Source organism: Streptomyces litchfieldiae, from assembly GCF_031845365.1.
Lineage (GTDB): Bacteria > Actinomycetota > Actinomycetes > Streptomycetales > Streptomycetaceae > Streptomyces > Streptomyces litchfieldiae.
Genome location: NZ_JAVREL010000014.1, coordinates 53,988 through 164,244 on the forward strand (window position 1 = coordinate 53,988; position 110,257 = coordinate 164,244).

111 protein-coding genes and 3 pseudogenes (2 of these 114 only partly in view) are annotated in these 110,257 nt (G+C 72.6%); 55 read left to right on the top strand and 59 right to left on the bottom strand.

The window, feature by feature from the left end; all coding sequences use genetic code 11:
- Window positions 1–948, top strand: the 3' portion of a protein-coding gene (locus RM590_RS22695) for an MDR family MFS transporter (protein ID WP_311706685.1). The gene continues 570 nt to the left of window position 1, outside the view; 948 of the gene's 1,518 nt are visible here — the last part of the coding sequence; its start codon lies off the left edge, out of view; the stop codon is at window positions 946–948.
- A 9-nt stretch (window positions 949–957) separates the two neighbouring features.
- Here the strand turns inward: RM590_RS22695 and RM590_RS22700 are convergent.
- The 5 genes and pseudogenes from RM590_RS22700 to RM590_RS22720 all read right to left on the bottom strand — a co-directional run.
- A pseudogene (locus RM590_RS22700) lies at window positions 958–1,523 on the bottom strand (MFS transporter); the annotation flags it as partial.
- 263 nt (window positions 1,524–1,786) lie between these two features.
- A complete protein-coding gene (locus RM590_RS22705) occupies window positions 1,787–2,365 on the bottom strand; it encodes a TetR/AcrR family transcriptional regulator (RefSeq protein ID WP_311706522.1) in 579 nt (192 codons plus the stop codon).
- An 88-nt stretch (window positions 2,366–2,453) separates the two neighbouring features.
- Entirely contained in the window at window positions 2,454–3,068 is a 615-nt protein-coding gene (gene wrbA, locus RM590_RS22710; protein WP_311706523.1) for an NAD(P)H:quinone oxidoreductase, read from the bottom strand.
- A gap of 189 nt (window positions 3,069–3,257) precedes the next feature.
- On the bottom strand, window positions 3,258–3,527 hold the full coding sequence (locus RM590_RS22715; protein WP_311706524.1) for a DUF397 domain-containing protein: 270 nt from the start codon (window positions 3,525–3,527) through the stop codon (window positions 3,258–3,260).
- Between the two features lie 4 nt (window positions 3,528–3,531).
- Window positions 3,532–4,389: a helix-turn-helix domain-containing protein gene (locus RM590_RS22720; protein ID WP_311706525.1), complete on the bottom strand. Its 858-nt coding sequence runs from the start codon at window positions 4,387–4,389 to the stop codon at window positions 3,532–3,534.
- A gap of 285 nt (window positions 4,390–4,674) precedes the next feature.
- Here RM590_RS22720 and RM590_RS22725 point away from each other — a divergent pair, with 285 nt between their 5' ends.
- The 3 genes from RM590_RS22725 (at window position 4,675) to RM590_RS22735 (ending at window position 8,619) form a co-directional block, all read left to right on the top strand.
- Window positions 4,675–5,046, top strand: a complete 372-nt coding sequence (locus tag RM590_RS22725) for an ATP-binding protein (RefSeq protein ID WP_311706526.1) — start codon at window positions 4,675–4,677, stop codon at window positions 5,044–5,046.
- Between the two features lie 146 nt (window positions 5,047–5,192).
- Window positions 5,193–6,986 (top strand): VanW family protein, encoded by a 1,794-nt coding sequence (locus RM590_RS22730; protein WP_311706527.1) that lies wholly within the window; start codon window positions 5,193–5,195, stop codon window positions 6,984–6,986.
- Between the two features lie 472 nt (window positions 6,987–7,458).
- Complete coding sequence (locus RM590_RS22735; protein ID WP_311706528.1) at window positions 7,459–8,619, top strand: MFS transporter; 1,161 nt, start codon at window positions 7,459–7,461, stop codon at window positions 8,617–8,619.
- Here the strand turns inward: RM590_RS22735 and RM590_RS22740 are convergent.
- A complete protein-coding gene (locus RM590_RS22740) occupies window positions 8,582–9,340 on the bottom strand; it encodes a class I SAM-dependent DNA methyltransferase (RefSeq protein ID WP_311706529.1) in 759 nt (252 codons plus the stop codon). The two genes, RM590_RS22735 and RM590_RS22740, sit on opposite strands and share 38 nt — an antisense overlap.
- A gap of 295 nt (window positions 9,341–9,635) precedes the next feature.
- Here RM590_RS22740 and RM590_RS22745 point away from each other — a divergent pair, with 295 nt between their 5' ends.
- The 3 genes from RM590_RS22745 to RM590_RS22755 all read left to right on the top strand — a co-directional run bounded on the left by RM590_RS22745 (window position 9,636) and on the right by RM590_RS22755 (window position 12,578).
- Window positions 9,636–10,838, top strand: coding sequence for a cytochrome P450 (locus RM590_RS22745; protein ID WP_311706530.1), 1,203 nt, complete (start codon window positions 9,636–9,638; stop codon window positions 10,836–10,838).
- Between the two features lie 375 nt (window positions 10,839–11,213).
- On the top strand, window positions 11,214–11,894 hold the full coding sequence (locus RM590_RS22750; protein WP_311706531.1) for a hypothetical protein: 681 nt from the start codon (window positions 11,214–11,216) through the stop codon (window positions 11,892–11,894).
- A 144-nt stretch (window positions 11,895–12,038) separates the two neighbouring features.
- A complete protein-coding gene (locus RM590_RS22755; RefSeq protein ID WP_311706532.1) occupies window positions 12,039–12,578 on the top strand; it encodes a sigma-70 family RNA polymerase sigma factor in 540 nt (179 codons plus the stop codon).
- A gap of 119 nt (window positions 12,579–12,697) precedes the next feature.
- Here the strand turns inward: RM590_RS22755 and RM590_RS22760 are convergent, their stop codons facing one another.
- Window positions 12,698–13,813: a ferric reductase-like transmembrane domain-containing protein gene (locus RM590_RS22760; protein ID WP_394813939.1), complete on the bottom strand. Its 1,116-nt coding sequence runs from the start codon at window positions 13,811–13,813 to the stop codon at window positions 12,698–12,700.
- 493 nt (window positions 13,814–14,306) lie between these two features.
- On the opposite strand from RM590_RS22760, the gene RM590_RS22765 reads away from it, so the two are divergent.
- A complete protein-coding gene (locus RM590_RS22765) occupies window positions 14,307–15,080 on the top strand; it encodes an SAM-dependent methyltransferase (protein WP_311706534.1) in 774 nt (257 codons plus the stop codon).
- A gap of 44 nt (window positions 15,081–15,124) precedes the next feature.
- Here RM590_RS22765 and urtE read toward each other — a convergent pair whose 3' ends face one another.
- From urtE to RM590_RS22795, 6 genes are all read right to left on the bottom strand, one after another.
- Complete coding sequence (gene urtE, locus RM590_RS22770) at window positions 15,125–15,817, bottom strand: urea ABC transporter ATP-binding subunit UrtE (protein ID WP_311706535.1); 693 nt, start codon at window positions 15,815–15,817, stop codon at window positions 15,125–15,127.
- Entirely contained in the window at window positions 15,817–16,581 is a 765-nt protein-coding gene (urtD, locus tag RM590_RS22775) for an urea ABC transporter ATP-binding protein UrtD (protein ID WP_311706536.1), read from the bottom strand. The genes urtE and urtD overlap by 1 nt, the downstream gene beginning before the upstream one ends.
- Window positions 16,578–17,639: an urea ABC transporter permease subunit UrtC gene (gene urtC / locus RM590_RS22780; RefSeq protein WP_311706537.1), complete on the bottom strand. Its 1,062-nt coding sequence runs from the start codon at window positions 17,637–17,639 to the stop codon at window positions 16,578–16,580. The genes urtD and urtC overlap by 4 nt, the downstream gene beginning before the upstream one ends.
- The gene (gene urtB, locus RM590_RS22785) at window positions 17,636–18,532 is read right to left on the bottom strand and encodes an urea ABC transporter permease subunit UrtB (protein ID WP_311706538.1); all 897 of its coding nucleotides are present in this window, start codon (window positions 18,530–18,532) and stop codon (window positions 17,636–17,638) included. The genes urtC and urtB overlap by 4 nt, the downstream gene beginning before the upstream one ends.
- Window positions 18,529–19,785, bottom strand: a complete 1,257-nt coding sequence (gene urtA / locus RM590_RS22790; protein ID WP_311706539.1) for an urea ABC transporter substrate-binding protein — start codon at window positions 19,783–19,785, stop codon at window positions 18,529–18,531. The genes urtB and urtA overlap by 4 nt, the downstream gene beginning before the upstream one ends.
- Window positions 19,786–19,961: 176 nt before the next feature.
- Window positions 19,962–21,068 carry a substrate-binding domain-containing protein gene (locus RM590_RS22795; protein ID WP_311706540.1) on the bottom strand — a complete coding sequence of 369 codons (1,107 nt, stop codon included), beginning with the start codon at window positions 21,066–21,068 and terminating at the stop codon, window positions 19,962–19,964.
- 134 nt (window positions 21,069–21,202) lie between these two features.
- On the opposite strand from RM590_RS22795, the gene RM590_RS22800 reads away from it, so the two are divergent.
- Together RM590_RS22800 and RM590_RS22805 are read left to right on the top strand one after the other, a co-directional pair.
- Complete coding sequence (locus RM590_RS22800) at window positions 21,203–21,643, top strand: MarR family winged helix-turn-helix transcriptional regulator (RefSeq protein ID WP_311706541.1); 441 nt, start codon at window positions 21,203–21,205, stop codon at window positions 21,641–21,643.
- Window positions 21,644–22,205: 562 nt separating this feature from the next.
- Window positions 22,206–23,900, top strand: a complete 1,695-nt coding sequence (locus tag RM590_RS22805; protein WP_311706686.1) for a BCCT family transporter — start codon at window positions 22,206–22,208, stop codon at window positions 23,898–23,900.
- Between the two features lie 43 nt (window positions 23,901–23,943).
- Here the strand turns inward: RM590_RS22805 and RM590_RS22810 are convergent, their stop codons facing one another.
- Window positions 23,944–24,750, bottom strand: coding sequence for a class I SAM-dependent methyltransferase (locus RM590_RS22810; RefSeq protein WP_311706542.1), 807 nt, complete (start codon window positions 24,748–24,750; stop codon window positions 23,944–23,946).
- Window positions 24,751–24,809: 59 nt separating this feature from the next.
- Window positions 24,810–25,946: a DUF2330 domain-containing protein gene (locus RM590_RS22815; protein ID WP_311706543.1), complete on the bottom strand. Its 1,137-nt coding sequence runs from the start codon at window positions 25,944–25,946 to the stop codon at window positions 24,810–24,812.
- 198 nt (window positions 25,947–26,144) lie between these two features.
- On the opposite strand from RM590_RS22815, the gene RM590_RS22820 reads away from it, so the two are divergent.
- Window positions 26,145–26,387, top strand: coding sequence for a gas vesicle protein GvpG (locus RM590_RS22820; RefSeq protein ID WP_311706544.1), 243 nt, complete (start codon window positions 26,145–26,147; stop codon window positions 26,385–26,387).
- Window positions 26,388–26,426: 39 nt separating this feature from the next.
- Here RM590_RS22820 and RM590_RS22825 read toward each other — a convergent pair whose 3' ends face one another.
- Genes RM590_RS22825 through RM590_RS22850 form a run of 6 tightly spaced genes read right to left on the bottom strand, consistent with a single transcriptional unit; the run spans window position 26,427 to window position 32,544 of the window.
- On the bottom strand, window positions 26,427–28,079 hold the full coding sequence (locus RM590_RS22825) for an FAD-binding dehydrogenase (protein WP_311706545.1): 1,653 nt from the start codon (window positions 28,077–28,079) through the stop codon (window positions 26,427–26,429).
- A gap of 57 nt (window positions 28,080–28,136) precedes the next feature.
- Entirely contained in the window at window positions 28,137–29,009 is an 873-nt protein-coding gene (locus tag RM590_RS22830) for a 5-oxoprolinase subunit C family protein (protein WP_311706687.1), read from the bottom strand.
- Window positions 29,006–29,626 (bottom strand): 5-oxoprolinase subunit PxpB, encoded by a 621-nt coding sequence (gene pxpB, locus RM590_RS22835; RefSeq protein ID WP_311706688.1) that lies wholly within the window; start codon window positions 29,624–29,626, stop codon window positions 29,006–29,008. The genes RM590_RS22830 and pxpB overlap by 4 nt, the downstream gene beginning before the upstream one ends.
- A 20-nt stretch (window positions 29,627–29,646) precedes the next feature.
- The gene (locus RM590_RS22840; protein ID WP_311706546.1) at window positions 29,647–30,423 is read right to left on the bottom strand and encodes a LamB/YcsF family protein; all 777 of its coding nucleotides are present in this window, start codon (window positions 30,421–30,423) and stop codon (window positions 29,647–29,649) included.
- On the bottom strand, window positions 30,420–31,211 hold the full coding sequence (locus tag RM590_RS22845; protein ID WP_311706547.1) for a putative hydro-lyase: 792 nt from the start codon (window positions 31,209–31,211) through the stop codon (window positions 30,420–30,422). The genes RM590_RS22840 and RM590_RS22845 overlap by 4 nt, the downstream gene beginning before the upstream one ends.
- Window positions 31,212–31,257: 46 nt before the next feature.
- Window positions 31,258–32,544, bottom strand: a complete 1,287-nt coding sequence (locus RM590_RS22850; RefSeq protein WP_311706548.1) for an MFS transporter — start codon at window positions 32,542–32,544, stop codon at window positions 31,258–31,260.
- A gap of 180 nt (window positions 32,545–32,724) precedes the next feature.
- On the opposite strand from RM590_RS22850, the gene RM590_RS22855 reads away from it, so the two are divergent.
- From RM590_RS22855 to RM590_RS22870, 4 genes are all read left to right on the top strand, one after another.
- Window positions 32,725–33,420 carry a GntR family transcriptional regulator gene (locus RM590_RS22855; RefSeq protein ID WP_311706549.1) on the top strand — a complete coding sequence of 232 codons (696 nt, stop codon included), beginning with the start codon at window positions 32,725–32,727 and terminating at the stop codon, window positions 33,418–33,420.
- 39 nt (window positions 33,421–33,459) lie between these two features.
- Window positions 33,460–33,855 carry a YidH family protein gene (locus RM590_RS22860; protein WP_394813952.1) on the top strand — a complete coding sequence of 132 codons (396 nt, stop codon included), beginning with the start codon at window positions 33,460–33,462 and terminating at the stop codon, window positions 33,853–33,855.
- Window positions 33,852–34,199, top strand: a complete 348-nt coding sequence (locus tag RM590_RS22865) for a DUF202 domain-containing protein (RefSeq protein WP_311706551.1) — start codon at window positions 33,852–33,854, stop codon at window positions 34,197–34,199. The genes RM590_RS22860 and RM590_RS22865 overlap by 4 nt, the downstream gene beginning before the upstream one ends.
- 73 nt (window positions 34,200–34,272) lie before the next feature.
- Window positions 34,273–34,734 carry a MaoC family dehydratase gene (locus RM590_RS22870; protein ID WP_311706552.1) on the top strand — a complete coding sequence of 154 codons (462 nt, stop codon included), beginning with the start codon at window positions 34,273–34,275 and terminating at the stop codon, window positions 34,732–34,734.
- A 4-nt stretch (window positions 34,735–34,738) separates the two neighbouring features.
- Here the strand turns inward: RM590_RS22870 and RM590_RS22875 are convergent, their stop codons facing one another.
- Window positions 34,739–35,851, bottom strand: a complete 1,113-nt coding sequence (locus RM590_RS22875) for a zinc-binding dehydrogenase (protein ID WP_311706553.1) — start codon at window positions 35,849–35,851, stop codon at window positions 34,739–34,741.
- A gap of 272 nt (window positions 35,852–36,123) precedes the next feature.
- Between RM590_RS22875 and RM590_RS22880 the strand changes: the two genes are divergently transcribed.
- The 3 genes from RM590_RS22880 to RM590_RS22890 all read left to right on the top strand — a co-directional run bounded on the left by RM590_RS22880 (window position 36,124) and on the right by RM590_RS22890 (window position 39,552).
- Complete coding sequence (locus tag RM590_RS22880; protein WP_311706554.1) at window positions 36,124–37,431, top strand: hypothetical protein; 1,308 nt, start codon at window positions 36,124–36,126, stop codon at window positions 37,429–37,431.
- Window positions 37,432–37,494: 63 nt separating this feature from the next.
- Window positions 37,495–38,772 (top strand): homogentisate 1,2-dioxygenase, encoded by a 1,278-nt coding sequence (hmgA, locus tag RM590_RS22885; RefSeq protein WP_311706555.1) that lies wholly within the window; start codon window positions 37,495–37,497, stop codon window positions 38,770–38,772.
- A gap of 24 nt (window positions 38,773–38,796) precedes the next feature.
- Window positions 38,797–39,552: a GntR family transcriptional regulator gene (locus RM590_RS22890; protein WP_311706556.1), complete on the top strand. Its 756-nt coding sequence runs from the start codon at window positions 38,797–38,799 to the stop codon at window positions 39,550–39,552.
- Between the two features lie 61 nt (window positions 39,553–39,613).
- Here RM590_RS22890 and RM590_RS22895 read toward each other — a convergent pair whose 3' ends face one another.
- Window positions 39,614–39,883 carry a hypothetical protein gene (locus RM590_RS22895; RefSeq protein ID WP_311706557.1) on the bottom strand — a complete coding sequence of 90 codons (270 nt, stop codon included), beginning with the start codon at window positions 39,881–39,883 and terminating at the stop codon, window positions 39,614–39,616.
- Between the two features lie 186 nt (window positions 39,884–40,069).
- On the opposite strand from RM590_RS22895, the gene RM590_RS22900 reads away from it, so the two are divergent.
- Window positions 40,070–41,167, top strand: coding sequence for a DUF5925 domain-containing protein (locus RM590_RS22900; protein WP_394813940.1), 1,098 nt, complete (start codon window positions 40,070–40,072; stop codon window positions 41,165–41,167).
- A gap of 40 nt (window positions 41,168–41,207) precedes the next feature.
- On the opposite strand, the gene RM590_RS22905 is transcribed toward RM590_RS22900, so the two are convergent.
- On the bottom strand, window positions 41,208–42,161 hold the full coding sequence (locus tag RM590_RS22905) for a GlxA family transcriptional regulator (RefSeq protein WP_311706559.1): 954 nt from the start codon (window positions 42,159–42,161) through the stop codon (window positions 41,208–41,210).
- 70 nt (window positions 42,162–42,231) lie between these two features.
- On the opposite strand from RM590_RS22905, the gene RM590_RS22910 reads away from it, so the two are divergent.
- The 4 genes from RM590_RS22910 (at window position 42,232) to RM590_RS22925 (ending at window position 47,060) form a co-directional block, all read left to right on the top strand.
- Window positions 42,232–43,428 (top strand): YbfB/YjiJ family MFS transporter, encoded by a 1,197-nt coding sequence (locus RM590_RS22910; RefSeq protein ID WP_311706560.1) that lies wholly within the window; start codon window positions 42,232–42,234, stop codon window positions 43,426–43,428.
- 84 nt (window positions 43,429–43,512) lie between these two features.
- The gene (locus RM590_RS22915; protein ID WP_311706561.1) at window positions 43,513–43,776 is read left to right on the top strand and encodes a heavy-metal-associated domain-containing protein; all 264 of its coding nucleotides are present in this window, start codon (window positions 43,513–43,515) and stop codon (window positions 43,774–43,776) included.
- 41 nt (window positions 43,777–43,817) lie between these two features.
- Window positions 43,818–44,741: a hypothetical protein gene (locus tag RM590_RS22920; protein ID WP_311706562.1), complete on the top strand. Its 924-nt coding sequence runs from the start codon at window positions 43,818–43,820 to the stop codon at window positions 44,739–44,741.
- Window positions 44,742–44,771: 30 nt separating this feature from the next.
- Window positions 44,772–47,060, top strand: a complete 2,289-nt coding sequence (locus RM590_RS22925) for a heavy metal translocating P-type ATPase (RefSeq protein ID WP_311706563.1) — start codon at window positions 44,772–44,774, stop codon at window positions 47,058–47,060.
- A 259-nt stretch (window positions 47,061–47,319) separates the two neighbouring features.
- Here the strand turns inward: RM590_RS22925 and RM590_RS22930 are convergent, their stop codons facing one another.
- From RM590_RS22930 to RM590_RS22945, 4 genes are read right to left on the bottom strand one after another with little or no spacing between them, the layout of a single operon-like run.
- Window positions 47,320–48,891, bottom strand: a complete 1,572-nt coding sequence (locus RM590_RS22930; protein ID WP_311706564.1) for an amino acid adenylation domain-containing protein — start codon at window positions 48,889–48,891, stop codon at window positions 47,320–47,322.
- A 5-nt stretch (window positions 48,892–48,896) separates the two neighbouring features.
- A complete protein-coding gene (locus RM590_RS22935; protein ID WP_394813941.1) occupies window positions 48,897–49,169 on the bottom strand; it encodes a response regulator transcription factor in 273 nt (90 codons plus the stop codon).
- A 39-nt stretch (window positions 49,170–49,208) separates the two neighbouring features.
- Window positions 49,209–50,570, bottom strand: a complete 1,362-nt coding sequence (locus tag RM590_RS22940; RefSeq protein WP_311706565.1) for a condensation domain-containing protein — start codon at window positions 50,568–50,570, stop codon at window positions 49,209–49,211.
- Window positions 50,571–50,580: 10 nt separating this feature from the next.
- Window positions 50,581–50,835 (bottom strand): phosphopantetheine-binding protein, encoded by a 255-nt coding sequence (locus RM590_RS22945; protein WP_311706566.1) that lies wholly within the window; start codon window positions 50,833–50,835, stop codon window positions 50,581–50,583.
- Between the two features lie 242 nt (window positions 50,836–51,077).
- Between RM590_RS22945 and RM590_RS22950 the strand changes: the two genes are divergently transcribed.
- From RM590_RS22950 to RM590_RS22995, 10 genes are all read left to right on the top strand, one after another.
- Window positions 51,078–52,778: an ABC transporter ATP-binding protein gene (locus RM590_RS22950; protein WP_311706567.1), complete on the top strand. Its 1,701-nt coding sequence runs from the start codon at window positions 51,078–51,080 to the stop codon at window positions 52,776–52,778.
- The gene (locus tag RM590_RS22955) at window positions 52,775–54,514 is read left to right on the top strand and encodes an ABC transporter ATP-binding protein (RefSeq protein WP_311706568.1); all 1,740 of its coding nucleotides are present in this window, start codon (window positions 52,775–52,777) and stop codon (window positions 54,512–54,514) included. The genes RM590_RS22950 and RM590_RS22955 overlap by 4 nt, the downstream gene beginning before the upstream one ends.
- Window positions 54,515–54,644: 130 nt before the next feature.
- Window positions 54,645–55,787 carry a glycine amidinotransferase gene (locus tag RM590_RS22960; protein WP_311706569.1) on the top strand — a complete coding sequence of 381 codons (1,143 nt, stop codon included), beginning with the start codon at window positions 54,645–54,647 and terminating at the stop codon, window positions 55,785–55,787.
- 9 nt (window positions 55,788–55,796) lie between these two features.
- A complete protein-coding gene (gene dpgA, locus RM590_RS22965) occupies window positions 55,797–56,846 on the top strand; it encodes a 3,5-dihydroxyphenylacetyl-CoA synthase DpgA (protein WP_311706570.1) in 1,050 nt (349 codons plus the stop codon).
- 69 nt (window positions 56,847–56,915) lie between these two features.
- A complete protein-coding gene (gene dpgB / locus RM590_RS22970; RefSeq protein WP_311706571.1) occupies window positions 56,916–57,635 on the top strand; it encodes an enoyl-CoA-hydratase DpgB in 720 nt (239 codons plus the stop codon).
- Window positions 57,632–58,978 carry a (3,5-dihydroxyphenyl)acetyl-CoA 1,2-dioxygenase DpgC gene (dpgC, locus tag RM590_RS22975; RefSeq protein WP_311706572.1) on the top strand — a complete coding sequence of 449 codons (1,347 nt, stop codon included), beginning with the start codon at window positions 57,632–57,634 and terminating at the stop codon, window positions 58,976–58,978. The genes dpgB and dpgC overlap by 4 nt, the downstream gene beginning before the upstream one ends.
- The gene (locus RM590_RS22980; RefSeq protein WP_311706573.1) at window positions 58,975–60,297 is read left to right on the top strand and encodes an aminotransferase-like domain-containing protein; all 1,323 of its coding nucleotides are present in this window, start codon (window positions 58,975–58,977) and stop codon (window positions 60,295–60,297) included. Before dpgC ends, RM590_RS22980 begins: the two co-directional genes overlap by 4 nt.
- Window positions 60,294–61,340 carry a methyltransferase gene (locus tag RM590_RS22985; RefSeq protein WP_311706574.1) on the top strand — a complete coding sequence of 349 codons (1,047 nt, stop codon included), beginning with the start codon at window positions 60,294–60,296 and terminating at the stop codon, window positions 61,338–61,340. Before RM590_RS22980 ends, RM590_RS22985 begins: the two co-directional genes overlap by 4 nt.
- The gene (locus tag RM590_RS22990) at window positions 61,337–62,584 is read left to right on the top strand and encodes a cytochrome P450 (RefSeq protein ID WP_311706575.1); all 1,248 of its coding nucleotides are present in this window, start codon (window positions 61,337–61,339) and stop codon (window positions 62,582–62,584) included. Before RM590_RS22985 ends, RM590_RS22990 begins: the two co-directional genes overlap by 4 nt.
- On the top strand, window positions 62,581–63,966 hold the full coding sequence (locus tag RM590_RS22995; protein ID WP_311706576.1) for a preATP grasp domain-containing protein: 1,386 nt from the start codon (window positions 62,581–62,583) through the stop codon (window positions 63,964–63,966). The genes RM590_RS22990 and RM590_RS22995 overlap by 4 nt, the downstream gene beginning before the upstream one ends.
- On the opposite strand, the gene RM590_RS23000 is transcribed toward RM590_RS22995, so the two are convergent.
- On the bottom strand, window positions 63,887–64,573 hold the full coding sequence (locus RM590_RS23000) for a response regulator transcription factor (RefSeq protein ID WP_311706577.1): 687 nt from the start codon (window positions 64,571–64,573) through the stop codon (window positions 63,887–63,889). The two genes, RM590_RS22995 and RM590_RS23000, sit on opposite strands and share 80 nt — an antisense overlap.
- A 466-nt stretch (window positions 64,574–65,039) precedes the next feature.
- Here RM590_RS23000 and dpgD point away from each other — a divergent pair, with 466 nt between their 5' ends.
- From dpgD to RM590_RS23015, 3 genes are all read left to right on the top strand, one after another.
- Entirely contained in the window at window positions 65,040–65,834 is a 795-nt protein-coding gene (gene dpgD / locus RM590_RS23005) for an enoyl-CoA-hydratase DpgD (protein WP_311706578.1), read from the top strand.
- A 97-nt stretch (window positions 65,835–65,931) separates the two neighbouring features.
- Window positions 65,932–66,867: an alpha/beta fold hydrolase gene (locus RM590_RS23010; RefSeq protein WP_311706579.1), complete on the top strand. Its 936-nt coding sequence runs from the start codon at window positions 65,932–65,934 to the stop codon at window positions 66,865–66,867.
- Window positions 66,868–66,885: 18 nt separating this feature from the next.
- Entirely contained in the window at window positions 66,886–67,407 is a 522-nt protein-coding gene (locus RM590_RS23015) for a pyridoxamine 5'-phosphate oxidase family protein (RefSeq protein WP_311706580.1), read from the top strand.
- Here RM590_RS23015 and RM590_RS23020 read toward each other — a convergent pair.
- The 4 genes from RM590_RS23020 to RM590_RS23035 all read right to left on the bottom strand — a co-directional run bounded on the left by RM590_RS23020 (window position 67,404) and on the right by RM590_RS23035 (window position 69,317).
- A complete protein-coding gene (locus RM590_RS23020; protein WP_311706581.1) occupies window positions 67,404–67,898 on the bottom strand; it encodes a GNAT family N-acetyltransferase in 495 nt (164 codons plus the stop codon). The genes RM590_RS23015 and RM590_RS23020 overlap by 4 nt on opposite strands.
- Window positions 67,899–67,930: 32 nt before the next feature.
- Window positions 67,931–68,575, bottom strand: a complete 645-nt coding sequence (locus RM590_RS23025) for a formylglycine-generating enzyme family protein (protein ID WP_394813953.1) — start codon at window positions 68,573–68,575, stop codon at window positions 67,931–67,933.
- 68 nt (window positions 68,576–68,643) lie between these two features.
- Window positions 68,644–69,057: a DNA-binding protein gene (locus RM590_RS23030; protein WP_311706583.1), complete on the bottom strand. Its 414-nt coding sequence runs from the start codon at window positions 69,055–69,057 to the stop codon at window positions 68,644–68,646.
- Complete coding sequence (locus RM590_RS23035; RefSeq protein ID WP_311706584.1) at window positions 69,054–69,317, bottom strand: CopG family transcriptional regulator; 264 nt, start codon at window positions 69,315–69,317, stop codon at window positions 69,054–69,056. Before RM590_RS23035 ends, RM590_RS23030 begins: the two co-directional genes overlap by 4 nt.
- Before the next feature lie 81 nt (window positions 69,318–69,398).
- Between RM590_RS23035 and RM590_RS23040 the strand changes: the two genes are divergently transcribed.
- A complete protein-coding gene (locus tag RM590_RS23040) occupies window positions 69,399–70,235 on the top strand; it encodes a helix-turn-helix transcriptional regulator (RefSeq protein WP_311706585.1) in 837 nt (278 codons plus the stop codon).
- A 78-nt stretch (window positions 70,236–70,313) separates the two neighbouring features.
- A complete protein-coding gene (locus RM590_RS23045; protein ID WP_311706586.1) occupies window positions 70,314–71,081 on the top strand; it encodes a glucose 1-dehydrogenase in 768 nt (255 codons plus the stop codon).
- Between the two features lie 51 nt (window positions 71,082–71,132).
- On the opposite strand, the gene RM590_RS23050 is transcribed toward RM590_RS23045, so the two are convergent.
- Together RM590_RS23050 and RM590_RS23055 are read right to left on the bottom strand one after the other, a co-directional pair.
- Entirely contained in the window at window positions 71,133–71,804 is a 672-nt protein-coding gene (locus RM590_RS23050; protein ID WP_311706587.1) for a hypothetical protein, read from the bottom strand.
- A 154-nt stretch (window positions 71,805–71,958) separates the two neighbouring features.
- A complete protein-coding gene (locus RM590_RS23055; RefSeq protein WP_311706588.1) occupies window positions 71,959–72,561 on the bottom strand; it encodes a CGNR zinc finger domain-containing protein in 603 nt (200 codons plus the stop codon).
- 84 nt (window positions 72,562–72,645) lie between these two features.
- On the opposite strand from RM590_RS23055, the gene RM590_RS23060 reads away from it, so the two are divergent.
- Window positions 72,646–73,446, top strand: a complete 801-nt coding sequence (locus RM590_RS23060) for an MBL fold metallo-hydrolase (protein WP_311706589.1) — start codon at window positions 72,646–72,648, stop codon at window positions 73,444–73,446.
- Between the two features lie 13 nt (window positions 73,447–73,459).
- Window positions 73,460–74,698: an MFS transporter gene (locus tag RM590_RS23065; RefSeq protein WP_394813942.1), complete on the top strand. Its 1,239-nt coding sequence runs from the start codon at window positions 73,460–73,462 to the stop codon at window positions 74,696–74,698.
- 87 nt (window positions 74,699–74,785) lie between these two features.
- Here RM590_RS23065 and RM590_RS23070 read toward each other — a convergent pair whose 3' ends face one another.
- From RM590_RS23070 to RM590_RS36050, 3 genes and pseudogenes are all read right to left on the bottom strand, one after another.
- Window positions 74,786–75,127: a YciI family protein gene (locus RM590_RS23070; protein WP_311706591.1), complete on the bottom strand. Its 342-nt coding sequence runs from the start codon at window positions 75,125–75,127 to the stop codon at window positions 74,786–74,788.
- 75 nt (window positions 75,128–75,202) lie between these two features.
- The gene (locus RM590_RS23075; protein ID WP_311706592.1) at window positions 75,203–75,376 is read right to left on the bottom strand and encodes a hypothetical protein; all 174 of its coding nucleotides are present in this window, start codon (window positions 75,374–75,376) and stop codon (window positions 75,203–75,205) included.
- Window positions 75,377–75,845: 469 nt separating this feature from the next.
- Window positions 75,846–76,658, bottom strand: a pseudogene (locus tag RM590_RS36050) (phospholipase D-like domain-containing protein); the annotation flags it as partial.
- Here RM590_RS36050 and RM590_RS23085 point away from each other — a divergent pair.
- A complete protein-coding gene (locus RM590_RS23085; protein WP_311706594.1) occupies window positions 76,657–77,439 on the top strand; it encodes a DUF899 domain-containing protein in 783 nt (260 codons plus the stop codon). The pseudogene RM590_RS36050 and the gene RM590_RS23085 sit on opposite strands and share 2 nt — an antisense overlap.
- A gap of 63 nt (window positions 77,440–77,502) precedes the next feature.
- Here the strand turns inward: RM590_RS23085 and RM590_RS23090 are convergent, their stop codons facing one another.
- The 3 genes from RM590_RS23090 to RM590_RS23100 form a co-directional block, all read right to left on the bottom strand.
- Entirely contained in the window at window positions 77,503–78,189 is a 687-nt protein-coding gene (locus RM590_RS23090; RefSeq protein ID WP_311706595.1) for a GNAT family N-acetyltransferase, read from the bottom strand.
- A 330-nt stretch (window positions 78,190–78,519) separates the two neighbouring features.
- On the bottom strand, window positions 78,520–79,077 hold the full coding sequence (locus tag RM590_RS23095; RefSeq protein WP_311706596.1) for a histidine phosphatase family protein: 558 nt from the start codon (window positions 79,075–79,077) through the stop codon (window positions 78,520–78,522).
- Between the two features lie 236 nt (window positions 79,078–79,313).
- Window positions 79,314–79,805: a GNAT family N-acetyltransferase gene (locus tag RM590_RS23100; RefSeq protein WP_311706597.1), complete on the bottom strand. Its 492-nt coding sequence runs from the start codon at window positions 79,803–79,805 to the stop codon at window positions 79,314–79,316.
- 135 nt (window positions 79,806–79,940) lie between these two features.
- Here RM590_RS23100 and RM590_RS23105 point away from each other — a divergent pair, with 135 nt between their 5' ends.
- Together RM590_RS23105 and RM590_RS23110 are read left to right on the top strand one after the other, a co-directional pair.
- Window positions 79,941–80,438: a hypothetical protein gene (locus RM590_RS23105; protein WP_311706598.1), complete on the top strand. Its 498-nt coding sequence runs from the start codon at window positions 79,941–79,943 to the stop codon at window positions 80,436–80,438.
- Entirely contained in the window at window positions 80,435–80,740 is a 306-nt protein-coding gene (locus RM590_RS23110; RefSeq protein ID WP_394813943.1) for a transcriptional regulator, read from the top strand. The genes RM590_RS23105 and RM590_RS23110 overlap by 4 nt, the downstream gene beginning before the upstream one ends.
- A gap of 179 nt (window positions 80,741–80,919) precedes the next feature.
- On the opposite strand, the gene RM590_RS23115 is transcribed toward RM590_RS23110, so the two are convergent.
- On the bottom strand, window positions 80,920–82,596 hold the full coding sequence (locus RM590_RS23115) for an outer membrane protein assembly factor BamB family protein (protein WP_311706599.1): 1,677 nt from the start codon (window positions 82,594–82,596) through the stop codon (window positions 80,920–80,922).
- Window positions 82,597–82,838: 242 nt separating this feature from the next.
- On the opposite strand from RM590_RS23115, the gene RM590_RS23120 reads away from it, so the two are divergent.
- Complete coding sequence (locus RM590_RS23120; protein WP_311706690.1) at window positions 82,839–85,904, top strand: AfsR/SARP family transcriptional regulator; 3,066 nt, start codon at window positions 82,839–82,841, stop codon at window positions 85,902–85,904.
- Here RM590_RS23120 and RM590_RS23125 read toward each other — a convergent pair.
- Both RM590_RS23125 and RM590_RS23130 read right to left on the bottom strand, forming a co-directional pair.
- Entirely contained in the window at window positions 85,871–86,539 is a 669-nt protein-coding gene (locus RM590_RS23125) for a hypothetical protein (protein WP_311706600.1), read from the bottom strand. The two genes, RM590_RS23120 and RM590_RS23125, sit on opposite strands and share 34 nt — an antisense overlap.
- A 183-nt stretch (window positions 86,540–86,722) precedes the next feature.
- Window positions 86,723–88,537 (bottom strand): glycoside hydrolase family 15 protein, encoded by a 1,815-nt coding sequence (locus tag RM590_RS23130; protein WP_311706601.1) that lies wholly within the window; start codon window positions 88,535–88,537, stop codon window positions 86,723–86,725.
- 313 nt (window positions 88,538–88,850) lie between these two features.
- Between RM590_RS23130 and thrS the strand changes: the two are divergent.
- Window positions 88,851–90,083: pseudogene (gene thrS, locus RM590_RS23135) on the top strand (threonine--tRNA ligase); the annotation flags it as partial.
- 18 nt (window positions 90,084–90,101) lie between these two features.
- On the opposite strand, the gene RM590_RS23140 reads toward thrS, so the two are convergent.
- Window positions 90,102–90,311 (bottom strand): hypothetical protein, encoded by a 210-nt coding sequence (locus RM590_RS23140; RefSeq protein WP_311706602.1) that lies wholly within the window; start codon window positions 90,309–90,311, stop codon window positions 90,102–90,104.
- A 159-nt stretch (window positions 90,312–90,470) separates the two neighbouring features.
- On the opposite strand from RM590_RS23140, the gene RM590_RS23145 reads away from it, so the two are divergent.
- Complete coding sequence (locus tag RM590_RS23145; RefSeq protein WP_311706603.1) at window positions 90,471–91,133, top strand: lytic polysaccharide monooxygenase auxiliary activity family 9 protein; 663 nt, start codon at window positions 90,471–90,473, stop codon at window positions 91,131–91,133.
- Between the two features lie 46 nt (window positions 91,134–91,179).
- Here the strand turns inward: RM590_RS23145 and RM590_RS23150 are convergent, their stop codons facing one another.
- Window positions 91,180–91,851, bottom strand: a complete 672-nt coding sequence (locus tag RM590_RS23150; protein ID WP_311706604.1) for a phosphotransferase family protein — start codon at window positions 91,849–91,851, stop codon at window positions 91,180–91,182.
- Window positions 91,852–91,883: 32 nt separating this feature from the next.
- Entirely contained in the window at window positions 91,884–92,798 is a 915-nt protein-coding gene (locus RM590_RS23155) for a LysR family transcriptional regulator (protein ID WP_311706605.1), read from the bottom strand.
- Between the two features lie 92 nt (window positions 92,799–92,890).
- Here RM590_RS23155 and RM590_RS23160 point away from each other — a divergent pair, with 92 nt between their 5' ends.
- The 3 genes from RM590_RS23160 to RM590_RS23170 all read left to right on the top strand — a co-directional run bounded on the left by RM590_RS23160 (window position 92,891) and on the right by RM590_RS23170 (window position 94,866).
- Window positions 92,891–93,670, top strand: a complete 780-nt coding sequence (locus RM590_RS23160; protein WP_394813954.1) for a sulfite exporter TauE/SafE family protein — start codon at window positions 92,891–92,893, stop codon at window positions 93,668–93,670.
- Window positions 93,671–93,688: 18 nt separating this feature from the next.
- Window positions 93,689–94,156 carry a MarR family winged helix-turn-helix transcriptional regulator gene (locus tag RM590_RS23165; protein WP_311706607.1) on the top strand — a complete coding sequence of 156 codons (468 nt, stop codon included), beginning with the start codon at window positions 93,689–93,691 and terminating at the stop codon, window positions 94,154–94,156.
- Window positions 94,157–94,224: 68 nt separating this feature from the next.
- Entirely contained in the window at window positions 94,225–94,866 is a 642-nt protein-coding gene (locus tag RM590_RS23170; RefSeq protein WP_311706608.1) for a histidine phosphatase family protein, read from the top strand.
- A 29-nt stretch (window positions 94,867–94,895) separates the two neighbouring features.
- Here the strand turns inward: RM590_RS23170 and RM590_RS23175 are convergent, their stop codons facing one another.
- From RM590_RS23175 to RM590_RS23210, 8 genes are all read right to left on the bottom strand, one after another.
- A complete protein-coding gene (locus RM590_RS23175; protein ID WP_311706609.1) occupies window positions 94,896–95,402 on the bottom strand; it encodes a DinB family protein in 507 nt (168 codons plus the stop codon).
- A gap of 41 nt (window positions 95,403–95,443) precedes the next feature.
- Complete coding sequence (locus RM590_RS23180; RefSeq protein ID WP_394813944.1) at window positions 95,444–97,195, bottom strand: cholesterol oxidase substrate-binding domain-containing protein; 1,752 nt, start codon at window positions 97,193–97,195, stop codon at window positions 95,444–95,446.
- Window positions 97,192–97,506, bottom strand: coding sequence for a hypothetical protein (locus RM590_RS23185; RefSeq protein ID WP_311706611.1), 315 nt, complete (start codon window positions 97,504–97,506; stop codon window positions 97,192–97,194). Before RM590_RS23185 ends, RM590_RS23180 begins: the two co-directional genes overlap by 4 nt.
- Before the next feature lie 13 nt (window positions 97,507–97,519).
- A complete protein-coding gene (locus RM590_RS23190; RefSeq protein WP_394813945.1) occupies window positions 97,520–98,329 on the bottom strand; it encodes a DUF3152 domain-containing protein in 810 nt (269 codons plus the stop codon).
- A gap of 126 nt (window positions 98,330–98,455) precedes the next feature.
- A complete protein-coding gene (locus RM590_RS23195) occupies window positions 98,456–99,241 on the bottom strand; it encodes a hypothetical protein (protein WP_311706612.1) in 786 nt (261 codons plus the stop codon).
- Window positions 99,238–99,786, bottom strand: coding sequence for an RNA polymerase sigma factor (locus RM590_RS23200; RefSeq protein WP_311706613.1), 549 nt, complete (start codon window positions 99,784–99,786; stop codon window positions 99,238–99,240). The genes RM590_RS23195 and RM590_RS23200 overlap by 4 nt, the downstream gene beginning before the upstream one ends.
- 105 nt (window positions 99,787–99,891) lie before the next feature.
- Complete coding sequence (locus tag RM590_RS23205; RefSeq protein WP_311706614.1) at window positions 99,892–100,023, bottom strand: alpha/beta fold hydrolase; 132 nt, start codon at window positions 100,021–100,023, stop codon at window positions 99,892–99,894.
- A 126-nt stretch (window positions 100,024–100,149) separates the two neighbouring features.
- Entirely contained in the window at window positions 100,150–100,365 is a 216-nt protein-coding gene (locus RM590_RS23210; RefSeq protein ID WP_311706615.1) for an alpha/beta fold hydrolase, read from the bottom strand.
- A 93-nt stretch (window positions 100,366–100,458) separates the two neighbouring features.
- Between RM590_RS23210 and RM590_RS23215 the strand changes: the two genes are divergently transcribed.
- Window positions 100,459–101,271 carry an SAM-dependent methyltransferase gene (locus RM590_RS23215; RefSeq protein WP_311706691.1) on the top strand — a complete coding sequence of 271 codons (813 nt, stop codon included), beginning with the start codon at window positions 100,459–100,461 and terminating at the stop codon, window positions 101,269–101,271.
- 197 nt (window positions 101,272–101,468) lie between these two features.
- Here RM590_RS23215 and RM590_RS36055 read toward each other — a convergent pair whose 3' ends face one another.
- Window positions 101,469–102,989, bottom strand: a complete 1,521-nt coding sequence (locus RM590_RS36055) for a non-reducing end alpha-L-arabinofuranosidase family hydrolase (protein ID WP_394813946.1) — start codon at window positions 102,987–102,989, stop codon at window positions 101,469–101,471.
- Between the two features lie 236 nt (window positions 102,990–103,225).
- Window positions 103,226–103,975, bottom strand: coding sequence for a nucleotidyltransferase domain-containing protein (locus tag RM590_RS23230; protein ID WP_311706616.1), 750 nt, complete (start codon window positions 103,973–103,975; stop codon window positions 103,226–103,228).
- 262 nt (window positions 103,976–104,237) lie between these two features.
- On the opposite strand from RM590_RS23230, the gene RM590_RS23235 reads away from it, so the two are divergent.
- Window positions 104,238–104,813 (top strand): mycothiol transferase, encoded by a 576-nt coding sequence (locus RM590_RS23235; RefSeq protein ID WP_311706617.1) that lies wholly within the window; start codon window positions 104,238–104,240, stop codon window positions 104,811–104,813.
- 25 nt (window positions 104,814–104,838) lie between these two features.
- Here the strand turns inward: RM590_RS23235 and RM590_RS23240 are convergent, their stop codons facing one another.
- Window positions 104,839–105,456 (bottom strand): hypothetical protein, encoded by a 618-nt coding sequence (locus RM590_RS23240; RefSeq protein ID WP_311706618.1) that lies wholly within the window; start codon window positions 105,454–105,456, stop codon window positions 104,839–104,841.
- A 300-nt stretch (window positions 105,457–105,756) separates the two neighbouring features.
- Here RM590_RS23240 and RM590_RS23245 point away from each other — a divergent pair, with 300 nt between their 5' ends.
- Window positions 105,757–106,284, top strand: a complete 528-nt coding sequence (locus RM590_RS23245) for an RICIN domain-containing protein (protein WP_311706619.1) — start codon at window positions 105,757–105,759, stop codon at window positions 106,282–106,284.
- 175 nt (window positions 106,285–106,459) lie between these two features.
- On the opposite strand, the gene RM590_RS23250 is transcribed toward RM590_RS23245, so the two are convergent.
- Window positions 106,460–107,560 carry a helix-turn-helix domain-containing protein gene (locus tag RM590_RS23250; protein ID WP_311706620.1) on the bottom strand — a complete coding sequence of 367 codons (1,101 nt, stop codon included), beginning with the start codon at window positions 107,558–107,560 and terminating at the stop codon, window positions 106,460–106,462.
- Window positions 107,561–107,733: 173 nt separating this feature from the next.
- Between RM590_RS23250 and RM590_RS23255 the strand changes: the two genes are divergently transcribed.
- The 3 genes from RM590_RS23255 to RM590_RS23265 form a co-directional block, all read left to right on the top strand.
- Window positions 107,734–108,360: a hypothetical protein gene (locus RM590_RS23255; protein ID WP_311706621.1), complete on the top strand. Its 627-nt coding sequence runs from the start codon at window positions 107,734–107,736 to the stop codon at window positions 108,358–108,360.
- Between the two features lie 232 nt (window positions 108,361–108,592).
- Window positions 108,593–109,675: a LacI family DNA-binding transcriptional regulator gene (locus RM590_RS23260; RefSeq protein ID WP_311706622.1), complete on the top strand. Its 1,083-nt coding sequence runs from the start codon at window positions 108,593–108,595 to the stop codon at window positions 109,673–109,675.
- A 54-nt stretch (window positions 109,676–109,729) separates the two neighbouring features.
- Window positions 109,730–110,257, top strand: the 5' portion of a protein-coding gene (locus RM590_RS23265; RefSeq protein ID WP_311706623.1) for a glycoside hydrolase family 13 protein. Its footprint extends 1,149 nt past the window's final position; 528 of the gene's 1,677 nt are visible here — the first part of the coding sequence; its start codon is at window positions 109,730–109,732; its stop codon lies beyond the right edge, outside the window.

Here is a 110,257-nt window from a genome sequence, read left to right on the forward strand (position 1 = left end):
CGGCGCGAGGTGCGGATCGACTGGGCCGGGGCGTTCCTGATCAGCGTCGCCGTCTCGCTGCTGCTGATATGGGTGACGCTGGCGGGCGACCAGTACGACTGGCTGTCCTGGCAGACCTTCGCGATGGTCGGCGGCGGCCTGCTGCTCGGCGCGCTCTTCCTGCTGGTGGAGAGCCGGGCCGGCGACCCGATCATCCCGCTGCGGCTCTTCCGCGAGCGGACCATCGCGCTGTCGTGCGTCGCCTCGCTGCTGGTCGGCGTCGCCATGCTGTGCGGCACCGTCTTCTTCAGCCAGTACTTCCAGTTGGCGCGCGGCCAGAGCGCGACGATGTCGGGCGTCATGACCATTCCGCTCATCGGCGGGCTGTCCCTGTCCTCGACCGTCTCCGGTCAGCTCATCACCCGCACCGGCCGCTGGAAGCACTGGCTGGTCATCGGCGGCGTGCTGGTCACCGCGGGCATGGGCCTGCTGGGCACGATCCGGTACGACACCCCCTACTGGCAGGTCGCCGCGTTCATGGCGCTGATGGGCCTGGGCATCGGCATGCTGACGCAGAACCTCGTGCTGGCCACGCAGAACCAGGTGGGCCCGCGCGACCTGGGCGCGGCCAGCTCGATGGTGGCGTTCTTCCGCTCCTTCGGCGGCGCCATCGGCGTCTCGGTGCTCGGGGCCCTGCTGGCCGCCCGGGTCGGCGACTACACCCGGGACGGGCTGGCCCGCCTCGGCACCCCGGCCGACGGCTCCGCCGGGACCGCGGGCAGCGGCGCCATCCCCGACCTGGAGACGCTTCCCGCGCCGCTGCGCACGGTCCTGGAGAACGCCTACGGCCACGGCATCGCGGACGTCTTCTTCTTCGCCGCGCCCTGCGCGCTGCTGGCCCTGCTGCTCACCATCTTCATCAAGGAGACGGTGCTCAAGTCCTCGGCTAGCGGCGGCAGTTCGGCCTGACAACGAGTTTCAGGCCGCGGCGCCGCACGGCTCCCGCTCGGCCGGGGCCGGGTCCGCGGCCCCGGCGTGGTCCGGCGCCGGGACGGCGGCCGGCGAGCGGCGGCGCAGATCGGGCACGAGCGTCAGCAGGCCCAGCACGGCCAGCGCCGCGCCCAGCCACAGCGGGGCGCGCAGCCCGAAGCCGCCGATCACCAGCCCGCCGACCGAGGACCCGATCACGACGCCGAGCGTGATGAACGAGCCGTGCACCGTGTTGACCAGCGGCAGGGCGTTGCCGACGCGCTGGACGCGGGTGACCATGGCCGGGTTCATCGTGACGCCCACCAGGCCGACGCCCAGCATGCAGACCACCGCCGGCACGCTGAGGTGAGCCAGCAGCGCGAAGCCGGTGAGGAAGCGGCGTTGAGCGCGAGGCCGCACGGCAGCACGGGCAGGGCGTACCGGTCGGCGAGGCGGCCGACGACCGTGTTGCCGACGACGGTCGCGGCCCCGTAGGCGACGAGCAGCAGCGGCACGGTGCCGGTGGCGAAACCGGTGGCCTCCGCCAGGATTGGGTTCACGTAGCTTGACGAGGAATTGACTCAGCTTGAAGCGTTGCGTGATGAGGCAGTGGCTTGGCAAGCGGAGACTCAGGCATCTGAGATTCTGGCAAGGGACCTACAGGCGCTTGCTCAAATGGCGAGTGATCAACTGTCCGATCCTGCACCCCGGGGCACGGGCGCGAAGACGCCCAGGGCCAGCACATACACGGCACGTGGCACGACAGCTCTCCTTTCCTAACCGATCATTCAAGAAAGAGGCCAAAAAAATCCCCGGCCGAGGCCGGGGACAACCGGGGTCAGCGCAGCAGACGGAGGGCCTGGTCGGCCGCGTCCTGAAGCCGCCGCGCGTCCTCGGTCTTGCCGACGACGCGCACCCCCTGGACGAACGTGACCAGGAAACGGGCCAGCGCGCGCGGATCGGCGTCCGCCGCCAGCTCGCCCTGACTCCTGGCCCGCAGCAGCGCGCCGGTGAGCGCGGCCTCCAGCTCACCGAACGCGCTCTCCACGCGCCGGCCCGCCTGGGCGTCTCCGGGCAGCCGCTCCGTTGCGGTGTTCGTCACGAGACAACCCTTGCGGTCGGGGTCCGTGCACGCCTCGGTGACATACGCGAGCACGAACTCGCGCACGGCGGGCAGCGCGGGGCCGGACCGGCCGAGCAGGTCCAGCGCCTCGTCGCCCCGGTCCTGGCGGTACCGGTCGAGTGCCCGCAGGTACAGCTCGTGCTTGCTGCCCCAGGTCGCGTAGATACTCCCCCGGTTGATGCCGAGGTGGTCGACCAGGTCCTGCATCGAGGTGGCCTCGTACCCCTGGCGCCAGAACAGCTCCAGGGCGGACCGCAGGGTCGCGTCCGGGTCGAACTCCTTGCTCCTGCCCATGGCCGGGACTCTACGCCATTCGAACCGATCGTTCAAAAAAGAGCGGCGAGACCGGGCCCGACGGCACCGCCGCCGGGCCCGGAGGGCGTCAGGCCGCGGTGCTCTTGAGGGCGGTGGCGAACCGGATGACGCGCTCGGCCTGCACGCGGGCGGCGGCCAGGGCCTGCTCGCCGACCGGGATGGCGCCCTGGGCGTCCACGTGCGAGGTGCCGTACGGGTTGCCGTCCACGAACTTGGCGGGGTCGGTGTAGCCGGGGGCCACCAGCACGCCGCCGAAGTGGTGCACGGAGTTGTACAGCGCCAGCAGCGTGGATTCCTGCCCGCCGTGCAGGGTCGCGGTGGTGACGAAGCCGCTGTAGACCTTGTCCGCGAGCTTGCCCTGCGCCCACAGCCCGCCGAGCTGGTCCAGGAACTGCTTGAGCTGCGAGGAGACGTTGCCGAACCGGGTCGGCGTGCCGAAGATCACGGCGTCCGCCCACTCGACGTCGGCCGGGGTGGCCACCGGGATGTCCGCGCTCGCGGCGGCGTGCGCGGCCCACGCCTCGTTGCTCGCGATGGCCTCGGCCGGGGCCAACTCGGCGACCCTCAGCAGCCGCACCTCGGCGCCGGCCTTCTCGGCGACCTCGCCTATCTCCTTGGCGATGACGGCGCTGGAGCCGGTCGCGGAGTAGTAGATGACGGCGAGCTTGACGGGAGTGCTCATGGTGACCTTTCCTCGGTCCGCACGGGTGAAGTTGAAGTGTAAACTACACCGTCGGGGAGCGCCGCGTACAGCGACCCCGCCCGGGCCGGCGCCCCCGCCCGGACACACAAAGGGCCGCCGGCGCGCTGCTCGCGCGAACCGGCGGCCTAAATGGGGGAGTTGAGCCGGAGCCAAGGAAAATCGGTGAAATCACGCGAAGAGGAAGTCCGCCTCGCCGCGCTTCGCGCCCCGGATGAACGTCTCGATCTCGTGCACGGTGTAGATCAGCGCCGGTCCGTCGGGGTCGGTGGACTGCCGCAGCGCCACCCGGCCGTCGGCCAGCTTCAGCGCCTCCACACAATTGCCGCCGTTGGTACCGCTCCACGGCTTGCGCCAGCCCTCGCTGCCCAGGTCCCGGGCGGGCATGCCGTTGTATATATGTCCCGTCGTGCGGGTCGGTTGACGCGTGTGGTCACTCATGCGGTCAGAGCTCCTTGCGAATCGCACCGAGGATCGCCTCGGTGTCGTGAACCGGTGCGGCCTGCGCACCCATGCGGTCCAGCACCTCCAGATAGGCCACGGTGTCGGGCCGTTCGTCGAGGTAGACCGCGCCGGTCAGGCTCTCGGCGTAGATGATGTCGGGCAGCTCCGGTATCTCGAACCGGAAGAGCTGGAACGGCCCGAACATGCCGGGATGCGGACCGGCACTGAACGGCATGATCTGCAGCGTGACGTTGGGCAACGCCGTCGCCTCCACCAGCCGGTCGATCTGCCCGCGCATGACGGAGGGCTCTCCGACACGGCGGCGCAGCACCTGCTCCTCGACCACCGCCCACAACAGCGGGGCGCGGGGCCGGGAGAGCAATTCCTGTCGCTCCATGCGCAGGGCGACCCGGCGTTCGATCTCCTTCTGAGAGGCGTTCGGAAAGCCGGTCCTGAGCAGGACGCGCGCGTAGTCCTCGGTCTGCAACAGGCCCGGGACACAGTGCGGTTCGTACGCGCGGATGAGGCTGGCCTCGCCCTCCAGGCTCACATAGAGGCTGAACCAGTCGGGCAGCACATCGCGGAAACGGTGCCACCAGCCCGGCCGGTTGGCCTCCTCCACCAACCGGAGAAACGATTCGGCTTCCGGCTGCGGAACTCCGTACCGCTCCAACAGGGCCTTCACGTAGAGGGGCTTGAGACCGACCTCCGCCTTCTCCATGCGGCGCACGGTGGTCGTGTTGACGCTGAGTGCCTGAGCCGCGTCGGTGAACGAACAACCCGCCCGCTCGCGCAGATCCCTCAGGCGCAACCCGAGGACGATCTGTCCGACGGTCGGGCCCGACCGCGCCTCTGCCACGTCGCCTCCTCAACCGCCGACCTCACGTTACTCGTTGCGCCAGGAAGAAGTTTGCCACACCGGGTAGTGGCATCGACAGAGATCGCTTCGCTTTCTGCAAATCGCAGAACTCCGCTTGCGCAATGCCCGTACGGCTGCGCATAGTTAACATGCGACCCCGGCTCACGATGGCAACGGCTACGACGGAAGGCGACCAGGACCGTGTCCCCACTTCACGGCACGACGCCCCTCTCAGTCCCCGTCCAGTTCGGCCCGCACACCAACCGGCGAGGTGAGAGGTTCGAGTTGCCCGCGCTCGCCACCTCGGTCTCCGCCGCCCGGAGCCGCGTCGGCCGCCGTGTCGGCCACTGGGGTTGGCCGGACGCGGTGTGTGACACGGCGCAGTTGATCGTTTCCGAGCTGTTCACCAATGCCATCGTGCACACGGACAGTGACACGGTGATCTGTCGTATCGAGTCGACCGGGCGGGCGCTGCGCATCGAGGTCGCCGACGAGGGCCCGGGCCTGGCCCGCCGGGTGCCGCGCGCGGCGGACGGTGACGCCGAGGCGGAGGGCGGCCGGGGCCTGATGCTGCTGGACGCGCTGGCCGCCCGGTGGGGCGTTCTCGTCTCCGAGCGGCCCGCCGGCTGCACCGTGTGGGCGGAGATACGGCCCTGACGCCGGGCCGCTGAGCCCCGGGCGCCGACTTCCCCGGCCGCTTGAGTATGCGCTCGCCGACAATCCGGCTATTTGGGCGCCCTTCGGACCTTGCTAGGCTTCCTGGCGTCCCGCCGCCGCCTCGCGCGCCGCCCCGAGGGAGTTCCGTGGCCGTCATACCACCGCCACCGGCCGAGCCACCCCGCATACCCGGCCCCCACCGCGCCCCCGGCGTGTCCCCGTTTTCCCGCCTGTCCCGCGTTCCGCTGCCCGCGCTGGTGGGCGGCGGTCTGGCGGTCGGCGCGGGCGGGCTGTTCCTCGTCGGGTCGCTGCTGGTCGGCGGCGAGATAGCGCCGGGCACCAGCGTCCACGGCGTGGACATCGGCGGCCTGTCCCCGGCCGCCGCCCGCGAGCTGCTGGGCGACGAGCTGGCCGGGGTGCAGGCCGAGCCGATGGAGGTGCTGATCGGCGAGGAGAGCGAGGAGGTTCACGAGCTGGACCCCGCCGCCGCCGGGCTCACCGTCGACATCGCGGCCACCGTGGACCGGGCGGAGCGCCCCGGGCTCCTCGGCCGCCTCTTCGGCGGCGACGGCGGAGAGCTGGAGCCGGTGGTGCGGCAGGACGAGGAGGCGGGCCGCGCGGAGCTGTCGGAGCTGGCCGAGGCGTCGGACACGACCGTCCGGGAGGGCGCCGTGGCGTTCGAGGACGGCGCCGTGGCCGTCACCGAGCCGCGGCCGGGCACCGAGCTGGACGTGGCGGCCTCGCTCGGCCTGCTGCGCGACGGCTTTTTGGCCCGGGTCGCGGACGGCGACGGGGCCGGGCCGGTGCGGCTGCCCGTGCACCATGCGCAGCCGCGCACGGACGCGGCGGAGGTGGACCGGGTGGTGCGGGAGTTCGCCGAGCCGGCCATGTCGGGGCCCGTCGTGCTCACCGCGGGCGACGCGCGGATCGTCGTGCCGCCCGAGGTGCTCGGCGACCATCTGCGGCTGGACGCCGACGACGAGGGGCGGCTGGAGCCGGCGCTGGACGGCGCGGGCCTGGCCGACGACGAACGGCTGGCCGGGCCGATCGAGGACGCGGCCGTGGAGCCCACCGACGCCACGCTGCGGCTCGCGGGCGGCGAGGTGGTCGCGTCCGGCGGCGCACCGGGCAGCCGGGTCGATCGCGACGCCATCGGCGAAACGGTGTGGCCGCTGCTGACGGAACGAGGCGAGGCGGCGCGCACCGCGCCGGTGGCGACCGAGCCGGTCGAGGCGGAGCTGACCGCAGACAACTACCGGGACCTGGGCATCGTCGAGCAGATGTCGACATTCACCGTGAACTTCGACCCGGCGCCGTACCGGACGACGAACATCGGCCGGGCCGCCGAGTTGATCAACGGCTCGCTGGTGCCGGCCGGCGAGGAGTGGAGCTTCAACGACACGGTGGGCGAACGCACCGAGGAGAACGGCTTCGTCGAGGGCATCATCATCCTCGACGACCAGTACCAGCAGGCGCAGGGCGGCGGGGTCTCGGCGGTGGCCACGACGATGTTCAACGCGGCGTTCTTCGCCGGGGTGGATCCGGTGGAGTACGGCGCGCACTCGTTCTACATCGAGCGCTACCCCGCGGGGCGCGAGGCGACGGTGGCCTGGGGCAGCCTGGACCTGCGCTTCCTCAACGACTCGGGCAACGCGCTGTATGTGCTGGCCGACGCGACGGACACCTCCGTCACGGTCACCTTCCTCGGCACCAAGCGCTACGACGAGGTCCGCGCGGAGGCCGGCCCCCGGGAGAACGTCCAGGAGCCCGGCCGCCGGGAGGGCGAGGGCGAGGACTGCGTGCCGCAGCCGCCGCTGGAGGGCTTCGACATCGACGTGGACCGGGTGTTCGTGGACGGCGGCCGGGAGGTCGGGCGGGAGACGTTCACGACGCACTATGTGCCGCGCGACGAGGTGGTGTGCCGGGCGGGGGAGGAGTAGGCCGTCGGCCGGCTCACCTCACTTTCGCGTTGCTGACCGGCGTGTGGGGGCCCATGTGGGGGCAACGTGAGGCTTGGTCGCGCCTCTCAGGACCGGCGCCACTCCGCTCTTCCATGCGTGCGGCCCTCTCGTTGTCCGTGTGCGGTATCCCGGCCGGTCCGGGAACTTTCCAGTCCCGGCGTACGACCAGTACTCCGTCGGGGTCCGATCGTCGCGGGACGCGAGTCGCGCGAGTCAGGGCGCCCGGACGTGCCCTCGCCTGTTACGACGGACGTACACGGAGGTTGCTCATGGGTTGGTGGGTCGGGTCCGGTCGTGCCGTCGGAGCGTTCCGAGCGCGATCCCGCCGGGTGTCGGTCCACGGTTCCGGGTCCGCCGGTTGATGGCCACGCGGACGTCGCCGGAAGATGACGCTTCCAGGCGCCGGTTCTCCGCCGCCCTGTCCCTCAGCGGTCCCCAACTCGCCCTGCTCTTGGGTGGGTTCCTTGTCAACATCGGCACCTTCGCGGTGTACCCGTATCTGGCCGTTCTGTTGCGCGAGCGGTTGGACGTCGGGATGGCGCAGGTCGGGCTCGTCCTGGGGACGGCCACGCTGGTGCAGTTCGCCAGCGCGCCGTTCACCGCGGCGTTCGCCGAGCGGGTGGGGTTGAGACGGTGCCTGTCGCTGGCCACGTGCCTGTACTTGCTCGGCGCGGTGACGTACCTGAGCGGGGCCGGTCGGCCCGTGTTGACGGTGGCCGCGCTCTTCCTGAGCTGCGGGGCGGGTGCGCTCTACTCGCCCGCGTACCGGGCGTACCTGGTGCACGGGGTGAGCACGGAGCGGCGCCCGCGCCTGGTGTCGGCGGGCAACGCCGCCGGCAATCTCGGCATCGCGCTCGGGCCGGTGGTCGGGGCGTTGTTCCTCCACGAGCCGGGCCGGTTGTTCGCCATGAACACCGTGCTGTACGCCGTGCTGGCGGTCGGCCACTTGCTCCTGCGGCCCGAGGCGCCGATCGCGGGCGGGGCCGTCGTCGAGCCGTTTCGGCGGGCGCTTCGCGGTCTGGCGGGGCTGCCGTTCGCGGTGACGGTGCTCACCCACTACCTGTACATGCAGTTCTACCAGTACCTGTCGGTCTTCGTTGAGGGGCGTCTGTCCGCGGCCTACTACGGCCTGGTCATGATGGGGTACTCGCTCGGTCTGGCGGTGGTGCAGCCGCTTGTGGCGCGCCGGGTCGGAGACGCCCGCTACCCGGTGGCGATGGCGATCGGCTTCTCCTGCATGGCCTTGGGCATGGCGGCGATCGCCACCGGCCGGCCGACCGGCGTCGCCGCCGGTGCGTTGGCGATGAGCGTCGGCAACGCGGTGCTGTTCCTGAAGAACGACCTGGAGGCGCTCTCGTTGTCGAAGCGGTCGGCCGCGGTGACGTTCGGCCAGCAGCGACTGGCGGTCGGCGTGGGTTCATTGTTCAGCGGCGTGATCGGCGGCAGCGCGTATGGGCTGTTCGAGAGCGCGGGTCTGCTGCCTGGTTTCTGGCTGGCGGTGGCCACGCAGTGTGTCCTGCTTCCGCCGCTGGTCATCGTGGTGGGGCGCCGGTCGGCGCGGCGCCCCGCGGCCGTCAGGGGGTCGGCGTGGCGGGCTTCTCGTAGACGGTGACGTAGTTGCCCTCGCCACGGAACGGCTCATGACGCCAGCCGCCCCACCGGTGGCGGCGTTCGAGCCCCGCCAGCCGGGCCATCAGGTCGAGTTCGCTGGGCCAGGCGTAGCGCATGGAGGCCGGTGCCAGCCGGATCCCGGCGTTGGTGATCAGCACATGGTGGCCGTCGAAGCGCTGCTCGACGGGGTCGTGGCGGACGGCGACGAGCCGCACGCGGTCGAGAGCCACCTGGTGGACGTCCAGACTCTGGTTCCGCTGGTAGCGCGCCACGTCCGGCGTCGGGCACTCCAGGACGAAGCGGCCGCCGGGCAGAAGGCGACGGGCGACGTTGGCGAAGCAGCGAACCTGCTCGTCCTGGGTCATCAGGAAGAAAAAGGTGGAGAACACGACGAACACCAGCGCGAACTGGTCGTCGGTGCCCGGGTCGACGTCTGCCATGTCGCCGATGGCGACCGGTATGTCCGCGCCACCGGGCTTAGCGCGCATGCGCTCCACCATCGCCTCCGAGGCGTCGATGCCCCGTAGGTCGACGCCGTGCGCGGCCAGGGGGATCGTCACCCTGCCGGTGCCCACCGCCAGTTCGAGCACGGGGCCCGCCGGTCCTTCCTCGATCAGTTCGGCCAGGCCTCGAACCGTTTCCGTGGGGTCGAGCGTGGCGTGCCACTCGTCGTACACGTCGGCGTTCAGGTCGCCGTAGGTCTCCGGTCCGTGGTTCTCCATCAGGTGTCCTTCCAGAAAATCGGTTTCCGCGGCTGGGAGGTGGTGCGGTACGGGCGAGTCGGCGGGAGTGCGAAACCGGCCGGGGCGAAATGCCGTCGGGTGGACGGCACGTAGAACTGGTCGGCCGGCGGACCGGGAAAGTTCCCCGGTCCGCCGATCCGGTTGCCGCGAATCACAGGAACTTTTCCCGCAACTTGGCCCGACTTCTCCTACGAGGTGGTTCCGCGCCGCGTGGGAACCCGTGCGCTCGCGGCGACGACCATCGTTGTAAACCGGCCTTGAGGATTGGGGACACATGACGCGACCCACACCTACGGCACGCCCCTACCCGTTCCGTGATCCGACCGGGTTGGCCCTGGAACCCGAGTACGCCCATCTCCGGGACCACGAACCGCTCAGCCGCATCTCGTTGCCGTACGGCGGCGAGGCCTGGCTGGCCGTTCGGCACGAGGACGTCCGCACCGTGCTGAGCGATCCGCGGTTCAGCCGGTCCGCGCTGCTGGACCGCGATGTGCCGCGCACCTCGCCGCGCCGCCTGAAGGACCCGACGCTCCACACCGTGGACCCACCGGAGCACAACCGGCTCCGCCGGTTGGTGTCCGCGGCCTTCAGTCCGCGCCAGATCGACCGGCTGGCCGCGCACGCGCAGCGCGTCACCGACCAGCTCCTCGACGCCGTGGCGGAGCAGGGGCCGCCGGCCGACCTTGTCGCCGGCCTCGCCGTGCCGCTGCCCATCGCCGTCATCTGCGAGATGCTCGGCGTCCCAGTGGCGGACCGGGACCGGTTCACCGGCTGGATCGACGTCGCCCTGGCCACCACCGCCTTCTCCAGCGAGGAGATCCACTCCGCGTTCACCCGGCTGAAGGACTACCTGGCCGAGCTGATCGCGGCCCGCCGTCGCGAGCCGTCCGACGACCTGCTCGGCGCGCTGGTCGAGGCCCGGGACCGGGAGGACCGTCTCAGCGAGGACGAGTTGGTTGTTCTCGGGGTGACGCTGCTCTACGCGGGCCTGGAGACGACGTCCAACCACATCGGCAACTTCGCCTACACCTTGCTCACCCACCCGGACCAACTCACCGCGCTCCGCGCCGACCCCGGGTTGGTGGACCGTGCGATCGACGAACTGCTGCGCTACACGCCCACCGTCACCTCGGCCGGCTTCACCCGGATCGCACTGGAGGACGTCGAGCTGGGCGGTGCGCTTGTCCGGGCCGGGGACGCGGTGATGGTCCAGATCGACGTCGCCAACCGCGACCAGCGAGTCTTCGACCGCCCCGACGACCTGGACATCACGCGCAGGCCCAACCCACACCTGGCGTTCGGGTTCGGCCCGCACTACTGCGTGGCGGCACAGCTGGCCAAGGCCGAGCTGCGCGTCGCCGTCGGATCGCTGTTACGCCGGTTCCCCGGCCTGCGTCTCGCGGTCTCCGACGGCGAACTGCCCTGGCGGCGTGGCCGGATGGTACGCGGCTTGGACCGGCTCCCCGTCACGTGGTGACCGGCCACGGCCAGTACCCCGTGCTCGGGTACGAGGTGGTCGACGCCATCGCCTGAGCTGACGCCCGGTGCGATCAGCGACCCGCCTTCGGTGGGTCCGTCGCCGCCCACCGCGCGGCACGGGCGGGCCGCTGATCGTGCACCTGGGCCCTGGTGCGGTGCCGCCGGAGGCGAGTCGGCCGATCCCGGGCTCGCCGACCGGTCCGGCCGCCGCGACGAGCGGCCTGCTGTGCGGCGTCATCCCAGGTGGGAGGAGATGTTCACGCTCGGCGTGGCCCCGCTCCTCCTGGGCTGGTGCCTGCCGGAGTCTCGAGCCGCCTCATCGCGGCCGCCGGCACTTCTCCCCGCGGCAGGCGAGTGGGACGATGCGGGTGTCATGAGAGCGGGTCCGATGGTGCGGGCGGCGCGGACCTCGGTGTTCGCGGCGCTGTGTGTGCTGCTCTCCGCACTGGGCCATCAGATGATGTCCGGCCACCCCGTTCCGTGGCCGACTCTTGCCGCGGGCCTCGCCGCGACGGCCGTGGGCGCGTGGGCGGTCGCACGCCGCGAGCGGGGGCCGGGAGCCGTGATCACCGGAACGCTCATCGCCCAGGGCCTGCTGCACACCGCGTTCTCCCGCACGGGTGCACACGGCCCGGCCAGCGGCGCGATGTCCGCGCGGGAGTGGGCCGTCCTGCTGCTGTGCGGGCCGCCCGACAACGGCTCGATGTCCGAGGGCGAGGCCGTCGAACTGCTGCACCACGCCGGAGTCGGACATCTCGCGGCGGCACCGTCCCACGGGGGCGAGCAGCCGGTCGGAATGATCGCGGCACACGTACTGGCGGCGGTGCTGAGCGCGCTGTGGCTGTGGGGCGGTGAACGCGCCATCTTCCGCCTGCTGCGCGCCACCACGCGGCGGCTGCTCGCCCCGATGCCGTGGCTGTTCCCGCCCGGCCCCGTCCAGGCACCGGCGGCGCGTTCCATCCGGTTCGCGGACTCCGCCCGGGTGCCACGCCTGCTGCTCCTCGTCCGGGTCGTTCCTTCGCGCGGCCCACCGGTGGTGCCGGCTGTCCGCTGACAGCACGGCACCACCCGGGACGCGGCCGGCGAGCCGCGCCGGCTCCCTTGACGCACCGGCGCGTGCTCGCCTGCCGCGGGCGCGCCGGTCCACGCGAAGGACAGGACAACCGTGGAACACACCACCAGCCATCGAGCTGCCCCCATGAGGGACGATGCCGCCGTGACCCGCTGGGCACTGGCGGCCGGCGCCGGAGACGAGAGTGCGGTCGAGCGCTTCGTCGCGGCCACCCGCCCCGACGTCCGGCGGTTCGTCATCTATCTGACCGGCGATCCGCAGGTCGCGGACGACCTCACCCAGGAGACCTTCCTCCGCGCCCTGCGTACCCTGCCCCGCTTCGCGGGCAGGTCGTCCGCCCGCACCTGGCTGTTCTCGATAGCCCGCAGAGCTGTCGTCGACCGCGTCCGGTACGACAAGGCCAGGCCCGTCCTGGTCTGCACCGAAGCCTGGCAGAACCTGGCCGAGGCGGCCCAGCCCCGGCATCTCCCCGGTGTCGACGAGGGCGTCGTCCTCGAGGACCTGGTGGCGAAGCTGTCCGCGGAGCGCCGGCAGGCGTTCCTGCTGACCCAACTCGTTGGTCTGCCCTATGCCGAGGCCGCGGCTGTCTCCGGCTGCCCGATCGGCACCGTCCGCTCCCGGGTGAACCGGGCCCGGCGCACGCTGACCGCTCAGCTGCTCACCTGACCGGGGAGCGGCGCGCTCGTGGCCGGCGCCACCGGTTCGGTGGCACCGGCCACGGGCGCGAGCGCTTTGGTCTCCGTCTCCGGTGTCATCGGCTTCGCCGGATCGCGGCGGCCACGCGGTCAGCCGGTGGGCTGGGGCTGGTCGGTGGCCAGGTCGTCGTTCTCGGGGTTCCCGCCGCGGCCGAGCGTCTGGTGCGCGGGGCGCAGGCGATGGACCACGGCCACGAGAACGAGGGTCAGCACCAGGAGCCCGGTCCAGATCACCCACTGTTCGGGCCAGGGTCCGATCGAGTGGCCGTGCCCGGATCGGCCGCCGTCGGCTCCGGAGATGATGACGGCCGCCAGGCCGACGATCGTGGCCAGGACGGCGAGCCGCCCGGCCAAGCGGGCGGTCAGCGGCAGCGGGCGCGACTCCCGGCGGGGCCCGCGCAGCCGAAGCCGCTCACGGGGGCGGGCCGGAGCCAGCAGCCGGAGCAGCAGGAGTCCGGCGAGAGGCATCTGCAGTGCCCACACCAGGGTACGGAAGGAGCCTTCGAACCAGACGTTGGTGCCGTACAACAGGGTGTGCCACACGCTGAGGACATAGACGACGATGATGAAGCGGTGCAGGGCCCGCCACATTCGGGGGCCGGTGGCCTGGCGCACGTAGAAGGCGAGACCCAGGACGATCGCCAGGTAGAAGGCGATCAGGCCCAGGAGGATCGCGATCCGGCCCGTTCCGGTGGTGTATCCGCCGGGGACGAACACCTTGACCAGGGTCTCGCGCACCAGCTCGCCCATCGGCTGGTTCTCGAAGTTCGTCTGAAGTTCGGCGGCGAAGAACGTGGCCATGTGCAGGAACATCAGCCCGATGGTCGTCAGGCTGGTGGTGCGGTGCAACTTCTCCACCCGGGCGGCCGTCAGCCAGCGCCAGGGCGGGCGAGCCCCTGACCTGAGCAGGCCGAAGAGCAGCGTGACGTAGGCCCACAGCAACGCCGACCAGCCAAAGGCCTGGCACAGCCAGTACCACCAGTACTCGGACGTGTCGTCGAAGGGGGGCATGATCTCGATGCTGGGCGAGGTGCCGTTGTCGATCCGAGTCCACAGCCACCAGAAAATGAGGCCGGTGACCACCAGCGCCAGGCTGGCGTCGGGTACCGCTGCGCGGGCGTCCGCCCCCAGGCCGTGCCAGTCGAAACGCGGCGCGCTTCTTCGCCTTTTCTTGTTTGGTGTGGATGATCCTGAGGCCATTGTCATCGGAGTTCACCATTCTCTAAGCGACTTCGCGGTGTCCCAGCCCCCGGTGACGGCCTTTCACATGTGCTTCTCCTGAGATTAGACGCGATACACGCCGATCGGAACACATCTGCGGCACAGGAAGCCTCGTGTGCCACTCATCCCCCGACAGTTTTCCGGACTTGCCGGGTGCGGCGGCAGCGACGCGAGGGGCCACGATGAACCCGAGGACGGCGGGTAGGGGAAGTCGCCCTCGGGCGGCTGCGCAGGGGATCGGCACGGTGGCTCCTGTTCTCTTCGAGTGGTGGGTGGAGGAGACGACCCACCCGGATCGGTAGTCGGTTCTGTTCGCCCGCCGGTTCCACCTCGGGCGCGCCTCGCAGGGACTTCCCGCGAGCCGCTCACGGAGGAGATCACCCGAGCGGAGGTCGGCGATGGACGCCTGGTCAGCCGCTCATAGCCCGTCGGGGGGCGGAAAACCGTTTGTGCGCGAGGGCCGGTTGGGCTTGGGTCGGTGGCCGTGACCGCACTCGACGATCTGATACGACCGGACCGCTATCCGCGGTCCTCCGGCTACGACCCCGCCTGGGTGCTCGGGCTGGACATGGGCCCGCATCCGCTGTGGCTCCTGGAGAACCTGGCCGCCGATCTGGATCTGCGTCCCGGGATGCGGGTGCTGGACCTGGGGTCCGGCAAGGGCGCCACGTCGGTGTTCCTGGCCCGGGAGTACGGCGTCGAGGTGGTCGCCGCCGACTGGTGGGTGCCCGCCGAGGAGGCGGCGGCCGTGTTCGCTGAGGCGGGCGTCGGCGACCGGGTGACGGCGGTGCGGGCGGAGGCCCACGTCCTGCCGTTCGAGGAGGAGAGCTTCGACGCGATCGTGAGCGTCGACGCGTTTGAGTACTTCGGCACGGCGGACGGGTATCTGCCGTATCTGGTCCGCTTTTTGCGCCCCGGGGGGCAGGTGGGGGTGGCCACCCCCGGGATGACCCGCGAGATCCGTGAACTCGGCGCGATCCCGCCGCACATCAAGAAGCTGGTCGGCTGGGAGGCGATCGCCTGGCACACGGCGGAGTGGTGGCGCTTCCAGTGGGAGATCACGGAGCTGGTGACGGTGACGTCGGCCCGGCTCCAGCCGGACGGCTGGCAGGACTGGCTGCTGTGGGCCCGGGCGGGGGCGGAGGCGCTGCCGCCGGAGCGGCGGGGGGAGGCGGAGCCGACGCTGGACATGCTGACGGCTGATGGCGGGGAGTACCTGTCGTTCGCGCTGATAACGGCCCGCAAGCGGTGAGTCGCCGCCCGCCCCTTTGCAAAGGGGCGGGCGGGTGGGAAAACTCAGACGCTCAGCGTCCGGCGCACCGTTCCTTCCGCCTCCTCGTCGCCCGCGCCGGAGGCCGTGACTCGGCCGGCCTCCAGGACGTAGTACTCGTCCGCCGCCCGCAGGGCGAAGCCCACGTGTTGTTCCACCAGCAGCACCGACAGCCCGCCCCGGGATGCCAGTTGGAGGATCGTGCGCTGGATCTCCGCGACCACCGAGGGCTGGATGCCCTCCGTCGGCTCGTCGAGCAGCAGCAGCCGGGGGCGGGTGATCAGCGCGCGGGCGATGGCGAGTTGCTGGCGCTGGCCGCCGGAGAGCAGGCCGGCCCGGCGGGTGGCGACCTCGCGCAGTGCGGGGAAGAGGTCCAGCGCCTCGGCGAGCGCCGCGCGGCCGGCCCGGTGGCCGTCGGCGACCAGGCGCAGGTTCTCCATGGTGGTCAACTGCGGGAAGCTCTGCTGCCCTTGCGGCACATACGCCATGCCGCGCCGCACCCGCTGGTGCGCGGGCAGCCGCGTGACGTCGCGGCCGTCGAACCGCACCGTGCCCGCCCGGGGCCGGATCAGCCCGAGCGCGGCGCGCAGCAGCGTGGACTTGCCCGCGCCGTTGTGGCCGAGGACGGTCGCTACGCCGTCCTCGGGCACGGTCAGCGACACGCCGTGCAGCACCACGCTGCGGTCGTATCCGGCGACCAGTCCGGTGATCTCCAGCATCACGCCTCCACCTCGGCTTCCGTGACCGGCTCCCCGAGGTAGACCTCCTGGACGCGCGGGTCCGCGCGTACCTCGGCGACCGTGCCCTCGCTGAGCACCCGGCCCGCGTGCAGCACGGTGACGCTGGAGGCGAAGGTCCGCATGAAGTCCATGTCGTGTTCGATGACGACGACGGTGCGGTCCTCGCCCACGCGGCGCAGCAACTGCCCGGTGGCCTCGCGTTCCTCGTGGCTCATGCCGGCCACCGGCTCATCCAGCAGGAGGAGTTGGACGTTCTGCACGAGCAGCATGCCGATCTCCAGCCACTGCTTCTGGCCGTGTGCCAGCGTGCCCGCGGGCCGCTCGCGGTGGTCGGCCAGGCCGATGGTCTCCAGGGCGCGTTCGACCTCCTCGGGGATGCCGCGGCGGCGCCGCAGCAGGGTGAGCGGGCGGCGGCCGGCGCCCACGGCGATGTCGAGGTTCTGGAGCACGGTCAGGTTCTCGAAGACGGTGGCCGTCTGGAACGTGCGGCCGATCCCGAGCCGCGCGACGCGGTGCACGGGGCGGCCGAGGAGTTCGTGGCCGCCGAACCGCACCGAGCCGGTGGCCGGGACCAGGCCGGTGACGGCGTCGACGAGGGTGGTCTTGCCCGCGCCGTTGGGCCCGATGAGGAAGCGCAGGTCGCCCGGGCCGACGCGGAGGCTGACGCCGTCGACGGCGGTGAAGCCGTCGAACGTCACCCGCACATCGGTGATTTCCAGTGCCTTCAGGGGTTCTTCGGTCATGCCGCCGTCACCACCCCGGTGCGCCGCCGGCGGGCCGCGAGGTGGGCCAGGGAGGCCAGGCCGCCGGGCAGGAAGGCGACCACGACGACGAACAGCCCGCCCTGGAAGTACGTCCAGGCGGCGGGGAATTCCTCGGAGAGGGTGGTCTGCGCCCAGGCCACCGCGACGGCGCCGAGGACGACGCCGACGACGCTGGCCCGGCCGCCGATGGCCGCGCCGATGACGAACTGGATGGACGGCACGATGCCGATCAGCGCGGGCGAGATGATGCCCACGGCCGGTACGAACAGCGCCCCGGCCACGCCCGCCATGCCGGCCGAGAGGGTGTAGGCGGCGAGCTTGACGAGCGCCGGGTCGTAGCCGAGGAAGCGGACGCGTTCCTCGGAGTCCCGGACGGCCACGAGGAGTTCGCCGTAGCGGCTGTGGAAGAGCTGCCGGGTGAGGAGCATCAGGACCAGCAGGGTGCCGGCGATGACGAAGTACACGGTGCGGCGGTTGACGGGGTCGTCCAGCGAGTAGCCGAAGAACCCCTGGAAGTCGGTCAGTCCGTTGGTGCCGCCGGTGGTGGCCTGCTGGCCGATCAGCAGGATCGCGAAGGCGGCGGCGAGGGCCTGGCTGAGGATGGCGAAGTAGGCGCCGCGCACCCGGCGGCGGAAGACGAACCACCCGATGACGGCGGCCAGCGCCATCGGCAGCAGCACGACGGCGGCCAGCGCGACGACGGGTGACCGGAACGGCTCCCACCACCACGGAAGTTGGTCGGTGGAGCCGTAGAGCATCATGAAGTCCGGCAGTTGGCCGGAGCCGGCGTCCGCGAGCTTCATGTGCATCGCCATGGCGTAGCCGCCGAGGCCGAAGAAGAGGCCCTGGCCGAGAACGAGCATGCCGCCGCGGCCCCAGGCCAGCGCGATACCGACGGCGACGATGGCGACGCACAGGTAGCGGGCGAGCTGCCCGAGGCGGAAGTCGGAGAGCAGGGCGGGCGCGAGGGCGAACAGCAGCACCGCGCCCAGGGCGTAACCGGCGGGTACCCGCCAGCGGTCGAGGAGTTGGGTCATGCCAGGCTCCGGGTGCGCAGGGTGTGGATGCCTTGGGGGCGCCATTGCAGGAAGGCGACGATCGCGACGAGCACGATGGCGCGGGCGACGCTGACGGTGGTGGAGTACTCCATCACCGCCTGGAGGACGCCGAGGGCGAACGCGGCGATGACCGCGCCGCGGAGCTGGCCGATGCCGCCGACGACCACGACCAGGAACGCGTCGATGATGATGTTGGTGCCCATGGTGGGGCCGGTGGGGCCGACCAGGGTGAGGGCGACGCCGGCCAGGCCCGCGAGGCCGGAGCCGATGAAGAACGTCAGCCGGTCCACGCGGGCGGTGGCGATCCCGGACGCCTCGGCGAGGTCGCGGTGCTGCACCACGGCCCGCACGCGGCGGCCCAGCGATGTGAGCCGCAGGGTCAGGGTGAGCGCCACGACGGCGGCCAGCGCCAGGCCGAGGATGAACAGCCGGGCGTGCGGCAGCGTCAGGTGGTCGCCGCCGAAGGTGAGGGTGAGGCGGCCGGAGAGCCAGTCGGGCGTCGGGGAGTGCACGTTGGGCGCGCCGAACAGGTCGCGGGCCAGTTGCTGGAGCATCAGCGAGACGCCCCAGGTGACCAGCAGGGTGTCCAGGGGGCGGGCGTAGAGCCGGCGGATGAGGAGCCATTCCAGCAGCGCGCCCATCGCGCCGGCCACCAGGAACGCGGTCGGCAGGGCGACCAGGAGCGCGGCCCCGGAGGAACCGACGGGTCCGTGGAGCATGTAGACGGTGTAGGCGCCGGCCATGATGAACTCGCCGTGGGCCATGTTGATCACGCCCATCTGCCCGAACGTGAGGGACAGGCCGAGGGCGATGAGCAGGAGCACGGCGCCGATGCTGATGCCGGTGAAGGACTGGCCGAGGATGACGGTCATGCGGGTGCCTCCGCGGCCAGGGCGTCGGCCCAGTCGTAGTCCCGCAGGAACGGGTCGGGTCTGATCGGCCCTTCGGAGCTCCACACCTCGGTGATGCTGCCGTCGGCGCCGATGCGGCCGATGCGGTTGGTCTTGTGGATGTGCTGGGTGTCGCCGTCCACGGTGACGGTGCCCTCGGGGGCCTCGAAGGTGATGCCGTCGGCGGCGGCGCGCACGTCCTCCACCTCGAACGAGCCGGCCCGTTCGACCATCGCGGCCCAGAGGTGGACGGAGGTGTAGGCGGCCTCCATCGGGTCGGAGGTGGGCCGGTCGGTGCCGTACCGCTCCTGGAAGGCGGTGACGAAGCGGTCGTTGGCCGCGCTCTCGGTGGTCTGGTAGTAGTTCCAGGAGGTGAGCTGGCCCGCCAGGTTCTCCGCGCCGATGCCGGCGACCTCCTCCTCGGCGATGGAGACCGACAGCACGGGCATTTCCTCCGCGGTCAGGCCGAACGCCGCGTACTCGCGGAAGAAGGACACGTTGCTGTCGCCGTTGAGGGTGTTGAACACGGCGTCGGCGTCGGCGGCCTGGACCTTGTTGGCGATCGTGGCGAACTCGGTGGAGCCCAGCGGGGCGTAGTCCTCGCCGACGATCTCGATGCCGTACTCCTCGGCGTACGCCTTGATGACCCGGTTCGCGGTGCGCGGGAAGACGTAGTCGCTGCCGACCAGGTAGAGCGAGTCGACGCCCTGCTCGCGCAGGTAGTCGAGGGCGGGCACGATCTGCTGGTTGGTGGTGGCTCCCGTGTAGAAGATGTTCGGCGACTGCTCGAGTCCCTCGTACTGCACGGGATAGAAGAGCAGCGAGCCGTTCTGCTCGAAGACCGGCAGGACGGCCTTGCGGCTGGCCGAGGTCCAGCAGCCGAAGACGGCGGCGACCTGGTCCTGCTGGATCAGCTTTCCGGCCTTCTCGGCGAACGTGGGCCAGTCGGAGGCGCCGTCCTCGCTGATCGGCTCTATTTGCCTGCCGAGCACGCCGCCGTTCGCGTTGATCTCGTCGATGGCCAGCAACAGCGCGTCGCGGACCGTGACTTCGCTGATCGCCATGGTGCCGGAGAGGGAGTTGAGCAGTCCGACCTTGATGGTGTCGCCGGAGGTGTCGATGGTGGCGACGCGGGCGGCCGTTTCCTCTCCGGTCCTGGCACCGCAGGCCGTCAGCGCGATGGCGGCCAGCGCCATCACCACCGCGGCCAGGCGGCGTCCCCGGGGTTGGGGCATGTCGGTCCTCCTTGTCCCTGGGCGGGACGGGAAAATGCGTGGGGAGCCGGGCCGCGTCGCCCAGCGTGGGCATGCCACAGCTTCAGAGGGTGCTGTTTCCCCGGGATTTCACCATCATTAATACTTCCGTTCGGAAGTATCACGGTGGCCGGCGGGCGGTGCCCGGGCCGGTCCGTTCAGCCCCGGCCGCTCCAGCCGTCCAGGTCGGCGGTCACCGCGAAGTCCAGCCCGTCGGCCTCGGCGAGGTAGATCCGCTGCCGCACGTGCCGCCCGCTCAGCCGCAGCAGCCCGCGCGCCCCTTCGTAGGCGACGTCGGCCGCCGTGCCCTCGATGGCCGGGACCCGCCAGGAACGGGCCTGGTTGATCAGCGCGGCCAGCAGCAGCACACCCTCGTAGCAGGACTCCCCCAACGCGCTGGGCGCCGGGGCGTCGGGGCCGAAGCGGGCGGCGTAACGGCCGTGGAAGTCAAGGGTGTCGGCGGTGGCGAGCGCGCCGAAAAAGCCGGCCGTCGCGCTCAGCCCCCGGGTGGCCTCGGGGCCGCTGGCCAGCAGCATGTTCTCGTCCATCAGCGTGCTCAGCCGCAGACACCGCTGGTCGAGCCCGGCGGCGGCGAACGCTCGGTTGAAGCGGACCGCGTCGCTGCCCACCAGCAGCATCAGCACGGCGTCCGCCGCGACCTGCTCGATGCGGCGCAGCGCGGCGGCGAAGTCGTCGGTGCCCAGGGGGAGATAGCTCTCGCCGCAGATCCGGCCGCCGGTCTCGCGCGCGTAGGCGTGCGCGGCCCGGGCGGTGCGGCGGGGCCAGATGTAGTCGTTGCCGACGACGTACCAGCGGCGGACGCGGCGTTCGGCCGCCAGCAGCCGCATCGCGGGGCGGAGCTGGCCGTCGGGCGTCTCGCTGGTGAGGTAGACGCCCTCGGAGTTCTCCCCGCCCTCGTAGAGCGCCGTATACACATAGGGCACGCGGTGGGCGACGCGCGGCGCGAGCGCCTGCCGCACCGAGGAGATGTGCCAGCCGGTGACGCCGTGCACGATGCCGGAGGCGACCAGCGCCTCGACCTCGGCGGCCACCTGGCGCGGCGGCGCGCCGCCGTCCACGGTCACCAGCCGCAGCTCGCGCCCGAGCACGCCGCCGGCCGCGTTCACCTCGTCCGCGGCCAGCCGCGCGCACAGCTCGCAGGCCGGCCCGAAGATCCCGGCGGGCCCCTGCCGGGGCACCACGAGCGCGACGCCGAGCGCCTCGGGGTCGGCGGTGAGCGGCCCGGCGGGGTCCTGGGGCATCATCGCGCCATGATGGCGGTTCCCGGGCCCGGCCGTGCCCCGGGCCCGCAGAACGAGACGCCGGGCCGCCGGGCGGGAACCGTACGATGGATGGGCCGCCGGACCGGCACCGTTCATTGATGGGCCCGAGGAGCGACATGACCGTAGATCTGGTGGGGTTGCTGACCCGGGCCGAGCGGCTGACCGTTCGGCGGCTGCGCGGAGTGCTGGAGGAGGCCGGCTGCTCGGTGGACGCCTGGCACGTGATGTCGCTCCTCGCCGACGGCGAGGGCCACGGCATGACGGCGATAGCCGACCATGTGCTGCTGCCGCCGCCCACGCTGACCCGGCTGATGGACCAGCTCGTCGACGACGGCGTGGTGCACCGCCGCGTGGACCCCATGGACCGGCGCCGCATCCTGGCCTATCTGACCCCGCGCGGCGTGGAGTTGTGGCGACAGTTGGATCAACGGGTCACCGCCGCCTGGGAGTCGCTGCCGGGCAGCGGCGACGACGAGCTGCTGGCCGCGCTGCTGCGCCGCCTGGCGGCCGGCCTGGCGGACACCCCGGCCAGGCCGGCGGCCAAAACGGGCCGGTGAGGCGTCGACGCGGGCTCAGGCCCTGTTCGGCCGGCCCGCGACCGATCGCCGAGGGCAGGACGGTGACCGGCCGGCGTCCCCGGGGGCCGGACCCCGCCTAGGGATAGGTGAGGCCCTGGCCCAGCAGGCCGGCGGTCAGGGCGGCGACGGGCACCGCGATCAGTAACCGTCGTCCGGGTTTGCCTCGTTTCGTCACTCGCTCGTCCTTACGGTGTGGGGGGACTGTCCGGCAGTGGTTCGGGAGCGCTCCCAGGGGCCGCACGGCCCCCCATGTAGCCAGCGTCACACCCTCCTATCAACGCGTCCGGCCACCGCTTCACGAGTTGAACAGGGCGACCGTGTACCGGGTATCGGGCATTTTGCCCGCCCGGACGATTACGGTATGGAGCACATCGCGCACTTTGCGCGATCACGCCAGCTCGACAGCCAAAAGAATTCGCATGCGTGACGAATTAACGGGTAGCCGCCCGCGCATGCGAACGCTCGCCCCGCGGGGGTTCGCACCGACAGGGTTTGAAGGGAAGGACTGAGAAGCGTGCCAGGCGACAAACAGGGCTCGATCATGACGAGCACGACGAGACGGCCGTCGTTGCTCAGACCGCGGACGGATCCGATCGTCTTCGGCGTGGCAGCCGTGCTGACGCTGGCATTCGTCATGTGGGGGGCGGTGGCCTCGGACTCGCTGGCCGATGTCTCCGGGGACATGCTCACCAGCGTCATCCACAACGCGGGCTGGGGCTTCGTGCTCGCCGCGTCCGGGTTCGTCGTCTTCGCGCTGTGGCTGGCCATCAGCCGCTACGGGCGCATCACCCTGGGCGGGGAGGGCGAGGAGCCGGAGTTCAGGACGGTGTCCTGGATCGCCATGATGTTCAGCGCCGGCATGGGCATCGGCCTGATGTTCTTCGGCGTGAACGAGCCGCTCTCCCACTTCACCACCCCGCCGCCCGGCACCACCCCAGCCGACTCCGGCGAGGCCATGTCCACGGCGATGGCCACGACGCTGTTCCACTGGACGCTGCACCCGTGGGCGATCTACGCGGTGGCCGGCCTGGCCATCGCCTACAGCACGTTCCGGCGCCGCCGCCGGCTCACCATCAGCGCGGTATTCACGCCGCTCATCGGCGAGCGGCACGCCAACGGCGCGGCCGGCCGGGTCATCGACATCCTGGCGATCATCGCCACGCTCTTCGGCTCCGCCGCCTCGCTGGGCCTGGGCGCCCTCCAGATCGGCAGCGGCATCGAGGAACTGGACTGGATGTCGGAGGTCGGCAACGGCCTGCTGGTCGTGGTCATCGGGTGCCTGACCGCGGCCTTTGTGCTGTCCGCGGTCTCGGGCATCGCCAAGGGCATCCAGTGGCTGTCGAACACCAATATGGTGCTGGCCGCGGTGCTGGCGTTCTTCCTGTTCGTCGTCGGCCCCACCGTGCTGATCCTGGACCTGCTGCCGACCTCCGTCGGCTCGTTCCTCGGGCAGCTTCCGGAGATGGCCGCCCGCACCGAGGCCAGCGGCGGCGAGGACATCGCCGGCTGGCTGTCGGGCTGGACCGTCTTCTACTGGGCCTGGTGGATCTCCTGGACGCCGTTCGTCGGCATGTTCATCGCGCGCATCAGCCGGGGCCGGACCATCCGGCAGTTCGTCGGCGGCGTCATCCTGGTGCCGAGCGCGGTCAGCCTGGTCTGGTTCAGCATCTTCGGCGGCACGGGGATGCGCCTGGAGGAGGAGGGCGCGGGCATCACTCAGGAGTCCACGCCCGAGGGACAGCTCTTCACCGTGCTCCAGGACTACCCGCTCGCGAGCATCACCACGATCATCGTGATGATCCTGGTCGGCATCTTCTTCGTCTCCGGCGCGGACGCGGCCTCCATCGTGATGGGCACACTCTCCCAGCGCGGCACGCTGGAGCCGGGCCGGGCCCTGGTCGTCTTCTGGGGCGTGCTCACGGGCGCGGTCGCCGCGATCATGCTGATCATCGGCGGCGAGGGCACCTCGGCACTGGACGGCCTCCAGAACCTGACGATCCTGGCCGCCGTGCCGTTCACCCTCGTCATGATCGGGCTGTGCGCGGCGCTGATGCGCGATCTGCGCCACGACTCCCTCATCCTGCGCGGCCAGAAGGGCGAGGAGGCCGTGGAGATGGCGGTCATCGCCGGCCACGAGAAGTACAACGGCGACTTCGAACTCCGCATCGGGCCGGGCACCGGCGAGATCGACGTCCGTCCCGCGCAGGACAGCTCCGGCCAACCCGCCGGGAAGTAGTCCCCGTCCCCTCCCCCGGGCCCCTCGGCGGGCCCGGGGCCGGTCAGGCCGTGGCCGTCGCGCGGATCGAGAACATCAGCGGAACGCGCGGCCGGCCCGCCGGATAGCGGTACTCCCGCGCGCTCACCCGCTCCAGCACGGGGAAACGCGGCCACATCGTGGTGGCGTGCTCGGCGAGCCGCTCCACGCGCAGGCCCGCCCCGGCCAGCGCGGTGACGATGTCGCCCAGCGTGTGGTGCCACTGCACCTGCTTCGTCTTCGTCAGCGCCGGGCCGCCGGTGTACGTGTAGGGGAAGTCGTAGACCTGCCCCTCCCGGTCGAAGTAGTCGCGTTCGACCGACGTCCCGTCGTCGCCGAGCAGTTCGGTGAACGGGTGGAACTCGACCAGGTACAGCACCCCGCCCGGCGCCAGCAGCGAGGCGGCCACCCGCGCCCAGCGCGGCAGGTCCGGCAGCCACACCAGGGCGCCGAGCCCGGTGTAGACGATGTCGAACCGCTCCCCGGCCAGGGCGGTCGCCGCCTCATAGACGTCGGAGACCACGAAACGCGCCCGGTCGGCGAGGCCGATGTCCGCCGCCAGCGCGCGGGCGGTCGCCACGGCCTCGGCGGAGAAGTCCAGGCCGGTCACGGCCGCGCCGCGCCGCGCCCACGAGAGGGTGTCCTGCCCCATGTGGCACTGGAGGTGCAGCAGGCTGCGCCCGGCCACCTCGCCGAGCTCCTCCGGCTCGAACGGCCGCAGATGGTCCGCGCCCGCGCGGAAGCCGGGCAGGTCGTAGAACTCACTCGCGGCGTGCACGCCGACCCGGTCGTCCCAGTTCTCCCGGTTGTGCCGGAGCCAGTCATCGGTCATGGGCGAGACCGTAGGCGGGCGCCGTCGGGCACCGCAAACCATTTCGGCCGGCGAGGGGTTCACCGCCCCGGATGGACGCCGTACAGCCGCCGGGTCCGGCGGCGGGCGGCCGAGGCGCGGGCCGCCGCCGTGCCGGAAGCGGCGATGGCCACCACGGCGGCCAGCATCGTGAGCAGCCAGGCCGGGACGCCGCCCACGGTCAGGAGTTCGTCCTCGTAGACCACCGGGATGTACTCGGTGTCCGCCGCGGCGCGTTCCAGCACGTGGTCGCCCTCGATCAGCTCCGGGCGCGGGAAGTCCTGGTCCAGGACGGTCAGGAACGTCTCCCCGGCGGCCAAGTCGCGCAGCGGGCCCTCCGGCTGGTCCTCGGTGGGCAGGGCGGCGGCGAACTGCACCTCGGGCTCGTTGCCGCCCAGGTGGGACGCCGGCTCCATGCGACCCGGGCCCAGCACATAGAGCTTCAGCGACTGCTCGGTCCGGGCGGCGCGGGAGAGCCGCATCGGGTAGATCAGCTCGTCCGAGGCGAAGGTGAGGCTGATGGGGTCCAGCGTGCCGCCGAGAACGGTCTCGGCCGGGTCGGCGCCGTCCGTCTTGGCGGGCGTCAGCCGGATGGCCACGTACTCCCAGCCGCGCTCCACATAGGGCGTCAGCTCCTGCCCCAGCCGCTCGGGCAGCGTGAAGCCGTTCTCGCCGAGCCAGTTGTCGAGGGCGTCGGGGTCGTCCGCGGCGAGGCGGGCCACGTCGAACGGGCCGAGCTGCTCCCGGCTGATGACGTCCACGCCCGACTCCCGGGTGGGCGGTGGGGCGCCCGGCAGGGCACCGTCGCCCTCGTCGTCCTCCGAGCCGAGCGGCCAGTCGCCCTCGCGGGGCCAGAAGTAGTGGCGGGTCTCGTGCCGGGGCGCGGTGACGGCGCGCAGGTCGTTGAACAGCTCCCGGTCGCCGAGCTCCACCTCGGCGCGGCTGGGCACCGGCATGATCCACGCGGCCTCGGGCGCCTCGCCGTCCACGGTGAGGCTCATCACGATCTGCTCGGTGGTGCCGTCCCAGCGCACGGCCGAGGTCTCCTGCTGGACCGTGACCGGCGTGTCCGGGTCGGTCACCATCCCGCCGCAGCCGCAGGCGTACGCGGGCCAGGCCACGGCCACCAACTGCGTGAGCAGAAGCAGGAGAACGGTCGTCAGCGCACTTCTTCGCATCCTCATCACCGTGTCGGACGGCGGGGGCGGGCACGGCGGTTCCGGGGTTTCCGGCGATCGCCGGCGGATGGACGTTTGGTGGCGGGCGGCCCAAGGAACCCGGCGGGGGCCCGGCACGGCGTGGAGGGGAAACCGAATGAGCACGTACGTCTACGGCATCGCGCGGGCCGGCGCGGCGGGCCGGGCGGCGTGATGGCGATGGGACTGCTCAGGGAGTTGTTCCTGCTGCCGCTCGCCCCGGTGCGCGGCGCGGGCTGGGTGCTGAGCCAGGTGGCCGCGGAGGCGGACCGGCGCTTCTCCGACCCGGCCGTGGTGCAGCGCGAACTGGCGCTGCTGGAAGAGGAGTTGCTGTGCGGCCTGATCGACGAGACGGAGTTCGCGCGCCGCGAGGACGAGCTGCTGGACCGTCTCGATCCCACTGACGACTGGTTGACGCGCTGACCGGCGGGAACGGGTTGGGCCCGGCGATGCCCCGCCGTCTCACAGGGCGCGGGCGGCGGCGCGGCCCGCCGTCCGGCCGGAGAACAGGCAGCCACCGAGGAACGTGCCCTCCAGCGAGCGGTAGCCGTGCATCCCGCCGCCGCCGAAGCCGGCGGCCTCGCCGGCCGCCCACAGCCCCGGCAGCGGCTGGCCGTCCTCGGCCAGGACGCGGGCCGACAGGTCGGTCTGGAGGCCACCGAGCGTCTTGCGGGTCAGGATGTGCAGCCGCACGGCGATCAGCGGCCCGGCCTTGGGGTCCAGCAGGCGGTGCGGCGGGGCGACGCGGATGAGGCGGTCGCCGAGGTAGGCGCGGGCCGCGCGGACGGCGGTCACCTGGAGGTCCTTGGTGAAGCGGTTGCCGATCTCCCGGTCGCGGGCCTCGATCTCGCGGCGCAGGGCCTGCTCGTCGATCAGCTTGTCGCCGGTGAGGGCGTTCATCCCCCGGACCAGGGCGCCGAGTTCGTGCTCGACGACGAAGTCCGGCCCGTGGTCCATGAACGCCTGGACGGGCGCGGGGGCGCCGGACCGGGCCCGGGCGAGCACGTCCCGGACGCTGCGGCCGGTGAGGTCCGGGTTCTGCTCGGAGCCGGAGAGCGCGAACTCCTTCTCGATGATCTTCCGCGTCAGCACGAACCAGGTGTGGGTGTGGCCGGTGCCCATGATGTGCTCGAGCGTGCCGAGGGTGTCGAAGCCGGGGAAGAGCGGCACCGGCAGGCGTTTCCCGGTGGCGTCCAGCCACAGCGAGGAGGGCCCGGGCAGGATGCGGATGCCGTGCCGGGACCAGACGGGGTTCCAGTTGGTGATGCCCTCGGTGTAGTGCCACATCCGGTCGCGGTTGATGAGCCGCGCGCCGGCGCGTTCGGCGATGCCCAGCAGCCGGCCGTCCACATGGGCGGGCACGCCGCTGAGCATGTGCTCGGGCGGAGTGCCCAGCCGCGCGGGCCAGTTGGCGCGCACGAGGTCGTGGTCGCCGCCGATGCCGCCGGAGGTGACGATCACGGCCTGCGCGCGCAGCTCGAACGCGCCGGCGACCTCGCGGTTGCTGGGGGTGCCGCGGCGGGCGGCGCTGGGGGCCAGCACCTCGCCGCTGACGGTGTCCAGCACGCCGCCGCTGCGGGCGAGTCCGGTGACGCGGTGCCGGAAGCGCAGGTCGACCAGGCCGCGCTCGGCGGCGGCGCGCACCCGTCGTTCGAACGGCTCGACGAGGCCCGGGCCGGTGCCCCAGGTGATGTGGAAACGGGGCACGGAGTTGCCGTGGCCGCTGGCCGCGTAGCCGCCGCGTTCGGCCCAGCCGACGACGGGGAAGAGACGGACGCCGTGGCCGCGCAGCCAGGCCCGCTTCTCCCCGGCGGCGAAGTCGACATACGCCTCGGCCCAGCGGCGCGGCCAGTGGTCCTCGGGGCGGTCGAAGCCGGCGGTGCCCAGCCAGTCCTGCCAGGCCAGCTCATGGCTGTCGCGGATGCGCAGCCGCCGCTGCTCGGGCGAGTCGACGAGGAACAGCCCGCCGAACGACCAGTGCGCCTGCCCGCCCAGGGAGGCCTCCGGCTCCTGGTCGAGGAGGATCACCTTCCGCCCGGCGTCGGCCAGTTCGGCGGTGGCGGCCAGCCCGGCGAGACCGGCCCCGATCACGATGACATCGGCGTCGTAGGCCATGATCCTCCGTCTTCCGCCCTTGGTTCCCCCGCATCCTGGGCCACGGGGCGTGCGACGTCAACGGGCGGCGCGCACGGGCACGAAACGCACCGGGGTGCCGGGGCGGGCCTGGGCCGCCGCGGCGAGGTCGGGCTCGGGGACCACGCCGATGACGGGATATCCGCCGGTGGTCGGGTGGTCGGCGAGAAAGACCAGCGGGCGCCCGTCGGGCGGCACCTGGACGGCGCCCAGCACCAGGCCCTCGCTGGGGAGTTCTCCCTGCCGGACCCGTTCCAGCGGGGGGCCCTCGGTGCGCAGGCCGATGCGGTTGCTCGCGGTCGCCACCCGGTAGGTGGCCCGGGCCAGGGTGCGCGGGGCCGTCCGGTCGAACCAGTCGTCCCGCGGCCCGAGCCGCACCCGCAGCACCAGCTCCTCCGGCGGGGCGGGCTGCGGCACGGCGTCGGCCGGGGCGGGCGGGGCGACGGGGTCGCCCAGCGGCAGGACGGCGCCGTCGGTGAGCGGCGCGGGGCCGAGGCCGGACAGCAGGTCGGTGGCGCGGCTGCCGAGCACCGGCTCGACGGCGACGCCGCCGCCGAAGGCCAGATAGCCGCGGACGCCGCGCCGCGCCGGCCCGACGTCCAGCACGGCCCCGGCGGGCACGCGCACGGCGGCGCCCCACGCGACCGGGCGGCCGTCGACGGCGACGTGGCAGGGCGCGCCGGTGACGGCGACGGTCGCGGCGCGGCGCGGCCGGACGGCGCAGCCGGTGAGCGTGGTCTCCAGGGTGGCGGCGGCGGGGTCGTTGCCGACGAGCCGGTTGGCGAGCCGGTGCGCGGGCAGGTCGAGCGCGCCGGACCGCGGCACGCCCAGGTGTGCCTGCCCGGCGCGGCCCAGATCCTGAACGGTGGTCAGCGCGCCCGCCCGGATCACGGCGAAGGCCCGGTCGGTCATGAGCCGCATTCGCGAACGAAACGGACCCGGGTGCCCGGGGTCAGCAGGGCGGCGGGTTCGCGGGCGGGGTCGAAGAGAACGGCGTCGGTGGTGCCGATGAGCTGCCAGCCGCCCGGCGAGGAGCGCGGGTAGACGCCGGTGTAGGAGCCCGCCAGCGCGACCGAGCCGGCCGGGACACTGGTGCGCGGGGTGGCGCGGCGGGGCACGGCGTACCGTTCCGGAAGCCCGGTCAGATAGCCGAAGCCGGGGGCGAACCCGCAGAAGGCGACGCGGAATTCGGTCCCGGCGTGGATGCGCCCGACCTCCTCCTCGGGCACGCCCCAGCGGGCGGCGACCTCGGCGAGGTCGGGCCCGTCGTAGCGCACCGGGATCTCGGCGGTCGCGTGCGTGTCGGGGGCGAGCGGCGGGATGTCCCAGCGGGCCAGGTCGGCGGCGAGCGGGCCCGGGGCGCCGACGCCGTCGAGCAGCACGGTGCGGGCGGCCGGCACGATGTCGGTGACCTGCGGCAGCGTGCCGGCCGCGCGGCGGCGCAGCAGCTCGGCGTGCAGGGCCAGGGCGGCGTCGCCGGTGGGGAGTTCGACGAGGAGCGCGTGCTCGCCGACGGGCAGGACGTTCATGCCGCTGTCTGTGGGTGGTGTCATCGGGCGAACGGCTCCAGCCCGATCCCGGCGGCCGCCAGCCCGGCCCGGACGTGGCGGGCCAGGTCGGTGGCGCCGGGGGTGTCGCCGTGCACGCACAGGGAGCGGGCGCGGACGGCGACCGTCGTGCCCTCGGCGGAGGTCACCCGGCCGTCGCGGGCGATGCCGACGGACCGCCGCACCACCAGCTCGGGGTCGGTGATGACGGCGCCCTCCCGGCCGCGCGGCAGCAGGGTGCCGTCCGGGGTGTAGGCGCGGTCGGCGAACGCCTCGGCCACGACGGGGAGTCCGGCCGCGCCGGCGGCCTCGTGCAACTGGGATCCGGGGAGGCCCAGCACGGGCAGCGGCATGCCGGTGAGGACGACGCCGGCCACCACGGCGCCGGCCTGCTCCGGGTCGCGCGCGGCGCGGTTGTAGAGCGCGCCGTGCGGTTTGACGTAGGACACGCGGCTGCCGGCCGCGCGGGCGAACACCTCCAGGGCGCCGATCTGGTAGGCGGTCTCGGCCGCCAGCTCGTCGGGCGGCACGTCCATCGCCCGGCGGCCGAACCCGGCCAGGTCCCGGTAGCCGACGTGGGCCCCGATGGCCACGCCGCGCTCGGCCGCCACCTCGCAGACCCGGCGCATGGTGACCGCGTCGCCGGCGTGCAGGCCGCACGCGACGTTGGCGCTGGTGACGACGGAGAGCAGTGCTTCGTCGTCGGTCAGCCGCCAGTGGCCGAATCCCTCGCCCAGATCGGCGTTGAGGTCGATCAGCGCTCTGTCGATGGTCGTCATGCCACTCGGTACTCCTTGTCCCGTGCGTCGGTGATGAACATATATCCGGGCGCGTGCGTGATGGCGAAGGGGATGCGCGCGGACATCAGTGCGGCCTGGGGAGTCACCCCGCAGGCCCAGAAGACCGGGATGTCGCCGGGCCGGAGGGCGACCGCCTCGCCGAAGTCCGGGCGCGCCAGATCGCGGATGCCCAGGCCCGCCGGGTTGCCGGTGTGCACCGGGCCGCCGTGCATGGAGGGCATCGAGGCACTGACGGTTCGCGCCCGGGTCACCAGGTGGGCCGGGATGGGCCGCATGGAGACGACGAGCGGACCGCTGAGCCGGCCACCGGGGCGGCAGGAGCGGTTGGTGCGGTACATCGGGACGTTGCGGCCCTGTTCGGTGTGGCGCAGCGGCACCCCGGCGTCGGCGAGCGCCGTCTCGAAGGTGAAGCTGCACCCGATGAGGAACGTGACCAGGTCGTCCCGCCAGTGGCCGGTCACCTCGGCCGGTTCGCCGCGGAGTTCGCCGTCCTCCCAGACGCGGTAGCGGGGCAGGTCGGTGCGCAGGTCGGCGCCGGGCGCCAGCGGGGTGCGCCAGGAGCCGGGCGCGGTGACGTCGAGCACCGGGCAGGCCTGGGGGTTGCGCCGGCAGAACTGCTCCATGTCCCCGGCCCAGTCGGCGGGGACGGCGATGAGGTTGGCCTGCATGTGGCCGGGTGCCCAGCCGGAGGTGGGTGCCACGCCGCCGGCGCGGAAGTGCGCGCGGGCCTCGCGGGGGCCGGGCGGTAGGGGTCGGACGGTCGCCATGGTCGGTGGTCCTTTCGTGAAGGGTACGGCTCGCGCGGTACGGCCGTCAGGTCAGTTCGCGGCCGCGGGTCTCGGGGAGGCCGAGCAGGGCGATCAGCGCCAGGCCGTAGCCCGCGGCGCCGAAGATCAGCGCGCCGCCGACGCCCACGCTGTCGGCCAGGAAGCCGACGGTCGCGGGGAAGAACGCGCCGATGGCCCGGCCGGTGTTGTAGGTGAAGCCCTGTCCGGTGCCGCGGATGTCGGCCGGGTACAGCTCGGCGAGGAAGGAGCCGAACGAGCTGAAGATGGCCGACATGCAGAAGCCGAGGGGGAAGCCGAGCACCATCACGAGGGTGTCGGCGCCCTCGGGGATGTTGGTGTAGGCCAGGATCGCGGCGGCGGAGAGCACGGCGAACAGCGCGATGTTGTTCTTCCGGCCGAGTCGGTCGGTGACCCAGCCGCCGGTGAGGTAGCCGGTGAACGCGCCGGTGATGAGGAACGTCAGATATCCCCCGGTGCCGACGACGGTGAGGCCGCGTTCGTCGTCCAGGTAGGTGGGCACCCAGGTGGCCAGCGTGTAGTAGCCGCCCTGGACGCCGGTGGACAGCAGCACGGCGAACAGGGTGGGCCGCCGCAGGCCGCCGGCGAAGATCGCGCCGAACCGGCCCCGGCGGGCGCTGTTCTCGCGCCGCCGCGCCGCCTCGGGGGCGTCGGTGACGTTGCGCCGGACGTAGAGGACGAGCAGGGCGGGCAGGGCGCCGGTGAAGAACATGACGCGCCAGGCGAGGTCGTCGTCGAAGAGCTGGAACACGAGGGTGTAGACGAGGACCGCCAGGCCCCAGCCGACGGCCCAGGAGCTCTGGACGAAGGCGAGCGTCCGGCCGCGGTGCCGGGCGGAGGCGTACTCGGCGACCAGGATCGCGCCGACGGCCCATTCGCCGCCGAAGCCGAGGCCCTGAAAGGCGCGGAAGACCAGGAGGAGTTCGTAGCTGGGCGCGAAGCCGCACAGCACGGTGAAGAACGCGTACGTGACGACCGTGGCCAGCAGGGCCTGCACCCGGCCGAACCGGTCGGCCAGCACGCCGGCGGCGGCGCCGCCCACGGCGGAGGACACCATCGTCACGGCGGTCAGCAGACCGGTCTGGCCGGAGTCGAGCAGGAAGTACGCCTCGATGGCGACCATGCTCAGCGGCAGGGTGAAGAAGTCGTAGGAGTCGAGTCCGTAGCCACCGAAGGCGCCGGCGAACGCGCGCCGGCCACGGGGGCCGAGGGCGCGGAACCAGGCGAAGGCGCCGGTGTCCTGGGCGGAGTCGTCGGGGCGGGCCGGGGCGACGGAAGGTGCGGGCGTGCTCATGAGTGCCTCGCAAAAAGGAGGAAACCGGTGGGAGTTGAGCCGATGTGCCCGGCAGTGCTGGCTGCCTTACCTCAGCAAGGTAGGGGATTGTTCAACGATCCGGCAATACTCATGTTGTTTCATCCTTGTTTCTGCGGTTGACTGCACCCTGTCGCGAACGGGAACGCTGGAAGGAACCCTGTGGAAAGCACCGAGGGCGCGCTGGCCGGGCTGATCGACGACCGTGCGCTGCTGGGCCGCACGAGCACCGCCGAACGAGTCGCCGACATCCTGCGCAACCGCATCGCGGAGGGGCTCTTCCCGCCGAGCACGCAGTTGTCCGAGAAGGCGATCGGCGAGGCGCTGGGGGTCTCGCGCAACACCCTGCGCGAGGCGTTCCGCCTGCTGACGCACGAACGGCTGCTCGTGCACGAGCTCAACCGCGGCGTCTTCGTGCGGGTCCTGACGGTCGAGGACCTGAACGACATCTACCGCGTGCGCCGGCTCGTGGAGTGCGCGACGCTGCGGGGCCTGGGCGAGCCGCCCCACCCGCTGGACGCCCTCCAGGCGGCGGTGGCCACCGGCGAGAAGGCCGCTCGCGACAAGCAGTGGCGGGACCTGGGCACCGCGAACATCCGTTTCCACCAGGAGCTGGTGGCGCTGGCCGGCAGCCCGCGCACGGACGAGCTGATGCGCGGCGTGCTGGCGGAGCTGCGCCTGGTCTTCCACGTGATGGAGGACCCGCGCCGCTTCCACGAGCCCTATCTGTCGCGCAACCGGCAGATCTTCGAGGCGCTGAAGTCCGGCGACGCGGCGGGCGCGGAGACGCTGCTGGCCTCCTATCTGGACGACTCCCGGCGTCAGTTGGCCGAGGCCTACGAACGCCGCCTGGGCTGACGGGCCGACCGGACCGAGGGGCCCTACGCTCGTCACATGATCCGAAAGGTCGTGGCGACGGTCCGGCTGTGGTTCTCGCCCGGGCGACTGCGAGCGGAGGGGGTCACCCCCGACTACCGCTTCTCGCTGGCGAACGAGCGCACGTTCCTGGCCTGGCTGCGCACCGCGCTGGCGCTGCTGGCCGGCGGCATCGCGGTGGACCAGTTCCTGACGGACCTGCGCTGGGCGGTGCGCACCGCGGTGGCCCTGATCCTGCTGGCGGGCGGCGCGCTGTGCGCGGTGCGGGCGGTCAACCACTGGGTCCGGTCGGAACGGGCCATGCGGCGCGGCGAGGATCTGCCGGTGAGCCGTTTCCCGGCGCTGCTGGCGGTGGGCACCGCGGTGACGGCGCTGCTGGTGATGGCGGCGGTGCTGTTCGGCTGGGCGGGCGCGTGACCGTCGGCGCGCGCGGGAACGCCGAGCCGCCCGCCCGCGACCCGGGCGCGCAGCCGGAGCGCACCCGGCTCGCGTGGCGGCGCACCACGCTGACGTTCGCACTGGTGGTGGTGCTGGCCGCGCGGGGCCTGGTGGTCGAGGGCGGGCACCGGGGGCCGGAAACGGTGGCGGTGGCGCTGGCCGCGCTGCTGTGGGTGGCGTTTCTGGCGGTGGCGCACCGGCGGCTGCGGGCGCTGACGGAGGCCCGGCCGGGCCCGCCAGAGGGCCGGACGGTGGCGGGCGCGGCCGGGATCGTCGTCGTCGCCGCGCTGGTCGCGGCGGTCGCCTTGGCCGTTCCCGGGTAACCGCCCCCCGAGCGCCATCGGATCGCGTGAACGCGCCCTGCCCCGCGAGGCTACTGGCGAGTATTCTGGCCGGATGAGTGAGCCGCGGATCTTCCCCTCCCCCGCCGGTCTGAAGGCCGCGGTGGGCGAGCAGTTGGGCGTCAGCGACTGGCTGACGGTGGACCAGAAGCGGATCGACCTCTTCGCCGAGGCGACCGGCGATCACCAGTGGATCCACACCGACCCGGAGCGGGCGGCGGCCGGGCCGTTCGGCTCGACCATCGCCCACGGCTATCTGACGCTGGCGCTGCTGCCCGTGCTGACGCCGGGTCTGCTGCGCGTCGAGGGCGTGCGCATGGCCCTCAACTACGGCGTGAACAAGGTCCGTTTCCCCGCGCCCCTGCCCGTCGGCTCCCGCGTGCGCGCCACGGGCGGCATCGCGGCGGTGACGGAGGTGCCGGACGGCGTCCAGTTGGTGATGTCGCTGGCGGTGGAGCGGGAGGGCGGCGCCAAGCCGGTCTGCGTCGCCGAGACGGTCACCCGGTTCTACGTCTGAGGCTCTACGTCCGAGGCGCGCCGTCGAAGACGACCAGCGCCCGGCCGCCCCGGCCCGGCGTGCGCATCGCCGCCACCGCCTCGGGCACGTCGTCCAGCGTGATGCGCTCGGTGACCAGCAGGGAGAGGTCGAAACGGCCCGCGCGCACCAGCCCGGCGAGGGCGGGCAGGTCGGTGGCCGGGTCGCTGTCGCCGTAGACGCAGCCGGTGAGGGTGCGGGCGGTGTAGAAGAGCTCCAGCGGTGAGAAGCTCACCCGCTCGTCCCGGCCGCCGATGCCGACCACGGTGGTCCGCCCGCCCCGGCGGGTGGCTCCCCAGGCCGCCCGGATGGACTCGGCGCGCCCGGCGCACTCGATGGCGACGTCCGCGCCCCGGCCGCCGGTCAGGGCCCGGATCTCCCTGGTGACCGAGTCGGTGGCGAGCACGAAGTCGGTGGCGCCGGCCGCGCGGGCCAGCGACTCCTTGGCGGCCACGACGTCCACGGCGATGATCCGCTCGGCGCCGGCCAGCCGGGCGGACTGGAGCGCCGACAGCCCGACGCCGCCGACGCCGAAGACCGCGACGGACTCCCCCGCTCGCACCCGCGCGCTGCGGTGCACGGCGCCGTGACCGGTGAGCACCGCGCAGCCGAGCAGGGCGGCGTCGGTGAGCGGGACGCCGTCGGGCAGCGGCAGCACGGCCCGTTCGGGCACGACGGTCTCCTCGGCGAACGCCGCCACCGTGAGCCCGGGGTACAGGTCCCGGCCCTTGTCGTCCCGCGCGTAGGGAACGGTCGTGGCGGCGTTGGCCCGTTCGCACAGCCAGGGCTCGGCCAGGGCCGCGCAGTGGTGGCACGCGCCGCAGGAGGGCGCCCAGTTGAGGACGACGCGCCGGCCGGGCGCCACACCGGTGACGCCCTCCCCCACGGCCACGACGGTGCCCGCGGCCTCGTGGCCGAGGACGGCGGGCACGGGCTGGCGCAGCACGCCGTCGGCCAGGGACAGATCCGAGCGACAGACCCCCGCCGCGGCGAGCCGCACCCGCACCTGGCCGGGCCCGGGCTCCGGCAGCTCGATGGCGGTGAGCCGCAGCGGCTCCCCGACGGCGGTCAGCACAGCGGCGCGTATGTCGTGAGCCATGCCGCCAAGCTACTGCGGCCCGGCGGCCCCGGAGTCACCGGGAGGCGCCGGGCTCGGCGCACGGGCCGGGAGGCGGGGCGGACGCACGACGGTGGAGTACAGGTCGGGGTCGTTCATGGACTTACCGTGGGCGACCGGGGATCGAGCCGCTCGCCCATGTTTACCGAACGCCGCAAAAGCGACCCGATCGTGTGATCGTGACGCAGACCGCGACGTTCCCATGCCCCCGTGCGCCCTGCCAGCACGCGCCCCGGCGTGAGAAACACAGGTCCATGACGAACCGGCGCGGCCCGAACTACGAATTGCGGGCGCTGCTCACCGAGGCCGGGTGGACCCAGGAGGCACTGGCCCGCGCGGTGAACGCCCTGGGTGCGGAGATCGGCGCCTCGCTGCGCTACGACCGCACCGCCGTCGCCCACTGGCTGTCCGGCACCCAGCCCCGGCACCCGGCGCCGCAGCTCGCCGCCGAGGCGCTGACGCGGCGGCTCGGCAGGCCGGTCACCCCGGACGCGGCCGGCTTCCCGGTGGGCTCCCCGGACGCCCCGCCGGCGGATCCGGTGGCCGCGTTCACCGCGCTGTGCCGCGCCGACGCCGACGCCTCCCGCCGAACGGCGTTGCACCAGCGCCCCTACCGGGTGGCCGACGCGGTGGTGTCCGGCCCGCCGGGGCCGCCCGGCCCGGGCCGCCCGCTGGGCCGCCGCACCGAGGCGACCTGGGCCCTGCACGACGCGGTGGCGTTCTTCGCGGGCTCGATCGACACCCATGGCGGCCGGCACGCCCGCAGCGCGCTGTGCGCGTATCTCACCGACGACGTCGTGCCGTTGCTCAGCGGCGGGCAGCCGCAGCGCACGCGCTCCGAGGTGCTGGTCCTGGCCTCCCGGCTGGCGTTCCTGCTCGCCCGGATGTACGAGGACGGGCTGCTGCACGGAGTGGCCCAGCGGTACTACACCTGCGCCCACCGGCTGGCCGGCGAGGCGGGCGACCGCACGTCGTGGAGCGTGGTGGTGCGCGCGATGAGCGCGCAGGCGCAGCGCCTGGGGCATCTGCCGTCCGCGCTCCAGCTCGCGGACGCCGCGCACCGGGGCGCGCGCTCGGCGCCGCCGGCCCAGCAGGCGTACATCCAGGCGCAGCTCGCGGTGGCCCTCGGCATGAGCGGCGACCGGCGCGGCGCGCTGGCCGCGCTGGCGCGCGCCGAGCGGGCGGCGGAGCGGGCCGGCAGCGCCGCGGCGCCGTTCGACAGCTATCCGGCGGCGGCGCTGCACTTCCAGAGCTCGATCGTCCTGGAGTCGCTGGGCGACCTCCAAGGGGCGCTGGCCGCCTTGCGCCACGCCACCGCCGAGCGCTCCCCCGCCGATGTGCGCGGGCGTGCGCTCACCCAGGCACGCTTTGGCCAACTCCTGCTGCACACCGGACACTTGGACGAGGCGTGCGCGGCATGGGAGGGCTTCCTCGCGGCCCGCGAGCGCCTGCGCTCCGGCGACGCGGAGCGCGCGCTGCGCGACATGCGCGAGGCGTTGCGGCCCTTCCGCAACCGCAAGCCGGCGGCCGAGCTGCTGAAGCGGACCGTGCAAGGTCGTTGACTTGGCCGCCCTCCATTCCTACGGTCGAGCTTAGGAATGGTGTCGGCGGCGGGAGTGCAGCGGATGAACGCGGGCGATCTGACCGATTTCTCACCCGGTTTCGGCAACCAGCACAGCAGCGAGGCGGTGCCCGGCGCGCTCCCCCTCGGACGCAACTCACCCCAGCGGGCCCCGCTCGGGCTCTACGCCGAGCAGCTCAGCGGCAGCGCGTTCACCGAGCCGCGCGCCACCAACCGCCGGTCCTGGCTCTACCGCATCCGCCCCTCGGCCGCGCACCCCCCGTACCACCGCGTGGCCAACGGCGCGCTGCGCGGCGCGCCGTTCGAGGAGACGGAGCCCGATCCCAACCGGATGCGCTGGGACCCGCTCCCCGAGCCGCCCCCCGGCACCGACTTCGTCGCCGGGCTGTGGACCCTGGGCGGCAACGGCGACGCGCGCCGCCGCACCGGTATGGCCGTCCACCTCTACCGCGCCAACTCCCCCATGACCGACCGGGTGTTCGGCGACGCCGACGGCGAGCTGCTGTTCGTTCCGGAGCGCGGGTCGGTGTCGCTGTGCACGGAGTTCGGCAGGCTGGTCGCCGCGCCCGGCGAGGTGGCGCTCATCCCGCGCGGGGTACGGTTCCGCGTCGAGCTGCCGGACGGCTCCGCGCGCGGCTACCTCTGCGAGAACTACGGCGAGCCGCTGGACCTGCCGGAGCTGGGCCCGATCGGGGCCAACGGCCTGGCCGCCGCCCGGGACTTCCTGGTGCCGGCCGCCGCCTACGAGGACGACACCGGCCCGGTGGAGGTGATCACCAAGTTCGGCGGGAACCTATGGGCGGCCACCTACGACCACTCCCCGCTGGACGTGGTCGCCTGGCACGGGAACCATGTGCCGTACCTGTACGACCTGCGCCGGTTCAACGTGCTGGGGTCCATCAGCTTCGACCACCCGGACCCGTCGATCTTCACGGTGCTGACCGCGCCCTCGGTGGACTTCGTGGTGTTCGCGCCGCGCTGGCTGGTCGGCGAGGACACCTTCCGCCCGCCGTACTTCCACCGCAACGTGATGAGCGAGTACATGGGCCTGATCGAGGGCGCCTACGACGCCAAGGCCGGGGGCTTCGTGCCCGGCGGCGGCTCGCTGCACAACATGATGTCGGCCCACGGCCCCGACCGGGAGACTTTTCTGCGGGCGAGCACGGCCGAGCTGAAGCCGCAGAAGGCCGACGAGGGACTGGCGTTCATGTTCGAGACCCGCTGGCCGGTGACGCTGACCGCGCAGGCACTGAACAGTGAGCACCGGCAGCGCGGATACGACGACGTGTGGCAGGGTCTGCAACGGAACTTCCTCGTCTGACTTCGTCGATCCGGAGCGACCGCCGTGACCGTCTTCGCCCCCGACTCGCTTGAACTGAACCGGAAGCTACCGCTGTGGTACCAGGTGTCCCAATCGCTGCGCGCCTCGATTCTCGGGCGCTCGCCCGGGGCGCCGCTGCGGCTGCCCACCGAGGAGCAGTTGGCCGGCCACTACGGGGTCAGCGTGCTGACGATGCGGCAGGCGCTCAAGGAACTGGAGACGGAGGGGCTGATCACCCGCCACCGGCGCCGGGGAACGTTCATCCGGCCAACGGCCCGGCACGGCGCGCCCGTGCGGCTGCTGGGCTCGGTGGACACCATCGTGGCGCAGCAGTCGGGCGAGACGGCGACGCTGATCGACCACGGGCCGGTGCCGGTGCCCGCCGATCTCGCCGAGCACTTCCCCGGGCTGGCCGAGGTGGTGCGCTTCCGCAGGCTGCGCCACGACCGGGTCACGGGTGAGCCCGCCAACTGCGCGGAGAATCTGGTGCGTCCGGAGATCGCCGACCGCATCGACCCGGCCGCGCTGGAGCGTTGGCCCATGACGAAGGTGCTGCGGGACGTCGCCGGGGTGACGGTGAGCCGGATAGCCAACACCGTGCAGGCGCGGCTGGCCGATCCGCCCATCGCCCAACTGCTCAGCGTGCCGTTGCTGAGCCCGATCCTGCACATCACGGGTGTCGAGTACGACGAACGCGGGCGGGCCGTTGATGTCGCGCGCATCCACTATCGCGGCGACCGCTTCTCCTTCGCCGTGACCATGGACGCCTCCCCCGAGTGACCGTCCCGCCGGACCTGCGCCGCGTGGCCGTGAAGCCGCCGGGTCCTGCCCGGCGGCTTCCTCAGCCGCGGCCGCCGAACAGCGTGCGCCGCAGTCGGCGCAGCGGCGCGACGAGCAGCACACGCGCTCCGCGCCCCGTCCGGACCGAGCTCGTCTCGTCCCGCTTGGTGAGCTCGCGCATCAGCGTGGTGGCCTCCTCGGCCTCGCGCTGCGGCACGGCGGGGCCGGAGAGCACGCTCAAGTGACGGTCGAGGCGCGCGCTGTTGGCGCTGCTCCCGCAGTTGATGGCAGGCACCTGCGGCGGCCTGCTCCGCACTGTTATCTGCTTCATGACTCTCCCACCCGTACAGCGGCACCCGGTCCGGGCAGGGTAACCCTAACGCCCCACAAGAGCGCATGGGTATCCCGGTCCCATGATTCACCTTTCCCAGCAACGGGGTTGACGAACACCACAAGACACCCGTTCACCTACGAAACCCCCGTGCGCGGGGGGCGGGGGTACCGGATCATGGACAGCATGGTGCCAGTGAACCCTTCCACTCCCAAGGAGGAATCCGCGATCCAGTTCACCGTCTCGGAGGCCGATTCCCCCGCCGACGCGATCGATATGCTCCTGCTGACCGATTTCACCTCCGGTGCGCTGCCGTTCGCCCAGGGTCAGCGGCTGGGTCAGGTGAAGGAGCATCACACGCTGCTGCCCGAGGGCGCGGACATCAGGCGCAGGCATCGCGACACCGACTCCGAGACGGTCCTCGCCTCGGGCGAGGGCTGGACACTGCGGGCCCGGCGCTGGCGGTACGGGGCACATGTGACGGTGATCGCCGAGAGCGACGCCCTGGCCGAGCGCATCCTCAAGCAGGCCGTGGACGGCGCGGAAGAGGAGCCGGAGGCCGAGCCGTCCCGGGTCACCATGGGCTTCTGGCACTTCTCGCCGGGCGGCCGGGGCCCCGTGCGCACCACCCGCAAGATCGCCGCCGACGCCTGGCCGGACGTGCGCGCCGGGTACTCGGCGGCGGCGGCCGGGGCGCTGGAGCGGCTGATGGAGCTGACGCCCGAGGACGTCTCGGGCCGGCTGCTCCTGCTGCACGGGCCGCCGGGCACCGGGAAGACGTCCGCGCTGCGCGCGCTGGCCCGCTCGTGGCGGGAGTGGTGCCAGGTGGACTGCGTGCTGGACCCCGAGCGGCTGTTCAACGACGTCGGGTACCTGATGGACGTCGCCATCGGCAAGGACGACGAACAGGAGCAGTGGCGGCTGCTGTTGCTGGAGGACTGCGACGAGCTGATCCGCGGCGGCGCGAAGAACGTGGCGGGCCAGGCCCTCTCCCGGCTGCTCAACCTCACGGACGGGCTGCTGGGGCAGGGCCGCAAGGTGCTGGTCGGCATCACCACCAACGAGGACCTGGAGCGGCTGCATCCGGCCGTGGTGCGGCCCGGGCGCTGCCTGGCGCGGATCGAGGTCGGGCCGCTGAGCCGGGCCGAGGCGAGCGCCTGGCTGGGCAGTGAGCGGGGCATCGGGCGGGACGGCGCCACGCTGGCGGAGCTGTACGCGCTGCGGCGCGGGACGGAGCCGCCGACGGTGCCGGCGCCCCGGACGGAGTCCGGCCTGTACCTGTGACGTTCCGCGCCCGCACGGGGGCCGTTTGTCCCGAACCGGTTCAGGCGGCCGCGCGGAACGCCCTGCGGTAGGCGGCGGGTGTCGTGCCCAGCGCGCGGGCGAAGTGCTGGCGGAGGCCGTCGCCGGTGCCCAGGCCGCTGCGTTCGGCGACGGCGTCGACGGGCAGGTCGGTGGTCTCCAGCAGCTCCCGGGCGCGGGACAGCCGCTGCTGGATCAGCCACTTCAGGGGCGTGGTGCCGACCTCGCGGGCGAAGTGACGGCCGAAGGTGCGTTCGCTCATGCCGGCCCGCCGGGCGAGCTCGGCGATGGCCAGGGGCTGGTCCAGTCGGGCCAGCGCCCAGTCCAGCACCGGGCCCAGGCCGGTGTCGGCGCGGGCGGGCAGGGGGCGGCGCGGCGGGACGTACTGGCGCTGGCCGCCCTCGCGGTGCGGCGCGACGACCAGGCGGCGGCCGGTCTCGGCGGCCCGGGCGGTGCCGTGGTCGCCGCGCACGATGTGCAGGCACAGGTCGATGGCGGCGGCGGTGCCCGCGCTGGTGAGGATGTCGCCGTCGTCCACGTACAGCGCCTGGTCGTTGACGGTGACCCTCGGGTGGCGGCGGCGGAGCTCGTCGGCGTACATCCAGTGCGTGGCGGCTTCGCGGCCGTCGAGCAGGCCGGCCGCGGCCAGGACGAAGGCGCCGGAGCACAGTGAGGCAATGCGGGCGCCGTTGCGGTGGGCGGTGCGCAGCGCGTCCAGGAGGTCCGCCGGGGGCTCGTAGCCGTCCATCACACAGGCCGGGACGACGACGAGGCCGGCGGCGGTGAGCGCCTCCAGCCCGTGCTCGGCGCGCAGCGTCAGCCCGCCGGGGCCGCGGTGACCGGGGTCGCCGGCCGCGGTCGCGCACAGCAGCAGCTCGTACTCGGGCTCGGTGAAGACGGCGCAGGGGACGGCGAGTTCGAACAGGGAGGTGCGGTCCAGCAGGGCCACGGCGACCCGGGTCGGCGGAACGGTCATGGCGTAAATCTAGTGCATCCTGACGTTTCCGCCAGTGGTTGGCCGTCGCCGCAGGTCACAGGGTTGAGGCATGAAACGTGAATGGCAGATCGGCATCGCGGGACTGACCGCGATCGGGGTGGGCTTCGGCTTCGCCCGCTATGGCTATGGACTCTTCCTCCCCGAGTTCCGCGCGGAGTTCGGGCTGTCGGTGACCGCGGTGGGGCTCATCGGCAGCGCCACCGCCGCCGGATATCTGGTGGCGCTGCTCTCGGCCGGGGTGCTGGTCGCCCGGCGCGGCCCGCGCCCGGTGGTGGTCGCCGGCGGCGTCGCGGCGACGGCCGGCATGGCGCTGGTGGCGGTGGCCACCGCGCCCGTGCCGCTGGCCATCGGGCTGGTGCTGGCGGGGACCAGCTCGGGCCTGGTGTGGACGCCGTTCTCGGACGTGGTGGACCGGCTGGTGCCGCGCGGGAGCCGGGAACGGGTGACGGGCGCGATCGCCAGCGGCACGGCGTTCGCGGTGGTGGTCGCGGGCCCGTTCGCGCTGCTGGCGAACGCCACCGGCTGGCGCTTCGCCTGGCTGGTGTTCGCCGCCACCGCGCTCGTCACCACCTGGTACAACGCCCGGGTGCTGCCCGGCGGCCGGGGCCCGGCGCGCGCCCGCGCGGCAGGCGGGCCGCGCTCCTTCGCCCGGGCGGCGGCGGTGCCGCTCTATCTGACGGCGCTCGTCTACGGCGTGGCCGGGGCCGTCTACTGGACCTTCGCCATGGAGGCGATCGAGGGCGGCGGGGCGGTCGAGCCGCTGTTCTGGACGCTGATGGGCGCGGCCGGCACGGCCGGGGTGCTGACCGGGCACGCCATCGTCCGGCTCGGGGTGCGCCGGGTGCAGATCGGGCTGTTCACCGGCATCGCCGCGGCGCTGGCGCTGCTGGGCGCCGCGCCGGGCGCGATGCCCGCGGTGGTGGCCTCCGCGCTGCTGTACGGGCCGTGCTTCATGGCGGGCTCGGGCGTGCTGGCCGTGTGGAGCCACCAGGTCTTTCCCGAGCGGCCCTCGGCGGGCTTCACGGCCACCGTGCTGTTCCTCGGCGTCGGCTCGGTGGCGGGCCCGGCCGCCCTGGGCGCGTTCGGCGACCGGTACGGCCTGGGCGCGGCGTTCCTGGTGACGGCGGCCCTGACCCAACTCGCCCCGCTGGCCCGGCCGACGCGGGCGGGGGCCCGGGCCCGCGGTGGCCGCATACCTCCTAGGGGTATGGTGCATGGTGCGGCCGTGACGGGCGACCTCCGCTAGACATACCCCTAGGGGGTATGTAATCTGAGGGAACACCGGGCCGGTCGATGCCGGTGTCCAGTCCTCGTGAACGGGAGCACTTCCATGAGCACCTCCGCCACCACCGCCGTCGCCACCTACACGGTCGCGGGGATGACCTGCGCCCACTGCGTCGGCTCGGTCACCGCCGAGGTCGGCAAGGTTCCCGGCGTCACGCACGTCGACGTGGATCTGGCCTCCGGCGCCGTTCGGGTGACCGGTGAGGCCCCGCTCGACGACGCGGCGGTGGCCGCCGCGGTCGAGGAAGCCGGTTACGAGGTCGTCGAGTCGCCGGGCGCAGCGAGTTGCTGCGGCGGAAGCTGCCACTGACCGGACACTCAGCCGCAGGACGCACGGAAGGACAATGAGCGATGAACACGGCCACCAGAGTCGGCGCCTTCGGGGCCGGGCTGGCCCTGGCGTTCGGCACCGCGTTCGGCGTCGGCAGCCTGGTCGGCCCCGTCGGCTCGAACCCCGAGCCCGCCGACCACGGTGAGCACTCTGCCGCCGACGCGACGCCCGCGCCGGCCCCGGACACCGGCGCGGAGACGCCGGGCGGTCTCCAGATATCCGAGCGCGGTTACACCTTGGTGCCGCCGGCGGAGCCGCTGACGGTGGGTGAGGTGGCCGACTTCCGCTTCCGGATCCTGGGGCCGGACGGCGAGCCGCTGACGGCCTACGAGGAGAGCCATGAGAAGGATCCGCACCTGATCGTGGTGCGCCGGGACCTGTCCGGCTTCCAGCACCTCCACCCGGTTCTGGGTGAGGACGGTATGTGGAGCGTTCCGCTGACCCTCTCCGAGGCGGGGGACTACCGGATGTTCGCGGACTTCGTGCCCGCCGGCGACCCCGGCGGTGGGCTGACTCTTGGCGCGGATGTCGCGGTCGCCGGGGAGTACGGCCCTGAGCCGCTGCCCGAACCGGCCCGGACGGCCACCGTGGACGGCTACACCGTCACCCTGGACGGCGACCTCACCGCGGGCGCTTCCGGCGAACTCACGCTGAACGTCAGCCGGGACGGCCGTCCGGTCACGGATCTTCAGCCCTACCTCGGCGCCTACGGCCACCTCGTCGCGCTGCGCGCCGGCGACCTCGCCTACCTCCACGTCCACCCCCGGGAGGGCGGCCCCGGCCCGGACATCGGCTTCGACACCGAGATCCCCAGCGCCGGCACCTACCGGCTCTACCTCGACTTCCAGCACGAAGGCACCGTCCACACCGCCGAGTTCACCGTCACCGTGGGCGACGACGCGCCCGCCCCGGCCGCCGAGGACTCCGGCGACCACGCGCACTGACCACCGCACCGCTAGTCAAGGAGAAGAGCGATGAGTACCGATGCCGCTGCCCCCGCCGGTACCGACCGGGTGGAGCTGTCCATCGGCGGTATGACGTGCGCGTCGTGCGCCAATCGCATCGAGCGTCGGCTGAACAAGCTGGAGGGCGTGTCGGCGACGGTCAACTACGCCACGGAGAAGGCGCGCGTCACCTACGCGCCCGGGGTGACCGTTGATGACCTCATCGGCCAGGTCGAAGCGGCCGGCTACACCGCCGAACCACCCCCGCCGCCCCCCGACCCCGACGCGGACTCCGGCCAGGACCAGGACGAGGACGGTGGCCGGCTGCGGGCGTTGCGGGAGCGGCTGGTGGTCTCCGCCGCCCTGACCGTGCCCGTCATCGCGCTGGCGATGGTCCCGGCCTGGCAGTTCGAGGGCTGGCAGTGGATCTCCCTGGCCCTGGCCTGGCCGGTCGTCGCCTGGGGCGCCTGGCCCTTCCACAAGGCGGCCTGGACCAACCTCCGCCACGGCGCGGCCACCATGGACACCCTCGTGTCGATGGGCACGCTGGCCGCGCTGGGCTGGTCCCTGTACGCCCTGATCTGGGGCACCGCCGGCACCATCGGCATGACGCACCCCTTCAGCCTCACCATCGAACGCACCGACGGCTCCGGCAACATCTACCTGGAGGCCGCCGCCGGAGTGACCACGTTCATCCTGGCCGGCCGCTACGCCGAAGCCCGCGCCAAACGCCGCTCCGGCGCCGCCCTGCGCGCCCTGATGGACCTCGGCGCCCGCGACGTCGCCGTCATCCGCGACGGCCGCGAACAACGCGTCCCCATCGGAGAGCTCGCCGTTGGTGACCGCTTCGTGGTGCGGCCCGGGGAGAAGATCGCCACCGACGGCATCATCGAAGAAGGCACCTCCGCCATCGACGCCTCCATGCTCACCGGCGAATCAGTACCCCAGGAGGTAGGTCCCGGCGACACCGTGGTGGGCGCCACCATCAACGCCGGCGGACACCTCACCGTCCGCGCCACCCGCATCGGCGCCGACACCCAACTCGCCCAGATGGCGCGCCTGGTCGAAGACGCCCAGAACGGCAAGGCCCAGGTCCAGCGACTGGCCGACCGCATCTCCGGCACCTTCGTGCCCATCGTCATCGCCCTGGCCGCCGCCACCCTCGGCTTCTGGTGGGGCACCGGCGAAGGCATCACCACCGCATTCACCGCCGCCGTCGCCGTCCTGATCATCGCCTGCCCCTGCGCCCTGGGCCTGGCCACCCCCACCGCCCTCATGGTCGGCACCGGCCGCGGCGCCCAACTCGGCATCCTCATCAAAGGCCCCGAAGTCCTCGAATCCACCCACCACATCAACACCATCGTCCTGGACAAAACCGGCACCATCACCGAGGGCCGCATGACCCTGCTGGCCGTCCACCCCGCCGCCGGAGAGGACGACGCCGAGGTGCTGCGCATCGCCGGCATCCTGGAGAACGCCTCCGAACACCCCATCGCCCGGGCGATCGCCGGGGCCGCGAAGGAGCGGGCGGGCGAGCTGCCCGCGCCCGAGGACTTCGCGAACGTCGAGGGTCTGGGCGTCCAGGGCATCATCGACGGCCACGCCGTTCTCGTCGGCCGCCCCAAGCTGCTGTCCGACTGGGCGCTGGCCCTCCCGCCCGAACTGGAGGGCGCCATCGCCGGGGCCGAGGCGGAGGGCCGCACCGCCGTCGCGGTCGCCTGGGACGGAAAAGCCCGCGGCGTCCTCGTCGTCGCCGACACGGTCAAGCCCACCTCGGCCGAGGCCATCGGCCACTTCCGTGAACTGGGCCTCACCCCCATCCTGCTCACCGGCGACAACGCCACCGCCGCGGCCTCCGTCGCCCGTCAGGTGGGCATCGACCCGGACGACGTCATCGCCGAGGTCATGCCGCAGGACAAGGCGGATGTCATCGCCCGCCTCAAGGCCGAGGGCAAGGTCGTGGCCATGGCCGGCGACGGGGTCAACGACGCCGCCGCGCTGGCCACCGCCGACCTGGGGCTCGCCATGGGCGCCGGCACCGACGCCGCCATCGAGGCCGCCGACCTCACCCTCGTCACCGGCGACCTGCGCGCCGCCGCCGACGCCATCCGTCTGGCCCGCCGCACCCTGACCACCATCAAGAGCAACCTCTTCTGGGCCTTCGCCTACAACATCGCCGCCCTCCCCCTCGCCGCCACCGGCCTCCTCAACCCCATGCTCGCCGGCGCCGCCATGGCCCTCAGCTCCGTATTCGTCGTCACCAACAGCCTCCGCCTCCGCAACTTCCACGGCCGGCCCGGCATCCCGACGGCCGTCTGAAACCGACCATGCACAGGTCCCCGCCCCGGACACATGGGGCGGGGACCGTCCCTTTCAACGGAGCGCCAGCCAGGCCCTGTCCGGCCGACCTTGCCGAGCCCGCCCCGCCGTGCACGGCACGACGCTGCTTCCCTCGATTCCTCCCCCGGACTTCGTCCCGGAGCTACCCCCGGGGGTAGCTCCGGGGGTGCCCCAGCGACCGACCGGACAGGACCCAACGATCCGGCATGGAAACCCGCCTGGCCGCGGACGCGTCAGTTCACCGCAGCGCGGCGTAGTCCGTCTTTCCGCTGCGGTTCAGGGGCAACTCGCGGTGGGCGACCCAGCGTTGGGGGATCATCGCGGCGGGCAGGGCGGCGCGCAGGTGATCGCGCAGCTCCTGCCAGCCGGTGTCCTCGTCGGCCACGAAGTGGGCGGTCAAGCAGGGGCGTTCGGGATCGCCGCCGGTGGTGACCGCACAGGAGCGGACGGCGGGGTGGCGGGCCAGTTCGGCTTCCACGGCGCCCAGTTCGATCCGGGCCCCGGCGATCTTCACCTGGCGGTCGGCGCGGCCGAGGCAGTAGGCCAGCCCGTCGGCGAACCGGGCCAGGTCGCCGGTGCGATACAGGCGCCCGCCGCGGCCGTCGGCGAAGAAGCGGGTGCCGGTCAGTTCGGGCCGGTCCAGGTACCCCAGGCCAACGGGCAGGCCGCCGACCCACAGTTCACCCACCTCGCCGGGCTCGGCCGCGCGCCAGCCCGCCGCCTCCTCGACCAGCAGGTGGAGGGTGGCGCCCGCGACGGGGCGGCCGATGGGGACGCGTTCGCCCAAGTCGCCGGCCACCACCGTGTGGTGGGTCACGTCGTCCGAACACTCCGTCGCGCCATAGGCGTTGATCAGCTCGACGCCGTCGAACGCGGCCAGCGCCCGGGCCGCAAGCGCCGGGGTCAGCACCTCGCCGGTGGAGATCAGGCGCGCCAGTCGGCCGGGGCCGCCGCCGCGCCGCGTCAGGTGGTCGGCCAGCGGCCCGATGGCGGAGGGCACCAGTTGCAGCACCGTGACCCCGCCGGTGAGCAGGACGTCGTGCAGCCGGCGCGGGAAGAGCAGGTCGGCGTCGTCGACGACCACGACCGTGCCGCCGGCCAGTGGCGCCGCCAGCATCTGCCACACGGAGATCACATAGCTCAGCGGCGCGGTGAACGCGACGCGTTCCCCCGCGGCCAGGCGCAGCGCGTCCACCATGAACCATAGGTGGTTCATCATGCCCCGGTGGCCGACCACGGCGCCCTTCGGTGCGCCGGTGCTGCCCGAGGTGTGGATGACGTAGCGCGGCTCGTCCCCGGTGACGGCCCGCGGCCGGGGGGCGGTCCCGCCGCCGGGGCCGGCCCGCAGCACGGGGACGCCGGCCCGCCCGGCCGCCGCCCCGGGGTCCTCGCCGCCGAGGTGCAGCACGGCGCGCGCCCCGCTGCCGCGCAGCACGCGCGTCAGCCGGTCACCCGGCCACCCGGCGTCCAGCGGCAGATAGACGGCCCCGGCGTTCTCCAGCGCCGCGAAGGCGGCGATGACATCGGCGCCGCGTGCCGCCGTCACCGCGACGCGGTCGCCGGGGGCGATGCCGGCCGCGCCCAGCGCGTCGGCGAAATGGCCGACGCGCGCGAGCAGTTGGCCGTAGGTGACCGTCGCCTCGCCGTGCACCACGGCCGGGCGGTCCGGGTGCGCCGCGGCGTGGGCGGTCAGCCACGCGGTGACGGTGTCGCCGGGCGCGGCCGGGCGCGGCGGCGGCCCGGTCAGGGCCCGGGCGGCCACGCGCTCGCGTTCGCCGGGCAGCAGAGGGAGTTCCCGCATGCCGGTCATGCCGGTCAGGACACCGCGGAGCGGATGAGGGAGGCGGAGACGGCCTTGTTCACCGCGTCCAGCCGGGAGGAGGCCCCGAGCTTGAGGAACGCGTTGTACAGGTGCCGTTTCACCGTGGCCTCCGAGATCACCAGGGCGCCGGCGATCTGCCGGTTGGACAGCGCCTGCGCGACCAGTTGCAGCACTTCACACTCGCGCCGCGACAGCGAGACGTTCCCCGAACCCTTGAGCCCGTCGTTGTCAAGCACAGCGTCGTTGAGCACATCGTTCTTGAGCACGTCGTCCCTCAGCTCCTCGCTACTTACAGCACCTGCTGCTCAGCACCCCGGTGATTGCGCCACGATGAGCCGCTCGGTCGCCCGCAGGACGTGCTCCGTCTCCGCCCTGGTCAGGCATCCCTCGTCGGCCGCGACGTCCACCCCGCCCAGGCCCGCGCCTCCCGAGACGCGGACGTAGAGCTTGATGTCGCTGTTGGCCGCGTGCAGCAGCTCCCACGCCAGTTCCGGCTCCTCCTCCTCCGCTTCCTCCGCCTTCCCCTCCCGCGCGGTCATCGGCCAGCCGCCCCCGCCCGGCTTGTCCGCCTCGTCCCGCAGGTCGTTGAAGAGATAGGTCAGGTCGGCGGGGGCACCGCGCTCCGCCTCGGTCTCCACGATCGTGCGTCGCAGCTCGTCGGGGTCGTAACGGGCCCGGCTGTAGGCCCGGCGCAGCCCGCGTTCCACCGTGCGCGCCAGCTCGGCGAAGCCGCCGGCCGTGTCGCGGGGCGCGGTGTCCACGGTGATCAGGGCGTGTTGGGACAGCGCGCCGACGAAGTCCAGCGCCACGGGCGTGAATCGGTTGCCCGTGGGGACGCGGAACGTGAGCCGCGACCGTCCGGTCACCTCGGCGAGGACGCAGGCCGCGGCGGTGAGATAGACGGAACCCGAGGTCAGCCCGGTCCCGGCCACCAGTGAACTCTCCGCCCGCCACAGGCGCCTGGAGGTGAGGCGGCCCAGCCACAGCGGGGCGCGGCCGCCGGGGATGTGGGCGAACGGGGCGACGGGCGCGTCCAGCAGTGTCGCGCGCCAGTGGGCCAGGGACCGTTCGGAGACGCGGGCGGCGGCCGGGCCCTGCTCCTCGGCGGCCCGGTCGGCCGGGGTGTGTGCCACGGGCGGCAGCGCGGCGTCGGGGCCGGACGCGAGCAGGGCGGCGAGCTCGTCCTCCAGGACGGCGACGCTGCCGCCGTCCAGGACCACGTGCGAGCAGGCCAGGACGAGCGAACGCACCCGCCCGCCGCGCGTGACGGCGGCGATCTTCAGCGGCGGGTCCCGGTCCACATGGGGCTCGCCCGCCAGGAACTCGGCCTTGAGCTTCTCGCAGGCGTGCACGCCCTCACCTGCGTCGGCCACGTCCTCGATGCGCACGGGCAGGCTGCCCTCGCCGCGGACGATCTGCCGCAGGCCCGCGGTCTCGTCCCGGCTGACCGTGGTGCGCAGCGCCTGGTGCCGGAGGACGAGTCGCCGCAGGCAGGCCAGCACCTCGCCGAGGTCGCGGCCGTCGGGCAGGTGCGTGTCCCACACGATCTGGTAGAAGCCGTCCGGGCGGTGTTCGCGCACCGTGGCCCAGAATTCCCGCTGACTCCACGTCGCGGGGAACTCCCCGGCGTCGCCGTCGGCGAAACGCAGTTCGGTCGTCCGCTCCATGGCCGGCGGGTCAGCTTTCCCTGACCCGGTCGATGACGCCCCAGAGCATGGCGGGCGTGGCGAAGGTCTCCGCGCCCAGGTCCGCCTCGGGGAAGGTGACGTCGAATTCGTCCTCCAGGGCGACCAGGAGGGCGATCATTCCCAGCGAATTCAGCCCCAGATCGAACAGCTTTGCCGTCGGCTCCAGTCCGGTGCCGTCGGTCAGGGCGGGAAGGTGGGCGCGGACGATTTTCTCGAATTGAGTGGACCAGGGTTTCTGCGGCATCATCCAACTTTCCAGTAGTATGACCTACTTCGACCGGTTGCGACACTTCAGGCAAGTGTCGGGCCCGGGCCGGGGAGAGGAAAGGCTCGGGTAGCCGCTCCTTTGCTATGCCCGCATGGCTATGCCCGATGCGGCGTCCCGGGGATATCGGCGGTCAATGAGCGTTCACTCCCGAGTCCGCGCAATGGGCGCCCGCGGAACTGCGTTTCCGGTGCCGCGGAAAGCGGATACGCTACCGCCCCATGCGCTCTTTTCCGGATCGCTTGCCACCGGATACCGACGTCCATAGTCCCGCACGCTATCTGCTGCGACTCGTCGCCGATCACCGCCGTTCCCTGGCGCTCGGCGTCGCCTACGGCATCGTCTGCACGCTGGCCCAGGCGCTGGTGCCGGCCGCGGTGGGCCGGGCCATCGACGACGGGCTCATCGACCGCGACCAGTCCGCCCTGGTCGCGTGGGGCGCCGTCGTGCTGAGCCTCGGCCTCGTGCAGGCGTTCTCGGGCATCCTGCGCGACCGCGCGGCCCTGACCAGCCAGCTCGGCGCCTCCTACCAGACCGTCCAGCTCGTCACCCGGCAGGCGTCCCGGCTGGGCGCGGAGCTGCCCCGTCGGGCCACGGCCGGCGAGGTGGTGAGCGTGGGCGCCGCCGACGTGGGCAGCATCGGCTCGGCCATGTTCAGCAGCGCGCGCGGCACCGGCGCCGTGGTGGCGATCGTCACCGTCGCCGTTCTCATGCTCACCGCGTCCTGGGGGATCGGGCTCGCCGTGCTCGTCGGCGTGCCGCTGATGACCTGGCTCGTCGCCCTGCTGCTCCGGCCGCTGCACCGCCGCCAGGAGGGGCTGCGCGACCAGCAGGGCCACCTCACCACCCGGGCCCTCGACATCGTCGGGGGCCTGCGGGTGCTGCGCGGCATCGGCGGCGAGGAGTTCGTCGCCGAGCGCTACCGCGCGCAGTCGCAGGAGGTGCGGCGCGCGGGCGTGCGGGTGGCGCGCGTCGAGGTGTGGCTGGACGGCTGCAAGGTGCTGCTGCCCGGGTTGCTCGTGGCGTTCGTCGTCTGGCTCAGCGCGCACGCCGTGCTGGACGACCGCATCAGCGCGGGGCAGTTGGTCGCGTTCTACGGCTACACGGTGTTCCTCAGCGGCCCGTTGCGCTGGCTGACGGACTCGGCCGACCAGTTCACCAGGGCGCATGTGGCCGCCAAGCGCGTGGTGCGGCTGCTGGCGCAGGAGTCGGGCCTGTCCGACGGGCCGCGCGCGGCCGACGCCCTCGACGGGTCGGGCGACCTGGCCGACCGGGAGTCCGGCGTGGTGATCCGCGGCGGCCTGCTGACCGGCGTGGCCTGCACCGAGCCCGCGGAGGCCGCCGTGCTGGCCGACCGGCTGGGCCGCTACGCGGAGTCGGCGGCCACCGCCGGGGGCGTGCCGCTGCGCGACGTGCCGGTGACGGCCGTGCGGGACCGGGTCCTGGTCACCGGCAACGACGACCGGTTCTTCGCGGGCCCGCTGCGCGCCGAACTCGACACCACGGGACGCGATTCCGCCGCGCTGGAGGCGGCCGTCGACACCGCGTCCGCGCGGGACATCACCGACGCCCTGCCCGAGGGCCTGGACACGGTCCTCACCCACGGCGGCCGGGAGTTCTCCGGCGGCCAGCAGCAACGGCTGCGGCTGGCCCGGGCGTTGTGCGCCGATCCACCGGCGCTGCTGCTGGTGGAGCCGACCAGCGCCGTCGACGCGCACACCGAGTCGGTGATCGCGAGCCGGCTGTCCGACGGGCGCGCCGGGCGCACCACGGCCGTGTTCACCACCAGTCCGATCGTGCTCGACCGGGCGGACCGCGTGCTGCTGGTGGACGGCCTGCGCGTGATCGCCGAAGGAACGCACAGCGAGCTGCTGGCCGAACCCCGTTACCGGGACCTGGTGTTCAGGGAGGACCCCGCATGAGCCGTCTGCCCGTCGCCTCGGCCCGGGAGGTTCGCGCGCACGCCCGGCGTCTGGCGCTGCGCTATCCGCGCCAACTCGCCCTCACCGTCTTCCTGTACGCCCTGGCCACGGTGTTCGGCCTGGCCGCGCCCTGGCTGCTGGGCCAGTTGGTGGAGGACATGCGCGACGGCACCGCGGAGGTGGACCGGACCACGCTGCTCATCGTCGCCGTGCTGGTGATCGAGGCGGTGCTGGTGCGCGGCGCGATGTACACCTCGGCGACGCTGGCCGAGAAGGTCTTGGCCGAGCTGCGCGAGGAGTTCGTCGACCGGGTGCTGGCGCTGCCGCCCGCGACGGTGGAACGGGCCGGCTCCGGCGACCTGGTGACCCGCAGCACGCGCGACGTGGACGTGCTCTCGCGCACCGTGCGGCTGGCCGTGCCGGACTCGCTGACCGCGCTGATGACGATCGCGTTCACGCTGGGCGCGCTGGTGCTGCTGGGCCCGCTGCTGGTGCTGCCCTGCCTGGTCGCGGTGCCCGTGCTGTGGGCGGCGACCCGGTGGTACCTGGCGCGGGCGCGCGAGGGGTATCTGCGGCAGAGCGCCTCCTACTCGGAGCTGACCGACGGCCTGACCGAGACGGTCGAGGGAGCCCGCACGGTCGAGGCGTTCGGCCTGGCCGGCCGCCGGGCGGCGCGGGCCGACGCGGACATCGCGCGCAGCTACGCGGCCGAGCGCTACACGCTGCGGCTGCGCACGGTGTATCTGCCGATCTCCGACACGGCCTACATGATGCCGGTGGTGGCCGCGCTGGTGTTCGGCGGCTGGTGCTACATCGAGGGCCTGGTGCCGCTGTCCGCGGCCACCGCCGCCGTGCTCTACGTGCAGCAACTCATCGAGCCGGTCGACCGGTTGCTGTACTGGATGGACGAACTCCAGGTGGGCGGCGCCTCGATGGCCCGGCTGCTGGGCGTCCGCGGCGAGCCGGCCGCCGCCGTTCCGGCGCAGGTCCGCAACGGCGGCGGCCAGGACATCGCGGTGCGCGACGTGCGGTACGCCTACCGCGCGGGCAGCGATGTGCTGCACGGCATCGACCTGGACATCAAGCGCGGCGAGCGGCTGGCGATCGTCGGCCCGTCGGGGGCGGGGAAGTCCACGCTGGGCCGCCTGCTGGCCGGCGTCCACGCCCCGCGCACGGGCGCCGTCACGGTCGGCGGCACGCCGCTGGCCGACCTGCCGCTGGAGCGGCTGCGGCGCGAGGTGGTGCTGGTCACGCAGGAGCAGCACGTCTTCTCCGGCACGCTGCGCGACAACCTGGTGATGGCCCGGCCGGACGCCGGGGACGACGAGGTGCGCCAGGCCCTGATGGCCGTCGGCGCCTGGGAGTGGGCCGGGGCGTACGGCCTGGACGCCCGGGTCGGCTCGGGCGGCACCGAGCTGTCCCCCGCGCAGGCCCAGCAACTGGCGCTGGCCCGGCTGATCCTGGTGGACCCGCACACGCTGGTGCTGGACGAGGCGACGTCGCTGATCGCCCCCCGGGTGGCCCGGCAGCTCGAACGCTCCCTGGCCGCGGTGCTGGAGGGCCGCACGGTCATCGCCATCGCCCACCGGCTGCACACGGCCCACGACGCCGACCGGGTGGCCGTGATGGTGGACGGCCGCATCACCGAGCTGGGCACGCACGACGAGCTGGTGGCCAAGGGCGGCGATTACGCGGCGCTCTGGCATTCCTGGCACGGCCGCGCGGTCGCGAATTAAGCCGTCAGTCCATCACTTTCCCCAGTGTCCATACGACTTAGGTTGTATGTACGGCCGGCTCCGGCGGAACTAGCCTTTGTTCGCGTCCGCATCCGGAGACCGGCCTGCCACTGCGAGGGAATGAGTTCCCATGCGATTGAACAGCTTTGACGAATGGTCGCCGCTCAAGGAAATCATCGTCGGTTCGGCGGAGAACTACACCTCCCATGAGAGGGAGTTGTCGTTCGATCTGTTCTTCCACGACAACATCACCCGTTCCGAGTGGTATTACCCCCGGCTCTCCGCCAAGGGGTCGGGCGATGACAGGCAGGCCGCGAAGTCCCCCATCAAGCAGCGGTACGTGGACGAGCTGAACGAGGACATCGACGGCATCGTGCGGACCCTGGAGGGGCTGGGCGTCACGGTCCACCGCCCGATGCCTCTGGCAAAGGAGACCACCGAGGTCCGCACGCTGGACTGGTCGGCCGCCGTGGTGCCGCCGCTGAACGTCAGGGACAACACCCTCATCGTCGGCGACGAGATCATCGAGACCCCGCCGATGATCCGCTCCCGCTACTTCGAGACGCAGTTCCTCACCCCGGTCTTCGCCGAGTACTTCCGGCGCGGCGCCCGGTGGACGGTGATGCCCCGGCCGGTGATGACCGACGCGTCCTTCGACCCGTCGTACGCCAGGAGCAGCACGGCCGGCGGCCCGATGGAGCCGATCGAGGACCCGCAGCCGTCGGTCTACGACACCGGGTACGAGATGATGTTCGACGGCGCGCAGTGCCTGCGCCTCGGGCGCGACCTGCTGGTCAACGTCTCCAACGCCAACCACGCGCTGGCCTGCGACTGGCTGGAGCGGCATCTGCGGGGCCGGTTCCGCATCCACCGCACGCACCGGCTGAGCGACAGCCACATCGACAGCATGGTGCTGGCGCTGCGGCCCGGCACGCTGCTGGTGCGCAGCCCGGAGGTGGCCACGTTCCTGCCGGAGCGGCTGCGCTCCTGGGACATGATCGTGCCGCCGCTGCCGACGGAGAACAACTTCCCCCGCTACGAGGACGACGACCTCGTGCTGACCAGCCCGTTCATCGACCTGAACGTGCTGTCCGTGAGCCCGGACACGGTGCTGGTCAACGAGGCGTGCCCGGAGCTGATGCGCACCCTGGAGCAGCACCGGTTCACGGTGGTGCCGGTGCGGCACCGGCACCGGCGCCTGTTCGGCGGGGGGTTCCACTGCTTCACGCTGGACACCGTCCGCGAGGGCGGCCCCGAAGACTACCTGGGCTGAGGAGGGCCGATGCCGGCGCGTCTGACCGGGGTCGGCACCGCCGTGCCGCCGCACTCCTACACACAGGCCGAGTTGCTGGACCGGTTCGCCATCGAGGACCCGCGCATCCGCTCGCTGTTCCTCAACAGCGCCATCGAGCGGCGGCACCTGCGGCTGCCCCCGCCGGACCCCTCCGGCGGCCCGGCGATCGAGAGCCAGGGCGAGCTGCTGCGCAAGCACTCCGCGGGCGGGGTGGAGGCCGGCCGGGAGGCGGTGACCGCCTGTCTGAAGGCGGCCGGTGCCGACCTGGGCGACGTGCGGTACCTGTGCTGTGTCACCTCCACCGGCTTCCTCACGCCCGGCTTCAGCGCCCTGCTCATCAAGGACCTGGGCCTGTCGCCCGGCTGCGCCCGGCTGGACGTGGTGGGCATGGGGTGCAACGCGGGCCTCAACGGCCTGACGGCGGTCGCCGGTTGGGCGGCGGCGCACCCGGGCGAGCTGGCCGTGCTGGCGTGCGTGGAGGTGTGCTCGGCGGCCTACGCCTTCGACGGGACGATGCGCACCGCCGTGGTGAACAGCCTGTTCGGCGACGGGGCCGCCGCGGTCGCGGTGGTCGCCGGGGAACAGGAGCGCCCGGCGGGCCCGGAGGTGCTGAAGTTCGCGAGCCTCATCATCCCCGAGGCCATCGGGGCGATGCGCTACGACTGGGACGACGAGCACACGCGGTTCAGCTTCTATCTGGATCCGGAGATCCCCTACGTGGTGGGCGCGCACGCCGCCCAGCAGATCGACCGGCTGCTGTCCGGCACCGGGCTGCGGCGTTCGGACATCGCGCACTGGGTGATCCACTCCGGCGGCAAGAAGGTCATCGACGCGGTCCGGGTGAACCTCGGGCTGAGCCGGCACGACGTGCGCCACACCACCGGCGTGCTGCGGGACTTCGGCAATCTGTCGAGCGGTTCCTTCCTGTTCTCCTACGAACGCCTGCTGGACGAGCTGGTGGTGACGCCGGGCGAGCACGGCGTGCTGATGACGATGGGGCCGGGTTCGACCATCGAGACGGCGCTGCTGCGCTTCTGACGGCGTGTTTCGCAAAGGCCGCGTCCTCCAAGGGACGTGGGCGCGGTTTCAGGAAGGGAGAGCCACGGTATGCAGGTGGATTCCGATGTCGGCGAGCGGGCGGGCGGGGCCGAGTTCCAGCTCGTCGTGGGACACGTCCGGACCGTCGGGGAGCTGACCGCCGAGCTGAACGCCGTATGCGACCGGGCGGAGGACCGCCGGCCGCCCGGCGTGGTGCTGATGCTGGGCGGGTCGCCGGGCGACTGGCCCTGGCCGGGCGCGGCCCGCATCCAGGAGGTGAACCGCTGGGAGCGGGCGGTGCGGCGGCTGGAGCGGCTGTCGGCGGTGATCATCGCGGTGGCGCGCGGCACCTGCGGCGGCCCGGCCCTGGATCTGCTGCTGGCCGGGGACTACCGGATCGCCGAACCGGGCCTGCGGATGCTGCTGCCGGTCAACGACGGCCACTTCTGGCCCGGCATGGGCGTGCACCGCCTCGTCAACCAGGTGGGGGTGGCCCGGGCCCGGCAACTGGTGCTGTGGGGCCACGAGTTGTCTGCGCCCCAGGCCATCGAGCTCGGTCTGGTGGACGAGGTCACCGAGCAGCTCGACGACGCGATCGGCGCCGCCGCGCTGCTGTTGGGCCGGCTGTCGGGGCCGGACCTGGCCATCCGCCGGCAACTGCTGCTGGAGGCGCCCTCGGTGGACCACGACGAGGCGCTGGGCCCCCATCTGGCCGCCTGCGACCGCGAGTTGCTTCGCCTGCGGCGCGGCCTCGAACCGGCCGCCCCGGCCGGTGAGGAGGCCCGGTGACCGCGGGCGCGCTGGGCCGCTGGCTGGCGGGCCGCCCCGAGCTGGGCGGGACGCTCGACGCGGACGCGGCGGCGCTGTCGACCCATGTCCGGGCGGGCGAGCGGCTGGTGGCCGCCCTCCCGGCCGGGCCGCGGCGCACCGCCGAGGAGGCGGCCGAGGCGGCCCGGGTGACGGAGGTCGCGCGGGAGGTGCGCCAGTGCTTCCTGCGGCTGCACGCCGACGAGGTGTACGACGCGCTGACCGAGGGCCGCATTGTGCACCACCGCCTGACCGAGCTGGCCCACGCGGCGGGCGAGCGCTTCCCGGGTCTGGTGCCGACCCGGGCGCAGCTCGACGCCGAACGCGCGCTGCCGCAGGCGCACAAGGAGGGCCGGGAGATCGACCAGGGGATCTTCTTCCGCTGGCTGCTGCGCTCCCCGCTGGCCGGCCCGCACCTGATGGACGCCATGCTGCTGCCGACCGCGCGGGCCCGTGTCCTGGCCGCCGAGTTCCGGGCAGGCGGCACCGTCGACCTGGGCTCGGTGCTGCTGGAGCGGCGCGGCGCCGCGGCGCACCTGACGATCAACAACCAGCACTGCCTGAACGCCGAGGACAACCGGCTCGTCGATGACCTGGAGACGGCCGTCGACCTGGCGCTGCTGGACGAGAAGGTACGGGTCGGCGTGGTGCGCGGCGGGGTGATGACCAAGCCGCGGTACCGGGGCCGGCGCGTGTTCAGCGCGGGCATCAACCTCAAGGACCTGCACGACGGCCGCATCTCGTACACCGGCTTCCTCCTGGGCCGCGAGCTGGGCTGCCTGAGCAAGCTGCTGCGTGGGCTGCTGGTGGACCCGGCGCCGGACGCGTTCCCCGAACGCACCGTGCAGAAGCCGTGGATCGCGGCGGTCGACTCGTTCGCCATCGGCGGCGGCATGCAACTGCTGTTCCTCTTCGACCGGGTGATCGCCGAGGAGGACGCCTACTTCAGCCTGCCGGCGGCCCAGGAGGGCATCGTGCCGGGCGCGGGGAACTTCCGGCTGGCCCGGTTCACCGGCGGCCGGCTCGCCCGGCGGATCATCCTGGGCGGGCACACGATCCGCGCACGGGACCCGGAGGCCCCGCTGGTGTGCGACGAGGTGGTGCCACACGCGGCGCTGGACGCCGCCGTGGAGCGGGCGGTGGCGGAGCTGGACAGCCCGGCGGTGGCGGCCAACCGGCGGATGCTGGCGCTGGCCGAGGAGGACACCGACCGCTTCCGCGCGTATATGGCGGAGTTCGCGCTGGTCCAGGCGCTGCGCCTGTACAGCGCCGACGTGCTGGACAAGGTGGCCCGCTCCTGGGCGACCGCGCGGGCGGCGTCGTGACCGGCCCCGGGGTCCGCCTTGCGGCGGAGGAGCTGCATCCGGCGCTGTCGGACCCGGTGCTGGACGCCATGTCGTTCCTCAACGAGATCATGGCCCGGCACCCGGACGCCGTCTCGTTCGCGCCGGGCGCCCCGCACCTGAGCCACTTCGACGACCTGGATCCCGACCGTTATGTGCGGCGGTACGTGGCGCACGTGGCCGCGCGGCGCGGGGTGAGCGAACGGCGGGCGCGGCAGGTGCTGTTCGAGTACGGGCCCAGCCGGGGCCTGATCGGCGACCTGGTGGCGCGGGCGCTGCACGCGGACTACGGGTGCGCGGTGCCGGAGCGTTCGGTGGTGATCACCGTCGGGGCGCAGGAGGCGATGTTCCTGGCGCTGCGCGTGCTCGGCCGCACCCCGGACGACGTGCTGGCCGTGGTCAACCCCAGCTATGTGGGCATCATCGGCGCGGCGCGGCTGCTCGGCATGCCCGTGGTCGCGGTGAACGACACGGACGACGGCCCGGACCTGGCCCAACTGGCGGCCGAGTGCCGCCGGTTGCGGGCCGAGGGGCGGCGGGTGCGGGCCCTGTACGTGGCGCCGGACTTCGCCAACCCGTCGGGCACGTATCTGCCCGCCGGGGCCCGGCGGCGGCTGCTGGAACTGGCGGAGCGGGAGGACTTCCTGATCCTGGAGGACACCGCCTACGGCTTCACCGGCCCGGCGGCCAGGCGGGCGCCGACGCTGAAGGCGCTGGACCCGGGGGCGCGGGTGGTGCTGCTGGGCACGTTCGCCAAGATCTGCCTGCCGGGGGCGCGCGTCGGCTTCGCCGTCGCCGACCAGCCGGTGGCCGCCGCCCGCGGCGAGCGGCTGCTCGCGGACGACCTGGCCGCGGCCAAGTCCATGGTCACGGTGAACACCTCGCCGCTCGCCCAGGCCGTCATCGGCGGGATGCTGCTGGAGCACGGCGGCTCCCTGGCCGCGCTGGGCCGAGCCCGCGCCGAGTTGTACAACGCGAACCTGGCGCACCTGCTGGACGCGCTGGAGCGGCACGCGACCGGCCCCGACCTGCACGGGCGGGTGACGTGGCACCGGCCCCGGGGCGGCTTCTTCGTCCGCATGCGGCTGCCGGTGCCGGCGGACGCCGCGCTGCTGGAGCGCTGCGCCGCGGTCCACAAGGTGCTGTGGACGCCCATGTCCCCGTTCTACCTGGACGGTTCCGGCACGCACGAGATCCGGCTCTCGTGCAGCTACCTCGACCCCGGCGAGATCGACGACGGCGTCGCCCGGCTGGCCGGCTTCCTGCGGTCCCTTCCCGACACCCGAAGGCGGAGTCCATGACCCACCCCGAAGCGACCGACCGGGTCGCGGAGCGTTTCGACCTGATCGTCAACGGCCCGGCGCTGTTCAACGCGGTGGTGGCCGGCCTGGAACTGGATGTGTTCGGCCGGCTGTCACGCCAACCCGGCGTCCCGTTCGAGGAGTTGCGCGAGCACACCGGCCTGCCCGCGCACAAGCTGCGGATCCTGCTGCACGCGCTGTGCGCCACCGAGCTGATCGAGCTGGGCACCGCCGGCTACACCAACTCCCCCACGGCCGAGCGGCTGCTGGCCACGGACGGCCCGGACAGTTGGAAGGACATCCTGCTGGGCTGGCAGAAGATCTACTACCCGGCGTTCGCGGAGATGACGGGCGCCCTGAAGAGCGGCACCAACACCGCGCTGGCCACCCACCCGGGCGACGAACCGACCCTCTACCAGCGGCTGTCGCACGATCCGGAGGCCGAGCGCGTGCTGCACCGGTCGATGGCCGCGTTCACCCTGCGGTCACTGAGCGGGCTGCTGGAGAACATCGACCTCACCGGCGTCAAGCGCCTGCTGGACGTCGGCGGCGGTGACGGGACCACGGCCGCCGCCCTCACCGACCGCTTCCCCGGCCTGGACATCACCGTCTTCGACCTGCCCAGCGTCACCGAACTCGGCCGCGACGGCGCGCCGTCGGCGGCGCCCGGCGGGCGGATCGCGTTCCACCCGGGCGACCTGTTCGGGGACGACTTCCCGGGCGACGTGGACGCGGTGCTGTTCAGCCATGTGCTGGAGGTGTTCTCCGCGGATCAGATAACGACGCTGCTGCGCAAGGCGTTCGACGCGCTGCCGCCCGGCGGGCGGGTCTTCCTGTACGGGTTCAACGCGATGGACGGCGAGCGCCGCGGGGTGTACTCCGCCCGGCTGTCGCTGTACCTGAACGTGCTGGCCACCGGCCAGGGCATGGCCTACCCCACCGGGGACTACGAGAAGTGGCTGACGGAGGCGGGCTGTTCACAGGTGGCGTCCATCACGGGCCTGCCCTACGAGCACGCCCTGATCACGGGAACAAAGCGGTGACCGGCCCACCGGTGCCGCTGCCGGTCAAGCGGGAGAACCCCTTCGACCCGCCGCGGCTGCTGGACGCGTACCGGGAAACGGAGCCGGTGCGGCGGCTGGTCTACCCCGACGGGCACGTCGGCTGGCTGGTGACGGGCTACGAGCTGGCCAAGTCGGTACTGGCCGACCGGCGGTTCAGCGCCCGCTCGGAGCTGAAGCGGGTGCCCGTGTCCCGGCCGGGCGCGGACCCGTTCATCGGCCAGCCCGCCCTGCCCGGCTGGATCGTCGACATGGACGCGCCCGAACACACCCGCGTCCGCCGCCTCGTGGCCGCGCGCTTCGGGGCGGCGCGGACGGCGGCCCTGCGGCCGAAGATCGAGGCCATCGCCGAGCGGTGCCTGGACGCGCTGGCGGACGCCGGCCCGCCCGCCGACCTCGTCACCCACTTCGCGCTGCCCGTCCCCTCGCTGGTGATCTGCGAGCTGCTGGGCGTGCCGTACGGTGACCGCGACGCGTTCCAGCACAACAGCACCGTCCTGTTCAGCCTGGAGGCCAGCGCGGCGGACGGTGAGCGCGCGATGACCGCGCTCACCGACTATCTGCTGGAGCTGATCGAGCACAAGCGGCGCCACCCGGCGGGCGATCTGCTGGGCTCCCTGGTGGCCGGCGGCGAGCTGGCCCCGGTCGAACTGGCCGGGCTGTGCGTGCTGTTGCTCACCGCTGGGCACGAGACCGTGGCCAGCATGCTGGGCCTGGGCGTCTTCGCGCTGCTGAGCCACCCCGAGCAGTGGGCGGCGCTGGTCGCCGACCCGGGCCTGGTCGAGGGCGCGGTGGAGGAGCTGCTGCGCTATCTGACGATCTTCCAGTTCGGTGTGCCGCGCACGCCGCTGACCGATGTGGAGCTGGGCGGCCACCTGCTGCGGGCCGGGGAGTCCGTGACCGTGTCGCTGCCCGCCGCCAACCGCGCGCCGGAGCGCTTCCCCTGCCCGCACGCGCTGGACGTGCGGCGCGAGCCCCGGTCCCATCTGGCGTTCGGCCACGGCATCCACAAGTGCGTGGGCCAGCATCTGGCCCGCGAGGAGCTGGCCATCGGCTACCGGGCGCTGCTGCGGCGCTTCCCCGGGCTGCGCCTGGCCGTGCCGCCCGAACGGGTGCGCATGCACGACGACATGGGCTTCTACGGAGTGCACGGGCTCCCGGTCACCTGGTCTCCCGGCCACGAGGCCGGCGCCCCCGCCCCGACCACCGGAGGGAAAGCCGCATGACCCGACTGCTCGTCGCCAACGACTTCATCGAGGACCAGGCGTTCGTCGCGGACGCCCGGCTGAAGAAGACCGGCTGGTGGGCCCAGCGCATGGTGTGGTTCGCCCGGGACGGCGACGTCCTGGTGATGACGACGCGCCCCGAGGACGCCTACCTGGACTATGTGACGTCGCTGACCGGCACCCGCCTGGCCACGCTGCGCGTGGTGGTGCCGCCGCCCGGGCGGCTGGGCAGCGGCGTGCTGACGGCGGACCGGCTGGCCGACGCCGGGTTCCGCGCCCGGCTGCGGGCGGAGCTGGACGGCCGGGCCGTGGACCAGGTGCTGTCCCTGCACCCCGATCCGGCGGTGGTGGACCTGGCGCGGTTCCTCGGCGCCGAACACGCCCTGGCCGGACACGGGTTCATCGCCCAGGGCGGCGGCTCGCTGGCCAACAGCAAGGTGGTTTTCCGGGCCATCGCCGGCGGCGTGGGCGTGCCCCTGCCGGACGGCGGGGTGTGCGGAACGCGGCCGGGGGCCGAGGAGCTGATCACCACGATGCTGGCGGACGGCCCGCTGATGCTCAAGCACGACCTGCGCTCGGGCGGGCGCGGCAACGAGGTGCTGAGCCCGGTGCCCGGCGTGGACCCGGTCGGTGCCCAGCGGACGGTGGTGCTGCCCGACCGGGCGGCGGTGCGGGAGTACCTCGCCGAGCGGTGGGACTGGCTGACCGGGCACGGGCAGGGCCGGTTCGTCGTCGAGCGCTACTTCCCGGGCAGCCAGGCGGTGTTCGCGGAGTTCTCGCTCACCGACGACGGCATCACGTTCGCCGGGCAGGGCGAGATGGTCTCCGCCCCCATGGCGAAGGCCGAGATCATCCCGGCGCCCGGCCTCAAGCCCGACACGGTCGCCGCCCTGCTGGAGGGCGGCGAGCAGCTGTGCCGGCCGCTGCACGCCATGGGGTACCGCGGGCTGCTGAGCGCGGACGCCATCGTCACGCCCGACCAGGAGCTGTACTTCACCGAGTACAACGGCCGGATCACCGGCTCCACGCACATCTACGAGATCGTCGGCCGGCACATCGTGGGCCCCGACTACGCCGAGAACCGCGTGCTGCTGGAGATCGACGGCTGGCAGGTGCCGTCGTTCCAGGAGGGCGTGGATCTGCTGCGCACGTCCGGCCTGGGCTACGACCGGACGACGCGCACCGGCGTGATGCTGGTGATGGCGTTCAACCCGTCGGTGGACAGCATCCGTTATGTGGTCGTCGCCAGGAATCTGGACTCCGCCTACGAACAGGCCCGGGAACTGGAGGCGCTGACCGGTACTAGCCCGGACTCCCCGGCACCAGACCGGACTTCATCGCCGCCACCACCGCCGCCGTCCGGTTCGGAGCGCCGAGCTTGAGCAGCACCGCCGCCACCAGCCGCTTCGCGCCGTGCGGGGAAATGCCCAGCAGCGCGGCGATCTGCTTGTTGCTGAGTCCCCGGCTCAGCAGCGTCAGCGTCTCGTGCTCCCGGGCGGTCAGCGCGACCGGCCGGGCCTCGGCCGGGTCGTACCCCACGCGCGGCGCCGTCAGTAACCGGCGGGCGAGCGCGGCCGGCATCGGGATCTCGCCGGCCGCCATGCGCTCGATCGTCTCGGCGAGGACGCGGCTGGACAGCCCGGCCAGCGAGATGAAGCCGTCAGCGGGGAGCTGCGGCAGCGGGCCGCCGACATTCTCGTCGAGCTTGTCGCCGAGGACGAGTATGCGCGGCGTGCCGCACCGGGAATTCCGCGCGTTTTCCAGAAGCGGCCACTGGTCGAATGCCACGATCAATACGTCGATTTCCCGAGAGGCGAGGATCTCGGATAGCGAGAGGGGATCGCAGGACCTGATCATCGCCGTCCGCTCCAGGCTTCGCAGCATTGTGGCCAGACCGCTGCGAATGACCTCGTTCTCGATGAGAAGCGCGATGTCGAGGCCTTTCCTTTCCTCCCCGGCAGTAGCATTGAGCACCGCGGCGCTGTCCATCGGGCGCCCCTTTCTTGGATCAATATCTCAACACAATGCGGTAGAGCGGCGAGAGATGGGATCGGCTGGTCGGGGAGGGTGCCGGCGGGGAGGGACCGGCGTGCTGGTGGGATGGCCTGCCGACCGGGAGTCGGCGGGGTGCGGCTCGGTCACGAACAACAGGTGCGGCAAGGCCGAAATCGGGCGCGGAATGACAGGGTCCGCGCGTCACCGAAAAATTTTCAGAGGCACGGTCAGACGGGCGCGGCCAGCGATCGAACGGAATGGTTGCACATGAAACGAGCACCCCTGTCTGCACAGTTGACTCGATGACGACCCACGGCGCCCGATCTTAGCACAGCCTTCCGAATGACAAAGTTACGCAGAGTCATTACCGGATGGGTCCCGGAATGCCTGTGCGGCATTACCCGTGGCGCCCCCGAAGACCGCGCCACTCGGTCGGGAAATATCCGCAGAGGGGAATGTCATGTCTCATGTCCGCTACGAGAAGGACGGCCGCATCGCCCGGGTCACCCTCGACCGTCCCGAGGTGCTCAACGCCATGGACACCCGCATGCACGAGGAACTGGCCGCGGTCTGGGCGGACTTCGAGGCCGACGACGAGGTGTGGGCGGGGGTGGTGACCGGCGCCGGGGACCGGGCGTTCTCCGTGGGGCAGGATCTCAAGGAACTGGCCGCCCGCGACCGCGCGGGCAGCGCCGGCCCGGCCACGTTCGGCAGCCGCGGCAAGCCCGGGTGGCCCCGGCTGACCGACCGGTTCGACATCAGCAAGCCGCTGGTGGCCAAGGTGCGCGGCTACGCGCTGGGCGGCGGCTTCGAACTCGCCCTGGCCTGCGACCTTGTCGTGGCCTCGGCGGACGCGGTCTTCGCCCTCCCCGAGGCCCGGTTGGGCCTGATCCCCGGCGCCGGCGGCGTGTTCCGCCTCACCCGCCAGCTCCCCTACCGCACCGCCCTGGGCTACCTGCTGACGGGCCGCCGCATGACGGCCGCCCGCGCCTTCGAACTCGGCCTGGTCAACGAGGTGGTGCCCGCCAGCGAGCTCGACGACCGCGTCGAGGGCTGGCTCGAAGACCTGCTGCGCTGCGCCCCGTTGTCCGTCCGCGCCATCAAGGAGGCCGCAGCCCTGTCGGCCACCCGCCCGCTCCCGGAGGCGTTCACCGCCCATTACCCGTGGGAGGAGCGCCGGATGCACAGCGCCGACGCGAAGGAGGGCCCGCTGGCCTTCGCCGAGAAGCGCCCCCCGCGCTGGACCGGCACCTGACCCTCACCCTCCGGCCTAATGCATTATCCGAGCTTTGATACGTTAGAAGAACGGAGGCTATAACTAACGCGACTTCTCGCCCTGGAGGCATGTGACCATGACGTCCCCCGCCGCAGCGCGCATCGCCGTGCCCGCCCGGACCGCCCACCGACGCGTCGACATCGACGGGGTGGAGGTCTTCTACCGGGAATCCCTGCCGGAGCGCGCCGACGCCCCGGTCCTGCTGCTCCTGCACGGATTCCCGTCCGCCTCGCACCAGTTCCGCCGCCTCATCGACGCGCTGGGCGCGCACTACCGGCTGATCGCCCCGGAGTACCCGGGCTTCGGTCACACGGCGGCTCCCGAGGGGTTCACGTACACCTTCGAGCGGCTGGCCGATGTCACCGAGCGCTTCGTCGAGCGCCTGGGCCTGACTCGTTTCACCATGTACGTCTTCGACTTCGGCGCCCCCGTCGGCTTCCGCCTGGCGCTGCGCCACCCCGAGTGGATCGCCGGCCTGGTCGTGCAGAACGGCAACGCCTACGCGGCGGGACTGTCGGACGCGGCCCGGGAGTTCACCGCGCTGACCCCCGACACCCCCGGCGCCGAGGAGGCCATCCTCGGCCTCCTCACCCTGGACGCCACCCGCGCCCAGTACGAGGGCGGCACGGCCGACCCGGAGCTGATCGCCCCGGAGGGCTGGCTGCTGGACCAGTACTTCCTGGACCGGCCCGGCCGCAAGCGGGCCCAGCTCGCCCTGGCCTACGACTACCGCTCCAACGTCGCCGCCTACCCGGCCTGGCAGGCGTGGCTGCGCGAGCACCGCCCGCCGACGCTGATCACCTGGGGCGTCAACGACCCCTTCTTCCCGGAGCCGGGCGCCCACGCCTACCTGCGCGACGTGCCCGGCGCCGAGCTGCACCTGTTCGACACCGGCCACTTCGCCCTGGAGGACCACCTCCCCGAAATCGCCCCGCTGGTCGCCGACTTCCTCGACCGCACCTGGGCGGAGGTACCCCCTGGGGGCCGGGGCCGGGGCCGGCTGCGAAAGTGACGCGTGGGACGATTGCCCATGCCTGTGACAAACCCGTGGCTGGCCGGTCCGGCCCCCAGGAAGCGGCTCGACCGGGAGCGTCTGGAAGAGCGGATACTCAACCTGTTGTCGTCGCAGAACATGTGCGTGATCGCGACGGCGGGCCCGGCCGGTCCCCTGGCGACGCCGGTGCGCTATTTCCCGCTCGACTTCGCCGTGATGTTCACCGCGGCCGCGAATTCGCCGAAGATGCGGAATCTCGCGGCCGATCCCCGGGTGTCCGTGGGCGTGTTCGCCCCGCTGGTCGGACAGGCCAGCAGCCGGGGCGCGCAGATCTTCGGAGAGGCGCGCGTTCTCTCCGAGGAGGACCCCGACTTCGGGCACTACTGGCCGGCCGTTCGCTGGCAGTCCGACCATGTCGAGCGTTCCCTGCCCCTCGACGAACCGCCCTCCGGACCGCTCGTCGTGATCGAGGCACAGCGCATCGTCTACACCGAACACTGGCTGCGCCGGGAGGGGTTCGCGCCGCGACAGTTCTGGACGCGGGCGGACGCGGCCTAACCGGACGGCGGGCGCAGCGCCTTCACCATCACCCGCTCCCTGGTCACGCCGTCGGGCAGCCACTCCCCCGGCTCTTCCGTGGCGACGAACCCGAGGCGCCGGTAGAGCGCGATGGCGGGGGCGTTGCCCGGGACCACGGCCAGCCTCAGCGCCGAAGCCCCGGACTCCCGGGCCCAGTTCTCCACCGCCGCGACCAGCCGCTCGCCGATCCCGCGGCCCCGCGCCCAGGGACCGACCCACACGGACCTCAGCTCGCTGACGCCGTCCTCCCCCGGCTCCCCTCTGGCCGATCCGGCGGCCCGGCCGTCCAGCAGGGCGACGACGTTGTGCGCGCCGGGCATCGTCAGCCGGGCCCGCCACTGCTCCTCGCCGCCCCGGTGCCAGTCACCGAGCCGCGCCCGGAAAGCCTCCGGCGCGTCGGCCAGCGCGGCGAGCCGGACCTCGCGCCACAGCGGCCAGTCGGCCGCCGTGACCACCCGCAGACTCACCATGCCGGAGAGTCTGCCGCAACGCCCGCCCGCCGTCACCCGGACCGCACGACGCGGAACCCCACGTCGTCGAGCCGGAACGTCGGGTGGCTTCGGCGCCGCACCGACGCCCGGCAGCTCCAGTGCTCGTCGAACCAGCCGCCGCCCCTGAGCACCCGGTAGGCGCCGTACACCTCGGCGTCGTAGACGTCCCAGCACCAGTTCCAGACGTTGCCGAGCATGTCGTACAGACCCCAGGCGTTGGGCCGCTTGCCGCCCACGTCATGAATCCGCCCGTTCGCGTTGTCGCGGTACCAGGCGATCTCGTCGAGCTCCCCGTGGCGCGGCCCGGTGGTGCCGGCGCGGCAGGCGTGCTCCCACTCGGCCTCGGTCGGCAGCCGGTAGCCGTCGGCGGCGGCGTCCCACTCGACGTGCTCGCCCTCGGCGGGGAGACGGTACGCGGGCGTGAGCCCGTCACGCACGGACCACGCGTTGCAGAACCGGACCGCGTCCCACCAGGAAACGCCCTCGACAGGCAGCCGGTCACCCCGAGAAGTGCTCGGCCGCTCACCGGTGACCCGCGCGTACCAGGACTGTGTGACCGGGAACGCCGCCATCCGGCAGGGCGCGACGTCCACCTGCCAACTCCGCTGTGTCCGCCGGTCGGACAGCGTCACCCGCCCCGGCGGGACGGCGACCATCTCGTTGTCCGCGCTCACGTCCACGGGAAAGATCATCCCACTGGCCACCCCGCCCTGGCGCGGGCCAGCTAGACCTTGACGATGGTGACGCGCTCGCCGCACAGTGCGGCAAGATCCTCCGGGTCCGAGGTGAGCACAGTGACCGGACCGGGCGCGGCGAGGGCGGTCGCGCCGAGCATCGCATCGATGGCGCACGTGTGGCCGTGCAGGCCCGCCTCGGCGAGGAGAGCGGCAGCGTGGCGGGCGACAGCCTCGGTGACCGGCTCGACGACGAGGCGGGACAGGGTCCACTCCAGAGCCGGGCGGTTGATCCGGGGGTGCACCACCTCCACCAGCGTGGCCGCCGACGTGATCACTCGCAGGTCATCGGCGTGGGCCAGGGCGAGCCATGCGGTGACCGTGCGATCGCGGAGGACGCACGTGGACAGCCCTTCGCTGTCGAGGACGAGAGTGCCGCTGGGGACGGCAGCGGAGCGGGTCACGCGGCTCCGGGCCCGCCGCTCCTCCGCTCGCGGCGGGCCTGGTGCAGCTGATCGCGCAGGGCCTGGACCTCTTCGTGGGTGATGGGCCCGTGTTCGGCCTCGGCGACGGCGACGAGTTCATTGAGGTTGTCGCGCTCAATCTGGCGGGCGACGGCGGCGGCCACGTAGGCGGACAGCCCCGCGGGGCCGCTGCGGGCTCGGGCGGCTTCGGCGATGTCGCGCGGCACGGTGATCGAGTACGTGACGGTGGGCTCACTCATGCCGTCAATCCTGCCGTTCATCTTCCCGGCCGCCCAGTTCGCCGGCCCGCCCGCCCCGTTGACCGTTGTTACCGTGTCCACATGACCAGCGACAACCGTTCCGTTCCCGGTCGCCGCGAGCAGATGCGGGACTTCCTGCGCACCCGCCGGGCGCGGCTCGCGCCCGGGGAGGTGGGGCTGCCGACGGCGGCGCGGCGCCGCACGCCGGGGTTGCGGCGGGAGGAGGTCGCGATGCTGGCCGGGGTCGGCGTGTCCTGGTACACCTGGCTCGAACAGGGCCGGGACATCAACGTCTCCGCCGACGTCCTCGACGCCATCGGCCGGGCCCTGCGGCTGGACGGGCCCGAGCGCGAGCACCTGTACCTGCTGGCCGGGCTCAACCCGCCGCCCCCAGCGGGCGCGGCCCGCGCCGGGGCCACGCCCGAGCTGCTGCGGCTGCTCGACGCCTGGGCGCCGCGCCCGGCCGTGCTGCTGGACCGGTACTGGAACTTCGCGGCGGTCAACGACGCGGCGCTGGCGGTCTTCGGCTACGACGACAGCGACCGCAACTGCCTGATCTCGTTCTTCACCAACGCCCGCTACCGGGCCATGCACACGCACTGGGCGGCGGTCGCGCCGGGCGTGGTCGCCGCGTATCGCGCCGCCGCCGCGCGGCATCCCGGTGACGCCGAGTTCGCCGGGATCGTCGAGGAACTGACCGCGCGCAGCCCGGAGTTCGGCGAGCTGTGGGCGCGCCACGACGTGGCGGCCATGACCCAGGCGGTGAAGGCGGTGCGGCACCCCGAGGTGGGTGAGCTGATCTTCGACACGACGACGCTGGCCCCGGCCGACCGGCCGGGCTATCACGTGGAGTTGCAGAATCCGCGGCCGGGCAGCGGGACCGAGTCCCGGCTCCAGCACCTGCCGGGCATCGCCTGACGCGCTCAGGGTGGTGGTGGGAGACCCAGGACAACTGGGCACTGTTCGCCCCGGTCACCGGCCCGCAGGCTGGGGCACATGAGCAACAGCACTTCCCGATTCGAGAACAAGATCGCACTCGTCACCGGCGGCGCCCGCGGCATGGGCCTGGCCGCCGCCCGCCGGCTGCTGGCCGAGGGCGCCCAGGTGATCATCACCGGCCGCGACCGGGCCCGGCTGGACGCCGCGGTCAAGGAGCTGGACGCCGGCGGCCGGGTGCGGGCGGTGCCCAGCGACGCGTCCAGCGTGGCCGACGCGGACGCCCTGGCCGCCCTGATCCGGGAGCGGTACGGGCGGCTGGACGTGGTGTTCGCCAACGCGGGCGTCGCCTCGTTCATGCCCGTCGGCGAGTTCACCGAGGCCGAGTTCGACCGCATCGTGGACATCAACCTCAAGGGCGTCTTCTTCACCGTCCAGCGAACCCTGCCCCTGCTGGCCGACGGCGCCGCCATCGTGATCAACGCGTCGTGGACGGCGCACCGCGGCCTGCCCACCGCGTCGGTGTACGCGGCGACCAAGGCGGCGGTGCACACCCTGACCCGCGCGTTCGCGGCCGACCTCGCCCCGCGGGGAATCCGGGTGAACTCCGTGAGCCCGGGCTACATCGAAACGGCGATGTACCACGACGCGATCCCCGCCGAGGCGGAGGCCGGGATCGTCGCCCAGATCGCCGGCGGCCGCCTCGGCACCGCCGAGGACGTGGCGGACGCGGTGGCGTTCCTCGCGTCGGGCGAAGCCGCCTACATCAACGGCCAGGACCTGATCATCGACGGCGGCCTGGTCGCGGCGGTCCCGGCCGAGGGCTGAGCACGGCCGCCGGCGGCCCCGTCCGGTCCGCTTCCGGGGCCCGCCGGCCCGTTACGCCGCCGTCGTCGGCGCCCGCAGATACGGGGCGAACTGCTCGGCCACCACCGACGCCACCGACGCCGCGTCCAGCGTGCCGTCGACCTCGATGACGCGGATGCCCAGGCGGCGGGCGTGCTGTGCCGCGTCCTCGGCGACCAAGCGGTCACGGGCGACGCGGTTGGCCTGGGCGCGGGCCGGGTCGCTGACGGGGACGTTCAGCACGCTCGCACGCGGGACGGTGCGGAGTTGATACTGCCGGAAGTCCTCGGTGGGCACGAGTACGACCATCCGCCGGGGCGAGTCGAGCAGCGGCGCGACCAACTCCGGCCGCAGTCCCCAGCCTTCGGCGATCGCCGGGCGGCCGGTGAACAGCGCGCGCAGGTCGTCCAGCGCCCATGCGAAGCGGACCGGGAAGCCGGCCAGCGTCTCGGCCGCCATCTCCTCCGAGGAGCGGTCCACCCAGACCTGGTCGGCGGTCGGCTCCCCCACCGGCTCGCCGCGTGTGACCCGGCGCGCGACCCGGCGGTCCTGGTGGCCACGGGAGTCGTGATAGTCGTAGTGGTACACCGTCAACCCGTACTGCTCGGCGACCAGTTCGGCCACGGTGCTCTTGCCGGCCCACTGCCCGCCGCCGATCCACAGCATGCGGCGCAGGCTGCCGTGCGGGTCCCACATCTCTGGCATGAACGTCCTCCCGCTGGAAAGTGGCGCGGGCCGCCACCGGGGAACGAGTGTCCGGGTTTCGGCGGAAAAACAACAGTCTTGTTTTCACCGGCCAGTTGACAGAGAGTGGGAGAAGAGGGCCACGCCCGCGCCAGCGCCCGGAGCCCCGGGCCCGTCAGTCCGCCCCCGGCCGGCCGCCGCGCCGCGCGTAGGCACGGGCGGCGCGGGCGCGGTCGCCGCAGCGAGTGGAGCACCAGTGGCGACGCCCGTGGCGCAGCAAGTAGCGGTTGCAGGGCGGTGAACCGCAGCCGGTGAGGCGGTCGGCGTCGGGGCCCGTGAGCAGGTCGGCCGCGTTGGCCGCGAGGGACGCGAGCGCGCGGTCGAGGATCTCGTTGGTGGGGCACGGCGCCGCACGGTAGGGGCCGTTCTTCTCGTCCCAGTACAGCAGGGCGGCCGTGGGGGCCCTGCCCAGCGCGTCGTTGATGGCGGACAGCGCCGAGGGCAGGGCGGGCAGCCCGGCGACGCGGGCGGCGAACAGCGCCCTGAGGTGCTCGCGCAGGGAACGAAGCTGCGCCGCGCACATCTCCCGCACCCCGGCGTCGGCCGGCGCGAGGCCGTGTGCGGTGAGCCAACGGTTCGCGGCCTCCGGCGTGCCGAGGAGATCGATGAAGTGCCCGCCGGGCAGCGCGATGGCGCTGTTGACGAAGTCGAGGGCGGGATACTCCGCCGCCCCCGGTGCGGGCGGTGGCACGGACTCGGCGGCCGGGGACTCGCTCATAACTCTCATGGTACGGCTTGCCTTTATCCGTGAGACGCCCCTACCATCCTCACGGATAAGACCATTTTAATCCGTGAGGACTTGATGGCTGGCACCAGCACGACCACCGAGCAGATCCCCATCCGCGTCTTCGGCGGCCCGACCGCCCTTGTCGAATACGGTGGCCTGCGCTTCCTGACCGACCCGACGTTCGACGCGCCCCGCGACTACCACGTGCCGGGCGGCCAACTGACCAAGACGGCGCCCTCCTCCGCCGCGCCGGCCGACCTGGGCCGGATAGACGTGGTCCTGCTCTCCCACGACGAACACCCCGACAACCTCGACGACTCCGGCCGGGCCCTGCTCGCCGGCGTTCCGCTGACCCTGACCACGCCCGGCGGCGGGCAGCGCCTGGGGGCCGGGGCCAAGGGGCTGGCCGACTGGGAGTCGATCGAACTGGACCGCCCCGGCGGCGGCACGGTGACGGTCACGGGCGTGCCCGCCATCCACGGGCCCGGCGCGCGCGAGGAGGTCGAGCCGGTCACCGGCCAGGTCGTCGGATTCGTGCTGACCGGGAAGGGCCTGCCCACGGTCTATGTCAGCGGCGACAACGCCTCGTTGGGCCTGGTCGAGGAGATCGCCGAACGGTTCGGGCCGGTGGACACGGCCGTCCTGTTCGCCGGTGCTCCCCGTTTCGCCGTTCTCTTCGACGGCGCGACGATCGTCCTCGACAGCGCGCAGGCCGCCGACGCCGCCCGGATCCTCGGCGCCCGCCGGGTGGTGCCCGTCCACTACGACAGTTGGGCGCACTTCACCGAGGGCCGCGACGAACTGATCGCCGCGTTCACCGAGGCCGGGCTGCTCGACCGCCTGGACCTCCGCGACCGGCCCCACATCGACGGCTGACGAGAGAACCCTTGTGACGACTACCGTGCCTGCCCAGACCGACGATCTCGCGCGGTCCCAGGCGCAGCGCCGCGTGCTGACCGTCCTGGTCGCCGCTCAGATCCTCAGCGGCGCCGGCCTGGCGGCGGGGGTGACCGTCGGTGCCCTGCTCGCGCAGGACATGCTCGGCTCCACCGGCCTCGCCGGCCTGCTCAGCGCCCTGTCCACCGCCGGTTCCGCGCTGGCGGCCATCGCGGTGGGGCGTGTCTCGCAGGCACGCGGCCGACGCCCCGGTCTGGCCGCCGGCTATCTGGCCGGTGCCATCGGCAGCGCGGGCGTGATCGCCGCCGCCGTCGCGGGCAACGCCGTGCTGCTGTTCGTCGCGATGTTCGTCTACGGCGCCGGCGCGGCCACGAACCTGCTGGCCCGCTACGCCGGCGCGGACCTGGCCGCTCCCGAGTACCGCGCCCGCGCCGTGTCCACCGTGCTGGTCGCCACCACCCTGGGCGGCGTGGCCGGCCCCAACCTCGCCGCGCCCGCCGGCGACCTCGCGCACGCCCTCGGAATCCCCCGCCTGGCCGGGCTGTTCCTCGTCTCGGGCGCCGCCTACGCGACGGCCGCCCTGGTCCTGGCCGTCTGGCTGCGTCCCGACCCGCTGCTCCTGGCGCGCGCGCTGGAAACGGAGCGTGCGGCAGGGCCGTTGGCACCGGCGGCCGGACGGCGCCGCTCCGGCGTACTGGTGGGCGCGCTGGTCATGATGCTCACGCAGTTGGTCATGGTCGCGATCATGACGATGACGCCGGTCCACATGCACGACCACGGCCACGGCGCCGCCGCCTCCGGCCTCGTCATAGCGATCCACATCGGGGCGATGTATCTGCCCGCGCCGCTGTCCGGCTGGCTCGTCGACCGCTTCGGCCGGCTCACGGTCGCCACCGCCGCCGCACTCGTCCTGCTGGCTTCCGGGATCCTCGCGGCCACCGCCCCCGGCGGCTCCACCGCCGCGTTCGCGGTGGCCCTGGCGTTGCTGGGCGTGGGCTGGAGTCTCGGCCTCGTGAGCGGCACCGCGATCATCACGGACGCCGTCCCGCCGGCCACCCGAGCCAGGACCCAGGGCGTGGTGGACGTCTCCATCGCCATCGCGGGCGCCACCGGCGGCCTGGCCTCGGGCCTGATCGTCTCGGCCGCCGGCTACCCCCTCCTCGCCGCCGGCGGGGGCATCGCGGCACTGGCCATCGTCCCCACGGTCGTCGCCGCGACGCGCAAGCGCTGAACGCCGCCCCGTGCGGGCCGGGCCGAGCCCGGCGTCGACGGCCACGGCCGCGAACGGTGCGACGGGAGCGGATCTGGCCGGGGCCCGTCAACTGGCGGGATCGTAATGGAACGCGCGGACCTCCTGCGCACATCGGCACGCGACCGCGAGCTTCGCGGCCCACTCCAGTGCCGCCTCGCGGGACGGCAGCTCCAGAACCGCGTAGCCGCCTTCGATCTGCCGCGTCTGCGGGTAGGTGCCCTCGGCCACGGTCCCATCCCCATCCACCATGACAGGCGGAACGCTTTCGTCGATGCCACCGCCGAACACCCAGACGCCGGCGTCCTTCGCCTCCTGCACCACGGCGTGCGACGCGTCCGAAACCGCCTGCATTTCCTCCTCGGGAACGACCATGGCGCCGCTCGGGAACGAGATCAGGTATTTCGTCATCGCGTCGACTCCTTCTTCGCGCTTCAGGGTGTCGCCCCCATCCTCGCCGACGCCGGCGCGCCGTCCAGTGCGGCGTCAGGCCCGGCAGGCGGCGCGCAGGTCGTAGAACCACGACAGGTAGGCGTCGTGGACCGTTCGTCCCATGACGCGCAGTTGCGAGTCGTCGGAGTTCTCCAGGTGGGTGAAATTGGCGCTGCCCGTGTAGACCCGCGGCACGATGTCGTCGTCGTAGCGGCCGTCGGTCATCATGACCTTGGCGTGGGCGGACCTGGTGTCCGGCGGCCACCTCGTGGGTGCACGGGGTGAGCTGGATCCGCTTGCCGTTGCTCGCGGTGTTGTCCAGTGTGCTCATCACGGTGGACTCGATGCCGTTGGTGGCGTAGACGACGTCGATCCAGCAGTTCTCGCCGCGCAGCCGGATCAGCTCGTCGGCGATGGCCGTGCGGGCTTGCGTGAACGAGGAGATGACCAGCCTGATGTCGGTCTGCCGGGTGACGCCTGCCTCGTCCTGGTAGGAGCACTCGATGCCGCGCAGGATGTTCACGATCGGGTCGCCGGTGCCCAGGGCGCGCGGGTAGAAGTGGGCCCGGTACGTCGAGCCGGTGGGGGTGGTCCAGAAGTAGTCGGGGGCGACGGCCCGTTCGCGGCCGGCGTTCAGGTCGGCGAAGTGCGTCCGGTAGCCGGCGTAGACGGTGGCGTCGCTGAGGGTGAAGGCGTCGTTGTAGGAGTTGAAGAGGTACCAGTCCGACAGGTTGGACGAGCTCTGGAAGACGACGTTGCGGTGGGTCGCGCCGCCGTCGAGGACCACGCGGGAGAAGAGGGCGAACTTCTCGTGCGAGTAGTTCCGCCCGATGCAGCCGCGGCCGGTTCCGCACTGGACGACCCAGGAGCCGGCGGAGTCGTCGTGCCCCAGGGCGCCGTCCAGCCGCTGGTGCACCGGGTCGTTCTTGTCCGTGCTGTCCAGGGTGATCCGCACGTCAACGCCCCGGTCGTGCGCGGCGAGCAGGCCGTCCACCACCTGCTGCGGGACGCCGCTCGCGCCGTTGACGAACTCGAACATGGCGAACTCGATCCGCTCGCCGGCCGGAGTCGCCGCGATCAGGCCGATGAGCTGGTCGAAGACCGCCCGCTGCGCCGCGGTCGGCGTGCCCGAAGCGGGCCCCGCGGCCGGGTCGTTGAAGACCGCCCCGTTCATCACCGGCTCCCCGACCGCGGCCGGCCGCGGCTCGCCGGCGGCGCCGGGTGCCAACGGCCCCAGCAGCGCGGCCAGGCAGAGGGCCACCACGCCCAACGGCGAACGTAACGAACGAACGCGCGGCGGACGCATGGGGCCTCCCGGCAGTCGGGGCAACGCGGCCGGAACGCTATAGCGGACGTCCGGCCCGGTGCAATGGGACATAAACACCCAACGCATCCGGCGGATGCGGCGGCCCCGCGGCGATGAGTTCCGGCCGGTTCCCGAGTCTGTCCCGGTGACATCGCACGACGTCTGATGACACCGACCGGCACAAGACACCACGGAGGACCCCATGACGACCACACCGGACACCCCGGCCACCGCGCCGCCCGGCCGCCCGCCCGTCGTTGACCTGGCCACCTGGCAGGCCGCCCGCGACGAGCTGCTGGTCCGCGAGAAGGCCCACACCCGCGAGGGCGACGCCCTCGCCGCGGCCCGCCGCCGGCTGCCGATGGTGGAGCTCGACGGGACGGTCGAGGTCGTCGGGCCCGACGGCCCGGTCCCGTTCCTGGATCTGTTCCAGGGCCGCGACGAGCTCGTGGTCTACAAGCACATGTGGCACGACGGCGCGCCGCACCAGGGCCAGTGCGAGGGCTGCACCACCACGGCCTGGCACCTGAAGGACGCCGTCTACCTCAACGCCCGCGGCGTCTCGTTCGCCATCCTGACCACCGGCCCCTGGGACGAGGTGGCCCCCTACGTCGAATTCATGGGCTACACCCAGCCCTGGTACTCGGTGCGCGACGTGGCCGCGCCGGTCGGCGGCGACATGGGTTACCTCACCTGCTTCCTGCGCGACGGCGACCGCGTGTTCCTCACCTACTCCACGACGGGCCGTGGCAACGAGCCGGTCAACGGGTCCCTCGCCCTGCTCGACATGACGCCCTACGGCCGCGGCGAGGCGTGGGAGGACACCCCCGAGGGCTGGCCCGAGGGGCGCGGCCCGTGCTGGTACTGGCGCTCGGACGCGGACGGGAACGCGACCTGGGGCCGGACCACCCGCCCCGTGCCGCAGTGGACCCGCCCCGGCGCGACCCCCGTGGAGACCCTCGGCCGGCGCGGCCACCACCACTGACGCGCCTTCGTCGACGGCGTCAGCACGGGCGGTCCCTTGAGTCGCGTCCGGCCTCGGCGTTCCTCAGGGGACCGCGGGAGTCGCGGCCGACCGTTCCCAGTCCCCTCGCAGCAGCACACACACCGCGTACGGCGCGTCGTCCCGCTCTCCCTCAACCCCTTCGACCAGACCACGGCTCCGGATCTCACCCACGTACCGCATGCCGATGCGCTCCATCACGGCGCGCGAGCGCACGTTGTGCCGGACCGTGCACGACACCACGGCCTGCACCCCGAGGACGTCGAACGCGAACGCCAGTGCGGCGCGGCCGAGTTCGGACGCGTAGCCGCGCCCCCAGAACGCGCCCCGCAGCGCCCAGCCGATCTCGACCCAGTTCGCGTGCGCGACGAACGGGTCGTGAACACCGTGCGCGACGCGCACCCATGGCTCCGCCGGCAGGAAGTCGTAGATCTGCCCCCAGTCGTCGTCGACCGGCGTGCGCGACAATCCGCCGCGACCGACGACCTCGCCGGTCTTCCGGTCGTAGGCGATCCACTTGTGGACGCCGTGGAGACGCCATGAGTCGCCCATGAACGTCGCCCACTGCCCCGCCTGTTCCAGGGTCGGCATCTCGCCGCCGTACCAGGGCCACACCGCGTCGTCGTGATGCACGGCCCACAGCTCGGAAGCGTTGGCGGGGCCGACCGGTTCAAGCCGCAGGCGCCTCGTGAACCGGGAGTCGTCGGCGCCGGCCAGTGACGGATCTTCCACGCGGCACAGCGTTCCACGAGGGTGACGACGCCGCATCTGAAAATCTGCGGGCATCGTCACCGCGCCACTCGACGTTCCCAGCTGAGCCCCGTGGCCGCCGCCGCCTGCCCTCGGCGGCATGAACGGCCACGAGAGCGGCGCGTACCTGGAGTGGTGGGCCAACCGCTCAACCTGCCTGGCCCGCATACTGGTCCGGATCACGACCGGCCCGGGCGGCACGGCCCGGGAGGCGGTCGCCTCCCCCGCACTGGGCGACGGCTCGGTCACCGAGGTGGCGGTGGAGAGCTCCGGAGACGTCAATCGCCTGCGCTTCGCCTCTGTTCCGCCGGGTCATGGGGTTGTGCTCGGGGCGCGGTGCAGACGGGCTCCGGTGAACCGCTCGTTCTCGAAGGTCAGCCGGACGCCGTCCAGGTGCCCGAAGGGCGTGCCCCACGACGCGAGATCCGCGTCGGGCAGGCAGGCGACCAGCGCCGGCTCGATCGAGCCGCCGTGCGACACGACGAGCGCGCCGCTGCCCTCCGGCACGGACCGCACCGCCTCGGTCCAGATCATCCGGTGCGCCGCCGCCACCGCGGCGAGTGCTCCGCCGCGTGCGATCAACTCCGCGTAGTGGACGTACGGTTGGGGCCAGGCCCACTGGTCGTGGTGGTCAACCTCGCCGGGCACGTAACCGGATGGCATGTCGAGGGCGTCATCGACGGCCCACCCCATGGCGATCGCCGTCTCGATCGCCCGGGGCGACGCGCTGGTCACCACACAGGCGAACGGGCCCGACTCGGCGCCGACGGCACGCGCGAGCGCGACACCACGCGCGGACAGATGCGAACCGCGGCCACGGGCCGCCCCCTTCTTCGTCGGCGCGTGCCGCCGTACCTCCAGCCAGCGCATCCCGCGACTCTAGGGCCTGTATCGAGTTCCCGGTCGGATCAGCCCGCGGCGTCAGACGCGGTGCCCCCCCAGGCCCTTGGGGGCCTGGGAGGTACCCCCAGCAAGGCACCGGATCGCAGCTCATACCCGGCCGTATTCGCGCGATTCGGCTGGGGGCACCTCCCAGACGGAGTCTGGGGGAGCGGCGAGGTGCCGTGACTGGCGTCGCGGGCCCGGGCGGGAACTCGATACAGGCCCTAGGGGCGGGGCAGTTCCTTCAGGTAGTACACGAGGGTCCAATGCCACTCCGTCCGGGTCTCCCGTCCGGTCTCCCGGTAGCCCAGACTCGCGTAGAAGGCCATCGCCTCCGGCTGATTCGTCGCCGTGTCCAGCCAGGCCTCCCGGAAGCCCTTGGCCCGCGCATGGGCTTCGAGAGCGCTCATCAGCGCCTGTCCGAGACCCCGCCGCCGCAGTGCCGGATGGACCCGGACGCGCAGGATCTCGATGCGGCCCGGGCGGTCGCACCGGGGGCGGAACCCGCCCATGGCTGCGACGTGCCCGTCCACCGTCGCCACCAGGAAGCACCCGCCCACCGCCTCGAAATGCCGCCAGGGATCGGCGAGATCGGCGAACGGCTCGGGTGCTTCGGACGCACCCGGCAATGGCAGGGGCACGGAGGAGTCAGCCGTCGCGCCAATGTTGGGCAGCGTGGCCATCGCCCACAGCACCGGCAGGTCTTCGCGCTCCACGGCTCTCACGGTCACCATCCCGCGAGCATGACACCCGGCCCCCGGGACGGCATCGGGATTGGCGGACGGCCCTTTGTTTCCCCAGCGGAAAGTCGCGTGTTGCCACGATGGAAACTAACGGCTAGTGTTTCCTTCATGGAAACTGACGGAGCCGCCATCCCCCCGACCCCGCAGCAGGCCCTCGCCGCGCTGGCCGACGCCGAGCGGGTCCGGGACTCGACCGCCGCCCTGTCCGCCACGCCGTGGCCGCGCTGGTTCGTCACCGCGCTCACGCTGTACATCGCCGCCATACCTCCGGTCTACGGAGGCACGTTGGCGAGTTCCCAGTGGCTGCTGCCCAACCTGGCCTGGGGCGCCGTCATGCTGGTGATGACCGTGGCCTACCTCGCGCTGTTCGGGGTCGCGGCCGCCAACTGGCGCAAGGAGACCGGCGTCGCGCTGCGCCTGGACGTGCTGCCCAAACGCGCCACCGTGCCGATGGCGATCGGGCTCCCGGCGGTGCTGCTGGGCTCGGTCCTGGTCTTCCGGGTCACCGAGCAGCCGCTGTGGCTGTTCGCCGCCTCGGCCGTCGGTGCCACGGTGTCCATCGCCTTCCACCGCGCCTTTGTCCGCCTGCACCGGAAAGCCTCGTGAGCGGCGCCGTCCCCGACCCCATGGCCGGTTTCGACACGACGATCCACGCCCCCAACCGGCTGCGGATCTGCGCCCTGCTCGACACGGCCGGCGAGGCCGAGTTCTCCGCCGTCCAACGGGAACTCGGCGTCTCTGCCTCGGTGTTGAGCAAGCACGTCACCGTGCTGATGGACGCCGACTACGTCGAGCAGCGCAAGGCCGTGCGCGACACCCGGCAACGCGTCTGGCTGCGCCTGACCCGGAGCGGACGCGAGGCGTACGCGGCACATCTGGCCGCCCTGCGCGCCATCGTCGGTCCGTAAGGGGCCGTAAGGGGCCGTAAGGGGCCGTAAGGGTCGGCGACTCACTCCCCCGGCCGCGGCCAGCAACGCCGGGAAGACGGCTACCAGTTGACGCGCGCCAGGCTGGGCACACGCGAGGCCCGGCTCCTGCTCTGGCAGGAGCCGGGCCAACAACGGCGCGAGTCGGGCCGGCGCCCCGGCTAGGGTGCCGGTTCCGTCGAGGCCGACGGGGACGTCGTGACCTCGCCGTCCGGGCCGTAGGCCGCGATGTCGTACTCCAGCGAGTAGTCCGTCGGACTGAAGAAGAGCCGCCCCTCGTTGAACGCCATGAAACTGTCAGGCGTCAGGAAGACATCGTCGACCTTGAAGAGCGGTTCGACCCGCCGGCCGTCGGTGATCCGGACGACCTGGCCCAACTCCCCGTCGAATCCCACCTGATGCACGATCGCGCCCTCCTCGTCCGCGGCCAGGACCATCTGCCGGAAGAAGTCCTCCGTCCGGTGCGACCACACGACCTCACCGGTCGTCGCGTTCATCGCCGTGACCGTGGTGCCGCCCCCGATCCCCGTTTCGGGCGAGATGTACAGCAGGTCGCCGTGGACGGCCAGGCCGCCGCAGTCGTCCACCGCGCTGTAGGGGATGCCCTCATCCCGGCACGCCTCGCCGGCGAAGAGGCCGGCGTCGGCCGCGGGGACCCCGGTGGTCTCGATGGGGACCTGGCCGGTGATCTGGCCCGCCTCGACGAACATCAGCTCGGTGACCGGGCCGAACTCCTCGGAGGTCAGCGACACCACCAGCGGCGAGGAGCTGTGGATCTTCTCCAGCCACCTGCCCTCCGGCAGGTCGAGGGTCCACATGGTGTCCCCGGTGTCCGGGTCGATCTCCTCCAGGCGGAAGATGGGATCGCCCAGCGTGCCGGCCGCGGCGTCGAGCACGATCGCGCACGTGCGCAGCCGGATCAGCGCCGCCCCGCCGGCCACCGCGTCCACGGCGCACACGTCCTCGCCGGTCACGAGTTCCGGCGCCTCCTGGCCGAACACCGTTTGTCTGGCGTCGTTGCTCAGCGCGTCGTACCCGGCCCCGGCCGACGAGATCTCCTCGCCGTCCGCGACGCGGTGCAGGTTCCAGCCGCCGAGCGTGTGGATGGCGTAGGACGATCCGGCCATCGCGATCTGGAACCCGAGGGGGTCCTCCTCGGGCTCCAGCGGCCTGCTCCAGCCCGTCTCACCGGTGGTCAGGTCGATCTGGGTGATGTTCTGACCGCAGTTGTGCTCCCCGTGGCCGACGACCAGCAGCCCCTCGGGGGTGGCGGTGGAGGGCACGCAGATGGCGTCTCCCTCCAGTTCGAGGGTCCAGACCTCGGAGCCGTCGGCCATGGCGTAGGCGGTGAGAACGGATCCGTTGGCCTTGACGATCGTGTCGTTCACCGCCCAGAAGCCCGTGGGGCGCGTCCCCTCGTCGGGCACGTCCTCGTCGACCGACCACATCCGTCCGCCGGGCGTGCTGGGATCGACCGCCGAGACCCGGCCGCCGGCGCTGTCGTCCTCGTCGGAGCCGAGCAGGAACCAGGCGCCGCCGGCCAGGGCGAGCACCAGGACGACGGCGATCACGGCGACGACCGGCGACCGGCCCCCGCGCCGGTGGCCGCCCGGCGGAGGCGGCGCGGCGCCCGGCGGTGGCCCCCCGTACACCGGTCCCGGATACGGCGCCTGGGGCGGCTGGCCGTAGGGGTGGTGCAGTGCCGGGTACGCGCCCGGCGCGGGCGCCGGCGGCTGCGGCCCGGGAACGTGCTGCGGAACGCCGCCCTGGGGCGGGAACTGCGGCGGGGGCGGCTGATGCGGCGGGTGGGGCGGTGGGAAGGGCGTGTTGCTGGACATGGCTCACTCTGTCGGTGTCAGCGATGGGATCGCCGGGTGTTCGTGCCGGGCCGGCGGCGCACCGCCGCCGGCCCGGGCATCCCCCTGTTGGCCACCGGCCGGCTCGGGAGGGGCCCCGCGGCCGGTGGCTGGCGTACCAAGAGTGGCGACCGCGCTTTCATCGCGCTTTCATACCGGGGAGACACTCACGGCGGGGGACCGGCCGAACGGTGGGCCGCGGGCCGAGAGGAACGGGGGGCGTGATGGATTTCGTGGTGCTGGGTCCGGTGGAGATCCGGCGGGACGGGGATGTCCGGGCGGTGTCAGGGCGGCTGCGGCGCACCCTGCTGGGCGTGCTGCTGGCGCGGGCCAATCAGTCCGTCCCGGTGGATGTGCTGACCGACGCGCTGTGGGGCGAGCGGGCCGATCCCCGGGCCGCGCAGCGGCTGCACCTGCATGTGCACCGGCTGCGGGGCCTGCTCGGCGAGCCGGACCGGGTGTCGTGGGGGCCCGAGGGGTACCGGTTGCGGGTGGCGCCCGGGGAGCTGGACGCGGAGCGGTTCGAGTCGCTGGCCGACGAGGCGGCGGGCATCGCCGCGCGGCATCCCCGGCGGGCGGCCGAAGTGCTGCGCGCCGCACTGGACTTGTGGCGGGGCGCCCCGTTCGCCGAGCTGGACGTGCCGCTGCTGGGCGACTGGGCGCACCAGTTGACCGAGCGTCGGCTGGCGGCGCTGGAGGCGCTGTACGAGGCCGAGTTGGCGAGCGGGCCCACCAGGGCGGTCGTCGCGGAGCTGAGCGGGCTGGTGCGGGAGCACCCGGCGCGGGAGCGGCTGCACGCACTGTTGATCACCGCGCTGTACCGGTCGCGCCGGCCCGACGAGGCGCTGGCGGCCTACCGGACGGCGCGACAGCGGATCGCCGCCGAGCTCGGCCTGGACCCAGGCCCCGAACTGCGGGAGCTGGAGCGGCGGATACGGGCCGGCGAACCGGTGGAGCCGGAACCGGACGCCGCCCGGCGCCCCGACGCGGCCGTTCCCGACCAACTGCCCGCCGACATCAGCGGCTTCGTCGGCCGGGACGCCGAACTGGCGGAGCTGGACAGTCTGTTGTCGGGCGACTCACCCGTGCCGCTGTCGGTGGTCGCGGGCACCGCGGGCGTGGGCAAGACGGCGCTGGCGGTGCGGTGGGCGCACCGGGTGCGCGACCGCTTCCCGGACGGGCAGCTCTATCTAGATCTACACGGCTACGGCCCCGACCAGCCGGTGCCGCCGGAGGAGGCGCTGGCCGGGCTCCTGCGCGCGCTGGGCCTGGAGGGCACGGCCGTGCCGCAGGATCTCGCCGAACGGGCGGCGCGGTTCCGCACCCAGCTCGACGGGCGCCGGATGCTGCTGATCCTGGACAACGCCCGCACGGTGGAACAGGTGCGTCCGCTGCTGCCCGGCACCGCCTCGTGCGTCACGCTGATCACCAGCCGGGACGCGCTGGGCGGGCTGGTCGCCCGCGAGGGCGCCTGCCGCGTCAGCCTGGACCGGCCGCCCGTCGCGGATGCCCGCCGCCTGCTGGGCGAGCTGCTCGGCGACCGGGTGGCGGCCGAGCCGGAGGCGGCGGACGCGCTGATCGAGCGGTGCGCCCGGCTGCCGCTGACGCTGCGCATCGCGGCAGAGCTGGTCAAGTCGCAGCCGGGGCGCAGCATCGCCGACCTGGCCGGTGAACTCGCCGACCGGCAGGGCGTGCTGGACGTGCTGGGCGTGGACGGTGACCCGCACCTGGCCGTGCGCACGGTCTTCTCCTGGTCCTATCAGCGGCTGGACGCGGCGGCGGCCCGGGCGTTCCGGCTCTTCGGCGTGCACCCGGGCCACGACATGGACGCGTACGCCGTCGCGGCCCTGGCCGGGAGCGGGCTGCGGGAGACGCGCCGGGGGCTGGAAGTGCTGTGGCGGGCGCATCTGGTGGACCGCACGCCGGCGGGCCGTTATCAGCCGCACGACCTGCTGCGCGCCTACGCGGCCGAGCTCGCGGCGTCCACCGACAGCGCGCGGGAGCGCGAAGCGGCGCGCGACCGGCTGTTCGACCACTACCTCGCCACCGCCTCGATCGCCATGGACCTCGTCGCGCCCTACGAGTCCGGCAGGCGGCCGAAGGTGCCCCTGCCCCGCGGCGCGACCCCGCCGCTGACGACCCATGACGAGGGCCTGCGCTGGCTCGACACCGAGCGGGACAACCTGCTGGAGGCCACCCGGCACGGCCGGCCCGAGTTCGTTCTCTGCCTGGCGGAGACGATCTGGCGCTACCTCGATGTCCGCGGGTGCCACGACCTGGAGATCACCGTGCACACCCGGGCACTGAACGTGGCCCGAAAAAACGGCGACCTGCTCGCCGAGGCCAACGCCCGCCGCCACCTGGGCACCGCCATGAGCCGCCTGCGCACCGATGACGAGGCGGCGACGGACCATCTCCGGCGGGCCCTGGCCGGCTACCGGCGGGCCGGGGAGAAGGAGTTGCAGGCCGCCACGCTGAACAACCTCGGGATCCTGTACCGGACGAAGGGGGACGCGGCGCAGGCCGTGCGCCACCTGGAGCTGGCCCTGGCCGTGTCCGGCCCGGCCACGAGCTGGCAGCTCCGGCGCGCGGCCCTGATCAACCTCGCGGGGAACCTGCGGGACCTGGAGCGGTTCGAGGAGGCCCTGGGCCATGTGCGGGAGGCCATCGACGTGTGCGGAGCCCATGACGACAAGCCGAACGAGGCCAACGCACTCGCCGTCTTCGCCGAACTGTGCATGAACATGGACATGGAACGCGACGAGGAGGCGCTCCGAGCCGCCCACCGCGGCCTGTCCCTCGCCCGCGAGACCGGCTACCGCACCATCGAGTCCGTCTGCCTGCGCCTCCTCGGCAGCCTGCACCGCAACCGCGGCGACCACGAGCAGGCGCTGGGTCACGGCGTCGAGGCGCTGGCGCTCGCCCGCGCCGTGGGCGCCGCGGACCTGCTCAGTCAGGCCCTGAACGCGCTGGCGGCCACCCACGCGGCCGTGGGCCGGCCGGCCGAGGCGCTGAGCCACTACCGGGAGGCCCTGATAACGGCCGCCGACGGCGACAACCGCAAGGAGCTGGCCGACACCCGGGCCGGCATGGCGGCGGTGCTCGCCGGTCTCGGCGAGCACGAGCAGGCCCGCGAGCACTGGGAGCAGGCGCTGCGCGACTACACCGACCTCGGCCTGCCGCGGGCGGCACGCGTGCGGGCCCGGCTGGACGCGGGACTGGACCGCCGCGCCGCGTCGCCCTCGCGAGTCAACGGTCATGCCTCGTCGGCCAGTTGCCGCAGCTCCTGATAGCCGCTCTTGTCGTGCCGGACCCGTACCAGCGCGTCGACCAGCCGCACGAACTCGCGGTCCTCGCGGACCAGCGACCGCAGGGCGGCCGTGTCCTCGCCCAGCCCGAGCCGGCTGGCGGCGTCCAGCGCCTTCTTGTCCGCGAACGGGCCCAGCTCGTCCCAGATGAGCTGGGCCTCGCGGCAGAAGGCGTCGATGACGTCACCGTTGACTCCTGCGAAGTGCCCAAGCAGGTCCCGCTCGCGCGCCGGATCGCGTCCGGCGTCCTCGCGCAGCTCGTTCAGGTCGCCGCCGTGCTCCTCCTGGAGGTGCAGCGCCGCGTCCGTCATCGCGGTGGTGATCCGTTTCCGGTCCCCCTCCGGGTACCCGGCCTCGGCGAGCGTCTGGGCGATCGGCCCGGACCCGGCGCCCAGCACCTGCCCGGCCGTCGACAGCCGCTGACCACGCAGCGCCGTGAACGTGTGCACCGCCGTGTCGGGATCCACCCGCGCGTCGGTCAGCGCCGCGAGCTGCAAGAGCTGGAACATCGAGTGCGGGGACTGTTTCAGGTGGATCTCGGCGTCCTCGGCGAAGCTGCCACGCCCATAGCGCCCGAGCAGCGCCCCGACGACCGTCTGCTTGGCCATGTCCACCATGGCTCACCCCTCTCCCTTCCCCTGCTCGGACTTTCCCTGCCCGGCCTTCTTGGCCAGCCTCCGCCGCTGCCGAGGTGACACCTCCTTGCGCCCGCTCTGCCGGAGATATGCCTCTTCGCGCCGATCGTTCCTCATGCCTCCAGCACACCACCGACCACGCGCTCGCGCGACCCGTCCGGCGGCTCACGGCCCCGGGGCGGGGCGGCCCTTCGCGGGCGAGGTGGCGATGCGGGCGCCGCTGAGGTAGCGGGCGGTGTTGACCAGCCCGACCAGGCTGAACGCCTGCGGGGTGTTGCCGAGGTGGTGCCCGGTCGCGGGGTCGTACTCCTCGCTGAGCAGGCCGACGTCGTTGCGCAGATCGAGCAGACGTTCGAACAGCTCGTGGGCCTGCTGGACGCGACCCAGGCCGAGCAGGGCGTCGGCGAGCCAGAAGCCGCTCGGCACGAAGACGCCCTCCGTGCCGGGCAGCCCGTCGACGCCGCCGTCGGCGTCCGGGCGGTAGCGCCACGGGAAGCCGCCCTCGCACAGCTCGCGCTGAACGGCCTCGACGGTGCCGATCACGCGCGGATCGTGCCACGGCAGAAAGCCGACGCGGGGCAGCAGCAGGAGCGCGGCGTCCAGCCCCCGCGAGCCGTAGAACTGGGTGAACGTGTTCCGTTCGGGGTCGTATCCCCGCTCGCAGATCTCGGCGTGGATGCGGTCGCGCAGCGCGGCCCACCGATCGGCCGGGCCCGGCAGGCCCTGCTCCCGGACGGAGTGGACGGCCCGGTCCAGGCCGGCCCAGGCCATGACCTTGGAGTGGACGAAGTGCCGCCGCGGGCCGCGCACCTCCCACAGGCCGTTGTCGGGTTTCTGCCAGTGGCCCTCCAGGTAGTCCAGCAGGGCGCGCTGGAGGTTCCACGCGGTCTCGGTCGGGGTGATGCCGATCTGCCGGGCGAGATGCAGGGAGTCCAGGACCTCGCCCCACACGTCGAGCTGGTGCTGGCCCACGGCGTCGTTGCCGACCCGGACCGGGACGGACCCCCGATGGCCCGACAGCCAGGCGAGGGTCTGCTCGGGGATGCGGCGGGTGCCGTCCAGGGCGTACATGATCTGGAGGTCCGCCGGGTCGCCGGCGACCGCGCGCAGCAGCCACTCGCGCCAGGCCCACGCCTCCTCGATGAAGCCGGTGCCCATCAGCGCCTGGAGGGTGAACGTGGCGTCCCGCAGCCAGCAGTAGCGGTAGTCCCAGTTCCGGGGTCCCCCGGGCTGTTCGGGGAGCGACGTCGTGGCGGCGGCCAGGAGGCCACCGGTGGGCCCGTGGGTGAGGGCCTTCAGCAGGACGAGCGCCCGCCGCACCGCCTCGGGCCAGTCGCCGTCGTAGCTGCAGCCGCTCATCCAACTGTCCCAGAACCGCTGGGTGTCCGCGATGGCCCACTCGGCGTCCACCGGTTTTGGGGGCGGCAGATGCGAGGCCTCATACGTCAGGACGAACGGAACGCGCCGGCCGGCCTCGACGGTGAACTCGGCCCGGATCCCCCGGTCCGCCTCGTCCGTGCGAACGGGGGTGCGCAGCCAGACCGCGTCGGGTCCCGCGACGGCCCCCAGGTCCTCACCCCGTCGGCTGACCCACGGAACGATGTGGCCGTAGTCGAACCGCGGCCGCAGGTCCATGCGCATGGGCACCCGGCCGGAGACCCCCTCCACGAGGCGGACGACGTCCGCCGCCTCGCCGCGCGGCGGCATGCAGTCCACCACGCGCACCACGCCCTCGGGAGTGCGCCATTCGTTCTCCAGCACCAGCGAGTCACCGCAGTAGCGCCGCCGGGCGACCGAGCCGCCGGCGGCGGGAGCGATGAGCCAGCGGCCGGCCCTCTCGTCGTGCAGCAGGGCCGCGAAGCAGGCGGGCGAGTCGAACCGGGGCAGCGACAGCCAGTCGATGGACCCGTCCCGGCCCACCAGCGCGGCGGTTTGCAGGTCGCCCAGCAGTGCGTAGTCCTCGATGGCGGAGCCAGCCATGGGACGTGCTCCCTTCACGGACGGGTGCGGTGACCGAACTCCCGGCACGCCCGGCGCCGGGGGCGTGGGACGTCACCCACCCTCACACGGGCCCGTCCCGGCGGCCACCGGAGCCGGTCCCCCGGTCCCGCGGCCGGGTATTCAACGGCACCTCACCGCGCCACCCGCTACCCTGGCCGGTATGAAGCGCGCCGCAGTGACGACGACGCCGGAGAGTGTCCCGGCGCGCTGACCGATGTCGTAAGTCTTAAAGCCCCGGGGCGAGTGCCCCGGGGCTTCGGCTTGCGGTCACTCGCCCGCTGTCCGCGAGGAGACCGCCATGCACGACCACCGCAAACTCGGCCGCGAGCTGGGCCTGTTCGACACCGACCCGCTGATCGGCGCCGGGCTGCCGTACTGGCTGCCCGACGGCGCCGCCGTGCGCCACGCCCTGGAGGAATACATCCGCGACGAGGAACGGCGGGCGGGCTACCGGCACGTCTACTCACCGGTGCTCGGCAAGCGGGAGCTGTACGAGATCTCCGGGCACTGGTCGCACTACGGCGAGGACATGTTCCCCCCGATGGACCTCGGCGGCGATCAGGTCCTCCTCCGGCCCAGCCTGTGTCCGCACCACGCGGTCATCTACCGTTCCCGAGCCCGCAGTTACCGCGACCTGCCGCTGCGCATGGCCGAGCTCGGCGGCATGTACCGTTCCGAACTCTCCGGCGTGCTCGGCGGATTGACCCGGGTGCGGGCCATCCAGCTCAACGACGCCCACATCTTCTGCACCGTCGACCAGGTCGCCGACGAGGCACGGGGCGCCCTGGAGATGATCGGCCGCGCCTACCGGGCGCTGGGCATCACCCCTCACCGGTACCGGCTCTCCCTGCCCGGCCCCGGCGGCAAGTACGTCGCCGCGCCCGAGCTGTGGGAACGGTCCACCGCGCTGCTGACCGAGGTCCTCGACCGTTCCGGCCTGCCGTACGAGGCGGCCGAGGGAGAGGCCGCGTTCTACGGGCCCAAGATCGACATCCAGGTCGCCGACCCGGCCGGCCGGGAGTCCACCCTGTCCACCGTTCAGGTCGACTTCCACCAGCCGGAGAGGTTCGACCTGCGCTACACCGGCCCGGACGGCGGGGGGCACCGGCCGGTCATGGTCCACCGCAGCATCATCGGCAGCGTCGAACGCGCCGTGGCCCACCTGATCGAGCAGCACGGCGGCGCCTTCCCGGCCTGGCTGGCCCCCACCCAACTGGTGGTCCTCCCGGTCACCGAGGCCCAGGAGCCAGGCGCCGCGGCGCTGGCCGGGCGCTGCCTCGACCTCGGGCTGCGCGCCGAGACCGCCGGGCCGGAGCACGGCAGCCTCGGCGCCCGTGTCCGCAACGCCCGCCTGGTCCCGTACCAGGCCGTCATCGGCGCCCGGGAGGCCGCCGACGGCCACATCGCCCTGCGCCTGCGCGACGGGCGCCGACTCGACCCGGCGCCCGCCGACGACGTCCTCGACCGCGTCCGCGCGCACATCGACGCCCGCGCCACCGGCCTGTGGGACGACGCCCCGTCCTGACGGTCCCGTCCGGAGGGCTCAGGAGGCGCGGGTCCTGCGCCGGGCGCGGAGCAGCACGGCACCGAGGACGATGGCCGCGGTGGCGGCCAGGACCGCGGGGAGGATCACCGAACCGGTGGTGGCCAGGGAACCGCCCGGGTCGCCGGAAGCGTCCGCGGCGGCGTCGGGGCCGGGGTCCGTGCCGACGGGAACGGTGCCGGTGCCGGTTGTTCCGAAAATGATTGTCATCCCTGTGGGGCGATGCGGTCAAGATCGGTCGCGTCACCGCCCTCTTCCCCCGCCACCCGGGCTTCGTTATGGTCTCCCCCGGGAGCGCACCGCAGGATTCCGCCCGCCCTCCGGGGCCGCGGAACACATGTCGTCAATCAACGAAGTGTGGCGATACAGATGCCCTTCCCCCACAAATCCACCGTCGCGCGCGGCGCGGCGGTCCTCGGGTCCTCCATGGCGCTGCTGGCGTCGCTCGGCACGGGCAGCGCCTCGGCACACGGCGCGGTCAGCGATCCGCCCGCCCGGCACTACGGCTGCTGGGAGCGGTGGGCCGGCGACTGGCAGTCGCCGGACATGGCCACCGAGGACCCGATGTGCTACCAGGCGTGGCAGGCCGACCCCAGCGCCATGTGGAACTGGAACGGTCTGCTGCGCGACGGCGTCGGCGGCAACCACCAGGCCGCCGTTCCCGACGGGCAGTTGTGCAGCGGCGGCCTGACCTTCGACGGGCGCTACGCGGCCCTCGACGTGCCGGGCGAGTGGCAGACGGTGGACAAGCCCAACAGCTTCACGCTGAACCTGCTCGACACCTCCTCGCACGGCGCGGACTACATCGACGTCTACGTCACCGAGCAGGGCTTCGACCCCACCACCGAGCGGCTGAGCTGGAGCGACCTGGAACTCGCGGGCCACGTCGAGAACATCCCGACGGGGACCACGACCCCGGTGAACGTGAACGCGCCGGGCCGCAGCGGACACCACATCGTCTACACGGTGTGGCAGGCCAGCCACCTCGACCAGTCGTACTACTTCTGCAGCGACGTCAACTTCACCGGCTGAGCCCGGTCCGGGGGCCGGGCGCGGTCCCGGCTCCCGGCTCGGCCGGCTACTCCTGCCAGGTGGCGGTGAGTCCGGCGCGCTCCACCCACTGCCGGACGCCCGGCCCGTCCGGTTCCCAGCGGTGACAGAACTCCTGGAGCGACGCGCATCTGGCGAGCATGGCGGTCCGGCGGACGGGCCAGGGGGGCACGTCCCCGGCGTAGGCGGCGAAGAAGTGGCGGAGGGATTCCCGGTGTTCGGGGTGGTACATGCGCACGATCCATTCGCACCAGGCGAGATCCTCCACCGGGTCGCCGAGGTGGGCGAACTCCCAGTCGACGACGGCCGTGACCTCGAAGGTGCCCGGGTCGAGCAGGACGTTGTTCGGCCCGAAGTCGCCGTGCACGAGCACCGTGCCGGTGTCGCCCGGTCCCGCGAACGGTACCTCCGCGGGCAGCGCGTGAATGCGGCGCAGCACCTCGCCGCACGCCCGGAGAACGGCCTCCGCGTGACCGGCGTCCAGCAGCTCCTGGCCCTGCACGCCGGGCGCGAAGCCGAGCGTCAGAGTGTGCTCGTCCGCGCCGAGTACCGGGGGCACCGGCAGATGGTCGCGCAGCCGCGTCAGCAGGTCCCGCTCGCGGGCCAGCCTGCGGGCGGCGTCGGGGCCCTGGTAGGACTTGTCCACGGTCGCTCCGTCGCCGACGGTGCGGTTGGTGTAGCCGTGTTTCAGCGGGCGCACTCGCCGATGGTAGGGGTGAACGCCACCGACGATCAAGGCCGAGCGCCGTGGGAGGCCGACTCGGACAGCGCCGCTTCGCGCAGGTGCTCGGCGAGCGCCGCGGTGGCCGACGGGGCCCGGCCCTTGGCGCCCCAGGCCAGCACGTGCTGGCGGCGGGCCCAGGGATCCCGCAGCTCGCACACGTCGAGCGGCTGGTGGGCGTCGATGACCCGGCGCGGCACGACGGCGAGCCCGACACCGGCCGCCGCCAGGGCGACCAGGACGTTGAGGCTGGCCACGCTGGTGCGGTAACGCACCGCCGGGGCGTGCGGACCGAGGTTCCTCTCGATCCAGTGGCGCAGCGAGGAGTCGGCGTCCAGCCCGACGAGCGGGTGCTCCGCGACCTCGTCGTAGGTCAGCGCGGTGCGCCCGGCGAGAACCCCGCCGGCCTGGCCGATCACCACGAGGGAGTCGTCGGCGAGGGGTTCCATGTCGAGGCCGGAGTCCCGGGCCTCGTCGTCGATGACGATTCCCAGGTCCGCCTCGCCGTCGGCGAGCATCCGCACGGTCCGGGGGGTGCGGCTCTCGGCAACGGTGACGTCGACGTCCGGGTGCGCGCGGAGGAACGTGACCAGGGCCCGCGGCACCAGCCGGTGCATCGCGGAGCCGCCGCCCAGCAGGGTCAGCGGAGTGGCCGGCGACCGGGCATAGCTGGCGACGGCGCTCTCCAGCCGCGCGGTCCGGGCGAGAACGTCGCGCGCGTGCCGGGCCAGGGCCGTCCCGGCCGGGGTGGGCCGCACCCCCCGCCGGCCGCGGACCAGCAGCGCCACACCGGCCTGGCGCTCCAGCGAACGCACCCTGGCGCTGGCCGAGGGCAGGCTCAGATGCATGCGGCGGGCGCCCGCCGTGATCGAGCCCTCGGCCACGATGTCGAGGAAGAGCCGCAGATCGTCCAGGTCGTACCGCATCCGGCGAGCCTATGGCACAGCCTTAGGCTGGGTACGCCGATCACGCATTGTGAACCCCTGGGCCACGGGGCGATGCTCGGTGGGTGTCCGAGATGCTGCTCGTCCTGCTGGCCGGTGCCGTCGCCGGAACGCTCAACTCCATTGGCGGCGGAGGGACGTTCGTCGCGCTGCCCGCTCTGGTCGCGGTCGGCATGTCCCCGGTGACGGCGAACGCGTCGTCGACCATCGCCCTGGTGCCCGGGAGCCTGGCCGGGGCCTGGGTCTACCGGCGCGAACTGACCCCGGTGGGAACGACGTCCACGACGGCGCTGACGGCGGTCAGCGCCCTCGGCGGCGGCCTGGGGGCCGGCCTGCTGCTGGCCCTCCCGGCCACGTCGTTCGACGCCGCGGTGCCCTGGCTGCTCGCCTTCGCCACGGTGGTGCTCGCCTTCGGGCGCCGCGTCTCCCAGGCCCTGAACACCGCGCTGGGCCGCACCGGCGGCATGAGTTCCCGGACCGTCCTGATCGGCCAGTTCGTCCTCGCCGTGTACGGCGGATACTTCGGCGGTGCCGTAGGCATCCTGATGCTGGCCCCGTGGAGCATCGGCCTCGGCCTCGACACCGCGGTCGGCAATCCGACGCGGATCGTCCAGACCGCGGCCATTTACCTCAGCGCGACGGCGCTGTTCCTCGTCGCCTCGGACGCGCTGAACTCTCCCCTTCTCCTCACCGGCATGCTGGCCGGCGCGGTGGCCGGGGGCCTCGCCGGCGCCCATGTCGCCCGCCGGCTCCCCGCCCGGCTGCTGCGGGGCGTCATCCTGACCACCGCGGTGAGCATGACGGTCCTGTACTTCGTGAGCCGCTGCCCGCCGCTTGACTTCAAGTTCACTTGAAATTCTACGGTGATCTTCATGACGACCCACCACCTCTCCGACGACCAGCTCGCCGCCCAGCCGGCCGCGTACTGGACCGGCGTGGCCTACGAGGCCCTCATCGCGTTCACCCGGGCCCGGCAGGCCGAACTCGGCTTCACCCAGCCCCAGTACTGGCTGCTGCGCAACCTGTCGAAGAACGACATCTCGCCCGACGGCCACGGCATGACCATCCCCGAACTCCAGCGGGCCATGAGCTCCTACCTCAGACCCGAGGACGACCTGAAGGCCGAGGCGGAGATCCTGCTGGAACGCGGCTGGCTGACGCGCGACGCCGAGGACCGGCTGTGGATCACCGAGGCGGGCGACGAGGCCCGCGCCGGCTTGAAGCGGCACGCCCCGGCCATCCGCGACCGGATCCACGAGGGCATCGACGACGCCGACTACGTCACCACCCTCAAGGTGCTCCGGCGGATGATCCGGAACACCGGCGGCGCCTTGGCCTAGCCGCCCCGGCCGGGAGATCCTGTGTCACTGCGGGCAGGACCTCGGCCGGAGAGAAGGGGCACGCACCGGTGCGCACTGTGTACGTCATCACCCACCCGGAGGCCACGCACCACGTCGAGGGGGTGGTCGGCGGGTGGCATGACTCGGACCTCACCCCGGCCGGCGTCCGGGCGGCGGCCTCCGCCGCCCGGGCGCTGCGCGCCCAAGTCCCGGACGGCGCCGAGGTGGAGCTGTTCTCGTCGGATCTGCGGCGCACCCGGCAGACGGCCGACGAGGTGGCCGAGGTCTTCGGCGTGAAACCGGTCCTGGACCGCAGGCTGCGGGAGAAGTCCTACGGCGAGGCGGAGGGACGGCCGCAGGAGTGGCTGGACCGGCGGTTCATCCCGCCGCCGGCCGTCGGCGACCGGATGGGACACCACGAGGGCGTGCCGGGCGCCGAGACCAGGGCGCAGTTCGCGCACCGGATCTACCCCGCCATGGACGACATTCTGCGGCGCCCGTGCGAGCACCAGATCATCGTGACGCACGGGTTCGCCCTGACGTTCGTCGTGGCCGCCTGGATCAAAATGCCGATCGAGTCGCTGGGCTCCGTCGGTTTCCGGGCGCCCTCCGGCAGCATCACCACGCTGCGCGAGGACGACTTCTTCCACAACCGCCAGGTGGTCGCCCTCGGTGACACCCGCCATCTCGACACCGCCCGGACCGGCTGAAGTCCGTCGCGGAACAGCCGAGTCGGGTGTCACTCACCCGTGGCGCCGTCGATGGCCTCGCGGAGCAGGTCGGCGTGGCCGTTGTGCCGCGCGTATTCGTCGATCATGTGGTTGAGGACCCAGCGCAGCGACTGCCGCTTCCGCCGAGAGGGGTTGAACCCCACGGCGTCCAGGGGGTGTTCGGCCACCACGCGGCGGGAGTGCTCGACCTGCTCCCGCCACAGCGCGACGGTGGCCTCGCCGGTCGCCGAGCCTATGTCGTTGAAGTCCTCGTCGTCGTCATCGGTCGCGGTGAACAGCTCCGCCGGTTCCTCGCCGGCGACGATCACCTGGAAGTACCACCGCTCCACCCCGGCCAGGTGCCGCATCAAACCCATGAGGGTCAGGCCGGAGGTGGGCACCGCGCGCAGGCGAAGCTGCTCGTCGGTGAGCCCGGAGCACTTGCGCAGCAGAGTCTCTCGGTGCCAGTCGAGGAACGTGAGCAGCAGCGTTCGCTCGTCGGCCGTGGTCGCCAGCTCGAAACGTGAGTCGGACATGGCTGGATCATAAGGATCCGGCCGGCCCGCCCTCCCGGCGCCTACCCCAACAACTGGTCCAGGAACGGGTTGCCGAAGACCCGGTGGGGGTCGAGCCGGTCGAGGATCCCGACCGCCTCCCCGAACTGGCCCGGGGCGTAACTCGCGGGCACCCACTCGCCGATGACCTCGCCGTCGGCCCACGACGCGGCGTCCGTGTAGGCCCAGCCCTTGGACCACTCGACGCGGGCGAGGGCGTGGCCGCCGTCGAAGGTCCGCATCAGGAAGCGCTCCAGCTCACGGTAGAACTCCGCCGCGCCCGGGGTTTCCGGCTGTGTCAGGACGTCCACCCAGATCGCGCAGTCCCAGTCGGGCCGTTCCGGGTGCGGCCGCACCACCGACAGCAGGGGCGGTCCGGCGCCGGGCGCGGCGTTGTCGGTCGGCTGGTCGAGCCCGGCCACCCGGATCTCGACCTGCCCGTTCACAGGGTAACGCCCCGCCGCCGCCCAGGCGTTGAGGCGTTCCTGGTAGAAGCCGGCGAACTCCGCGATCACGCGCTGCACATCGGCGCGCCGGGTGAGGATCGCATAGCCGTTGGCCGTCTCGCGCAGCGTCGTCGGCCGCAGGTAGAACAGCAGGCAGTACGAGGGGCCCCACAGGTCGTGCGCCGCCGTCAGGCTCAGCCCGCCGGCCGCCGCCGTCCACTGGGCGGCGCCGAGCACGGGCGCCAGGTACCAGGCGGCCTCGGCCACCAGCCGCCCGGCGAGGCGGGAGACGGACTCCGGCACCGAGTCGCTGAACGGGTAGTTGTAGGGGCTGTGCACCCCCCGCGCCCCGGTGGGCCGGCTGGGGCTGGGGCTCCACACCTTCAGCCAGGGCTTGTCGGTGAAGGCGAACCAGATCGCCTCCACCCGTCCGGACGCGTTCACGAAGTCGCCGAAGGTGCGCCCGCCCGCGGCGGCGCGGCTGCCGGGCGGGGCGAACAGTTCGTCGGCGGGGATGTCGATGCGGCTGACGCACCGCAGCGGCGTCTCCCGCCCGGCCTGGAGCACGGCCTCCGCCACCAGGCCCCGCCCGAGGTGGGCGGCCAGCGCGCCGCACTCGGGGTCGCGGCCGCGTTCGAACGTCTTGAGCGCGTAGGCGCCGCGCGTCTCGTCCCAGACCACGGCGGTCAGGGAGAGCACGAGGTTGCTGAGCGTGCCGTAGGTGTGGCCGGGGCGCGGCGTCTCGCCCTCGGCGGGCACGCTGGTGCCGTGCGCGTCGATCGCGAGGGTGCCGCCGAGGGTGAGCTCGCCGGGCGCGGGGGTGTTGGTGACCCCGAGGCCGTTGTCGGCGAGGAAGGCCATGAGGTCCTCCAGCAGCACGCCGGGCTGGGCCCGCACCGCGCCGGGGGCGCCGGCGGGCGGGTCGGCGAGTTCGACGTGGGTGAGGTGCTCGGTGGTGTCGAGCAGCAGCACGCGATCGCCGGAGGGCATGGCCGGGGTGATGGTGAGGGGGGACCACGTGTGCGCCATGCCGCGCGGGCGCAGCCGCCAGCCCTCGGCGTGCGCCCAGTTGGCGAGGTCGACGAGGTCCTGCGGGGTGCGCGGCGCGCAGGCCCACAGGCCGGGGTGGGCGATCTCGCCCGACCAGTTGAGGTAGGCGGTGCGGTAGGGGGCGAGCCCGTTCGGCAGTTCGGGCGCCGCCGTGCCGCCCCGCGCGGCCCCGGCGCCGGCCAGGGTCACCGCCCCGGCTCCGACGGCGCCGCGCAGAACGCCGCGGCGCGTGACCGATCCGCCTGCTTTTCCCGCACTTGGGGTCCGGTTTCCTGTCATGTACGCACGCATACCCCAATTTGCTGATCACGCACGGGTCGAAGGACCAACAGCCGTCTCCTGACGGGGCTTTCAGCCAGGCGCCGGGACAGCAGCGCTCCGGCGGTCATGGCCACCGCTCCGGCGAACGCCGCGGTGGCGGCGATGAGGGCGGCGCCGGTGTGGCCGAGGGCGACGGCCACCACCGCGACGGCGAGCACCACGGGGGTGGGCAGGCGCGCCGCCACCCGCTTGATCAGGGGCGAGCCCACGGCGGTGGCGGCGTAGAAGGCGCTGATCATCAGCCCGACGGCAGTAGCGGAGGCGTTCAAGAACGGAGGGTTCCTAACCGGCCGGATGCGGCCAGGGATTCGGTACGCAGGTGAGGCCCGTGACGGGGCTGGTCAGGAACTTGGTCTGCTGCATCATGACCGGCGCGGGGGCACCATCGGCCGCGCAGTCGGAGTGACCGTAGCCGATGCGGTGCCCGACCTCGTGGTTGATCAGCATCTGCCGGTACCCGCGGATGTCGTCGCCGTAGGTCTCCGAACCAAGCGCCCAGCGCCAGGCGTTGATCATCACGCGCTCGGTGGTCGCCGCGTCGCAGGACACGTTGCTCTGCGTGGTGTCCAGACCGGACCTCGCGCACCACTCGGCGGTGGTACCCGGGCTGGCCAGCGTGATCACGAAGTCATAGTGGCCCGACGACACCCGCGCGAAGCCGCGCTCGCCGTCGTTGCCCCAGCTCCGCTCGTCGTTGAGCGTCCGGTGCACCGCTTCGGCGAAGAACTCCGGGTTCACCGGCAGACCTTCCTCGACGTCCACCCGGTACCGCAGCAGCGTCGTCGCGTCCGGATCGGCCGCCGGCGCGCTGCCGCCCACCGGCACCAGCTCTCCGGAGCCGGTGAGTTGGGGGTCGAGGGGGAACGTGGCGGCCATCCAGTCGTCGTAGTCCGGCTCGGCGCCCGATTCCGGCTCGGCGCTCGACTCCGGGTCGGGCGGAGCGCCGCGCGTGTGCCGGACGGTGTCCACGGAGTGCTCATGGCCGGTGTCGTCCGCCCGCGCGCCGGAGGATGTGCCGCCCTGGTACGCGGTCAGGACGATGATCACCGCGGTGGCCGCCACCGCCCCGGTGGCGAGGCCCGCCGACACCACCACTCGGACCCGAGAGGCCTTTCGGTGCCGGGTCGTCGCCGCGGCACCTGGTCGGAGTCGCATGTCAGACCCCGGACACGGTCGTAGTCGTCACGTCATTCCTCATTGTCTTCGGGCTTCGATCCCTCACGAGATGAGAGCGAAAGCGATGTCGTCGAGCTGGCTTCTGCTCAGTGGCGCCGGATCGGCCGCCGTTCCCTCCACCGAGACGACGGCCCGCTGGAACGCGTTGGGCCGGGCCTCGACGACGTGCCGGAACCCGTTCTCCCGGCCGCCCATGTACCGTCCGCCGGGGAAGAGTTCGCAGTCCGCCGCGAGCGGGGCCTCGGGCGGACTGGTCGGGCACGCCAGCTCCTTCAGCTCCACGCTTGAACTGTCGACCGTCACCGCCGCCCGGAACACCCGGGAGGACGTCGTGAAGCTCACCGTGAAGCGCCAGGACAGGAGCGTGTCCTCGGTCGGGACAGGGGCGTCCCCGGCGGACAGCCGGACCACGTCGGCGTCGGGCACGTGCTCGGCGAACGCCTCGGTGAGCCGGTCCTCGATGATCTCCCCCACCGCGTCGTACTCGGCGGGTGCGTGGGAGGGAGCCGTCTCGCCCCGGCTCGGCCACAGCGGTGGCAACGTGGGTCCCGGCCCCGTGGGGTCCGGGTCCGCCCCTTCGCCGAACGCGGGTCCGCCGGACGCCGGGGGCACCTCGCCGGCCCCGCCGCCGGGGGACGTGGTCACCAGCGAGGGGAGCACCGTGGCCAGCCCCGCGACGAGCGCCGTCATGGCGCCCGCGCCCAGCAGCGTCCGGCGCCGCGCCGCCCGCCGCCGCGCGCGGGCGGCGATCTCCGCCATGCCGACGCGCAGCGGGGGCTCGTTCGCCACGGCCTGCCGCAGCCCTTCCCTGATCCGCTGATCCGTCACCGGGCCGGCCTCCCCGTGATCGACACGGTCAACTCGGCCTCGGAATCGCCGATGTACTGCCGGAGCGTCCGCAACCCGCGGGCGGTCTGGCTCTTCACGTTCCCCTCCGAACAGCGCAGCGCGGCGGCCGTGTCCGCGACGGACAGATCGTCGAAGTAGCGCAGCACGATCGTGGCCCGCTGCCGGGGCGGCAGCGTGAGCAGCGCCTCATGAACGAGGCTGCGCACGTCCATCCGGTGGGCGATGTCATCCGGCTCGGCCGACACGTCCGGGCTGTCCGGCACGCTCTCGCAACTGCTCTCCGAACGGCGCCAGGGCTTGCGTCTCTCATCCAGCCAGGTGCGCAACAGCACGCGCCGGACATAGGAGTTGAGCTGGTCGCGCCGTTCGAGACGAGACCATGAGTGGTACATCTTGATCAACGCGCCCTGCATCAGATCCTCCGCCAAGTGCCAGTCCCCGCACAGCAGATAAGCGGTCCGGCGCAGCGGCCGGGCTTGAACTGCCGCGAACTCGCGAAACCGCTCTTCGTCTTGCCGGCGCATCCGTTCCCCTTTCACTCCTACGTCACGGAGGAGAGGCCGACGGGGTTGCATCGGCGGGGTGGAATCGCGCGGCGGCGTGGACCGTTCGGCACCGGGGCCCGGCGGTCACAGGGAGCGCAGGAACCGGATCAGCACCTCGTTGACCTGTTCGGGCCGTTCCTGCTGGATGGCGTGGCCGCAGCCGGGCAGGACGACCGTCTCGCGCAGGTGGGGGAAGGAGCGGGACCTGCCGGACATCAACTCCAGGCTCCGCGGCATCCCGATAGCGCCGTCCCGGCCACCGATCAGGTACAGGGCGGGCGCCGGCGCGGGGTTGTGCCGCCAGGACGCCGACAGCTCCCCGTTCCGGTCGAGGTTGCGATATCAGTTGAGGCCGCCGGTGAAGCCCGAGCGGCGGTACTGGACGAGGTAGAACGCCTCGCCCCGAGCGGTCCGCAGGGCCGGGATCGGCGTCTGGGCCGGGTCCTGCGGCTCGGCGAAGCGGTCCGGAATGCTCATTCCCACCACCGCCTCGATCCGCTCGGGACGCATCTTGGCCATCTCCCAGGCGACAATGGCGCCCCAGTCGTGGCCGGCCACCGACGGCCAACTCCCCCACCCAGCGGGCGAATTGCCGACCCGCTGTCCTAAGGTGGCGTTCGCCGCACACGCCTTCGCATCGGAACGGTGACCATGACAGACATGTCGTCCGCCTCTCGTCCCTCAGTTCCCGGGATCGACACGACGATCCCCCACTCGGCCCGCGTCTGGAACTACTGGCTGGGCGGCAAGGACAACTACGAGGTCGACCGGAAGGCGGGCGACGCCTTCCTCGAGGTCTACCCGGGCATCCGCGACATCGCCCGGGTCTCCCGCTACTGGCTGGCCCGGGTGGTGCGCCACCTGGCGGGCGAGGCCGGTGTCCGGCAGTTCCTCGACATCGGCACGGGACTGCCGACGGTGGACAACACCCACCAGATCGCCCAGACGGTCGCGCCGGACTCGCACATCGTCTATGTGGACAACGACCCGCTGGTGCTCACGCACGCCCGCGCGCTGCTGACCTCGAGTCCGGAGGGCGCCACCGACTACATCGACGCCGACGTGCACGACCCGGATCGCATCCTGGACGCCGCGGCGAAGACCCTGGACTTCTCCCGGCCGGTGGCCGTGATGCTCATCGGCATCCTGGGACATGTGCAGGACTGCGACGAGGGCCGCTCCATCGTCGCCCGGCTGCTTGAACCGCTGCCTTCCGGCAGCTACCTGGCGCTCTACGACGGCACCGACACCGACGAGGTGTACGTGACCGCGACCGCCACCTACAACGGCAGCGGCGGGGTGCCGTACAACCTCCGCTCCCCGGAGCGGATCGCCTCCTTCTTCGAGGGACTGGACCTCGTGGAGCCGGGCGTCGTGGAGCTGTCCACGTGGCGGCCCGAGGCGAGCCCGCTGGGCGCCCCGCGGCCCGTCCCCGCCTGGGGAGGCGTGGGGCGCAAGCCCTGAGGCCGAGCGGGGACCCGAACGGCCGGGCCCTGTCCGGCCGGTGGCGTTGCCGCGGCCGGACTGGCGCACGAGCGAGCGGAACGTGCCGCCCAGTCCACGACTTCCCGCAGCGGCCCATGTCACGGAAGCGCCCCCGCCCTCGGTGCAGGAGGGCGGGGGCTGTCCGCTGCTGGGTCGTTACCGGGGGAAGTACGGTCTCAGCAGGGGGAGTTGGTCTGGGTCAGCAGGCCGAGCCGCCAGGGCAGGAGGTTGTAGGGGTCAGTGGCGTTCGGGTCCATGCCCTGGTAGAGGAAGCGCAGGTCGCATGGGCTGATGGTGAGGGTCTGGTCGGTGCCGCTGCGGATCAGTTCGCCGTGGCTGATGTCCCGCGTCCAGGCCGTGCCGTTGAACGTCACGTTGTTGGCGCGGGCGAAGGGGTTGGCCTCGGTGTCGGCGAGGGGCTGCCAGGGCCCGGTGATGGCGGGCGCGGTCCAGGAGCGGAAGTAGCGTTTTCCGTCACCGCCGATGGCCTCGACCATCATCAGATAGGTGTTGCTGTCCGACAGGCGGTAGATGTTGGCCGCCTCGAACAGCCGGTACTTGTTGGAGTCCTGCATCGCGATGACGGTGTTGGTGAAGCCGTTGGGGAAGTTGGCCAGCGTCGTCTCCGACCGGTACAGGTGGCCGTTGTCGTCGGAGGAGAACAGGTAGCACTTCGCGCTGTCGCAGATCGTCCAGAAGTCGACCCAGTACCCGTCGCCGATGTTGTCCCGGATGATCTGCGGCATGCCGCCGGAGTAGAAGTACCGCGGCGCGCTCCAGGACTGCGGGTTGCTGATGTCCGACGTGGTGGAGTACGCGGCGTTGTCCCCGGTCTGGAAGACGAGGTACCAGAGGTTCTGCGGCGCGAAGAAGAAGATCTGCGGCGCGGCCTTGTACCCGGAGCCGATCGCTGTCTGGTCCAGGTAGCGGTGCTGCGCGTTGTTCGCCTGCGACCAGTCGGTGAAGTTCAGGTACACCATGCTGTAGGCGCCGTTGTTGTTGGTCGTGGTGGCGAACACGTGATAGCGGCCGTTGTGGTACACGACCGACGGGTCCTTCACCGCGCGGATGGAGTGCGTCGCATCCGACTTCGGCCCGATCAACTGGGCGCTGGAACTCCACTGGAAGCTGGTGGGCAGGGCGTTGCCGGGCGCGCTGCCGCCGGTCTCGACGTCGAGGTGGTCGATGTTGGGCAGGCCGGTCGCGCTGGTCGGGCTGACGCGGATGGTGTTGCTGCCCGCGCTGAGCTGGACGGTCAGCGTCTTGGTGGTCCAGGTGGACCAGGCGCCGCTGCCCTCGAACGAAAGGGTCTGCACCGTCTGGCCGTTGACGATCACGCTCGCCGGACGGGCCGTGGTGGCGCCGTTGGAGAAGCGGATGCCGAGGGTGGCGGTGCCGGCGGCCGGGGCGTTGACCGTGAACTGCGCGTGGGCGCCGGTGGCGTTGTCGCCGTTGCAGAAGCCGCTGCCGGAGTAGCCGGACCAGTTGGTGTCGATGCTGCCGGTGCACACCGCCGGGGACGTCTCGGCCTCGTAGCGGGTGGGGGCGGCGTTGGCCGGGGGCGCGGACAGCGCGACGAGCAGACCGGCCAGGAGGCCGAACAGGCCGGCGCCGGCGGTGAGGGACCTCGAACGCGTCGATGGTCCGCGGTGGAGGCGGCTGGTCGAGCCCCGGGTTCGACGTGCCAGCAGGCGCATGGGGGTGGCCCTTTCTGTGACCGGGCGTGCGGGTGGTTGCGGCGGGCCCCCGGGACCCGCATGGAAGCGCTCCCACAACCGAACGTAAGCGCCTGCCCCGGATGCGTCAACAGCGGCGACGGGTCGACATCGACGCGGAATTGTCCACGCAGCGCACTGAATTGTCCCGCCCGTTGCGCCTACACTTCTCCGGCGTCCGGGCCGCCTCTTGAACGGAGAGCTTTCCGGCTCGTCGCTCAGGCGGCGGCCTCGAACAGCCGCTCCGCCTCGGCGATTGCCCGCGCCAGGGCGTCGGGCTCCGGCCGCAGTCCGGCCACGATCGCGTCGACGCGGCGCAGGCCCGCCCGCCGCAGCAGCCGCTTCTCGTTGGTGACCCACTCACCGCGGGCCGCCAGCACGGCGTGCGCCGTCTGCATGGCGGCGGTGGCCAGCGCGCCCGCGACCTCGGTGACCTGGCCGCCGGTGACATACGACGCCCGGGCGTACTGGAGGGTGATGCCCGCCCGGTCGCGCCACACGGGCGGGGCCGCCGTGCGCAGCGCCTCCGGGTAGCCGGGGCGGGGAAGGCCGCCGCGCAGCACCCGGTTGACGGCGAGCTCGGCGACCACCAGATAACTGGGGATGCCCGCGAGGTGGAACATCAGCGGCTCCCAGTGGAAGCGGCCCCGCCGGGCCTCGGCGAGTTCGTGTTCGACGACGTCGAGGTCGCGGTAGTGGACATCGACGCGCCGGTCCTCAATCGTGAGCCAGGCTCCGCCGTTGAACACGCCGCCGCCCCAGCCGCCGATCTCGGAGACCTCGCCCTCCCAGCCGATCGCGCGCAGGTCGGCCGGGTCGAAGCCGCCCCGGTAGTACACGGCCAGGTCCCAGTCGCTGTCGGGGGTGTGGGTGCCCTGGGCCCGCGAGCCGCCGAGGGTGACGGCACGCACGGCCGGGAGGGCCGCGAGCCGGTCGGCGACGTGGTCGAGGAACAGGTCGTCGGTCATGGAAATCCGTTCAGTGTGAAGGGGGATGTCGGTGAACGCGGGCGCACCGGAGGGACGCCGGAGCGGGAGGCTCGAACGGCGTCGCGGGGATCGGTGCATGAGGGTCATCACTTCACGGCGCGGATCCTACCGGCGTCGGTTCTTCCGCCCCTTCCCGGGGAGGCCGGCGACATGAACGCCCGCGAAGCGCTTGCCCTCCGGGCCGCCCGTTGATTCCGAACATGTGAACGACTTTCGCCCGGCGACGGCTAGGGTGGCCTTCATGACCAACAGCGATCGCCCGTGGGAACCGCCCCTGGCCGGAACCGAGATCGAGCACCTCATCGGCGCGCTCGACCGCCTGCGCACGACCTTTCGCTGGAAGGCGGACGGCCTGGACGCGGCCGGGCTGCGGGCACGCGTCGGCGCCTCCTCGCTGACCCTGGGCGGCCTGCTCAAGCATCTGGCGCTTGTCGAGGACCACGTGTTCAGCACCAGGCTGAGCGGGGAGCCGCTCGGCGCGCCATGGGACGATCCCGGCTTGAACGGCGACTACGACTGGCCGTTCACCTCCGCCGCCGATGACAGCCCCGAGGAGCTTTACGCGCTGTGGGACGGCGCCGTCACCCGGTCCCGGGCACGGCTCGACGCGGCCCTGGCCGGCGGCGGAGTCGACCAGTTGGTCCACATGTCCTGGCCGGACGGCCGGCGGGCCAATCTGCGCCGGCTCATCTGCGACCTGATCGAGGAGTACGGCCGGCACACCGGGCACGCCGATCTGCTCCGCGAGTCCGTGGACGGGCTGGTGGGCGAGGACCCGCCGTCCGGATGGCGCGCCAGGAGCGGCCGGCCGGCCTGAGGGCGTGCGCGACGCTTGAACGGGGTCATTCCGGCGGGGGCGCCGGAGCTTCGCTGCCGGTGACGACGTCCGCCATCAGCGCTTCGTAGTCCGCGTTCCCGGGCTCGGTGTACAGGACGTCCTCGTACTCACTCACGTAGTGGGGGCACTCGCCGGGTTCCGCCCCCGACAGCACATTGCCGTCGACCCTGCGGCCGGTGCGCGCCTCGTAGACGGTGACGCTGTAGCGGCCCGCGTGGTAGTTCAGGGAGGTGGTGCCCTCCGAGCCGACGTACCCGCAGGACGTCCCGCCGTCCAAGTGGCCGAAGCGATCACTGCACATGACCAACTGCACCTCGGACGGCTCGGGCTCCGGGCCGGTGTCCAGCCTCGCGCCGGTCGACGCGGCCTCCTGGTAGCCGTCCTCGATCAGTACCCAGGGGTGCGGGCCGTTCCCCTCGTACGGCGCCGCCTTCTCGAACGGGTCGTCGCTGTCCTCGTATCGCTGGGCGTTCTCGCAGATGCGCGCGAAGTCGTTGAGATCCTCGGGCTTCTGGTCCAGCACGGCTTCGGTCAGGGGCGGCACCACGAACTGCCACGTCACCCAGGCCAGCGCGCCGACCACGAGCGCCCGCACGACGATCTTCCTCGGTCTGCCTCTCACACCGTGTCCCCCTCGTCCTCCGCCTGTGAGGCGAGAGCGTAGACCGGGGGCGCGGGACCCCTGCCGGCTCTTCGGGTGTGAGGACGCGGCCCACCCCACCGGCGAACGAGAGCGAGCAACCAGCGGGCACGGGGCCCGAGCACCGTGCACACCGCGGCACGCGGAACCGAGCACCCTGCACGCTGGCTGGCCGTCAGAGCCTCTTCTACGGTCGTGGCGACGGACCGTCCAACGCACGAAGAAACGACCGGCGTTCCGTCCAACGAGTTCGGGACTAGGCGAAGGGCTGATGTGATCAGGATGAGCAAGTTACCCGCGACCGACTCGACTTCCGCTCCACGGCGCACGTGGGCCAGGCGTTCGGCGTTCGTCGCCGCCGGCGCCGCCATGGTCCTCGGCGTGTCGGGCACCTTGTCCACCGCGTCGGCGCAGCAGCAGACCTACTGGGGGTTCCTGAACGTCGCGACGGACAGGTGCCTCTCCGGGGCGCCGAGCGGCAATGTCTGGGCAGGCAACTGCGACAGCGTCGTCGAACTCCACCAGCAGTGGGACTTCCTCAGCAACAGCGGCGAACAGAGCAGGATCAGGAACCGGGAGACCGGCACTTGCCTGACGACCGGCAGCAGCTCGGGTCCGGACCCCGTCTGGCTGGCACCGTGCGACGAGCCGAATCAGCAGTGGCACTACACCCAATCGACCGGAACGATCCAGTCCATGGCGACCGGGCACTTCCTGCGGACCAGCCCGGCGAACGACGACGTCTACGCCACGACCGACAACCCCGATATCCCTCTCCAGTACTACCAGTGGGCCGGTGCCCACACCTGATGTGAGGGACGACTTCGTCACCACGGTCCACGGCCCCGGGAACACGCCGAAGATCTTCGCGGACAGGTGAGGTAGGTCCTGGCCGGGGTGGGGCTGGCGCTCTCCCCGGCCAGGACCCGGATTTCCGGATCAACGGGATCCTGCGCGGCTGGGCCAACTACTTCACAGGCCGTCCTCACCCCGCGCGCCAGCTCTCCGTTTCATACGCGAAGCCGTACGGCGTGCCGCTGCCGCCGCCGCTGGTGCGGAACGGTTCGCCGCCGTCGTCCACCACCAGCGTGTCGTCGCGCTCGCCGCTGCTCCATTCCAGCTCGATGTACCAGGAGCAATCACAGGAGCGGGTGGCGGCCTCGACGCGCAGCGCCAGCGGCTCCTCGGCGGTGATCGCGAACGGCAGTGCGGGCGGGGTGAGTTCGGTCAGCGTCTCGCCGTCGAACCCGTCCTTCGGCCGGGCGAGGGGGCGTTCGGCGTCCAGGTCGACGGTGAAGGCGGCCGGGGTGAGGGCGCCGCCGCAGCCCGGCGACATGTCGAACGAGGGCCAGTCCAGCGGCGCCCGGCGCTCGGCGACGCGGATGTGGACGGCCTCGACGACGACCGGGTCGGGCGAGGTGGTGGTGACCGTCGCCTCGACGATGGTGGAGTCGCCGTGCACCGCGCCGAGTTGGTCGGCCCAGCGCCGCGCGTCCTGGACGACCGGCGGCTCGGGCACCTCGCCCGGGGGCCGGTCGATGAGGTAGCGGTGGGCGCAGTTGTCCTGCCAGACGTGGGAGCGGGCCGTGAACGACAGCGGCGGCGGAAGCTCCGTGGGCTCGACCGCCGGCGGCGGCCCGGCGGAACCGTCGGAGGTGGCCGCGTTCATGGCCGTGACGATGACGACCAGCAGCGCGGCGAGCCCGGTCACCAGGGGCCAACGGCCCGAGCGGCGGCCGGGGTTCGGCGGCGGCGCGCCGTCCGGCTCCCGCTCCGGAGCCGGGACGGGAACGGGGGCCGGCGCGGGCACGAGAGCGGGCCGCCCGGCCGCGGCGGCGCGCAGCGCGTCGGCGCGTATCCACAGCCGGTGCAGCTCGACCAGCTCCTCGGCGCTCGCCCCGCACAGCCGGGCGAGCCGCTCGACCGGCGCGTAGTCGGCCGGCACGACGGCGCCCGAGCAGTAGCGGTGCAGCGTCGACGTACTCACATGCAGTTGTTTCGCGAGCGAGCCGAAGCTCTGCCCGGAGCGTTCCTTGAGTTCGCGCAAACGTCCCGCGAACTGCTCCCCCGCCGCTTTCCCCGTCATCTCTCCCCATCTCCCCGTCCCGTCCCGCCGTTCCAGGGATGCTTCATCGTCGCACGTCAGACCCGTCGCGGGCGTTCCCGCGTCCCCGATCGGCACGGAACTGTTGCGGGAGCGCGGCGGCGCTCCGCACGCTGCCCTCGGCACCCATCCGCACGATCCCTGAGGGGGGACCCGTGAAGATCCGCAACCCCGGCCGCCGTTACGCGGTGGCCGGTGCGCTCGCCGCCGTCTGCGTGCTGGCCGCGGCGCCGGCCGGCAACGCCCGGCCGGCCCCGGAGCAGGTGGCTCCGGAGGCGTTCCTGACCGGTGACGAGCTGCCGACGCACGTGACCGGCTGGTACTCCTCCGGCGCGCAGCAGGGCCTGCCCGAGTGGCCGGTCTTCTGCTTCGAGAACGAACTGCCGGCCGAGGGCAGTTGGCACCAGCCGTACTGGACCGAGTACGACACCAACGCCGTTCAGGTCATCGTCGAGACCGGCACCGCGGGCGAGGCGGCCGAGCTGGCCGACGCGCTGACAGAGGCGGCGGCCGACTGCGCGCCCGACTGGCTGCGGGACAACCCCGGTTCGACCGCCGGCTGGGACGATCACGGCCCGGTGGACGCCGCCGACGGCGGTCACATCTTCAGCGTGTACACCGCGCCGCCCGAAGCGGGCACCGGGGTCCGGCTGTTCGGGATAGGCCGGGACGGCACACGCGTGACGGTGGTCGACTGGGGTCAGATGGGCCAACTGTCGGACGCCCCGGTGGACGAGTTCCGCACCACCCTCACCACCGCGCTGGCGAAGCTGGGCGCCTGACCTCGGGCGTCGCGCGGTCCGGCGCCTGCCCGTTCGGGGGCGGGCAGGCGCCGGACGATCTTTCCATGTACACGTTTACATCACCCGTTTCAAGCGTTTCACCTGCGGCTCTTCCGTCAACTTGACGGTCTCGCGCACCAATTCAGCAATATCCCAAGATCTTTTCATGCAAGCGATTGCATTACCTCCGCCGTCGGCAGTACGTTCGGCACACTGCCGTGATCGGAGGGTTATGGCCGCCAGCATCATCGATGTCGCCCGGCGCGCGGAGGTGTCCACCGCGACCGTCTCCCGTGCCCTGCGCGGGTTGCCGAACGTCTCGGAGGCGACCCGGGAGCGCGTGTTGCGCGCCGCGGAGGAGCTGTCGTACCACGTCTCCCCGCAGGCCTCCTCCCTCGCCTCCGGCCGGACCGGGACGGTGGGCGTCGTCCTGCCGTTCGTCAACCGGTGGTTCTACAGCCAGGTCGTCGCGGGGATAGATTCCGTGCTGCGCGCCAACGACCTGGATCTGCTGCTGTACAACCTCGGCGACGAGCGCGTGCACGAGCGGTTCTTCGCCCGGATGCCGCTGCGCCGCCGCGTGGACGCGCTGATCGTGCTCAACTTGCCGCTCTCGGCGGACGAGTGCGAGGCGCTGGTGTCGATGGAAGTGCCGATAGCCGTGCTCGGCACCCGCATTCCCGGCTGCTGGCACGTTTCCATCGACAACGCGGAGGGGGCGAGCACGGCGGTTCGCCACCTCATCAACCTCGGGCACCGGCGCATCGGGATGATCACCGGTGCCCTGGGGGACTCCAGGGGCTTCACGACGCCCATCGTCCGCCAGCACGCCTATCGCACGGTGCTGGCGCAGGCGGGCATTCCCTATGACCCGGATCTCGAAGCCCCGGGCCACTTCGGCATCGAGGAAGGCGCCTCCGCGATGGCCCAGTTGCTGAGCCTTCCCGACCCGCCCACCGCGGTCTTCGCGGAGTCCGACCAGATGGCGTTCGGGGCTCTGCGGACACTGAACCGGATGGGTCTGCGCGCTCCGGACGACGTCTCGGTCGTCGGATTCGACAACCACGAGACCGCCGAGTTGCTCGACCTGACCACCATCGCACAACCCGTAGCCCACCAGGGGGAGTTGCTCGCCCGCCAGATTCTGGACGCGCTGTCCGGGACGAGCGAGGAACCGACCCGGGTGGTGGTGCCCACGCGTCTGGTCGTCCGTGGCACCACCGGCGCGGCTCGCGTAGCGCGCCCCCGCAATGATCACCACTCACCCCGGCCGGGACCTGAACCGGACCAGCACAGCCGCACTACTGCGCGGTGAGCCGCTCAATCCGCGCATTTTCCAGGGTCAACTCGCAAGAGGAATGGAAGATACGTGCCCCGCACCCGCATTCATCAGAACACGGCCGCACCCTGGTGGCGCACCGCCGTTGTCTATCAGGTCTACATCCGCAGTTTCGCCGACGGCAACGGCGATGGGATCGGTGACATCGCCGGACTGCGAGCCCGGCTGCCCTACTTGAGGGAACTCGGCGTCGACGCCGTGTGGATCAACCCCTGGTACCCCTCGCCGATGGCGGACGGCGGCTACGACGTGGCCGACTACCGCGGCATCGACCCGTCCTTCGGCACGCTGGCGGAGGCCGAGGAGATGATCGCCGAGGCGCACGCGCTCGGCGTCCGCGTCGTCCTCGACATCGTGCCCAACCACACCTCGGACCAACACCGCTGGTTCGCCGAGGCGCTGGAGGCGCCGCCCGGCTCGCCGGAGCGGGACCGGTATGTCTTCCGGGACGGCCGGGGCCCGGACGGCTCGCTGCCGCCGAACGACTGGCGCAGCCGGTTCGGCGGCCGGGCCTGGACCCGGGTGACCGAGCCGGACGGCACGCCCGGTCAGTGGTAC

What these genes read in the sequence shown, in the direction of transcription:
- RM590_RS22705 (WP_311706522.1), bottom strand. Translation starts at nt 2,365, where the DNA reads ATGGGCAGGAGCAAGGAGTTCGACCCGGACGCGACCCTGCGGTCCGCC.
- wrbA (WP_311706523.1), bottom strand. Translation starts at nt 3,068, where the DNA reads ATGAGCACTCCCGTCAAGCTCGCCGTCATCTACTACTCCGCGACCGGC.
- RM590_RS22715 (WP_311706524.1), bottom strand. Translation starts at nt 3,527, where the DNA reads ATGAGTGACCACACGCGTCAACCGACCCGCACGACGGGACATATATAC.
- RM590_RS22740 (WP_311706529.1), bottom strand. Translation starts at nt 9,340, where the DNA reads ATGGAGAACCACGGACCGGAGACCTACGGCGACCTGAACGCCGACGTG.
- RM590_RS22745 (WP_311706530.1), top strand. Translation starts at nt 9,636, where the DNA reads ATGACGCGACCCACACCTACGGCACGCCCCTACCCGTTCCGTGATCCG.
- RM590_RS22750 (WP_311706531.1), top strand. Translation starts at nt 11,214, where the DNA reads ATGAGAGCGGGTCCGATGGTGCGGGCGGCGCGGACCTCGGTGTTCGCG.
- RM590_RS22755 (WP_311706532.1), top strand. Translation starts at nt 12,039, where the DNA reads ATGAGGGACGATGCCGCCGTGACCCGCTGGGCACTGGCGGCCGGCGCC.
- RM590_RS22760 (WP_394813939.1), bottom strand. Translation starts at nt 13,813, where the DNA reads ATGACAATGGCCTCAGGATCATCCACACCAAACAAGAAAAGGCGAAGA.
- urtE (WP_311706535.1), bottom strand. Translation starts at nt 15,817, where the DNA reads ATGCTGGAGATCACCGGACTGGTCGCCGGATACGACCGCAGCGTGGTG.
- urtD (WP_311706536.1), bottom strand. Translation starts at nt 16,581, where the DNA reads ATGACCGAAGAACCCCTGAAGGCACTGGAAATCACCGATGTGCGGGTG.
- urtC (WP_311706537.1), bottom strand. Translation starts at nt 17,639, where the DNA reads ATGACCCAACTCCTCGACCGCTGGCGGGTACCCGCCGGTTACGCCCTG.
- urtB (WP_311706538.1), bottom strand. Translation starts at nt 18,532, where the DNA reads ATGACCGTCATCCTCGGCCAGTCCTTCACCGGCATCAGCATCGGCGCC.
- urtA (WP_311706539.1), bottom strand. Translation starts at nt 19,785, where the DNA reads ATGCCCCAACCCCGGGGACGCCGCCTGGCCGCGGTGGTGATGGCGCTG.
- RM590_RS22795 (WP_311706540.1), bottom strand. Translation starts at nt 21,068, where the DNA reads ATGATGCCCCAGGACCCCGCCGGGCCGCTCACCGCCGACCCCGAGGCG.
- RM590_RS22800 (WP_311706541.1), top strand. Translation starts at nt 21,203, where the DNA reads ATGACCGTAGATCTGGTGGGGTTGCTGACCCGGGCCGAGCGGCTGACC.
- RM590_RS22805 (WP_311706686.1), top strand. Translation starts at nt 22,206, where the DNA reads ATGACGAGCACGACGAGACGGCCGTCGTTGCTCAGACCGCGGACGGAT.
- RM590_RS22810 (WP_311706542.1), bottom strand. Translation starts at nt 24,750, where the DNA reads ATGACCGATGACTGGCTCCGGCACAACCGGGAGAACTGGGACGACCGG.
- RM590_RS22815 (WP_311706543.1), bottom strand. Translation starts at nt 25,946, where the DNA reads ATGCGAAGAAGTGCGCTGACGACCGTTCTCCTGCTTCTGCTCACGCAG.
- RM590_RS22820 (WP_311706544.1), top strand. Translation starts at nt 26,145, where the DNA reads ATGGGACTGCTCAGGGAGTTGTTCCTGCTGCCGCTCGCCCCGGTGCGC.
- RM590_RS22825 (WP_311706545.1), bottom strand. Translation starts at nt 28,079, where the DNA reads ATGGCCTACGACGCCGATGTCATCGTGATCGGGGCCGGTCTCGCCGGG.
- RM590_RS22830 (WP_311706687.1), bottom strand. Translation starts at nt 29,009, where the DNA reads ATGACCGACCGGGCCTTCGCCGTGATCCGGGCGGGCGCGCTGACCACC.
- pxpB (WP_311706688.1), bottom strand. Translation starts at nt 29,626, where the DNA reads ATGAACGTCCTGCCCGTCGGCGAGCACGCGCTCCTCGTCGAACTCCCC.
- RM590_RS22840 (WP_311706546.1), bottom strand. Translation starts at nt 30,423, where the DNA reads ATGACGACCATCGACAGAGCGCTGATCGACCTCAACGCCGATCTGGGC.
- RM590_RS22845 (WP_311706547.1), bottom strand. Translation starts at nt 31,211, where the DNA reads ATGGCGACCGTCCGACCCCTACCGCCCGGCCCCCGCGAGGCCCGCGCG.
- RM590_RS22850 (WP_311706548.1), bottom strand. Translation starts at nt 32,544, where the DNA reads ATGAGCACGCCCGCACCTTCCGTCGCCCCGGCCCGCCCCGACGACTCC.
- RM590_RS22870 (WP_311706552.1), top strand. Translation starts at nt 34,273, where the DNA reads ATGAGTGAGCCGCGGATCTTCCCCTCCCCCGCCGGTCTGAAGGCCGCG.
- RM590_RS22875 (WP_311706553.1), bottom strand. Translation starts at nt 35,851, where the DNA reads ATGGCTCACGACATACGCGCCGCTGTGCTGACCGCCGTCGGGGAGCCG.
- RM590_RS22880 (WP_311706554.1), top strand. Translation starts at nt 36,124, where the DNA reads ATGACGAACCGGCGCGGCCCGAACTACGAATTGCGGGCGCTGCTCACC.
- hmgA (WP_311706555.1), top strand. Translation starts at nt 37,495, where the DNA reads ATGAACGCGGGCGATCTGACCGATTTCTCACCCGGTTTCGGCAACCAG.
- RM590_RS22895 (WP_311706557.1), bottom strand. Translation starts at nt 39,883, where the DNA reads ATGAAGCAGATAACAGTGCGGAGCAGGCCGCCGCAGGTGCCTGCCATC.
- RM590_RS22900 (WP_394813940.1), top strand. Translation starts at nt 40,070, where the DNA reads ATGGTGCCAGTGAACCCTTCCACTCCCAAGGAGGAATCCGCGATCCAG.
- RM590_RS22905 (WP_311706559.1), bottom strand. Translation starts at nt 42,161, where the DNA reads ATGACCGTTCCGCCGACCCGGGTCGCCGTGGCCCTGCTGGACCGCACC.
- RM590_RS22910 (WP_311706560.1), top strand. Translation starts at nt 42,232, where the DNA reads ATGAAACGTGAATGGCAGATCGGCATCGCGGGACTGACCGCGATCGGG.
- RM590_RS22915 (WP_311706561.1), top strand. Translation starts at nt 43,513, where the DNA reads ATGAGCACCTCCGCCACCACCGCCGTCGCCACCTACACGGTCGCGGGG.
- RM590_RS22920 (WP_311706562.1), top strand. Translation starts at nt 43,818, where the DNA reads ATGAACACGGCCACCAGAGTCGGCGCCTTCGGGGCCGGGCTGGCCCTG.
- RM590_RS22925 (WP_311706563.1), top strand. Translation starts at nt 44,772, where the DNA reads ATGAGTACCGATGCCGCTGCCCCCGCCGGTACCGACCGGGTGGAGCTG.
- RM590_RS22930 (WP_311706564.1), bottom strand. Translation starts at nt 48,891, where the DNA reads ATGACCGGCATGCGGGAACTCCCTCTGCTGCCCGGCGAACGCGAGCGC.
- RM590_RS22940 (WP_311706565.1), bottom strand. Translation starts at nt 50,570, where the DNA reads ATGGAGCGGACGACCGAACTGCGTTTCGCCGACGGCGACGCCGGGGAG.
- RM590_RS22945 (WP_311706566.1), bottom strand. Translation starts at nt 50,835, where the DNA reads ATGCCGCAGAAACCCTGGTCCACTCAATTCGAGAAAATCGTCCGCGCC.
- RM590_RS22950 (WP_311706567.1), top strand. Translation starts at nt 51,078, where the DNA reads ATGCGCTCTTTTCCGGATCGCTTGCCACCGGATACCGACGTCCATAGT.
- RM590_RS22955 (WP_311706568.1), top strand. Translation starts at nt 52,775, where the DNA reads ATGAGCCGTCTGCCCGTCGCCTCGGCCCGGGAGGTTCGCGCGCACGCC.
- RM590_RS22960 (WP_311706569.1), top strand. Translation starts at nt 54,645, where the DNA reads ATGCGATTGAACAGCTTTGACGAATGGTCGCCGCTCAAGGAAATCATC.
- dpgA (WP_311706570.1), top strand. Translation starts at nt 55,797, where the DNA reads ATGCCGGCGCGTCTGACCGGGGTCGGCACCGCCGTGCCGCCGCACTCC.
- dpgB (WP_311706571.1), top strand. Translation starts at nt 56,916, where the DNA reads ATGCAGGTGGATTCCGATGTCGGCGAGCGGGCGGGCGGGGCCGAGTTC.
- RM590_RS22985 (WP_311706574.1), top strand. Translation starts at nt 60,294, where the DNA reads ATGACCCACCCCGAAGCGACCGACCGGGTCGCGGAGCGTTTCGACCTG.
- RM590_RS22995 (WP_311706576.1), top strand. Translation starts at nt 62,581, where the DNA reads ATGACCCGACTGCTCGTCGCCAACGACTTCATCGAGGACCAGGCGTTC.
- RM590_RS23000 (WP_311706577.1), bottom strand. Translation starts at nt 64,573, where the DNA reads ATGGACAGCGCCGCGGTGCTCAATGCTACTGCCGGGGAGGAAAGGAAA.
- dpgD (WP_311706578.1), top strand. Translation starts at nt 65,040, where the DNA reads ATGTCTCATGTCCGCTACGAGAAGGACGGCCGCATCGCCCGGGTCACC.
- RM590_RS23010 (WP_311706579.1), top strand. Translation starts at nt 65,932, where the DNA reads ATGACGTCCCCCGCCGCAGCGCGCATCGCCGTGCCCGCCCGGACCGCC.
- RM590_RS23015 (WP_311706580.1), top strand. Translation starts at nt 66,886, where the DNA reads ATGCCTGTGACAAACCCGTGGCTGGCCGGTCCGGCCCCCAGGAAGCGG.
- RM590_RS23020 (WP_311706581.1), bottom strand. Translation starts at nt 67,898, where the DNA reads ATGGTGAGTCTGCGGGTGGTCACGGCGGCCGACTGGCCGCTGTGGCGC.
- RM590_RS23025 (WP_394813953.1), bottom strand. Translation starts at nt 68,575, where the DNA reads ATGGTCGCCGTCCCGCCGGGGCGGGTGACGCTGTCCGACCGGCGGACA.
- RM590_RS23035 (WP_311706584.1), bottom strand. Translation starts at nt 69,317, where the DNA reads ATGAGTGAGCCCACCGTCACGTACTCGATCACCGTGCCGCGCGACATC.
- RM590_RS23040 (WP_311706585.1), top strand. Translation starts at nt 69,399, where the DNA reads ATGACCAGCGACAACCGTTCCGTTCCCGGTCGCCGCGAGCAGATGCGG.
- RM590_RS23045 (WP_311706586.1), top strand. Translation starts at nt 70,314, where the DNA reads ATGAGCAACAGCACTTCCCGATTCGAGAACAAGATCGCACTCGTCACC.
- RM590_RS23050 (WP_311706587.1), bottom strand. Translation starts at nt 71,804, where the DNA reads ATGCCAGAGATGTGGGACCCGCACGGCAGCCTGCGCCGCATGCTGTGG.
- RM590_RS23055 (WP_311706588.1), bottom strand. Translation starts at nt 72,561, where the DNA reads ATGAGCGAGTCCCCGGCCGCCGAGTCCGTGCCACCGCCCGCACCGGGG.
- RM590_RS23060 (WP_311706589.1), top strand. Translation starts at nt 72,646, where the DNA reads ATGGCTGGCACCAGCACGACCACCGAGCAGATCCCCATCCGCGTCTTC.
- RM590_RS23070 (WP_311706591.1), bottom strand. Translation starts at nt 75,127, where the DNA reads ATGACGAAATACCTGATCTCGTTCCCGAGCGGCGCCATGGTCGTTCCC.
- RM590_RS23075 (WP_311706592.1), bottom strand. Translation starts at nt 75,376, where the DNA reads ATGATGACCGACGGCCGCTACGACGACGACATCGTGCCGCGGGTCTAC.
- RM590_RS23085 (WP_311706594.1), top strand. Translation starts at nt 76,657, where the DNA reads ATGACGACCACACCGGACACCCCGGCCACCGCGCCGCCCGGCCGCCCG.
- RM590_RS23095 (WP_311706596.1), bottom strand. Translation starts at nt 79,077, where the DNA reads ATGCGCTGGCTGGAGGTACGGCGGCACGCGCCGACGAAGAAGGGGGCG.
- RM590_RS23105 (WP_311706598.1), top strand. Translation starts at nt 79,941, where the DNA reads ATGGAAACTGACGGAGCCGCCATCCCCCCGACCCCGCAGCAGGCCCTC.
- RM590_RS23115 (WP_311706599.1), bottom strand. Translation starts at nt 82,596, where the DNA reads ATGTCCAGCAACACGCCCTTCCCACCGCCCCACCCGCCGCATCAGCCG.
- RM590_RS23120 (WP_311706690.1), top strand. Translation starts at nt 82,839, where the DNA reads ATGGATTTCGTGGTGCTGGGTCCGGTGGAGATCCGGCGGGACGGGGAT.
- RM590_RS23125 (WP_311706600.1), bottom strand. Translation starts at nt 86,539, where the DNA reads ATGGTGGACATGGCCAAGCAGACGGTCGTCGGGGCGCTGCTCGGGCGC.
- RM590_RS23130 (WP_311706601.1), bottom strand. Translation starts at nt 88,537, where the DNA reads ATGGCTGGCTCCGCCATCGAGGACTACGCACTGCTGGGCGACCTGCAA.
- RM590_RS23140 (WP_311706602.1), bottom strand. Translation starts at nt 90,311, where the DNA reads ATGACAATCATTTTCGGAACAACCGGCACCGGCACCGTTCCCGTCGGC.
- RM590_RS23145 (WP_311706603.1), top strand. Translation starts at nt 90,471, where the DNA reads ATGCCCTTCCCCCACAAATCCACCGTCGCGCGCGGCGCGGCGGTCCTC.
- RM590_RS23155 (WP_311706605.1), bottom strand. Translation starts at nt 92,798, where the DNA reads ATGCGGTACGACCTGGACGATCTGCGGCTCTTCCTCGACATCGTGGCC.
- RM590_RS23160 (WP_394813954.1), top strand. Translation starts at nt 92,891, where the DNA reads ATGCTGCTCGTCCTGCTGGCCGGTGCCGTCGCCGGAACGCTCAACTCC.
- RM590_RS23165 (WP_311706607.1), top strand. Translation starts at nt 93,689, where the DNA reads ATGACGACCCACCACCTCTCCGACGACCAGCTCGCCGCCCAGCCGGCC.
- RM590_RS23175 (WP_311706609.1), bottom strand. Translation starts at nt 95,402, where the DNA reads ATGTCCGACTCACGTTTCGAGCTGGCGACCACGGCCGACGAGCGAACG.
- RM590_RS23180 (WP_394813944.1), bottom strand. Translation starts at nt 97,195, where the DNA reads ATGACAGGAAACCGGACCCCAAGTGCGGGAAAAGCAGGCGGATCGGTC.
- RM590_RS23200 (WP_311706613.1), bottom strand. Translation starts at nt 99,786, where the DNA reads ATGCGCCGGCAAGACGAAGAGCGGTTTCGCGAGTTCGCGGCAGTTCAA.
- RM590_RS23205 (WP_311706614.1), bottom strand. Translation starts at nt 100,023, where the DNA reads ATGTCCGGCAGGTCCCGCTCCTTCCCCCACCTGCGCGAGACGGTCGTC.
- RM590_RS23215 (WP_311706691.1), top strand. Translation starts at nt 100,459, where the DNA reads ATGACAGACATGTCGTCCGCCTCTCGTCCCTCAGTTCCCGGGATCGAC.
- RM590_RS36055 (WP_394813946.1), bottom strand. Translation starts at nt 102,989, where the DNA reads ATGCGCCTGCTGGCACGTCGAACCCGGGGCTCGACCAGCCGCCTCCAC.
- RM590_RS23230 (WP_311706616.1), bottom strand. Translation starts at nt 103,975, where the DNA reads ATGACCGACGACCTGTTCCTCGACCACGTCGCCGACCGGCTCGCGGCC.
- RM590_RS23235 (WP_311706617.1), top strand. Translation starts at nt 104,238, where the DNA reads ATGACCAACAGCGATCGCCCGTGGGAACCGCCCCTGGCCGGAACCGAG.
- RM590_RS23245 (WP_311706619.1), top strand. Translation starts at nt 105,757, where the DNA reads ATGAGCAAGTTACCCGCGACCGACTCGACTTCCGCTCCACGGCGCACG.
- RM590_RS23250 (WP_311706620.1), bottom strand. Translation starts at nt 107,560, where the DNA reads ATGACGGGGAAAGCGGCGGGGGAGCAGTTCGCGGGACGTTTGCGCGAA.
- RM590_RS23260 (WP_311706622.1), top strand. Translation starts at nt 108,593, where the DNA reads ATGGCCGCCAGCATCATCGATGTCGCCCGGCGCGCGGAGGTGTCCACC.